The 113,821-nt window shown below is 67.1% G+C and carries 114 protein-coding genes, 5 tRNA genes and 2 pseudogenes (1 of these 121 cut by a window edge); 84 read left to right on the top strand and 37 right to left on the bottom strand.

Going from position 1 to position 113,821, the window contains the following annotated elements; translation table 11 throughout:
- The 12 genes from dnaK to purQ form a co-directional block, all read left to right on the top strand.
- A protein-coding gene (gene dnaK / locus VI480_RS03760; RefSeq protein ID WP_323671476.1) for a molecular chaperone DnaK crosses the window boundary here: on the top strand, positions 1–709 show its end. The gene continues 1,109 nt to the left of window position 1, outside the view; only the last 709 of its 1,818 coding nucleotides appear in the window; the start codon falls outside the window, past its left edge; it ends in the stop codon at positions 707–709.
- Positions 706–1,344: a nucleotide exchange factor GrpE gene (locus VI480_RS03755; protein WP_323671475.1), complete on the top strand. Its 639-nt coding sequence runs from the start codon at positions 706–708 to the stop codon at positions 1,342–1,344. Before dnaK ends, VI480_RS03755 begins: the two co-directional genes overlap by 4 nt.
- Before the next feature lie 9 nt (positions 1,345–1,353).
- Positions 1,354–2,337 (top strand): DnaJ C-terminal domain-containing protein, encoded by a 984-nt coding sequence (locus VI480_RS03750; protein ID WP_323671474.1) that lies wholly within the window; start codon positions 1,354–1,356, stop codon positions 2,335–2,337.
- Positions 2,338–2,367: 30 nt separating this feature from the next.
- On the top strand, positions 2,368–2,769 hold the full coding sequence (locus tag VI480_RS03745; RefSeq protein ID WP_323671473.1) for a heat shock protein transcriptional repressor HspR: 402 nt from the start codon (positions 2,368–2,370) through the stop codon (positions 2,767–2,769).
- A 201-nt stretch (positions 2,770–2,970) separates the two neighbouring features.
- Positions 2,971–5,574, top strand: a complete 2,604-nt coding sequence (locus VI480_RS03740) for an ATP-dependent Clp protease ATP-binding subunit (RefSeq protein ID WP_416246635.1) — start codon at positions 2,971–2,973, stop codon at positions 5,572–5,574.
- 113 nt (positions 5,575–5,687) lie between these two features.
- Positions 5,688–6,968: an adenylosuccinate synthase gene (locus VI480_RS03735; RefSeq protein WP_323671471.1), complete on the top strand. Its 1,281-nt coding sequence runs from the start codon at positions 5,688–5,690 to the stop codon at positions 6,966–6,968.
- Positions 6,969–6,981: 13 nt separating this feature from the next.
- Positions 6,982–8,253, top strand: coding sequence for a phosphoribosylamine--glycine ligase (purD, locus tag VI480_RS03730; RefSeq protein ID WP_323671470.1), 1,272 nt, complete (start codon positions 6,982–6,984; stop codon positions 8,251–8,253).
- Positions 8,254–8,359: 106 nt separating this feature from the next.
- Positions 8,360–8,806 carry a 5-(carboxyamino)imidazole ribonucleotide mutase gene (gene purE, locus VI480_RS03725; protein WP_323671469.1) on the top strand — a complete coding sequence of 149 codons (447 nt, stop codon included), beginning with the start codon at positions 8,360–8,362 and terminating at the stop codon, positions 8,804–8,806.
- A gap of 22 nt (positions 8,807–8,828) precedes the next feature.
- Complete coding sequence (gene purB, locus VI480_RS03720) at positions 8,829–10,259, top strand: adenylosuccinate lyase (RefSeq protein WP_323671468.1); 1,431 nt, start codon at positions 8,829–8,831, stop codon at positions 10,257–10,259.
- A 57-nt stretch (positions 10,260–10,316) separates the two neighbouring features.
- A complete protein-coding gene (locus VI480_RS03715) occupies positions 10,317–11,222 on the top strand; it encodes a phosphoribosylaminoimidazolesuccinocarboxamide synthase (protein ID WP_323671467.1) in 906 nt (301 codons plus the stop codon).
- The gene (purS, locus tag VI480_RS03710) at positions 11,219–11,491 is read left to right on the top strand and encodes a phosphoribosylformylglycinamidine synthase subunit PurS (protein ID WP_323671466.1); all 273 of its coding nucleotides are present in this window, start codon (positions 11,219–11,221) and stop codon (positions 11,489–11,491) included. The genes VI480_RS03715 and purS overlap by 4 nt, the downstream gene beginning before the upstream one ends.
- Positions 11,492–11,498: 7 nt before the next feature.
- Positions 11,499–12,209 (top strand): phosphoribosylformylglycinamidine synthase subunit PurQ, encoded by a 711-nt coding sequence (purQ, locus tag VI480_RS03705; protein WP_323671465.1) that lies wholly within the window; start codon positions 11,499–11,501, stop codon positions 12,207–12,209.
- 60 nt (positions 12,210–12,269) lie between these two features.
- On the opposite strand, the gene VI480_RS03700 is transcribed toward purQ, so the two are convergent.
- Complete coding sequence (locus tag VI480_RS03700; protein ID WP_323671464.1) at positions 12,270–12,656, bottom strand: hypothetical protein; 387 nt, start codon at positions 12,654–12,656, stop codon at positions 12,270–12,272.
- A gap of 65 nt (positions 12,657–12,721) precedes the next feature.
- On the opposite strand from VI480_RS03700, the gene purL reads away from it, so the two are divergent.
- The 4 genes and pseudogenes from purL to VI480_RS03680 all read left to right on the top strand — a co-directional run bounded on the left by purL (position 12,722) and on the right by VI480_RS03680 (position 19,068).
- Positions 12,722–15,052, top strand: a complete 2,331-nt coding sequence (gene purL, locus VI480_RS03695; protein WP_323671463.1) for a phosphoribosylformylglycinamidine synthase subunit PurL — start codon at positions 12,722–12,724, stop codon at positions 15,050–15,052.
- Complete coding sequence (gene purF / locus VI480_RS03690) at positions 15,049–16,686, top strand: amidophosphoribosyltransferase (RefSeq protein ID WP_323671462.1); 1,638 nt, start codon at positions 15,049–15,051, stop codon at positions 16,684–16,686. The genes purL and purF overlap by 4 nt, the downstream gene beginning before the upstream one ends.
- Positions 16,683–17,780 (top strand): phosphoribosylformylglycinamidine cyclo-ligase, encoded by a 1,098-nt coding sequence (gene purM / locus VI480_RS03685; protein WP_323671461.1) that lies wholly within the window; start codon positions 16,683–16,685, stop codon positions 17,778–17,780. The genes purF and purM overlap by 4 nt, the downstream gene beginning before the upstream one ends.
- 77 nt (positions 17,781–17,857) lie before the next feature.
- A pseudogene (locus tag VI480_RS03680) lies at positions 17,858–19,068 on the top strand (NAD-dependent malic enzyme).
- Between the two features lie 161 nt (positions 19,069–19,229).
- On the opposite strand, the gene VI480_RS03670 reads toward VI480_RS03680, so the two are convergent.
- The 6 genes from VI480_RS03670 to VI480_RS03645 form a co-directional block, all read right to left on the bottom strand.
- Positions 19,230–19,302, bottom strand: a tRNA-Phe gene (locus VI480_RS03670).
- A 1-nt stretch (position 19,303) separates the two neighbouring features.
- Positions 19,304–19,378, bottom strand: a tRNA-Asp gene (locus VI480_RS03665).
- An 80-nt stretch (positions 19,379–19,458) separates the two neighbouring features.
- Positions 19,459–20,727, bottom strand: a complete 1,269-nt coding sequence (locus tag VI480_RS03660; protein WP_323671458.1) for a winged helix-turn-helix domain-containing protein — start codon at positions 20,725–20,727, stop codon at positions 19,459–19,461.
- A gap of 36 nt (positions 20,728–20,763) precedes the next feature.
- Positions 20,764–20,928 carry a 50S ribosomal protein L33 gene (gene rpmG, locus VI480_RS03655; RefSeq protein WP_323671457.1) on the bottom strand — a complete coding sequence of 55 codons (165 nt, stop codon included), beginning with the start codon at positions 20,926–20,928 and terminating at the stop codon, positions 20,764–20,766.
- On the bottom strand, positions 20,928–21,164 hold the full coding sequence (gene rpmB / locus VI480_RS03650; RefSeq protein ID WP_323671456.1) for a 50S ribosomal protein L28: 237 nt from the start codon (positions 21,162–21,164) through the stop codon (positions 20,928–20,930). Before rpmB ends, rpmG begins: the two co-directional genes overlap by 1 nt.
- Positions 21,165–21,234: 70 nt before the next feature.
- Positions 21,235–22,320 (bottom strand): LLM class flavin-dependent oxidoreductase, encoded by a 1,086-nt coding sequence (locus VI480_RS03645; protein WP_323671455.1) that lies wholly within the window; start codon positions 22,318–22,320, stop codon positions 21,235–21,237.
- Positions 22,321–22,396: 76 nt separating this feature from the next.
- Between VI480_RS03645 and VI480_RS03640 the strand changes: the two genes are divergently transcribed.
- The 3 genes from VI480_RS03640 (at position 22,397) to VI480_RS03630 (ending at position 25,071) form a co-directional block, all read left to right on the top strand.
- Positions 22,397–22,936 (top strand): NUDIX hydrolase, encoded by a 540-nt coding sequence (locus tag VI480_RS03640; RefSeq protein WP_323671454.1) that lies wholly within the window; start codon positions 22,397–22,399, stop codon positions 22,934–22,936.
- A gap of 63 nt (positions 22,937–22,999) precedes the next feature.
- Positions 23,000–23,719: a response regulator transcription factor gene (locus VI480_RS03635; protein WP_323671453.1), complete on the top strand. Its 720-nt coding sequence runs from the start codon at positions 23,000–23,002 to the stop codon at positions 23,717–23,719.
- On the top strand, positions 23,716–25,071 hold the full coding sequence (locus tag VI480_RS03630) for a HAMP domain-containing sensor histidine kinase (protein ID WP_323671452.1): 1,356 nt from the start codon (positions 23,716–23,718) through the stop codon (positions 25,069–25,071). The genes VI480_RS03635 and VI480_RS03630 overlap by 4 nt, the downstream gene beginning before the upstream one ends.
- A 19-nt stretch (positions 25,072–25,090) precedes the next feature.
- Here the strand turns inward: VI480_RS03630 and VI480_RS03625 are convergent.
- The 4 genes from VI480_RS03625 to VI480_RS03610 all read right to left on the bottom strand — a co-directional run bounded on the left by VI480_RS03625 (position 25,091) and on the right by VI480_RS03610 (position 27,087).
- Positions 25,091–25,163, bottom strand: a tRNA-Glu gene (locus VI480_RS03625).
- A gap of 13 nt (positions 25,164–25,176) precedes the next feature.
- Positions 25,177–25,665: a DUF2017 family protein gene (locus VI480_RS03620; protein WP_323671451.1), complete on the bottom strand. Its 489-nt coding sequence runs from the start codon at positions 25,663–25,665 to the stop codon at positions 25,177–25,179.
- A gap of 56 nt (positions 25,666–25,721) precedes the next feature.
- Positions 25,722–26,060: an ATP-dependent Clp protease adapter ClpS gene (gene clpS / locus VI480_RS03615; RefSeq protein ID WP_323671450.1), complete on the bottom strand. Its 339-nt coding sequence runs from the start codon at positions 26,058–26,060 to the stop codon at positions 25,722–25,724.
- Positions 26,061–26,064: 4 nt separating this feature from the next.
- On the bottom strand, positions 26,065–27,087 hold the full coding sequence (locus VI480_RS03610) for a COX15/CtaA family protein (RefSeq protein WP_323671449.1): 1,023 nt from the start codon (positions 27,085–27,087) through the stop codon (positions 26,065–26,067).
- Positions 27,088–27,123: 36 nt separating this feature from the next.
- On the opposite strand from VI480_RS03610, the gene VI480_RS03605 reads away from it, so the two are divergent.
- The 8 genes from VI480_RS03605 (at position 27,124) to VI480_RS03570 (ending at position 35,516) form a co-directional block, all read left to right on the top strand.
- Positions 27,124–28,023 (top strand): heme o synthase, encoded by a 900-nt coding sequence (locus VI480_RS03605; protein ID WP_323671448.1) that lies wholly within the window; start codon positions 27,124–27,126, stop codon positions 28,021–28,023.
- Between the two features lie 181 nt (positions 28,024–28,204).
- Entirely contained in the window at positions 28,205–29,971 is a 1,767-nt protein-coding gene (locus tag VI480_RS03600; RefSeq protein WP_323671447.1) for a cbb3-type cytochrome c oxidase subunit I, read from the top strand.
- Positions 29,971–30,591, top strand: a complete 621-nt coding sequence (locus VI480_RS03595; RefSeq protein WP_323671446.1) for a cytochrome c oxidase subunit 3 — start codon at positions 29,971–29,973, stop codon at positions 30,589–30,591. The genes VI480_RS03600 and VI480_RS03595 overlap by 1 nt, the downstream gene beginning before the upstream one ends.
- Positions 30,592–30,598: 7 nt before the next feature.
- Positions 30,599–31,156, top strand: a complete 558-nt coding sequence (locus tag VI480_RS03590) for a hypothetical protein (RefSeq protein WP_323671445.1) — start codon at positions 30,599–30,601, stop codon at positions 31,154–31,156.
- Complete coding sequence (coxB, locus tag VI480_RS03585) at positions 31,156–32,316, top strand: cytochrome c oxidase subunit II (protein WP_323671509.1); 1,161 nt, start codon at positions 31,156–31,158, stop codon at positions 32,314–32,316. The genes VI480_RS03590 and coxB overlap by 1 nt, the downstream gene beginning before the upstream one ends.
- 26 nt (positions 32,317–32,342) lie before the next feature.
- Positions 32,343–34,445, top strand: a complete 2,103-nt coding sequence (locus tag VI480_RS03580; protein WP_323671444.1) for a cytochrome c oxidase subunit 4 — start codon at positions 32,343–32,345, stop codon at positions 34,443–34,445.
- Complete coding sequence (locus VI480_RS03575; protein ID WP_323671443.1) at positions 34,438–35,121, top strand: cytochrome c oxidase subunit 3; 684 nt, start codon at positions 34,438–34,440, stop codon at positions 35,119–35,121. The genes VI480_RS03580 and VI480_RS03575 overlap by 8 nt, the downstream gene beginning before the upstream one ends.
- Before the next feature lie 11 nt (positions 35,122–35,132).
- Positions 35,133–35,516, top strand: a complete 384-nt coding sequence (locus VI480_RS03570; RefSeq protein WP_323671442.1) for a cytochrome C oxidase subunit IV family protein — start codon at positions 35,133–35,135, stop codon at positions 35,514–35,516.
- 38 nt (positions 35,517–35,554) lie between these two features.
- Here VI480_RS03570 and VI480_RS03565 read toward each other — a convergent pair whose 3' ends face one another.
- The 3 genes from VI480_RS03565 to VI480_RS03555 are packed head-to-tail and all read right to left on the bottom strand — an operon-like array spanning position 35,555 to position 39,132.
- A complete protein-coding gene (locus VI480_RS03565) occupies positions 35,555–37,009 on the bottom strand; it encodes a UGSC family (seleno)protein (protein WP_323671441.1) in 1,455 nt (484 codons plus the stop codon).
- Between the two features lie 18 nt (positions 37,010–37,027).
- Positions 37,028–37,339 (bottom strand): hypothetical protein, encoded by a 312-nt coding sequence (locus tag VI480_RS03560; RefSeq protein ID WP_323671440.1) that lies wholly within the window; start codon positions 37,337–37,339, stop codon positions 37,028–37,030.
- Positions 37,340–37,377: 38 nt separating this feature from the next.
- Positions 37,378–39,132 (bottom strand): uracil-xanthine permease family protein, encoded by a 1,755-nt coding sequence (locus tag VI480_RS03555; protein WP_323671439.1) that lies wholly within the window; start codon positions 39,130–39,132, stop codon positions 37,378–37,380.
- A gap of 84 nt (positions 39,133–39,216) precedes the next feature.
- On the opposite strand from VI480_RS03555, the gene serS reads away from it, so the two are divergent.
- Positions 39,217–40,470: a serine--tRNA ligase gene (gene serS, locus VI480_RS03550; protein ID WP_323671438.1), complete on the top strand. Its 1,254-nt coding sequence runs from the start codon at positions 39,217–39,219 to the stop codon at positions 40,468–40,470.
- Between the two features lie 19 nt (positions 40,471–40,489).
- On the opposite strand, the gene VI480_RS03545 is transcribed toward serS, so the two are convergent.
- The 10 genes from VI480_RS03545 to VI480_RS03500 all read right to left on the bottom strand — a co-directional run bounded on the left by VI480_RS03545 (position 40,490) and on the right by VI480_RS03500 (position 49,086).
- Positions 40,490–42,007, bottom strand: a complete 1,518-nt coding sequence (locus VI480_RS03545) for a hypothetical protein (protein WP_323671437.1) — start codon at positions 42,005–42,007, stop codon at positions 40,490–40,492.
- A gap of 92 nt (positions 42,008–42,099) precedes the next feature.
- Complete coding sequence (locus VI480_RS03540) at positions 42,100–43,608, bottom strand: hypothetical protein (protein WP_323671436.1); 1,509 nt, start codon at positions 43,606–43,608, stop codon at positions 42,100–42,102.
- Between the two features lie 92 nt (positions 43,609–43,700).
- Positions 43,701–44,030 (bottom strand): CrcB family protein, encoded by a 330-nt coding sequence (locus VI480_RS03535; protein ID WP_323671435.1) that lies wholly within the window; start codon positions 44,028–44,030, stop codon positions 43,701–43,703.
- Positions 44,027–44,440, bottom strand: coding sequence for a CrcB family protein (locus VI480_RS03530; protein WP_323671434.1), 414 nt, complete (start codon positions 44,438–44,440; stop codon positions 44,027–44,029). Before VI480_RS03530 ends, VI480_RS03535 begins: the two co-directional genes overlap by 4 nt.
- 25 nt (positions 44,441–44,465) lie before the next feature.
- Positions 44,466–45,164, bottom strand: coding sequence for a poly-gamma-glutamate hydrolase family protein (locus VI480_RS03525; protein ID WP_323671433.1), 699 nt, complete (start codon positions 45,162–45,164; stop codon positions 44,466–44,468).
- 6 nt (positions 45,165–45,170) lie between these two features.
- Entirely contained in the window at positions 45,171–46,088 is a 918-nt protein-coding gene (locus VI480_RS03520) for a cytochrome c biogenesis CcdA family protein (RefSeq protein ID WP_323671432.1), read from the bottom strand.
- A gap of 25 nt (positions 46,089–46,113) precedes the next feature.
- On the bottom strand, positions 46,114–46,854 hold the full coding sequence (locus VI480_RS03515) for a TlpA disulfide reductase family protein (protein ID WP_323671431.1): 741 nt from the start codon (positions 46,852–46,854) through the stop codon (positions 46,114–46,116).
- A 298-nt stretch (positions 46,855–47,152) separates the two neighbouring features.
- A complete protein-coding gene (locus VI480_RS03510; protein WP_323671430.1) occupies positions 47,153–47,506 on the bottom strand; it encodes a WhiB family transcriptional regulator in 354 nt (117 codons plus the stop codon).
- A gap of 136 nt (positions 47,507–47,642) precedes the next feature.
- The gene (locus VI480_RS03505; protein WP_323671429.1) at positions 47,643–47,885 is read right to left on the bottom strand and encodes a hypothetical protein; all 243 of its coding nucleotides are present in this window, start codon (positions 47,883–47,885) and stop codon (positions 47,643–47,645) included.
- A 112-nt stretch (positions 47,886–47,997) separates the two neighbouring features.
- Positions 47,998–49,086: an MBL fold metallo-hydrolase gene (locus VI480_RS03500; RefSeq protein ID WP_323671428.1), complete on the bottom strand. Its 1,089-nt coding sequence runs from the start codon at positions 49,084–49,086 to the stop codon at positions 47,998–48,000.
- Between the two features lie 188 nt (positions 49,087–49,274).
- Here VI480_RS03500 and VI480_RS03495 point away from each other — a divergent pair, with 188 nt between their 5' ends.
- Together VI480_RS03495 and VI480_RS03490 are read left to right on the top strand one after the other, a co-directional pair.
- Complete coding sequence (locus VI480_RS03495) at positions 49,275–51,515, top strand: hypothetical protein (protein WP_323671427.1); 2,241 nt, start codon at positions 49,275–49,277, stop codon at positions 51,513–51,515.
- A 311-nt stretch (positions 51,516–51,826) separates the two neighbouring features.
- Positions 51,827–53,359, top strand: a complete 1,533-nt coding sequence (locus tag VI480_RS03490; RefSeq protein ID WP_323671426.1) for a hypothetical protein — start codon at positions 51,827–51,829, stop codon at positions 53,357–53,359.
- A gap of 65 nt (positions 53,360–53,424) precedes the next feature.
- On the opposite strand, the gene orn is transcribed toward VI480_RS03490, so the two are convergent.
- The gene (gene orn, locus VI480_RS03485; RefSeq protein WP_323671508.1) at positions 53,425–53,997 is read right to left on the bottom strand and encodes an oligoribonuclease; all 573 of its coding nucleotides are present in this window, start codon (positions 53,995–53,997) and stop codon (positions 53,425–53,427) included.
- A gap of 55 nt (positions 53,998–54,052) precedes the next feature.
- Between orn and VI480_RS03480 the strand changes: the two genes are divergently transcribed.
- Positions 54,053–54,868: a potassium channel family protein gene (locus VI480_RS03480; protein ID WP_323671425.1), complete on the top strand. Its 816-nt coding sequence runs from the start codon at positions 54,053–54,055 to the stop codon at positions 54,866–54,868.
- On the opposite strand, the gene VI480_RS03475 is transcribed toward VI480_RS03480, so the two are convergent.
- The 3 genes from VI480_RS03475 to VI480_RS03465 form a co-directional block, all read right to left on the bottom strand.
- A complete protein-coding gene (locus tag VI480_RS03475) occupies positions 54,865–55,155 on the bottom strand; it encodes a hypothetical protein (RefSeq protein ID WP_323671424.1) in 291 nt (96 codons plus the stop codon). The genes VI480_RS03480 and VI480_RS03475 overlap by 4 nt on opposite strands.
- Positions 55,156–55,207: 52 nt before the next feature.
- On the bottom strand, positions 55,208–55,645 hold the full coding sequence (gene dut, locus VI480_RS03470) for a dUTP diphosphatase (protein WP_323671423.1): 438 nt from the start codon (positions 55,643–55,645) through the stop codon (positions 55,208–55,210).
- Positions 55,646–55,701: 56 nt separating this feature from the next.
- Positions 55,702–55,774, bottom strand: a tRNA-Lys gene (locus VI480_RS03465).
- Between the two features lie 80 nt (positions 55,775–55,854).
- On the opposite strand from VI480_RS03465, the gene VI480_RS03460 reads away from it, so the two are divergent.
- Positions 55,855–56,052 (top strand): hypothetical protein, encoded by a 198-nt coding sequence (locus VI480_RS03460; RefSeq protein ID WP_323671422.1) that lies wholly within the window; start codon positions 55,855–55,857, stop codon positions 56,050–56,052.
- A gap of 27 nt (positions 56,053–56,079) precedes the next feature.
- Here the strand turns inward: VI480_RS03460 and VI480_RS03455 are convergent, their stop codons facing one another.
- Positions 56,080–56,784, bottom strand: coding sequence for a histidine phosphatase family protein (locus VI480_RS03455; protein ID WP_323671421.1), 705 nt, complete (start codon positions 56,782–56,784; stop codon positions 56,080–56,082).
- A 62-nt stretch (positions 56,785–56,846) separates the two neighbouring features.
- On the opposite strand from VI480_RS03455, the gene VI480_RS03450 reads away from it, so the two are divergent.
- The 11 genes from VI480_RS03450 (at position 56,847) to hemL (ending at position 66,912) form a co-directional block, all read left to right on the top strand.
- Entirely contained in the window at positions 56,847–57,089 is a 243-nt protein-coding gene (locus VI480_RS03450) for a MoaD/ThiS family protein (protein WP_323671420.1), read from the top strand.
- 14 nt (positions 57,090–57,103) lie between these two features.
- Positions 57,104–58,117 carry a hypothetical protein gene (locus VI480_RS03445; RefSeq protein ID WP_323671419.1) on the top strand — a complete coding sequence of 338 codons (1,014 nt, stop codon included), beginning with the start codon at positions 57,104–57,106 and terminating at the stop codon, positions 58,115–58,117.
- Between the two features lie 72 nt (positions 58,118–58,189).
- Positions 58,190–59,461, top strand: a complete 1,272-nt coding sequence (locus VI480_RS03440; protein WP_323671418.1) for a glycosyltransferase — start codon at positions 58,190–58,192, stop codon at positions 59,459–59,461.
- A gap of 19 nt (positions 59,462–59,480) precedes the next feature.
- The gene (locus VI480_RS03435; protein ID WP_323671417.1) at positions 59,481–59,957 is read left to right on the top strand and encodes a YbjN domain-containing protein; all 477 of its coding nucleotides are present in this window, start codon (positions 59,481–59,483) and stop codon (positions 59,955–59,957) included.
- A gap of 161 nt (positions 59,958–60,118) precedes the next feature.
- Positions 60,119–60,910, top strand: coding sequence for a pyrroline-5-carboxylate reductase (proC, locus tag VI480_RS03430; protein WP_323671416.1), 792 nt, complete (start codon positions 60,119–60,121; stop codon positions 60,908–60,910).
- A 99-nt stretch (positions 60,911–61,009) separates the two neighbouring features.
- Positions 61,010–61,834: an SAM-dependent chlorinase/fluorinase gene (locus VI480_RS03425; protein WP_323671415.1), complete on the top strand. Its 825-nt coding sequence runs from the start codon at positions 61,010–61,012 to the stop codon at positions 61,832–61,834.
- 207 nt (positions 61,835–62,041) lie between these two features.
- On the top strand, positions 62,042–63,301 hold the full coding sequence (locus tag VI480_RS03420; protein WP_323671414.1) for a glutamyl-tRNA reductase: 1,260 nt from the start codon (positions 62,042–62,044) through the stop codon (positions 63,299–63,301).
- Between the two features lie 11 nt (positions 63,302–63,312).
- Positions 63,313–64,227 carry a hydroxymethylbilane synthase gene (gene hemC / locus VI480_RS03415; protein WP_323671413.1) on the top strand — a complete coding sequence of 305 codons (915 nt, stop codon included), beginning with the start codon at positions 63,313–63,315 and terminating at the stop codon, positions 64,225–64,227.
- Positions 64,220–64,987 (top strand): uroporphyrinogen-III synthase, encoded by a 768-nt coding sequence (locus VI480_RS03410; protein ID WP_323671412.1) that lies wholly within the window; start codon positions 64,220–64,222, stop codon positions 64,985–64,987. The genes hemC and VI480_RS03410 overlap by 8 nt, the downstream gene beginning before the upstream one ends.
- 158 nt (positions 64,988–65,145) lie before the next feature.
- Positions 65,146–65,523, top strand: coding sequence for a clan AA aspartic protease (locus tag VI480_RS03405; RefSeq protein ID WP_323671411.1), 378 nt, complete (start codon positions 65,146–65,148; stop codon positions 65,521–65,523).
- 102 nt (positions 65,524–65,625) lie between these two features.
- Positions 65,626–66,912 (top strand): glutamate-1-semialdehyde 2,1-aminomutase, encoded by a 1,287-nt coding sequence (hemL, locus tag VI480_RS03400; RefSeq protein ID WP_323671410.1) that lies wholly within the window; start codon positions 65,626–65,628, stop codon positions 66,910–66,912.
- Positions 66,913–66,973: 61 nt separating this feature from the next.
- On the opposite strand, the gene VI480_RS15545 is transcribed toward hemL, so the two are convergent.
- The 4 genes from VI480_RS15545 to VI480_RS03385 form a co-directional block, all read right to left on the bottom strand.
- Positions 66,974–67,159, bottom strand: a complete 186-nt coding sequence (locus VI480_RS15545; protein ID WP_416246628.1) for a type II toxin-antitoxin system HicA family toxin — start codon at positions 67,157–67,159, stop codon at positions 66,974–66,976.
- Positions 67,156–67,347: a hypothetical protein gene (locus VI480_RS03395; RefSeq protein WP_323671409.1), complete on the bottom strand. Its 192-nt coding sequence runs from the start codon at positions 67,345–67,347 to the stop codon at positions 67,156–67,158. Before VI480_RS03395 ends, VI480_RS15545 begins: the two co-directional genes overlap by 4 nt.
- Before the next feature lie 121 nt (positions 67,348–67,468).
- On the bottom strand, positions 67,469–68,734 hold the full coding sequence (locus VI480_RS03390) for a geranylgeranyl reductase family protein (RefSeq protein ID WP_323671408.1): 1,266 nt from the start codon (positions 68,732–68,734) through the stop codon (positions 67,469–67,471).
- Between the two features lie 9 nt (positions 68,735–68,743).
- On the bottom strand, positions 68,744–69,523 hold the full coding sequence (locus VI480_RS03385) for a c-type cytochrome (RefSeq protein ID WP_323671407.1): 780 nt from the start codon (positions 69,521–69,523) through the stop codon (positions 68,744–68,746).
- A gap of 307 nt (positions 69,524–69,830) precedes the next feature.
- Between VI480_RS03385 and VI480_RS03380 the strand changes: the two genes are divergently transcribed.
- From VI480_RS03380 to VI480_RS03195, 38 genes and pseudogenes are all read left to right on the top strand, one after another.
- On the top strand, positions 69,831–70,265 hold the full coding sequence (locus VI480_RS03380; protein ID WP_323671406.1) for a hypothetical protein: 435 nt from the start codon (positions 69,831–69,833) through the stop codon (positions 70,263–70,265).
- Between the two features lie 11 nt (positions 70,266–70,276).
- Positions 70,277–70,693, top strand: a complete 417-nt coding sequence (locus VI480_RS03375; RefSeq protein ID WP_323671405.1) for a 4Fe-4S dicluster domain-containing protein — start codon at positions 70,277–70,279, stop codon at positions 70,691–70,693.
- A gap of 147 nt (positions 70,694–70,840) precedes the next feature.
- On the top strand, positions 70,841–71,557 hold the full coding sequence (extP, locus tag VI480_RS03370) for a selenite/tellurite reduction operon b-type cytochrome ExtP (protein ID WP_416246634.1): 717 nt from the start codon (positions 70,841–70,843) through the stop codon (positions 71,555–71,557).
- A 27-nt stretch (positions 71,558–71,584) separates the two neighbouring features.
- Positions 71,585–72,352 (top strand): menaquinol-cytochrome c reductase cytochrome b subunit, encoded by a 768-nt coding sequence (locus tag VI480_RS03365; protein ID WP_323671403.1) that lies wholly within the window; start codon positions 71,585–71,587, stop codon positions 72,350–72,352.
- 12 nt (positions 72,353–72,364) lie between these two features.
- Positions 72,365–73,252 (top strand): ubiquinol-cytochrome c reductase iron-sulfur subunit, encoded by an 888-nt coding sequence (locus tag VI480_RS03360; RefSeq protein ID WP_323671402.1) that lies wholly within the window; start codon positions 72,365–72,367, stop codon positions 73,250–73,252.
- Positions 73,253–73,262: 10 nt separating this feature from the next.
- On the top strand, positions 73,263–74,510 hold the full coding sequence (locus VI480_RS03355) for a c-type cytochrome (RefSeq protein WP_323671401.1): 1,248 nt from the start codon (positions 73,263–73,265) through the stop codon (positions 74,508–74,510).
- Positions 74,507–75,403 carry a hypothetical protein gene (locus VI480_RS03350; protein WP_323671400.1) on the top strand — a complete coding sequence of 299 codons (897 nt, stop codon included), beginning with the start codon at positions 74,507–74,509 and terminating at the stop codon, positions 75,401–75,403. Before VI480_RS03355 ends, VI480_RS03350 begins: the two co-directional genes overlap by 4 nt.
- 69 nt (positions 75,404–75,472) lie before the next feature.
- Positions 75,473–75,985, top strand: coding sequence for an NADH-quinone oxidoreductase subunit A (locus VI480_RS03345; RefSeq protein WP_323671399.1), 513 nt, complete (start codon positions 75,473–75,475; stop codon positions 75,983–75,985).
- A pseudogene (locus tag VI480_RS03340) lies at positions 75,985–76,524 on the top strand (NADH-quinone oxidoreductase subunit B); the annotation flags it as partial. The gene VI480_RS03345 and the pseudogene VI480_RS03340, both read left to right, overlap by 1 nt.
- Positions 76,525–76,574: 50 nt before the next feature.
- Entirely contained in the window at positions 76,575–77,105 is a 531-nt protein-coding gene (locus VI480_RS03335) for an NADH-quinone oxidoreductase subunit C (RefSeq protein ID WP_323671397.1), read from the top strand.
- Positions 77,102–78,391 carry an NADH-quinone oxidoreductase subunit D gene (locus tag VI480_RS03330; protein WP_323671396.1) on the top strand — a complete coding sequence of 430 codons (1,290 nt, stop codon included), beginning with the start codon at positions 77,102–77,104 and terminating at the stop codon, positions 78,389–78,391. The genes VI480_RS03335 and VI480_RS03330 overlap by 4 nt, the downstream gene beginning before the upstream one ends.
- Positions 78,388–79,020 carry an NADH-quinone oxidoreductase subunit NuoE gene (nuoE, locus tag VI480_RS03325; RefSeq protein WP_323671395.1) on the top strand — a complete coding sequence of 211 codons (633 nt, stop codon included), beginning with the start codon at positions 78,388–78,390 and terminating at the stop codon, positions 79,018–79,020. Before VI480_RS03330 ends, nuoE begins: the two co-directional genes overlap by 4 nt.
- Positions 79,021–79,093: 73 nt before the next feature.
- Positions 79,094–80,560 carry an NADH-quinone oxidoreductase subunit NuoF gene (nuoF, locus tag VI480_RS03320; RefSeq protein WP_323671394.1) on the top strand — a complete coding sequence of 489 codons (1,467 nt, stop codon included), beginning with the start codon at positions 79,094–79,096 and terminating at the stop codon, positions 80,558–80,560.
- Positions 80,553–83,042: an NADH-quinone oxidoreductase subunit NuoG gene (gene nuoG / locus VI480_RS03315; protein ID WP_323671393.1), complete on the top strand. Its 2,490-nt coding sequence runs from the start codon at positions 80,553–80,555 to the stop codon at positions 83,040–83,042. The genes nuoF and nuoG overlap by 8 nt, the downstream gene beginning before the upstream one ends.
- Positions 83,039–84,316, top strand: coding sequence for an NADH-quinone oxidoreductase subunit NuoH (nuoH, locus tag VI480_RS03310; protein WP_323671392.1), 1,278 nt, complete (start codon positions 83,039–83,041; stop codon positions 84,314–84,316). Before nuoG ends, nuoH (VI480_RS03310) begins: the two co-directional genes overlap by 4 nt.
- Entirely contained in the window at positions 84,316–84,999 is a 684-nt protein-coding gene (nuoI, locus tag VI480_RS03305) for an NADH-quinone oxidoreductase subunit NuoI (protein ID WP_323671391.1), read from the top strand. The genes nuoH (VI480_RS03310) and nuoI overlap by 1 nt, the downstream gene beginning before the upstream one ends.
- Positions 84,999–85,619, top strand: a complete 621-nt coding sequence (locus VI480_RS03300) for an NADH-quinone oxidoreductase subunit J (protein ID WP_323671390.1) — start codon at positions 84,999–85,001, stop codon at positions 85,617–85,619. The genes nuoI and VI480_RS03300 overlap by 1 nt, the downstream gene beginning before the upstream one ends.
- Before the next feature lie 44 nt (positions 85,620–85,663).
- Entirely contained in the window at positions 85,664–85,930 is a 267-nt protein-coding gene (gene nuoK, locus VI480_RS03295) for an NADH-quinone oxidoreductase subunit NuoK (protein ID WP_416246633.1), read from the top strand.
- A gap of 4 nt (positions 85,931–85,934) precedes the next feature.
- Positions 85,935–87,830 (top strand): NADH-quinone oxidoreductase subunit L, encoded by a 1,896-nt coding sequence (nuoL, locus tag VI480_RS03290; RefSeq protein WP_323671388.1) that lies wholly within the window; start codon positions 85,935–85,937, stop codon positions 87,828–87,830.
- A 2-nt stretch (positions 87,831–87,832) separates the two neighbouring features.
- Positions 87,833–89,425: an NADH-quinone oxidoreductase subunit M gene (locus VI480_RS03285; RefSeq protein WP_323671387.1), complete on the top strand. Its 1,593-nt coding sequence runs from the start codon at positions 87,833–87,835 to the stop codon at positions 89,423–89,425.
- Positions 89,425–91,002 carry an NADH-quinone oxidoreductase subunit N gene (locus VI480_RS03280; protein WP_323671386.1) on the top strand — a complete coding sequence of 526 codons (1,578 nt, stop codon included), beginning with the start codon at positions 89,425–89,427 and terminating at the stop codon, positions 91,000–91,002. Before VI480_RS03285 ends, VI480_RS03280 begins: the two co-directional genes overlap by 1 nt.
- A 114-nt stretch (positions 91,003–91,116) precedes the next feature.
- Entirely contained in the window at positions 91,117–91,665 is a 549-nt protein-coding gene (locus VI480_RS03275; RefSeq protein ID WP_323671385.1) for a hypothetical protein, read from the top strand.
- A gap of 159 nt (positions 91,666–91,824) precedes the next feature.
- On the top strand, positions 91,825–92,130 hold the full coding sequence (locus VI480_RS03270; protein ID WP_416246632.1) for an NADH-quinone oxidoreductase subunit A: 306 nt from the start codon (positions 91,825–91,827) through the stop codon (positions 92,128–92,130).
- A gap of 20 nt (positions 92,131–92,150) precedes the next feature.
- Positions 92,151–92,786, top strand: a complete 636-nt coding sequence (nuoB, locus tag VI480_RS03265) for an NADH-quinone oxidoreductase subunit NuoB (RefSeq protein WP_323671383.1) — start codon at positions 92,151–92,153, stop codon at positions 92,784–92,786.
- Positions 92,787–92,788: 2 nt separating this feature from the next.
- Positions 92,789–93,538, top strand: coding sequence for an NADH-quinone oxidoreductase subunit C (locus tag VI480_RS03260; RefSeq protein WP_323671382.1), 750 nt, complete (start codon positions 92,789–92,791; stop codon positions 93,536–93,538).
- Positions 93,535–94,719, top strand: a complete 1,185-nt coding sequence (locus VI480_RS03255) for an NADH-quinone oxidoreductase subunit D 1 (RefSeq protein ID WP_323671381.1) — start codon at positions 93,535–93,537, stop codon at positions 94,717–94,719. The genes VI480_RS03260 and VI480_RS03255 overlap by 4 nt, the downstream gene beginning before the upstream one ends.
- The gene (gene nuoH, locus VI480_RS03250; RefSeq protein ID WP_323671380.1) at positions 94,716–95,744 is read left to right on the top strand and encodes an NADH-quinone oxidoreductase subunit NuoH; all 1,029 of its coding nucleotides are present in this window, start codon (positions 94,716–94,718) and stop codon (positions 95,742–95,744) included. The genes VI480_RS03255 and nuoH (VI480_RS03250) overlap by 4 nt, the downstream gene beginning before the upstream one ends.
- A 63-nt stretch (positions 95,745–95,807) precedes the next feature.
- Complete coding sequence (locus VI480_RS03245) at positions 95,808–96,428, top strand: NADH-quinone oxidoreductase subunit I (RefSeq protein ID WP_323671379.1); 621 nt, start codon at positions 95,808–95,810, stop codon at positions 96,426–96,428.
- Between the two features lie 8 nt (positions 96,429–96,436).
- A complete protein-coding gene (locus VI480_RS03240) occupies positions 96,437–96,931 on the top strand; it encodes an NADH-quinone oxidoreductase subunit J (RefSeq protein WP_323671378.1) in 495 nt (164 codons plus the stop codon).
- Between the two features lie 92 nt (positions 96,932–97,023).
- A complete protein-coding gene (gene nuoK, locus VI480_RS03235; RefSeq protein ID WP_323671377.1) occupies positions 97,024–97,323 on the top strand; it encodes an NADH-quinone oxidoreductase subunit NuoK in 300 nt (99 codons plus the stop codon).
- Between the two features lie 10 nt (positions 97,324–97,333).
- A complete protein-coding gene (locus VI480_RS03230) occupies positions 97,334–99,202 on the top strand; it encodes an NADH-quinone oxidoreductase subunit L (RefSeq protein WP_323671376.1) in 1,869 nt (622 codons plus the stop codon).
- A complete protein-coding gene (locus VI480_RS03225) occupies positions 99,202–100,764 on the top strand; it encodes an NADH-quinone oxidoreductase subunit M (protein WP_323671375.1) in 1,563 nt (520 codons plus the stop codon). Before VI480_RS03230 ends, VI480_RS03225 begins: the two co-directional genes overlap by 1 nt.
- A gap of 2 nt (positions 100,765–100,766) precedes the next feature.
- Positions 100,767–102,446, top strand: a complete 1,680-nt coding sequence (locus VI480_RS03220) for an NADH-quinone oxidoreductase subunit N (protein ID WP_323671374.1) — start codon at positions 100,767–100,769, stop codon at positions 102,444–102,446.
- Between the two features lie 36 nt (positions 102,447–102,482).
- Entirely contained in the window at positions 102,483–103,493 is a 1,011-nt protein-coding gene (locus VI480_RS03215; RefSeq protein WP_323671373.1) for an SAM-dependent methyltransferase, read from the top strand.
- A gap of 157 nt (positions 103,494–103,650) precedes the next feature.
- Positions 103,651–105,672, top strand: coding sequence for an acetate--CoA ligase (gene acs / locus VI480_RS03210; protein WP_323671372.1), 2,022 nt, complete (start codon positions 103,651–103,653; stop codon positions 105,670–105,672).
- Positions 105,673–105,679: 7 nt separating this feature from the next.
- The gene (locus tag VI480_RS03205) at positions 105,680–106,219 is read left to right on the top strand and encodes a hypothetical protein (RefSeq protein ID WP_323671371.1); all 540 of its coding nucleotides are present in this window, start codon (positions 105,680–105,682) and stop codon (positions 106,217–106,219) included.
- Positions 106,220–106,257: 38 nt separating this feature from the next.
- Positions 106,258–107,367 carry a hypothetical protein gene (locus VI480_RS03200; RefSeq protein ID WP_323671370.1) on the top strand — a complete coding sequence of 370 codons (1,110 nt, stop codon included), beginning with the start codon at positions 106,258–106,260 and terminating at the stop codon, positions 107,365–107,367.
- 157 nt (positions 107,368–107,524) lie between these two features.
- Complete coding sequence (locus VI480_RS03195; RefSeq protein ID WP_323671369.1) at positions 107,525–108,379, top strand: zinc metalloprotease HtpX; 855 nt, start codon at positions 107,525–107,527, stop codon at positions 108,377–108,379.
- Positions 108,380–108,400: 21 nt separating this feature from the next.
- Here the strand turns inward: VI480_RS03195 and VI480_RS03190 are convergent, their stop codons facing one another.
- The gene (locus VI480_RS03190) at positions 108,401–108,889 is read right to left on the bottom strand and encodes a YajQ family cyclic di-GMP-binding protein (protein ID WP_323671368.1); all 489 of its coding nucleotides are present in this window, start codon (positions 108,887–108,889) and stop codon (positions 108,401–108,403) included.
- Positions 108,890–108,991: 102 nt separating this feature from the next.
- Between VI480_RS03190 and VI480_RS03185 the strand changes: the two genes are divergently transcribed.
- A tRNA-Tyr gene (locus VI480_RS03185) sits at positions 108,992–109,076 on the top strand.
- Between the two features lie 7 nt (positions 109,077–109,083).
- Here VI480_RS03185 and VI480_RS03180 read toward each other — a convergent pair.
- Both VI480_RS03180 and VI480_RS03175 read right to left on the bottom strand, forming a co-directional pair.
- Positions 109,084–109,860, bottom strand: coding sequence for an SDR family NAD(P)-dependent oxidoreductase (locus tag VI480_RS03180; protein WP_323671367.1), 777 nt, complete (start codon positions 109,858–109,860; stop codon positions 109,084–109,086).
- 66 nt (positions 109,861–109,926) lie between these two features.
- Positions 109,927–110,433, bottom strand: coding sequence for a MaoC family dehydratase (locus VI480_RS03175; RefSeq protein ID WP_323671366.1), 507 nt, complete (start codon positions 110,431–110,433; stop codon positions 109,927–109,929).
- 134 nt (positions 110,434–110,567) lie between these two features.
- Between VI480_RS03175 and VI480_RS03170 the strand changes: the two genes are divergently transcribed.
- On the top strand, positions 110,568–111,401 hold the full coding sequence (locus VI480_RS03170) for a phytanoyl-CoA dioxygenase family protein (protein WP_323671365.1): 834 nt from the start codon (positions 110,568–110,570) through the stop codon (positions 111,399–111,401).
- A gap of 38 nt (positions 111,402–111,439) precedes the next feature.
- The gene (locus tag VI480_RS03165) at positions 111,440–112,024 is read left to right on the top strand and encodes an SRPBCC family protein (RefSeq protein WP_323671364.1); all 585 of its coding nucleotides are present in this window, start codon (positions 111,440–111,442) and stop codon (positions 112,022–112,024) included.
- 28 nt (positions 112,025–112,052) lie between these two features.
- Here the strand turns inward: VI480_RS03165 and VI480_RS03160 are convergent, their stop codons facing one another.
- Entirely contained in the window at positions 112,053–113,705 is a 1,653-nt protein-coding gene (locus tag VI480_RS03160; RefSeq protein ID WP_323671363.1) for a SulP family inorganic anion transporter, read from the bottom strand.
- Positions 113,706–113,821: the final 116 nt, after the last annotated feature.

Genomic DNA, 113,821 nt, shown 5'->3' with positions numbered 1-113,821 from the left:
CTTGGGCATCGAGACCAAGGGCGGCGTGATGACGCGGCTCATCGACCGCAACACCACGATCCCGACGCGCCGGTCGGAGATGTTCACCACTGCTGAAGACGGCCAGCCGTCCGTGGAGATCCACGTGCTGCAGGGCGAGCGGGAAATGGCAGCCGGCAACAAGACGCTGGGCAAGTTCCAGCTGGTCGGCCTGCCGCCGGCGCCGCGGGGCGTTCCGCAGATCGAGGTGGCGTTCGACATCGATGCGAATGGCATCGTCCACGTGTCCGCGAAGGACAGCGCGACCAGCAAGGAGCAGTCGATCACCATCACCGGGCAATCGGCTATGTCGCCCGACGAGATCGAGCGGATGGTCTCCGATGCCGAGGCGCATGCCGCGGAGGACGCCCGCCGGCGGGAGGAGGCCGAGATCCGCAACAACGCGGACACGCTCGTGTACCAGACCCGCAAGCTGCTCGACGAGCAGGGCGACAGCGTCTCCGCCGACGACAAGGAGCCCGTGGAGGCTGCGGTGGCTGCTGCAAGCGAGGCACTCGAGAGCGACGATCTCGACGCCATCCGCTCGGCCACCGAGACGCTCGCTGCCGCCAGCAGCGCGTTCAGCCAGAAGCTGTACGAGTCTGCGGCCGCGAACACCGCGACTGATGGCGAGGGCGCCGCTTCCGACGACGACGTTGTCGACGCGGAGATCGTGGACGAGGAGAAGTGAGCGAAATCGAGACCGAGCTCGACGCAGCGGCTGCGGAAGCAGTCGGCGAGAGCCCGCCAGCTCTCGACCAGCCTGGCCTGGGGGATCTGGCGGAACGGGCCGACTTGCTGTCACAGCTCGAAGCCGTGACAGCCGAGCGGGATGACTATCTCGACCAGCTGCAGCGCCAACGGGCGGAGTTCCAGAACTACCGGAAGCGAGTCGAAGCGGAGCGGCGTCAGCAGGTCTCTGCGGGCGTCAGCCGCCTGGTCGAGTCGCTGCTGCCGGTACTCGACGGGTGCGACGCCGCCACTTCTCAAGGGCACAGCGAGGTGGCCGCCGTGGGCCAGTCGCTCATGGTGGCCCTGGGCAAGGCGGGGCTCGAACGGATCGATTCCGTCGGGGAGCCGTTCGACCCCACCCAGCACGAGGCAGTGACGATCGAGGAGGCGCCCGCCGCCCCGGCGGCGGACGAAGACGCTGATGACCCCGATGTCGACGATGCAGGCTCCGCGGCCGCCGCAGCGCCAGACGATGCCGATGCACCGGCCCATGCCGATGGCGCCCGGCAGATCGTGACGGCGGAGATGCGCAGCGGGTTCCGTTTCGACGGCCGCGTGCTGCGTGCTGCCATGGTCAAGGTGCGCACGGGGTAGGGGGCCACGATGGACCCACGACGCGAGTGGTTCGAGACCGACTACTACGCGGCCTTGGGCGTCTCGCCCGACGCGTCGGACAAGGACATCACCAAGGCGTACCGGAAGCTCGCGCGCAAGCACCATCCGGATTCGAGTGCCGGCGACGAGGAGCGTTTCAAGCAGATCTCTGCGGCGTACGACGTCATCGGCGACTCCGAAAAGCGCGCGGCATATGACGAGGCGCGCCGCTTGGGGCCCGTCGGCTTCGGCCCCCAGATGGGCGGCTTCGCATCAGGGCCAGGCGGCTTCAGCATCCGCGTCGAGGATCTCGGCGACCTGGGCGGCATCTTCGGCAACCTTTTCGGCGACGGCCGTGGTCGAGCCGGCCGAGGTGGCCCCATGCCGATGCGCGGACACGACCTCGAAACCCGGCTCGGCATCTCGTTTCGAGATGCGGTCTCCGGCGCAGTCACGGAGGTGGCAGTGCCCGACGCATCGTCGGGCGGCATGCGGAACGTCAAGGTGCGCATTCCTGCCGGGGTTGACGACGGCGGGCGGATCAGGCTGGCGGGCAAGGGCTCGCCGGGTTCGGGCGGCGGACCCAACGGCGATCTGTTCGTGCTGGTGGACGTGGCACCTGACGCCGATTTCGGCCGTGACGGCCGGAATCTGACGGTCAGCGTGCCGATCACATTTCCCGAGGCCGTCTTTGGCGCCGATGTGAAAGTGCTGGATTTCGACGGGAACCCGGTCACCTTGCGCATCCCGCCGGGAACCCAGTCGGGCAAGACCTTCCGGGTGCGCGGCCGCGGCGTCACCACCCGTCGCGGCACGGGCGATCTGCTGGTGAGCGTCGACATCGTGGTGCCGACGAAGCTGTCGTCTGCGGAGCAGGCGGCGATCGAGGCGCTGCGCGACGTCACCGACTTCGAGGGAGGGACGAGCCGGCGACAGCGCGAGGCCGAACCGGAACCGGCGACACTCGCCGACACCGCAGGAGCACAGCGATAGCGACCAGGGGACGAACCGAGGAACACGGTCATGAGCGAACAACCAAGGCGAACGCCATCTGCCTCCGAGCGCAACCGGGCGCTGTACGTCATCTCGGTGGCGGCCGAGCTCGCGGGTGTGCATGCTCAAACGCTGCGGATCTATGAGCGCAAGGGCCTGCTGGCGCCCGCACGCACCTCCGGCGGCAGCCGCCGCTACAGCGACCGCGACATCGCCATGCTCAACCGCATCAGCCAGCTCACCAGCGAGGGCCTCAACCTGGCTGGCGTCAAGCGCGTGATGGAACTGGAAGAGCGCGTGGCGGCGCTGGAACGCAAGCTCGCCGACGTGCAAGCCGAGGCGGCCACGCTGGTGGCAGAAACGCACCGGCAATACCGGCGTGACCTGGTGCCGCTGCCGCAAACCGATCTCATCAGGCGCCCGAGAGGCTGAGCCGAATGGCGAAGCCGTGGCCCGAGCGGCCCGTGAGCGTCAGCGAACAAGAGCGGACAGCAGCGGGGCCCAGAGCGGGGCCGAACCCGCAAGGCTGAGCCGGCCACCAATTATCGAATCAGTAAATCTGAGTCGTTCATTATCAAGTTTTCTGCTAAACTTGACATCATGAAGCACGACGCAGATCCCCGCAAGCGCCCGCTGCCGTCCAGCCCGCTGACGCACAAGTGCCAAGAGGCGCTGGCATCTGCTGCTCAAACCGCGCAGAGCGAGGGTCACGCCGAGCTCACCCGGGCTCACCTGCTGCTGGCGCTCGTATCGCAGCCAGAGGGCTTGGTGCTTCCCGTGCTCGCACGGGCCGGCATCGAGCCGGCTGCCGTGCGTACGCGCGCTCTTGAGGCACTTGAGCGGCTGCCGCGCAGCTTCAGCGCGCAAACCCAGCCACCGCCCGGGCTCGCACGTGAGCTGGCCGAAGCACTGCAGGCTGCCGACGCAGAACGCGCCCAGATGGGCGATGACTACCTGTCCACCGAGCACCTGTTGCTGGCGCTCGCCGACGACCTCGACGCCGACCGCGATGCGCTGGCGGCTCTGGTCGGCGAGCTGCGCGGCAGCACAAGGGTCACGTCGCCGACTCCGGAGAATTGCTACGAAGCACTTGAGCGATTCGGCCGCGACCTCACGGCCGAGGCTCGCGACGACAAGCTCGATCCCGTCATCGGCCGCGATGACGAGATCCGGCGGATCATCCAGGTGCTGTCGAGACGTACCAAGAACAACCCAGTCCTGATCGGCGAACCGGGTGTGGGAAAGACGGCGATCGTCGAAGGCCTGGCCCGCCGCATCGCCGAGGGCGACGTTCCGGACGGCCTGCGCGACAAGCGTGTCGTCGCGCTGGACCTGGCTGCGATGGTGGCAGGAGCCAAGTATCGGGGCGAGTTCGAGGAACGGCTCGAAACGGTGCTGGGCGAGATCGCCGAATCCGACGGCGAGATCATCACGTTCCTGGACGAGGTGCACACGCTGGTCGGCGCAGGCGCGGGCGGCGACAGTTCGCTCGACGCAGCCAACATGCTCAAGCCGATGCTGGCGCGCGGGCAGCTGCGCCTGGTAGGCGCGACGACGCTCGACGAGTATCGCCAGCACATCGAAGACGATGCTGCGCTCGAGCGGCGTTTTGCGCCCGTCTATGTGGGCGAGCCATCGGTCACCGATGCGGTGGCCATCTTGCGCGGGCTGAAGGAGCGCTACGAGGTCCACCACGGCGTGCGCATCACCGACGCAGCACTGGTTGCCGCTGTCACCCTGTCGGATCGATACCTGCGAGAGCGTTTCCTGCCCGACAAGGCCATCGACCTGATGGACGAGGCTGCCAGCCGGCTGCGGATCGAGATTGACTCGGTGCCGCTCGAGATCGATGTGTGCGAACGGCGTATCCGCCAACTCGAGATCGAGGAGCTGGCGTTGAGTGGCGACGAGTCGTCGAACGAGTTATCGAATGGGTCGAGCAGCGGCTCATCCGAAAAGCGGCGGCACGACAACCAGCGACGCGATGCGATAGCCGAAGAACTGGCGTCTGAGCGCGAGCGCGTCGCCGGGCTCAAAGCGCACTGGCAGGCGGAAAAGGCGGCCATCGACCAGATCCGAGCGTTGAAGTCCGAAGCAGAGGCGCTGGCCGCAGCGGTCGAGCGCGAAACCGATCTTGAGCGGGCTGCGGAGATCCGCTTCGGCCAACTGCCCGAGGTGCACCGGCGTCTCGACGAAGCAGCCGCGGAGCTGGCACGGCTGCAAGCAGGCAAGCGGATCCTGCGGGAAGAGGTGGACGCAAACGACATCGCGGAGGTGGTGTCGCGCTGGACTGGCATCGCCACGAGCCGGCTGCTCGAAGGAGAGGTGCACAAGCTGGTGCACCTGGAAGAGACGTTGGCCCGCCGAGTCGTCGGCCAGCAACATGCGGTCGCGGCAGTCGCCAATGCCATCCGGCGCAGCCGGGCCGGGCTGAGCGAGCCGGATCGGCCCATAGGGAGTTTTCTGTTCCTGGGCCCGACCGGTGTGGGCAAGACCGAGCTGGCGCGTGCGTTGGCCGAAGCGCTGTTCGACGACGAGCGCGCCATAGTTCGCATCGACATGTCGGAATACCTGGAACGGCACTCGGTCAGCCGCCTGATCGGCGCACCTCCCGGGTATATCGGCCATGACGACGGCGGCCAGCTGACCGAGGCAGTCCGCCGCCGGCCGTACTCGGTCGTCCTGCTCGACGAGATCGAGAAGGCACACGCCGACGTCTTCAACGTGCTGCTGCAGGTGCTTGACGACGGTCGGCTGACAGACGGCCATGGGCGCACCGTCGACTTCTCCAACGTCGTGCTCATCATGACGTCGAACCTGGCGGTGGACCCAGCGGAGTTCTTCGCACCGGAGTTCATCAACCGTGTCGACGAGATCCTGCAGTTCGACGCCCTCAGCCGCAGCGATGTGGCTGCCATTGCCGAACGGCAGCTGGAGATCTTGCGCACCCGTCTTGCCGATCGCGAGATCACACTGGAGGTGACCTCCGAAGCAACAGAGCTGCTCGCCAACCGCGGGTATGACCCGGCCTACGGTGCCCGGCCGCTTCGACGCTTGATCCAGCGCGAACTGACCGATCCGCTGGCCTCCGGCCTGCTCGACGGCACGTTCGCCGATGGCGACGCCGTGACGGTGGACAGCGTCGACGGCTCATTCACTCTCAGCACGCCGTCACCGCCGACACGCACCGCACCCGAGGCAACCGACGATCTGGCACCGCTCTCAGAAGCCTCGTGAGCAGTGCTCCGGACGGCCGAATCCACTGGAAATCCGGCGGCCCCGGAGGGGTCACTCCCTAGACTGATTTGGTGACGACGACAGCGTCCTGCCGGCTGGCGATGGGCTGAAACATGCCGGGCTCAATCGTCGTAGGAACGCAATGGGGCGACGAGGGCAAGGGCCGCATCGTCGACATCGTCGCCAAGGAATGCCAGCACGTCGTTCGCTACCAGGGCGGCCACAACGCGGGGCACACGATCGTCGTCGACAGCGAAACGTTCGCCCTGCAGCTCATACCCAGCGGAGTGCTGTACGAGCACGTGACGCCGATCATCGGCAACGGCGTGGTGATCAATCCGTGGGTGCTGATCGACGAGATCGACATGCTCGCCAGCCGCGGCGTCGACTGCGGCCGGCTGATGCTGAGCCCCGCGGCGCATCTGGTGCTGCCCTATCACCAGATCGCCGACGAGTTGGCCGAAGCGCAACGCGGTGATGCCAAGCTCGGTACCACCAAGCGCGGCATCGGGCCTGCGTACGCCGACAAGGCGGCACGAGTCGGGCTGCGAGTCGAGGATCTGCTCGAGCCGATGACGCTGCGCTCTCGATTGCTGAGCGTGCTGGCCGACCGCAACGCTTACCTGCAGCGGGTGTACGACCATCCCGGCGTCGATCCCGACGAGCTGGCCGACCAGCTCATCACTGAGGTGGCACCGCGGCTGGCGCCGCTGGTGGCCGACACCGTCGGATGGCTCCACGAGGCACTGCACGCGGGCGAGCGCGTGCTGTTCGAAGGCGCCCAGGCCACCTTCCTCGACCTCGATCACGGCACCTACCCCTTCGTCACCTCGTCGAACCCGGTGGCAGGCTTCGCGCTGGTGGGCTCGGGCATCGGGCCCGGCGCGATCGATCAGGTCATCGGCATTGCCAAGGCGTACACCACCCGGGTGGGTTCGGGACCTTTCGTCACCGAGCTGCACGGCGAGACCGGTGAGCACCTGCGAGATCGCGGCGCGGAGTACGGCACCAACACCAACCGGCCGCGCCGGTGCGGCTGGTTCGACGCCGTCATGGGCCGTCAGGCAGTGCGCCTGAACGCCTGCACCGAGATCGCGCTCACCAAGCTCGACGTGCTCGACGAACTCGACACGATCAAGGTCTGCGTCGCCTACGAGGTGGACGGCCACCGCTACGACTACCTGCCACACCTGCGCTCGCTGCATGATCGAGCCGTCCCCGTGTATGCCACGCTGCCGGGCTGGAAGACGCCGCTCGACAAGGTCACCCAGCGATGGCAGCTGCCGCGCCAGGCGGTCGACTACATCGTCTTCCTCGAACGCCAGCTCGGCTTGCCGATCCGGTATGTCTGCGTCGGCCCCGGCCGCGAGCAGTACATCAGGTTCGCAGCGTGAGCTGCGAGCGTCCATGAAGGTCTGTGTGGTCGGCCAGGGCGGGCGTGAGCATGCATTCGCGTCGGTGCTTCGCCGGACCGCCGACGTGGTGGTGACGCCGGGGAACGCCGGTATTGAGGGCAGCGTCGCAACACCGCCCACCGAGATAGACGCCGACCTGTACGTCATCGGACCGGAAGGGCCGCTGGCAGACGGTCTTGCTGATCGACTGCGGGCAGACGGCCGGCTCGTGTTCGGACCAGGCGCCGACGGCGCCGCGCTGGAGAGTTCGAAGGCGTGGATGAAAGAAGTGGTCAGCGCCGCCGGCGTGCCTACAGCCGCCTATGCCACGTTCGACAGCGACCCAGCAGGCCGCCGTGCAGCACACGCTTACGTGGAGACGCTGCCGCCGCCGTACGTCGTCAAGACCAGCGGCCTCGCTGCTGGCAAGGGCGTGCTGGTCACCGACGAGCTGGCCGAAGCCCATGCTGACGTCGACGCCAAACTGGACGGCGCCGCGTTCGGGGATGCCGGTCGCCGCATCGTGATCGAAGAGGGAATGCGAGGCCCCGAGGTGTCGCTGTTCGCGCTCTGCGACGGCCGCCGCGCCGTGCTGCTGCCCACGGCTGTGCGCGATCACAAGCGCATCGGCGACGGCGACACGGGGCCCAACACGGGCGGCATGGGCTGCGTCTCGCCGCTGGCCGACGTCGATCGGGCCGCCTGCGTCGAACTGGCCGCGCTGGCGTTTGAGCCGACGCTGACCGAGCTGATCGGGCGAGGCGTCGACTACCGCGGCGTGCTCTATGCGGGCTTCATGTTGACGCCCGACGGGCCCCGCCTGCTGGAGTTCAACGTCCGCTTCGGCGATCCCGAGGCTCAGGTCACGCTGCCGCGCATCGAGAACGATCTCGCGCTGCTGCTGGCAGGGGCCGCAGCAGGCGAGCTGACCGATGAGATTCGAGTCTCCGATGACGCCATGGTGTGCGTCGTGTGCGCTGCGGAGGGCTATCCAGCGGCGCCGCGCACCGGCGACGCCATCGCGGGTCTCGAGCGGGCGCGCGAAGTGCCAGGCGTCACCGTCTTCTGCGCAGGCGTCGGGGCTGCCGACGATGGGGCGGCCCCGCCTGAGCCGCTCGTGACTGGGGGTGGCCGGGTGCTGAATGTGTGCGGGCGCGGTCCCGATGCGGCGGCGGCGCGCGACCGTGCGTATGAAGCCGTGCGTCAGCTCAGCTGGCCGGGCATGACCTACCGCACCGACATCGCCGCTGCCGAGGCCGCGGCGGCCGCCGCCCTCAGCCGATGAGGGCGCCGCTCTTCTCCAGACATCGCCCCGTCACTCACTCCGGGCGGCGAGACTCGGACCGTATGTCAATGGGCAGTCAGCCGATCTGTGTCAGGAGAGCAAATCGATGAAGGTCGCCATCTTGATGGGTTCGCCGAACGATGCGTCGAAGATGGCACCCGCCGCCGAGATGCTCGACAGGTTCGGTGTCGAACACGTGACTGAGGTGATGAGCGCTCACCGCACACCTGCAGCCGTGGCGTCGTTCGCGACGGGAGCGCGCGACGCCGGCTTTGCCGCGGTCATCTGCGGAGCGGGCATGGCAGCGCACCTGGCTGGTGTGGTGGCTGCGCACACCACCCTGCCGGTGATCGGCGTGCCGCTCAGCGGCGGCCTCGCCGACGGCCTCGATGCGTTGCTGTCGACGGTGCAGATGCCGAAGGGCATCCCGGTCGCCACCGTCGCGGTGAACGGCTCGGCGAATGCGGCTGTGCTCGTCACCGAGATGCTTGCGGTGACCGATGCGGAGCTCGCTGCCCGGTTGGACGAGTTCCGCGCCGCTGGTGCCCGGTGAGGCTGGGTCCGGTGAGGCTGGCGTGAGTCCCGAGGTCATCCCCAACGTTCTGGCGACTCGCTATGCCTCAGTGGAGATGACCGAGGTCTGGTCGCCTCGCCACAAGGTCATCCTTGAGCGGCGGCTGTGGATCGCGGTGCTGGAGGCACAGCGAGAAGCGGGCGTCGACGTGCCAGACGGGGCGCTGGAGGCGTATCGAGACGTGGTCACCCAAGTCGACCTCGACTCGATCACCGAGCGGGAACGGATCACGCGCCACGACGTGAAGGCGCGCATCGAGGAGTTCTGCGCGCTCGCCGGCTACGAGCAGATCCATCGCGCCATGACCTCGCGCGATGTCACCGAAAACGTCGAGCAGTGCCAAGTCGCCGCCGCGTTGGGCCTGGTCGCCCAACGCATAGCTGCCTTTGTCGTGCGCATCGCCGCGTTGGCCACTGCGCACCGAGATCTCGTGATGGCCGCGCGTACGCACAATGTGCCCGCGCAGGCGACCACGCTGGGCAAGCGCTGGGCCACGATCGGCACCGAGGCGCTCGTGTCGCTCGAGCGCATCGAGGAGCTCTTGGCCCGCTACCCGCTGCGCGGCATCCGCGGACCGGTGGGCACGCAGCAGGACATGCTGGAGCTGTTGGGTGACGACCGGGCGGCTGTGGATCGTCTGGAGCGGCGCCTCGCCGCCGAGCTGGGCTTCGTCCGGGTGCTCGGTTCCGCTGGACAGATCTACCCCCGCTCGCTCGACCTCGACGTCGTCGCAGTGCTGGTCGGCGCCGCGGCACCGCTCGGCAACTTGGCGCTCAGCGTGCGCCTCGCCGCTGGTCACGAACTGGTCACCGAAGGCTTCACTGCCGGCCAAGTCGGTTCGTCTGCCATGCCGCACAAGATGAACACCCGCTCGTGCGAGCGAATCACCGGCCTCGTGACCATTCTGCGAGGACACCTGATGATGGCTTCGCAGCTCGCCGGCGACCAATGGGACGAGGGGGATGTGAGCTGCTCGGTGGTGCGCCGCATCGTGCTCCCCGACGCATTCTTCGCACTTGACGGTGCGCTGGAGACTGCTTTCAGCGTCCTGGACGGCTTCGCCGTCTTCCCGGCTCGGGTCGAAGCCGAACTGGCCGCCTACCTGCCGTTTCTCGCCACCACCCGCCTGCTCGCCGCGGCAGTAGCCGCAGGCGCCGGCCGCGAGGAGGCGCATGAGCGCATCGGCGCCCATGCGACCGCCGCCGTGCTGGCGCTGCGCGAGGGCACCGTCGACCGCAACGATCTCGCGGCTCGCATCGCGGCCGATCCGGAGCTGCAGCTCAGTGACGACGATGTCGCGGCAGCCCTTGCGGATCCGGCGTCGTTCAGCGGTCGCGCTGCGGATCAGGTCGACGAATTCGTGGCCGCCGCGGGCAAAGTGGCAGAGCGGTACGGCGCAGCCGTCGACTACGAGCCGGGCGAGGTGCTGTGAACCGAGCAGCGAGCGGCCCTGATCGATGACCGGCGAGACGATGACAAGAGAGGCAACGTGAGCGAGCTTGAGCTAGTCCACCGCGGGAAGGTGCGCGAGATGTACCGCGTCGACGACAGGCACCTGTTGATGGTCGCCAGCGATCGCATCTCGGCCTTCGATGTCGTGTTCAACGAACCGGTGCCAGACAAGGGCCGAGTGCTGACGGCTATGACGGCGTGGTGGTCGACATGGCTCGGCGACATCGCCCCGACCCACGTGGTCTCAGCCGACCCCGGCGACTTCCCGGCTGCGGCACGACGATCCGAATGGGCCGGCCGAGCCCTCCTCGTTCGCCGGGCGGAGATGCTGCCGATCGAGTGCATCGTGCGCGGGTACATCACCGGTTCGGCATGGAAGGAATACCGTGAGCGCGGCACCATGCACGACGAGCCGCTGCCGGCTGGCCTGCTCGAGTCTCAGCAGCTCCCCGAACCAGTCTTCACGCCGTCCACCAAGGCGACCGATGGGCACGACGTGAACATCTCGTTCGCTGCTGCCGCTGAGCTGGTTGGCCCCGAGGCGGCTGCGGCCGCCCGCCGAGTGTGCGTCGACGCCTACAGCACAGCGGCCGCCCATGCGTCCGAGCGGGGGATCATCATCGCCGACACCAAGTTCGAGCTGGGCTATGTGGACGGCACCCTGGTGGTCGCCGACGAGTGGCTCACACCCGATTCGTCTCGCTTCTGGCCCAAGGATCACTGGCAGCCCGGCGCATCGCCGCCGTCGCTCGACAAGCAGCCGGTGCGCGACGCCACCGAAGCCACCGGATGGAACAAGGAACCGCCCCCGCCGCCGCTCACCGACGATGTGGTTGCCGCTACCCGCGCTCGCTATATCGAGGCGTACGAGACGCTGACCGGCGAGTCGTTCGACGATTGGCTGGCGCACTCCGGCGTGCCGGCGGGAGCCAACGCTTCATGAATCGCTGGGATGTGCTGGTGGAAGTCTCGCCACGAGCCGAGATTGCCGACCCGGCTGGCACCACGATCGAGCGAGCTCTCGCAGCGCTCGGATTTGCGGGCGTGAGCGGCGTCAGGGTGGGCAAAGCCATCCGCTTGGAGGTCACCGCAGCCGACGTGTCCGAAGCCCGTTCGGTGACGGAGCAGATGTGCGAACGCCTGCTGGCGAACCCAGTGATCGAGGACGCTCGCATCGAGCTGCGTGCTGCGGGGCAGGATCACAGCCCGTGAGTGCCCCATGAGCGTGCCAATGAATGTCTCAGTCGGCGTCATCCAATTCCCCGGCACGAACTGCGATCTCGACACGCTCGATGCTCTGGCCGGGCTCGGGGCGCGGACAGCGCTGCTGCGCAGTGACGAAACCTCGCTGAGCGGTGTGGATGCCGTCGTCATTCCGGGTGGATTCGCGCACGGCGACTACCTGCGTACCGGCGCAATCGCCCGCTTCTCGCCAATCATGGATGCAGTCGCCTCATTCGCGGGTGCCGGAGGTCCCGTGGTCGGCATTTGCAACGGATTCCAGGTATTGACCGAGGCAGGTTTGCTGCCGGGAGCATTGCGACCCAATGCCGGGCTTTCATTCCTGTGCCAGCCGCAGCAGTTGGCCATGGCATCGGTGCATCATGTATTGGGACATGGTTTGTCGCCATCGGATCAACTGAGCATTCCCATCAATCACTTTGAAGGGAACTATGTGTGTGACCGTGCGACGTTGCAACGTTTGCGCGAGAACGGTCAAGTTGTAATGCGCTATGTCGCCAACCCGAATGGCTCAGTAGACGATATCGCTGGCATTTGCAACGAAGCGGGCAATGTGGTGGGCCTGATGCCCCATCCGGAACGGGCTACGTCTGAACTATTGGGATCTACTGACGGACGCAAGTTGCTCGAAGCGTTGCTCTATGCGGCAGCGAGCACCCGTCAAGCCGTCGGTCACCACGCGGCATGAAGACGCGCCGGTCTGCTATGGCTCGGGTTTCGCTGGCCGAGAGCCAGGAGATCTGAGGTGTCAGCCGCCCCGTGTGATGCCCGCACGAGCCAGCATGTCGGCCGGAACGCCGAATTCTCGCCATGTGGCGTACTGAATTCCCTTGCGTCGTCCGTAGTTGGCAGCGTGGGTGACAAAGCCTTCTTCGACAGAGGCCATATCGGGTTCGACCTGCAGTGCTTCGATCGCCGCCTCGACATCCCGGCGCTCTTGCATCAGGAGCAAGCGCTTGATCGGCTTTGCTTCGGCAATCTGCGCATCGATTGCATCTTTCTTGGCGTTCAGCGACTCCGCACTCTGCCTGCGGCCGGGACGAGGCCGGTGAGTTTCGAGGGCCTCAAGATAATCCCGCACTGCTGCGGCCTCGATGCGGCCCGCGGCAATAGCCGCTTTGTGTTCGTCGGACATTGTTCGTTCGCTCATGCCGTCTGTATAGCACGACGTTTTGCGGTATCCAATGAACTCGGGTTGATGTGACTGCAATAGTTTCCGATACGACCAGTATTCATGCGGCGCTTGGCCTGACTGACGCCGAATACGACCGCATTTGTGAGCTCTTGGAGCGTGAACCGAACCATCTCGAACTCGCTATGTATGCGGTGATGTGGTCCGAGCATTGCTCGTACAAATCGTCGCGCCGTCACCTCGCCCGATTGCCGACTGAAGCCCCGTGTGTGCTTGTCGGACCAGGTGAGAATGCCGGTGTTGTCGACGTCGGCGACGGCATTGCCGTTGCTGTACGCATCGAGAGCCACAACCATCCTTCCGCTATCGAGCCATATCAAGGTGCGGCGACCGGAGTCGGCGGCATCCTGCGCGACATCTTCACCATGGGCGCGCGACCCATAGCGCTCGCGGATCCTCTGCGCGTGGGGCCGCTGGACGAGCCGCGCAGCAACTGGATTGCCGAGGGCATCGTCAGCGGAATCTCGGGGTATGGCAACAGCGTGGGGGTTCCCACTGTTGCCGGCGAATTCGTGTCGTGTGAGACGTACCGAGACAACCCGCTGGTGAATGTGGCGGCCCTCGGGATCATGCCGACTGAACGCCTGGTGCTCGGCCGAGCGACCGAGGTGGGCAGCGCAGCGGTGCTCATGGGCGCGAGCACCGGCCGCGACGGCATCGGCGGCGTGAGCGTGCTGGCCTCAGCGGGCTTCGACGAGGCCGACGACGGTTCGACGAAGCGCCCGAGCGTTCAGGTCGGCGATCCGTTCGAGGAAAAGCGTCTCATCGAGGCATGCCTGGAGCTGCTGGAGGCAGGGCTCGTCAGCGGCATCCAGGACCTCGGCGGCGCGGGCTTGACGTGCGCGACGAGCGAAACGGCGTCGCGTGGCGGCACCGGGATGGAGGTGGATGTCAGCGTCGTGCCGCTGCGCCAGCACGGCATGGAGCCGTTCGAGATCATGACGTCGGAGTCTCAGGAGCGCATGCTGGCGATTGTCTCGTCGGCCAATGTCGATCGGGTGCTCGAGATTTGTTCCCGTTGGGAAGTGAGCGCGACGGTCGTCGGGCGCGTGACCGGCGATGGCATCCTGCGCGTGCGCGACGGGGTGGACGGCGCGGTGCTGGCCGAGGTTCCTGCGAGCACGCTTCACGACGACGCGCCGTCGTACGACCGGCCGATGCGGCCGCCGGCGGATCTGGCCCTCCGGCGCAGCGTCGACCCGGCAGCCGATCCGACCGCGGGCAGCTCCAGCGACTGTGCTGCCGATCTGCTGGCGATGCTCGCCGACCCGAGCTGGGTGTACCGCCAGTACGACCACCAACTGTTCTTGAACACGGTTGTCGGTCCGGGCCGCGACGCCACGCTGCTGCGATTGCGAGACCCACGCAGCGGCACACCGACCGGTCGCGGCCTCGCCGTGTCGGTGGACGGCAACCACCGCTGGTGCGACGCCGATCCCCGCCGGGGCACCGCCATGGTGGTCATGGAGGCGGCGCTGAACCTCGCTTGTGTGGGCGCCGATCCGCTCGCGCTCGTCAACTGCCTCAACTTCGGCAATCCGACCCATCCCGATGTCATGTGGCAGCTTTCCGAGGCCATCGACGGCATGGCCGAAGCCTGTGACGTACTCGGCGTACCTGTCGTGGGCGGCAATGTCAGCCTCTACAACGAAACGAACGGCACCAATATCTGCCCGACACCGGTGGTGTGCCTGCTCGGCGTGCATCCCGACCTTGTCCGCCGGCCGATCGCTGACGAATTGCCGGCGGGCACAGCGCTCATGCTGGTGGGTCCGCCCGGGCCGGCCGTTGGGGCCGAATCAGGCACCGACGCCTCCTCGCCGGGTCCCATAGCGCTGGGCGGCAGCCGTTGGGCGTGGGAACGTCGTGACTGCCGCGACGGCGCGCTGCCCGACCTCGACCTCGCGGGCAGTGCCGCAACCGCCCGGTTCGTGGCTGCAGCCGTGCGGGAGGGCCTCGTGCGGTGCGCGCATGATGTCTCCGACGGCGGCATCGCCGTGGCGATCGCCGAGATGTGCTGTCACGGCGGCGCGGGCGTGCACGCGAAGGTTCCGTCGCTGGGCGGCCCGGCACCGGCGGAGCGGGCGCTGTTCGCCGAGCCGCCGGGCCGCGTTCTGGTGGCAGCCGAGGCAGGCGATGTCGAGCGGCTCGCGAACGCGGCCTCAGCGGCAGGGCTCGCGAGTCGCCGGCTGGGGTCGTTCGGAGGATCGAGGGTGCAGATCGGGCGCTTCGCAAAACCCGGTTTTGACATAGACGTGGCGCTCGACGACACACTGGCCCGCTGGAGCGGTGCCTTGCCCCAGGCATTCGCGCAGACTGTTGACGGGGAGGCGGCATGAGCGGCGCCCCGGACGAGGGCGTGGACCTCAACAAGCCGCGCGAAGCCTGCGGTGTCGTCGGCGTGTACCTGCCCGGTGGTCCCGTGGCCCACCTGAGCTATCTCGGGCTGTATGCGCTGCAGCACCGGGGGCAGGAATCGGCCGGCATTGCCGTGTCCGATCGCACGCACATCACGGTGGTGAAGGACATGGGCCTGGTCGCCAGCGCCTTTGACGATCGCGTGCTTGCAGGACTCGAAGGCGACCTCGCCATCGGCCACACCCGCTACTCCACCACGGGATCGAGTTCGTGGCGCGCAGCGCAGCCGTTCTACCGAGGGCTCGACGGCACGGAATTCGCGCTCGGTCACAACGGGAACCTCACCAACACGGCCGAACTGGCGACGTCATCGGGGATGCTCGACGGGGTGGTCACCAGCGACAGCGACTTGGTGGCCGAGCTGATCGCCCAGCGCATCAACACCACACCGCAGATCACCCGTACCCGCCCACGCGAGGCCGTCACGGAAGCGCTCGCAGAGGTACTGCCCAGCCTGCGCGGGGGCTTCACGTTTGTGGTGGCCGACCGCGATCGCCTGATCGGGGTTCGTGATCCGCATGGCATCTGGCCGCTGTGCCTGGGCCGCTTGAATGTCGGCGAGCAGGCGGGTGGCGACGCCGGCAGCAGTCAGCTCAGCGGCCATCAGCCCACTGTCGGCCAACCCAGTGTCAGCCAGTCCGGCGGAGGCTGGGTGCTCGCGTCGGAGAACCCTGCGCTGGAGGTGGTCGGTGCGACGTTCGAGCGCGAGGTCCAGCCGGGCGAGATGATCATCATCGACGCAGCCGGGTGCCGCTCGCTGTGGCCCTTCGCGGGCCCGTCGGCAACCGGCGACCGGGCGGAACCGCACTTGTGCATCTTCGAGTTCGTGTACTTCTCGCGCCCCGACACCACCTTGGCAGGTCAGAACGTGCATGCAGCTCGCCAGCGCATGGGCGCGCACCTAGCCACCAATGCACCCGTCGATGCCGACCTGGTGATGCCCGTTCCCGAATCGGGCATTCCTGCAGCACAGGGCTACGCACGCGCCAGCGGCATCGCCTACGGCGACGGCCTGGTCAAGAACCGCTACATCGGCCGCACGTTCATCGCTCCGAACCAGCACGTCCGCTCTCTGGGTGTGCGGACCAAGCTGAACCCCATCAGCTCCAACATCGACGGCCGCAGGCTCGTGGTGGTCGACGATTCCATTGTGCGTGGCACCACCACCCGGTCGATTGTGGACATGCTGCGCGGCGCCGGCGCCGCTGAGGTGCACCTGCGCATCTCTTCGCCGCCGTACCGCTGGCCGTGCTTCTACGGCATGGACACCGGCACCTCCGGCGAGCTGCTGGCCGCCAATCGTGACCTGGACGAGATCGAGGCGTACCTGGGTGTCGATTCGCTGGCCTACCTGAGCCTCGATCAACTCGTTGAAGCCACGGGCGTGCCGGGCGGCGGGTTCTGCCATGCATGCCTGACGGGCGAGTATCCGGTGGAGATCGGCGCGGGGGCGCGGGCCGAAGTCTTCGGCAGCGTCGCCGACGAACCGAACCGCTCGCTGATCGCGACGGGCAGCGTGCAGCCGGTTGCCGTCGCAGAGTCCGTCGCTGGATGACGCCTGCAGCTGTCGACCCGCCCGCTAGCGGCCCCGAGGCTGGCGACTCCCGTCCGCTGACCTACGAGGAGGCGGGAGTGAGCATCGACGCGGGGGACGAGGCAGTGCGGCGGCTGGCGCCCCTCGCTCGCAGCACGTACCGGCCCGAGGTGCTGAGTGACATCGGAGCGTTCGGGGCGGTGACGGCGCTGCCGGAGGGCTTCAGCGACCCAGTGCTGGTGAGCGCGAATGACGGCGCGGGCACGAAGCCTCTCATTGCCGCCGCGCTCGGCCGGTGGGACACGATCGGGATCGACGTGGTTGCCATGTGTGTCGACGACATCGTCACGCTCGGCGCGCAGCCGCTGCTGTTCCACGATCAGATCACTGCAGGACGCCTCGACCCCGACATCGTCGAGGCGATCGTGACGGGTCTGGCCGCGGGCTGCCGCAGCGCCGGTTGCGCGCTGGTCGGAGGCGAGTTGGCCGAACACCCCGATGCACTCGCTCCCGGCGACTATGACATCGCTGGCTTTGCCGTGGGGGTGTCCGAACGCGCACGGTTGCGAGGCTCCATCACCGCCGGCGAGGCCACGCTCGTGGGACTGGCGTCGGGCGGGCTTCGATGCAACGGCTACAGCCTGGCCCGCCGCGTCCTGCTGGGTGAGACGCCCGATCCGGCCGTGCTCGGCTCGCCAGCCTGGCCCGGTGCCGATCATTCGCTGGGTGAGGAGATGCTGCGACCGTCGGTCATCTACGCCCCTGCGGTGCTCGCGCTCTTCGACGAATGCGGTGCCGTGGGGGCAGCGCACATCACCGGCGGGGGACTGGTCGCGAACGTGGCCCGCATGCTCGGCCCCAGCGTCGATGCGGTGCTGCGGCGCGGCTCCTGGCCGGTGCCCAGGATCTTCGACCGCATCGCGGATGCTGGCCCAGTCGCACCCGAAGAGATGGAACGCGTCTTCAACATCGGCATCGGCATGGTGGTTGCAGTGCCCCCGTCGGAGGTCGATGCGGCGGTGGGGATTGCGCAAGGCGCTGACCAGGAAGCTTGGGTGATCGGTGAGATCCGCCCGGGCACGGGCACTGCCCACTTGGTCGAAGCGGGCAACTAGACCCAATTCAGCGGGTCCAGCCCAATACCCTGCCTGCCCATTGTCCGGACAGCGCCCAGGGCGCGCCAGGAGCACCGATGACTGCCACCGCGGGATCGCGACCCACCGCCGCCTATTCCGCCACGCTCGAAGTAGAGCTGGCCCACCAGCCCGGCACGCTCGGCCGGCTGTGCACCGCGATCGGCGATGTAGGCGGCAACATCCAGAGCCTCGACGGCTTCACGATCACCCAAGGCACGCTGCGCCAGCACATCGTGGTGGACGCGTCCAGCGAGCAGCACATCGTCCAGATCTGCGACGCGGTCAACGGGCTCGAAGGCATCACGGTCATCGCTGCGCTTGATCGCACCTTTGAACTGCACGCCGGCGGCAAGCTGGAGACGGTCACTCGCATCCCGCTGCGCAATGCCGATGACCTCTCCATGGCCTATACGCCCGGCGTGGCTCGTGTCTGCCGAGCGATCGCCGATGAGCCCGAGCGGGTCCACGACCTGACGATCAAGGGCAACACAGTCGCGATCGTCAGCGACGGTACGGCAGTGCTGGGTCTCGGTGACATCGGCCCGGCGGCTGCGATGCCGGTGATGGAGGGCAAGGCGCTGCTGTTCAAGGAGTTCGCCGGTGTGGATGCGTTCCCGATCTGCCTTGATGTCAACGAGCCTGACGAGATCGTGGAGACAGTCATCCGGCTGGCGCCCACCTTCGGCGGCATCAACCTGGAGGACATCGCGGCGCCCGGGGCGTTCGAGGTCGAAGAGGCGCTGCGCGCCGCGCTCGACATCCCCGTGTTCCACGACGATCAGCACGGCACCGCGGTGGTCGCGCTGGCAGCGCTCGAGAACTCGGCGCGGATCGTGGGCAAAGAGCTGGCGAACTTGCGCTGCGTCATCCTGGGGGCGGGCGCGGCCGGCGTTGCAACCGCCAAGATCCTGCTCGGCGCCGGCATCGGCGATGTGATCGCCTGCGACCGCAAGGGCACCATTCACCCGGGACGTTCCGAGCTGAACCACGCCAAGGAATGGCTGGCGGCCAACACCAACACCGCTACCCCAACCAGATCAACAACGTGCTGGCGTTCCCCGGGATCTTCCGGGGAGCCTTCGACGCGGGCGCCACCGACATCACCGAGAACATGAAGATCGCAGCCGCCGAAGCCATCGCCGCGGGCGTCTCCAGCGATGATCTGAGCCCCGACCTGGTCATCCCCACAGCCTTCGACCGCTCAGTAGTCCCCGCAGTCGCCGCAGCAGTAGCCCAAGCCGCCCACCAAGACCAAGTCACCCGCTAGCCGAAGACGTGCGCCCGCTGCAGAGGCGGCAGGACTCTCTGCGACCAGCGATCCAGCAGGTCGCAACGTCGCAGAGCCCCCTGCCGCCCCTGCAGCTATGGCAACCGTGCCTGCAACCTTGAGTTCGCGAGCGGGGGGAAGCCCCTTCGCTCGCACCAGAGTGGTCGGGACCGGCGTCGATCCGGTGACCTCACGCTTTTCAGGCGCGCGCTCTGCCAACTGAGCTACCCGACCGCGGTCCCGACGGGATTTGAACCCGCGACCTCTGGCTTGACAGGCCAGCGTGAACTCCAGACTTCACCACGGGACCAGCTGTATTGCTGTGTGCTTGCGCCGACGTCGAGACCGGGATCTCTGCCGATGCAAGCGCAGCAACGATAGCCACCTCGATCAGCAATCAGCGCCGTTGACCGCGGTGCGCAAGCGGTCGGCAAGATCGCCACGAGACAGCACCGATACTCCCTCGCCGCCGCACCACGCAGACAGCGCATGCAACTCGGTTGCCAACGCCTCGAGGGCCTTCGTCTCTGCGGCCGCGTCACTGGGCCACGACGCTGGCTCAGCCCACGAAGCGGGCACTTCGAGCATGTTGCGTTCCCGGTCGAAGCGCACATCGAGGCGCGCCACCAGCGAGTCGTCGTGCAGGAACGGCAGCACGAAATAGCCGTACTGCCGCTTGGCCTTGGGCGTGTAGATCTCGATGCGGTAGTGGAAGCCGAACAGCCGCTCGGCGCGGGGGCGGTGCCATACCAGCGGGTCGAATGGGCTGAGCAGCACCGACCGGGATCGTCGGCGGGCAGCGCGCTGGCCGGCGGTGACATACCCCGGCCGATCCCAGCCCTCCACCGTCACCTCCTGGAGCTCGTCGTCTTCGACGAGTTCTGCGATGCGGGCGGGGGCGATGCGTTTCGGCAGGCGGTGGTAGTCGATGAGATCGTCGGCGGCGGCCACGCCGAGGCATCGCGCGGCGTCTGCCAGCAGCGTCCGGTGCGCGTCGGGTTCGTCCACAACAGCCTCAACCACGTCGCTCGGCAGCACCCGTTCGATCACGTCGTAGCGGCGCACGAAACCGGCGCGATCGGCCACGCCAACCCGACCTGCCCAGAACAGCCACGCCAGCGCCAGCTTCCCGTTGCTGCGTGTTCCCCAGGGCCCGCGCACGCCCGGTCCCCAGCCCATCGCGGCATCCAATTCGGCCGTGGATGCGGGACCGTTGGCGTCGAGCCAGGCAAGCGCCGCTCGAATCTTGGGCTGGTTGGCCTCTCCGAAGCGGGCGTATCCGCTCCACATGTCGCCGGCGGCTCCCCGGCGCATCCGCCAGCCGAACAGCGGCCAGTCGGCCACGCGCACGAACGACGCCTCATGGCCCCAGTACTCGGTCAACACCCGCTCGTCTGCCCGGCGGGCGTACGCCGACCGTTCGAGCAGTGCCAGCACGGCGTCGTGCGTGCCACCCATCCGGGCCCGCAGAACCAGCAAGTGCGAGCGTGCCAGCACGTTGACGGCGTCGATCTGCAGCAGGCCCATGCAGTCCATGGAGCGCCGCATATGCCGGACGTCCAGCCGTCCGGCAGGCAGCGGCGCAGCTAGCCCCTGGGAGCCGATGGCGAGCCGTCGTGCCGCCCGCAGGCTCAAGCGAGCAGGCTGCGCCGCGGTCATGCGGTGCTCATGGGGCGCCCTCGACGCCGCCGCCGCTCAGCGTTCTTCTTTGAAGATGACGTGCCGACGCAGCACCGGGTCGTACTTGCGCAACTCGATCCGGTCGCGGGTGTTGGTCTTGTTCTTGCGCGTCGTGTACGTGTAGCCGCTGCCCTCGGTGGACTTCAGCTTGATGACGGGACGCTTGTCGCTCTTGGGCATCAGACTTTCTCCCCACGACGGCGCAGATCGGCCACCACCGACTCGATGCCCCGCTTGTTGATGGTCTTGATGCCCTTGGCGCTGACGGTCAGCGTGACCCAGCGCCCTTCATTGGGCACCCAGAACCGCTTCCGCTGGATGTTCGGCTTGAACCAGCGCTTCGTCCGCCGATGCGAGTGCGAGACGTTGAAGCCCGAGTGCGGCCGACGGCCGGTGACTTGGCAGATGTTGCTCATGGGTGCCAGCTCCGCAGGATGGGCTCAACAGCAGCGCACAAGGCTAGCGAGCGGTCTCGTACTGACCCACTCAGCCGGCCGCCAGCCGGGGAATGATCTCGTTGCCGACACGTTCGAGCACCTCGTAGCGGGGGTCGAAGTTGGGCAGGATCATGATCTGGTCGAGCCCCCGCTCGCCCAGGTCCGCCAGCCGTGCAGTGACCTGGTCGGCAGTGCCCACGATGCAGGTGGCATCGATGAGCTCGTCGGTGAGAAACCGGGCCTCTTCGGGCAGCACCCAGCAGTTGTGGCCGGCGTGGATGCGCTGGTGGATGCGATCGGGGTCGGTGTCGTCGAGCATGGCGCAGTACTCGTCCCAGACCGCTTCCAGGCGGGCGCCGGGCGACCGGCCGAACTGCCGGTACTGGTCGTAGGAGTAGTGCAGCGACGCCATCGCGAAGGCGCCCGCCTCGTGATGGACCCGCTCGCGCTGGCTGGCAAGCGTTTCGCCGTCGTCGAGGATGACGATCGTGGTGAGCGAGCACATCAGGTAATCGGCTCGGTCGATCGTGCGACCGCCGGCCGCCGCACCCTCTTCGATGTACTCCCAGACGCGCGCCGTGGCCGAGCCGTCAGGCGGCACCGAGAGCACTGCGCCGTCGCCGTAGCGACCCGCCAGCCCCAGCGAGCGCGGCCCGAATCCCGACACGTACAGCGGGATCTCGTCGTCGAAGTTGACGAACCCGTTGTCCGGCATGATGTGACGTATCGGCTGCGCGCTGCCGCCGAAATGGTGGACGGCTTCCTCGCCACGCAGCAGCGGTCGCAGCGCTGCTAGGTACTGGTCGAACTCCGCGATGCGCTGCGGCTTGTGTCCCATGATCCGCATCGCCGTGTTGCCGGTGCCGATGCCGAGAAAGGTCCGCCCGGGCGCAAGAGCGTTGATCGTGGCGATCGACGCGGCGGTCACCGGAGCGGGTCGCGTGCCCGAGACCGATACGCCGGTGCCGAGCTGGATGGTGCTGGTGCGCTCAGCAGCAAGGGCGAGGGTGGCGTAGCAGTCCGACCACAGCATGTGGCTGTCCGCGAACCAGGCGTGCGTGTAGCCGAGCTCCTCGGCCCGCTCGACGTAGTCGAGATCACCGATGTGCGATGCGATACAGATTCCCAAGTCCATGTCTGTTCCCCGTTGTCGACCCGGCCGAACCCTGACATGTACATCCCGGCCAGCGTGGACACGCTAGACACGAACCGTGGCATCCGATGGGGCGAAGTCGTCGAAGAAGGGCCACAAGAAGGCGGCCCAGGCTCCTGCCGCGCAGATCACGGCGAAGGCACGCCGGCGCCACATCGAGCGGGGCCGCTATTCCCATGCGCCCGTGGACCGAGCGGCCGGCGGCGTGGTGTGCCACGACGGTGCCGTGCTGGTGGTGCACCGGCCGCGGTACGACGACTGGTCGCTGCCGAAGGGCCACCTCAACCGGGGCGAGTCCTGGGAGGAGGCGGCTTTGCGGGAGGTCCGCGAGGAGACGGGCGTGCGGTGCGCGATCACGTCTGCGCCCTACCCGGTCAGCTACCTGATCGCCAGCGGGGTGCCCAAGCTGGTGCTCTTCTATGCCATGGCTCCGACGAAGGTGCCCAAGCGGCTGGCGGGCGACCCGAGCGAGGTCGACGAGGTGGCCTGGTGGGACATCGCCGACGCCGTACGAGCGCTGAGCTACGAAACTGAACGCGAGGCCTGCGCCGCGCTCACCATCTCCCACCTGCGCCGCCGCAGCTCCGCCGCCGGCTAGCCGCCAAGCCGTCGGGCTCGGACTCTCATGGGTTTCTCATGATCCGCAATCCAGAATGAGGCCATGGGTGCTGATCTGCCGAACCGGAGCAGCCCCGCGGTAGCCGTCGTCGACGACGATCAGCGCATTCGAGCGGCATTGCGCCGCGCCTTGCAACTCGAGGGCTATGACGTGCTCGAAGGCAGCGATGGCCTCGAGGGCGAGGCGCTGGCCGGCCGCGCAGACGTGATGGTGCTAGATGCCACTATGCCGAATCTGGGCGGCTTTGAGCTGTGCCGTCGCCTGCGCGCCACCGGGAGCCGCCTGCCGATCCTGCTGCTGACAGCCCGGGGCACCACCGCGGATCGGGTGGAAGGGCTCGATGCTGGTGCCGACGACTACTTGGCCAAGCCGTTCGCGCTCGACGAGCTGCTGGCTCGACTGCGGGCGCTGCTGCGCCGGAGTGCCGAGAGCTCTTCACCGGAGGAAGGTGAGCGGTTGGCGTGCGCTGGCATCGTGCTCGACACCGCCAGCTACGAGGTGACCTGCGCTGGCGAGCCCGTCACTCTGACCCACACCGAGCACCGGCTGCTGGAGCTGTTCCTGCGCAACCCCGGTCGTGTCCTGCATCGCGACGAGATCTACGACACGGTGTGGGGCTACGACGCGTCGCTGGCCTCGAACTCCCTGGAGGTCTACGTCGGCTACCTGCGGCGCAAGCTCGCGGCGGCGGCAGCGGGCTCCGACGGCCACAGCCCGATCCAGACCGTGCGCGGCGTGGGCTACGTGCTCCGGCCCGCATGAGTTTTCGCACCCGGCTCGGGCTGCTGGTGGCAGCCTCGGTCGCCGTTGGAGTGCTGGCAGTCTCGGGGGTTGCACTCTGGATTGCCCGCGCGGAGGCTAGGTCGGCGCTCGACCGCAAGCTGGATGACCGCGTCGCCGTGCTGGTCGCAAGCGGTGGACGTCTGCCTGAACGCCGGGGCGTGCAGTTCTTCGGACGATTCGTGCCCCGCGATGTGCTTGTCCAGATCGTGGCCCCGAACGGCGCGGTGGTGTACGCGTCTGACGAGGTGCTGCCCGTGGCACCCGCCGACCTTGCCGTCGCGAATGGCCGGGCTCGCCGCCATCGGACTGATGTGTCCGCGGACGGCGTGCGCCTGCGAGTGCTGACGGTTCCGGTGGCGCCCGTCGGGGCGCTGATGGTCGCGAGCCCGCTTGACGAAGTGGATGCGAACGTGGCTGGCTTGCGCAACGCGCTGGCTGTTGTGGCCGCCATCGGCGTCGCGGGAGCCGGATTGTTGGGATTCCTGGTGGCGGGCCGCGCCATCCGGCCGGTGCGGCGGCTCACCGATGCGGCACGGAACGTCGCGCAGACTCAAGATCTGGACCAGCCGATCGAGCTGGAACGCGACGACGAGCTGGGCGAGTTGGCACGCAGCTTCAACGCGATGCTGGAGGCCTTGGCGCAGTCGCGCGCCCAGCAGCATCGATTGGTCACCGACGCAGGCCACGAACTGCGGACACCGCTCACCAGCATCCGCACCAACATCGAATTGCTGGTGCGCGCTGAAGCCGATGAGACCTCGGCGATCCTCGATGCAGACGAGCGGCGCCGAATGCTCGACGATGTGCAGTTCGAGCTGGACCAGCTCACCGAGCTGACAGCCGAGCTCGTCGATCTGGCCACCGATCGGCGGGCACAGGGCGAACCGGAACCGGTTGATCTGGCCGAGTTAGCAGCGTCGGTCGTGGATCGGCACCGCCGCCGCACCGAAACGGATTTTGTGACCGCTTTGGAGCCGTGCGAGGTCGTTGTGAATACGGCGCTAGTCGAGCGAGCGATCGGCAACCTCGTTGACAACGCGGTGAAGTGGTCCCCGCACGGCGAACCCATCGAGGTGAGCGTCGCTCCGACCGACCGGGAGGCTCGCGTCCGCGTGCGCGACCGCGGGCCCGGCATTCCCGCGGCCCTGCGCGAGACGGTCTTCGAGCGGTTCTATCGGGCTCCCGAAGCGCGTTCTCAACCCGGCTCCGGCCTCGGGCTGTCCATCGTCGACTATGTCGCTCGCAGTCACGACGGCTCTGCTGCTGTCATCGACACCGATGGCCCCGGCGCCACGGTGGAACTCCGTCTCCCGCTCGCCGGGCGTGGCTGAAACTGCCGCTGATTGCCAGCACCCCCAACGGGATTCGAACCCGTGCCGCCGGCGTGAAAGGCCGGTGTCCTAGGCCGCTAGACGATGGGGGCAGGGCATCTCAGGCTACGCGGTGGTGGCGTCGATGAGTTCGGCGAGCAGCCCGCCGAGGTAGTGGTAGCGCAGCCGTGGCCGCTGTGCGGGATCGTGCGGATCGATCTCGGCGGGATCGTCTTCCTCGGAGATGTCGAGCTGGGTGCCGAGCACGAGGCGCAGCTCGTTCAGGCCCTGCATCCAGGCGGTGATTTGCTCGTCGTCAAGGTGGTCGGCAGCGAGCGTGCCGTCGAGCAGATCGAGGTGGTCGAGGCGTTCGGCCAGCAGTTCGTCGCGCATCAACCGCTGGTACTCGGCATCGCGGTCGGGATCGCTCAGGTAGGCAGGCGGGAACAGTCGGCGCAACGAGGGGTCCAGCCCATCGCCGCCGTCGCGTGCAGGCGTGTGGTCGAGCAGGTTGGATCGCAGCTCGCCCACCATGTCGGCCAGCAGCCGCCGCTCCCAGTCGGCCAGGTGCACGCTCACCAGCGAGCCGCGGGCCCCGAACCGTGTGCCGCTCACAGGGCCTCCGCCGTCAGAGCGTCGCTCAGTCGCTGGTGCAGCGCCGCGAGCACAGCTCAGTTGTCCTTCTGCATGGTGGCCCAGAGGCCGTACTCGTGGAGCCTGAAGACATCCAGCTCGGCCTTCTCACGTGAGCCCCAAGCAACTGCGGCACGGCCCTTGTTGTGCACATCCAGCATCAGCTCGGTCGCCTTGGCCTCGCTGTAGCCGAACAGCTTCTGGAACACGTACACGACATAGCTCATCAAGTTGATCGGGTCGTTCCAAACCAGCACCACCCACGGCACGTCAGTGCTGTGCTCGTCCTCGCTGGTCGGATCGCGGACAACTTCGGGGTCGGCAACGGCTGGGGCGTTCGCCAGCCGAGGTGCGACAGTCGGAGCAGTCGGGCTCACGGGTTCATTCTGCGAAGCCGCGGCCCGCGATGCCAACCGATTCGGCAACGCCGGTCTCTGCTGAGGCGCGCCGTCCAGTCTCTGCCGCGAGCACCAAGCGGGTCATCGTGATGGTGAGCAGCGTTGCGCCGACGACATGCAGCGCCACAAGCAGCACCGGCAGCTCATTGAAGTACTGCACGTACCCGATCGCGGCCTGCACGGCCATGACGCCGATCACGATCCGAATGCGCCGCCCAAGCTCGGCCGTTGTCTCGCCTCTCGTTGTCGCGACCAGCCGTCGCACCCGCAAAGCGAGCAACAAGGTGGCTGCAGCTAGGACTGCCACCGTGATGCCGTGAATGCGGGCCACCGACGGCAGGGCGTACTGCAGGCGCTCGACATGCTCGTCACCGCCGTGGGGCCCGGTGCCGGTCACCACCGTCCCGGTCCACAGCGCCGCAGCCGTGAGCGCCGCGGCCAGCCATGCGAGCGTCCGGACCTGCGCCGGCGGCCGGGCAGCGCCGATGCCGCCGGGCGGCGGCTCCCACGACGCTCGATGCTGCAAGACCACCGCGGCCGACACCAGCACCTGCGACGCCAGGAAGTGCGACATCACGATCGGCGGCGACAGGTGGGTCAGCACGGTCACGGCGCCGAGACCGATCTGGAAGATCACGCCGGCCACCAGGCCCAGCGACCACCACACCAAGTCGCCCCGGCGTGGTTGCCGCCACCAAGACGCAGCGACAGCCACAACAACGGCCGCCGACACCAGGCCGGTCACGATGCGATTGCCGAATTCCACCCAGCCGTGAAAGTCGGCCGCGGGCACGAACTCGCCGGGCTCGCAGGTCGGCCAGTCGCTGCATCCCAGGCCGCTGCCGGTGAGACGCACAAGCGAGCCAGTGACGACGATCGCCACGAGCGACCAGAGGGCCCAGCGCGCGATCACGGCGAAGCGCTCGGGCGTGACGTACCGCCTGCGCCCTCGCAGGCGCATCGGATTCAGCCTGCGCCCCCGCGGCGACGGGTCCGGCAAATTCACGCTGAAACGTTAGGGGCGACTCGTAGCCTCACAGCAATGCTGGCGGCGCTGCGCCCAACACTGCGTGGATCGACATTGCGGGGATACGTCGCGCTCACCAAGCCGCGCATCATCGAGCTGCTGCTGGTGACGACGGTGCCGCCGATGTTCGTGGCCGAACGCGGCGTGCCGTCGGTGGCGCTGATGCTGTTCACCGTGGTCGGCGGCACGCTGTCGGCGGCCGGCGCCAACACCTTCAACATGTACATCGATCGCGACATCGATGCGACGATGGCTCGCACGGCCCACCGCCCATTGGTGGTCGGCACGGTGACACCGCGCGCTGCGTTGATCTACGGCGTGGTTCTCGAAGCGGCAGCGTTCGGGATTCTGTGGTGGGGCGCCAACCTGCTTGCAGCCCTGCTCGCGTTGGCTGCGTGCCTGTTCTACGTGTTCGTGTACACGCTGTGGCTGAAGCGGTCGTCGGCCCAGAACATCGTCATCGGCGGAGCGGCCGGCGCTGCGCCGGTGCTCGTCGGCTGGGCCGCCGTGACCGGCACGCTGTCGCTCGAGGCCTGGATCGCGTTCGCGATCGTCTTCTTCTGGACGCCGCCGCATTTCTGGGCGCTCGCCATCCGCTATGCCGACGACTACGACACCGCCGAGGTGCCGATGCTGCCGTCGGTGGCCAGCGAGCGCTCGGTGCTGGTCCAGATGACGCTGCACACCCTCGCGGTGATCGCGCTGTCGCTGTGGTTTGCCGTGGCAGCCGACGCCGGAGGCCTGTACTGGGCGGTCGCGCTTGCCGGCGGCGCTGCGTTCGGATGGCAGCTCGTGACGCTGTGGCGGGCGCTGACGCCCCAGACCGCGATGCGCGTGTTCCACACCTCGATCGCGTACCTGGGGCTGCTGTTCGCGGCCATGGCTGTCGACGTGGTCGTTCGGCTCAGCTGGTGATGAAGCCAGAGGCTGAGCCGCTCGGCGAAGCCGTGGCCCGAGCGGCCCGTGAGCGCAGCGAACAAGAGCGGGAAGGAGCGGGGCGAACAATCTGGTTGAGGGGGCCGCGGGTCGCTAGAGTGCCCCGTTGGCGTCGCCCCAAAGCGGCGCCGCCAGCCGAGTTCGGGAATCACTTCGCCGCATGACCGATGCCACTACCGAAGCGACGCATTCGGGGGGATCTGCCGGGGCCGTCCCGGCAGAAGACCCGACGGCGTTCGGCTGGCTCAACACCGCCGACCACAAGCGCATCGGCCGGCTGTTTATTGCCTGCTCGCTGCTGTTCGCCCTGGCCGGCGCGATCGCAGATCTGCTCGTGCGATTCGACCTGACCTCGTCCAGCGACCACACCGTCCTCAACGCCGACTCGTTTGTGCAGGTCTTCACGTTCACCCGGGATGCCTTGGTGTTCGGCATGCTCATCCCGCTGTTCCTGGGTATCGCCATCTATGTGGTGCCGCTGCAGGTGGGAGCGCCGAACATCGCCTTCGGGCGCGCGGCAGCCCTGTCGTTCTGGGGCTGGCTGGTGTCTGCAGGTGTGCTCGTCGGGGCGTACATCGCCAACGGCGGTCCCGGCGGCGGCTTCTCGGACGGGGTGGATCTGCACCTGCTGGCTCTAGCGGGGCTCGTGATCTCGCTGCTCACCGGAGCGATCTGTGTTGCCGTCACCACGCTCACCATGCGTGCGCCGGGCATGTACATGGACCGCACCCCGCCGTTCGCCTGGTCGGCGCTCGTCACGGCGTCGATGCTCGTGGTGAGCCTCGGCGTAGTGCTCGGCCAGATCGTCATTCTCTATATCGAGCACCGCTACGGCCCGCGCTTTCTCGGCGGCAACTACGGCATCTGGTCGCGCATCGATTGGATGTACCGCACGCCGCAGCTGTTCATCTACGTGGTTCCGGTGCTCGGCGTGGTCGCCGAGATCATGCTGGCTGCCGCACGCCGCTGGGTCTTCGAGCCGCTGGCGCTCTACTTCACGATGGGACTCGTCGGGCTCTTCGGCTTCGGCGCCTGGGCCAACTTCGGCATCACGGGCGAGGGCGCCGACATCGTCGACGGCCTCGAGGGCATTGTGCTGGTCGGCCTGTATGCGGGCGCTCTCGCAGGAGTCTCGGGCTTGCTGGCGCTGCTGGGCTTCACGCTGTGGCAGAGCCGCAACCGGCCGCGGCCTCGCAGCGGTGCCGTGTCATTGACGCGGCCTAACACGGCGGTGGTCGCTGCGTTCGGCGCCGGAACGCTCATTGCAGTGGCTGCACTGGTCGGCCTGATCGGCGCCGGCGTGGACTGGCTGCAGATCGCGGGACGCGGCGTCGATGGAAATGCTCCCCTGCGATTCACCACCTGGGTCACCGGCCAGCAGAGCCTGCTCATCTACGGCGCCGGGCTGCTGGGCGGGCTGGCTGCGCTGCACTGGTGGGCGCCCAAGATCTGGGGCCGACGGTTGTCTGAGCTTGCCGGGTTCGCCAGCCTCCTGGCAATCGGCGGCGGTGCTCTCCTGGCGTGGCTGGGCCCGACGCTGTCAGGCGTCTTCACCGAGCAGCCGCAGTTCGTGTATGGCGCGCCGCTGCTCACTACTCGCTATGCCGATCAGGTTGACGATTCGGGCGCTGAAGGCCTGTCGGCGCTCGGCGCCGTCGGTGTCGTCATCGTGCTGGTCGGCGTGGCGCTCGTGGTGCTGAACCTGCTCGTGAGCGTGGCCATGCGCAAGGGCGCCGCCACCGAAGCCGACCCGTGGGACGGGCTGACGCCCGAGTGGCTGCTGCCCTCGCCGCCACCGCTCGGCCCTGCTGCGGCTTTGCCGGAACTCACCTCGGGAACCCCTTTGCTCGATGCTGAGCTCAACGGCAACGGGCTCAACGGGACCGGTGCCGCAGCCGAACGCGACGCAGAAGAGGTGCCGGCCTGATGGCGGACACGACGGGCTTCGTCGAAGCTTCGCAGCCGGGGCGCTACAGCGTTCCCGGCCCGCCGCCGCGCCCCCGCAGCCAGCTCGTCGGCACCGGGTTCGCCATCGCAGCCGGAGCCATGGCGGTCGCCGGGGCACTGGGCCACTACATGGCGCGCCGGCATGCCTCGGGCATCGACCCCGGACACGACTGGCTCGCCGGCCAATCGGTGCCGAACCCGCAGCTCGTCTACGCGCTCATCACCCTGCTGGTCTCGGTTGTCACGGCGCACTGGGCGGTGTGGGCCAGCGGCCGCGGTGAACGCGGCCACACCTGGGTGGGCATGGCGCTCACCCTGGTGATGGGGCTCGCCTTCTTCAACATGGTGATGTTCAGCCTGAACCGCATGGAGTTCGAGATCGGCTCGGGCGAATGGGCGACCCTGGCGTTCGCGGTCACCGGGCTTTCGCTGGCCATCTTGATCGTGGGGATGTTCTACCTGGGCTTGATGACGCTCCGTTCGCTGGGCGGCAGCGTGGGCCGCGACCGTTCCACGCCGCTGGGCGCAGCGGTCTTCTTCTGGGATTTCGCCGTACTTGCGTGGGCCGCCACCTGGTACGTCGTGTACGTGGTGAAGTAGGGGATCGATGGTCGGCATTGCCAGCAGGTACTTCGCCGGGCGCATCGCGCTGGCTGCCGCGGCCGCAGTGGCGGTGGGCGTGCTCACCGGCATGGACGGCACCGGTCACGTCGTCATGTACGCCACGATCGTGCTGGGCGTGGCCGCCGGGGCCTTCGCTCTGCTGTTCGCCCTGGCGCTGACGGTGGGCGACGGCGACTCGCTCGACCGGGAGCACTCGCACGAGCACCGACCGACCCCGGCGTACTGGCCGATCATGGCGGCGGTGGGCATGGGCGTGCTCATGGTGGGGCTGGTGACCGACTCCCTGCTCACGATCGCGGGCGTGGCGCTGCTGCTCATCTCCGCGATCGAGAAGCCGCAGCTGCGACGCGCTGTCACGGCATCCGTGCTGGTGCTGGGCGGCGTTGCGCTCATCGTCGCGGGCATCACCTCGGCCGTGATCGGCGAGCGTGAGTTCCATCACCATGGCGGCCACGCCGAAGCCGATGGTCACGGCGAGGCCGACGATCACGGCGCCGGCGGAACGGGCGAGATGAGCGAGTCCGACGGAGGGCACGAGTGATGGGCACCGGCTTCGCTCGACGCTGGCGCCTGCTCGCGCTGGCGCTGCTGGCTGCGATGGCAGCGGGCTGTGCCACCGGTCGCCTCGATGCCACCAAGCCGATCGGCCAGGAGGCTCAGGACATCGACTTCCTCATGCGCCTGTCGGGCTGGATGGCGGTCGGCGTCGGCATCTTCGTGGCTGCCGCAGTCTTCGCGATCATCGTGAAGTTCCGGGCCAAGCCCACCGACGACCCCGATGACCTGCCGCCGCAGATCCACGGCAATCGCAAGGCCGAGCTGACGTGGACGATCATCCCGACGGCGTTGCTGGTGTTCCTCACGATCTTCACGCTGCCGACGGTGTTCGCGCTCGCCGACGAAGGCGACGGGCGCACGATCAAGGTCGAGGGCCAGCAGTGGTGGTGGCAGTTCAGCTACGACCTCGACGAAGACGGCCAGTACGACATCGTGACGGCGAACGACCTGGTCATCCCGACCGGGGAAGAGATCAACCTCGAGATCCACTCCAACGACGTCATCCACTCGTTCTGGATCCCCCAGCTGAACGGCAAGAAAGACGCCGTGCCCGGCCGGATTCACGATTGGCGGATCAGCTCCGACGAACCGGGCATCTTCTACGGCGAGTGCGTGGAGTTCTGCGGGCTGAGCCACGCCAACATGCAGATGCGCACCATCGTGCTCACGCCAGACGACTTCGAACGCTGGGTGGAAGAACAGCTCGCGGGCAAGGCGGCGGCGCAAGCGCTGCCTACCGAAGAAACACCCGAAGCGGCCGGCGCCACGCTGTTCGAGACCCACTGCATCAGCTGTCACGTCGTCGACGGCGCCTACGAGAGCGCGGCGGGGGGCAATGCGAACCTGCTCGCGGGCATCGCACCGAATCTCACCAACCTGATGAGCCGCACAGCCTTTGCCGGAGCGCTGTACGAGACCTACCAGACCGGGCCCGATGGGGCATACCTGCGCAATCCCGACGGAAGTCTCAAGCTCAACATTGCCGAGCTGCGTGAGTGGGTGCGCAACGCGCCCGACATGAAGCCCGCTCGTGCCGACAACCAGCAGGGCATGCTGGACTTCTCAGAGGTGCTGACCGATCAAGACCTCGACAATCTGATGGCCTACCTGAAAACCCTCGGCAGCCCGCCGGTGCTGCCCTGATGAGCAGGGCCTAGGAGAACGACCTGATGGCAATCATCACCGATCAGCCGGAAAGTCCTGATCTTCCGGACGGCTCTGGACCGGGCACCGAGCTCGAGGTGGCTGAGCCGGACTCGCACGGAGACGATTCACCGCGTACCGGCGTCTTCGCCCGTCCCACGCACGCGACCGGCTGGCGCGAGTGGCTCTTCACGGTGGACCACAAGAAGATCGGGATCATGTACGGCGCCCTCGCGCTGTTCTGGTTCCTGATCGGCGGCCTCGAGATCGGGCTGGTGCGCCTGCAGTTGTGGGCGCCCGACGGCGAGGTGATCAGCGCCGACTTCTACAACCAGCTGTTCACCATGCACGGCGTCACCATGGTCTTCCTGGTGATCATGCCGCTGGCGAACGCGTTCGCGAACTATCTCGTGCCGTTGCAGATAGGCGCCAGGGACGTGGCCTTCCCGCGCATGAACGCGCTGGGCCTCTGGATCTTCTTCTTCGGCGGCATCTTCCTGAATCTCAGCTGGTTCCTGGGCGGCGGCGCCGACGGCGGCTGGTTCGCCTATGCGCCCAACACCGGCATGTCCTTCAGCCCCGGCCACGGCATGGACTTCTACGCCTTGGGCCTGCAGATTGCCGGCATCGCCTCGCTGCTGGGTGCCATCAACCTGCTGGTGACCATCATCAACATGCGCTGCCCGGGCATGAGCCTGCTGCGCATGCCGGTGTTCACCTGGATGATCCTGGTGGTGCAGTTCCTGCTGGTGTTCGCCCTGCCGGTCATCACGGTGGCGCTGATCCTGTTGACGTTCGATCGAACCTTTGATGCCAACTTCTTCAACGTCGACGCGGGCGCCGACCCGCTGCTCTGGCAGCACCTGTTCTGGATATTCGGCCATCCGGAGGTCTACATCCTGATCCTGCCGGCATTCGGCGTGGTGTCCGAGACGCTGCCGGTGTTCAGCCGCAAGCCGCTGTTCGGCTACCCGATCGTGGTGCTGTCGGGTGCGGCCATCGGCTTCATGGGATGGGGCGTGTGGGCGCACCACATGTTCACCTCAGGCATGGGGCCGGTCTCGGTGGCGGCGTTCTCGGCGACCACCATGTTCATTGCGGTGCCGACGGGCGTGAAGATCCTGAACTGGATCGCGACCATGTGGGCGGGCAAGGTCCGCTTCACCGTGCCGATGATGTTCTCGGTGTCGCTCGTGGCCATGTTCACAATCGGCGGCTTGTCCGGCGTCATGCATGCGATCGCGCCCGCCGACACCCAGCAGACCGATACGTACTTCATCGTGGCGCACTTCCACTACGTGCTCGTGGGCGGCGCGCTCATGGGCATGTTCGCCGGCATGTACTACTGGTGGCCCAAGGCGTTCGGCTACCACCTGAACGACCGGCTCGGCCGCTGGCACTTCTGGCTGATGCTCCTGGGCTTCAACGTCACGTTCGGGCCGATGCACATCGTGGGCTTGCAGGGGATGGCCCGGCGCCACAGTGTCTATGGGGAATTCGACGGTTTCGAGTTCTGGAACAAGATCGCCACCATCGGCTACTTCTTCATGCTCATTGCCATGGTGATCCTGGCCGTCAACATCTTCCGCACGTGGGGCCGCTACCGCCGGGGCTTGGAGCCGGGGGCCGGAGCCGACCCGTGGGACGGCCGCACGCTGGAATGGGCCATTCCCTCGCCGGTGCCCGAGCACAATTTCGACTACGTGCCCGTGGTGAGCGATGTCGACGACTTCTGGCACAAGAAATACCAGCCCGACGGAACCGGCAAGCTGCGACGGATTGCCTACGGCAACGACATCGCCCAGATCGGCGATCAGCACCCGCACCTGCCGTCGCCGTCGTACTGGCCGATCGTGCTGGCGATGGGCATGCCGCTCATCGGGTTCGGGCTGATCTACAACCTGTGGATCGCCGGCATCGGGCTGTTGTTGCTGGTCGGTTCCATGTTCGGTTGGACCCTTGAGCCGGCCACCGATCCCGATGCGGGTCACGGTCACGGCCACGACGGGCATGGCGACCACGACGATGATCACGGCGGCGGGAATCATGACGACAGCCCCGACGGCCATGATGACGGGAACGGCGTGCTGACCGCCAGCACCGCAAACGGGGAGGCCGCCGGTGACTGACACCCCCACGACCGGCAGCGCAGCGGCCGCCGTCGAACCGGCCGAAGGCGACGAACCGCAGATCGCCTACCCGCGCACGGAGTGGGACGACTACGAGATCATCCCGCCCACCACGAGCCTGTCCAACGAGAAGCTGACGATGTGGACCTTCCTGGGTTCGGATTGCCTGCTCTTCGGGGCGTTGATCTCGACCTACCTGTTGCTGCGCAACCGTCAACCGCTCTCGGGCGAAGGGTCGCTGAAAGCGGCCGATCTGTTCGACATCCCGTTCACCTCGGTGAGTTCGTTCGTGCTGTTGATGAGCTCGCTCACCATGGTGCTCGCGGTGTCGGCGATCGCCAGGGGCGAGATGGAGCGCTGCAAGCTGTGGCTGCTGACCACTGCAGCGCAGGGTGCCGTGTTCATCGCCGGCCAGGTGTACGAGTTCACGAGCTTCTACCGGGAAGGCCTCGGCTTCACCGTCAGCATCTCGTCGTCGGCCTTCTACACGCTGACCGGCTTCCACGGCGTCCACGTGTCGCTGGGCATCATCATGCTGGTCACGCTGTGGGCGATGATCAATCGAGGGATCATCGGTCCTGAGCGAGCAGAGACCGTCGAGATCATCGGCCTGTACTGGCACTTCGTCGACATCGTCTGGATCGTGATCTTCGCGGTCGTGTACCTGATCCCGTAGGAAGTGCAGCGATGAGCACCGCCACCGAAGCCGCATCCGAAGAGATCCACCCCTCCGACGAGGCTCACGACGACCATGACCACGGCCTGAGCGACTGGGGCTACATCAAGGTCGCCCTGCTGCTGGCCGTGCTCACGGCGGCCGAAGTGCTGATCTACTTCTTCGATGACAGGGTCGGCCCGCTGGAAGTGCCGTTGCTGCTGATACTGATGGTCGTCAAGTTCGAGATCGTGGTGGCCTACTTCATGCACCTGCGCTTCGACAACAAGCTGTTCACGTGGATGTTCGTCGGAGGGCTGGTGCTCGCTATCGCGGTCTACGCGGCGATGGGCACCTCAATGCTGTTCTGGACCGACCCAGCCGGCTGCGACCTCAGTCCCAACCTCGACTGCTGAGCTTCGCTGGGCATGACGTCGCGCAGCTGAGCGGGCCGTCAGTCGAGGCTGAGCTGCTCGACCGCGGCGGCGGTGTAGTCACCGTGGGGGCCGTCGTGGCTGAACACGTACGCGTTTGTGCGGTTCGCGTCGCCTGCGACCGCGATCACGAACTTTGCCGGCTCCGAGACAATTGGCACCAGGCGGTGGGGATCGTCTGATTCGGCGAACTGCGACGGCAGATCGCCGGCGGCGACGACGTCGGTGAGCTGGGGACGGCCTGCCGCCAGGTTGGTCCACTCGCCGATGAGCTTCTCGAATCGCCACGCCGGGATGCGCGCGTGCTCGAAGAGCGCCTCGGCCAGGTTCGCCTTGGTCCAGCCCGAAGTTGCGCAGGTGCGCGCCAGGATCGGCGACAGCACCAGCAGCGGCCGGTAGTGCATGCGCCCGAGCCCGTACAGGTGCCCCAGGTCCCAGCCGGTGATCCGCGCCAAGCCGTCGGCAAGATACGGCACGATCTCGTCGGGAGTGGAACCGAACGCGCTGCCGACGATGGCACCACTGTTGAAGCGGGCCATGGTCAGCACGTCGTCGTCAGCGCCGAAACCGAACTCGGCGCTGACGGGGTCCCAGCCGATGTCGGCGAGGGCGGTGGCGTCTTCGCACAGCACCACGCGGAACGAGTTCCCGAAGGTGGACTTGTCGTGCTCGGCCGCAGTGAAACCGAACACGTTGCGCTGGTAGAGCCGCAACCAGCGGCCGACGCTGGTGTTGGCGCGCACACCGTCGCGCAGTGCCCCGACGCCGGAGTTGAAGCCCAGCGCTGCCGCATTCGGGCCGTCGAGGATCATCAGGGCGTCGGCGCCGGTGGTGTTGCCCGAGTGCTCTGCGCCATAGTGCGGGTCGGCCAGGATGCGTGCTGCGGCCAGCAGCACACCCAGGTGTCGCGGCTCGCAGCCGGCCATGACGGCGTTGGTTGCCACCGACCACACGGTCATGTCGCGGCCGGTAGTTCGGGCAATGCCCAGTGATTGCAGGGGGTCCAGGCCCGTGCCGGCCAGGAAGCGCTCGACACGATCCACCGTCGGCGGCACGATCGGCAGGCCGTCGGACCATCCCCGTTCGGCGAAGGCGTCGTTGATCTCGTCGATCGAACCGCTGGCCACGGTGTCGTACGGGGCTGGGTTGAGCGATGCTGAGTCGAGCGTGGAGGGGCCGAGCGAGCGCTCGTTGCCCTCGGCCGGATCGCTGCGGGCGACGCGGCCGTTCGTCCCGTTGCGTGCGGCAGATGCTCCGGTCAGCCCGGCGACGATGGCGTCCACGGTGTGATTGACGAAGTTGCTCTCCATATCCGATGCGGACTGGGCATCCACGTGGCCCACGGTGATCGCCAGCGGGAGCTGCTCGAATCCGTGCCCCTTTGCGGTCGCGGCGGCCTGGCCGTCGAAGCTCTCGCACACGATCGAGACCGACGGCACCCCTGCGGCTTCGGATGCGACTGCTGCCCGCGCCACGGCGGGCGTGCAGCTGCCTCAGCAGCCCATGCCCGACACCACGGCGTCAACAGCTCGCGAACGCAGCGAGTCAGGCAGGCGGTCGATGACCGCGGCCTCGTCGCCGCCGTGGGTGTTGCCGAATGTCTCGTAGCCCACGAACGTCACGCCCTCGTAGCGGGCAGCGAGCTCGCGCTCGAGAATCGGGAACAGCTCATCGCCGCGGAACAGGTAGTCCCACAGGAACCCGATCCGCTTGCCGGCCAACGTATCGAGCCTCGGTGCCAGCTCCCGTCGCTCGATGCCTGACGGCGCTCCGGGCCAGACGACGTCGTAGGACGGTTCGTTCATGGGAGCGTCCCCCTGCGGTGCCTGCGCGGGCCCGGGGCTCAGCCTCTTGGATCGGGCACGTCAACGTGGACGGTCACGATATCCACCTCGTGATATTGCTGATGATGCACCGATGCGGCGTGATGCTGCAGCATCCGAAGTGAGAGGTCCCGTTCGACTGGCCGCTCGACGCTCTGCGAATCCAGCACAGCGAGCCGGTCCTCGATGTTCTCTTCGCTCGCCGCGGCCACGAACTCGAGTACGGCACGGCCGTCCTGCTTGCTCAATGTCAACCGCAGCGCGCGAGTCTCGCCGGCGCTAGCTGGCTTCCCGGCATCGGTCAGCGTCAACAGCGATTCTTCGGCCACCGTGTCGAGGCGATCCGCCATCGCCCGACTCCAGCCATTGCTGTCGGCGAAGCGGCCCAAGAACACCCGAATCTGCGGCAGTGACGACGTTGCCAGCTCGCAGCGGAGCCGTTTGGGGCGTGCTTGGGCGACCTCGGTGAACAGCGTCAGGACTATCGCCGTCAGCCCGCCGGCCGTCATGCCGTTGTTGAGGAATCCGCCCGCGAAGCCGTCGAGATACGCCGGGAAGATCACGCCATTCTGGAAGCCCACGCCGATCCAGAACGAGAATCCCGCGATCAGCCCCTTGCGGTAGTCGGTCGCGTCCGCGACCACGATCTGCATGCCGGTCACGAACAGCATCGCCAGCAGGATCGTTGCGTAGGCCGCGACGACAGCGTCAGGCACCGCCATCACGACGGCCAGCGCCTTCGGCACAAAGGCCATCACGATGAAGAAGCCGCCGATGGCCACGCCCACCCGGCGAGCAGCCACACCGGTCAGCTCCGTGACCGAGATGCTCATGGAATAGGTGGTGTTCGGCACCGTGCCGGCCAGTCCTGACAGCAGGTTGCCGGTGCCATCGGCGGCGACGGCGCCCTGCACTGCCCGGTAGTCGACGGCGCGGGGCCGGCGCCACGACACCCGCTGGATGGCCACCGAGTCGCCGATGGTCTCGATGGCGCCGATGAGGGTGGCGAATATGAAACCAGGCAAGAGGATCCAGAACTGGGACCCGAATGTGAAGTCGAAACCGGGCCAGCCGCCGTCGGGCAGTCCGATCCAGCCCGCCTCGGCGATCCGGTCGAAGTCGTAGAGCCCGAAGAACGCCGCGATGACTGATCCGACCACGATGCCGATCACCGGCGCCCACAGGCGGAGGCTCCCGCGGGCCTTCAGCGCGATCACGACAATGACGCCGACAGCCACGAGGGCGCTGACGGGCGCACTCGCTGCGGCAGCGTCTTCGGGAGAGGCAGCCACCATGTCGAAGATGAGCGGCATCACCGAGACCGCGATGAGCATGACCACAGTGCCGGCCACAGTCGGTGTAAACAGGCGCCGGAACAGCGAGAGCTTCGCAGCCAGCAGGAACTGGAACAGCGACGAGGCCACGACCAAGGTGGCCAAGAGCCCCGGCCCGCCGTCGGTGAGCGCTGTGACGCAGACCGCGATGAAGGCGCCGGAGGTGCCCATCAGCAGCACGTAACCGGCGCCGATGCGTCCGAAGCGGACCGCCTGCAGGATCGTGCTGACGCCGCTGATCGCCGCGGCGGCAAACACGGCCCACGCCAGGTACTCGTCTGTGCCATCGGCGGCTCGGACAACGATGGCAGGCGTCAGCACGATGCCGGCGATGGCCAGGATGGCGAACTGCAGGCCCAGCCCGGCCGTGAGCGGCAGCGGGGGCGTGTCAGAAGCTTCAAAGCGGAGGTGCCGGTCTGGGGCCGGCGCGTGATCTGGCATCTGGCGATGCTTGCGGGCGCCGAGCAAGTGCGCAAGCACCGGCAAACCCGGCGCGGGCCCCAGACGCCGGTAGCTTCACCCGGCGTGATCGATCTGCGCCGGCTTCGAGACGACGCCGCATATCGAGACGGCGCTGCGCGCAAGGGCGCGTCGCCGGAGTTCATCGACGAGGTGCTCGCGGCCGACGAGGCATGGCGGGCAGTCACCCACCAGGCCGAGCAGGCACGCGCGGCGCAGAACGCCGCATCGCGCGAGATCGGCCGGGCGTCGCCCGACGAGCGTCCAGCGAAGATCGCTGAGGCTGCCCGCCTCAAGGAAGATGTGGAACGTCTCGAGGTCTCCGAGCGGGAGACCGCTGAGCGACGAACCGAGCTGGCGCTGCAGGTTCCCAATCCCGCCGCGGTCGATGTGCCGTCTGGTGGCGAGGAGCACTTTGAGACGGTCCACGAGGTGGGGGAGCGAGGCCAACCGCCCGCCCACGACCACGCCGAGATCGGCGCGCTGGCCGGCTTGGTCGACTCCGAGAGCGGGGCCCGCAACAGCGGCTCGCGTTTCGCCTATCTCAAGGGCCCAGCGGTCCGGCTGGAGTTCGCCCTCGTGCAGTGGACGATGGACCTGCTGGAGCGCAACGGCTTCGTGCCGGTGGTCCCGCCGGTGCTCGTGCGTGCGGAGATGATGGTGGAGGCCGGGTTCTTCCCCGCCGACCGCCACCAGGTGTACGAGATCGACGGCGACGACTTGTTCCTGATCGGCACCTCCGAGGTGGCGCTGGCGGGCCTGCACCGGGGCGAGCGGCTCGACCGGGCCGAATTACCGCTGCGCTATGCCGGATTCTCATCGTGCTTCCGGCGAGAGGCCGGCACCTACGGCAAGGACACCCGCGGCATCTTCCGGGTGCACCAGTTCGACAAGGTCGAGATGTTCTCATTCTGCGACTCGGAAACGAGCTGGGATGAACTGGAGTCCCTGCGGGCCATCCAGGAGGAGATCGTCAGCTCGCTCGACCTGCCCTATCGCGTCATCAACGTGGCAGCGGGTGACCTGGGTGCCGCGGCAGCGAAGAAGTACGACCTCGAGGTGTGGCTGCCGTCAGAGCGGGCCTACCGCGAAATCACCTCGTGCTCGAACTACACCGACTACTCGGCCCGACGCCTCGGCACACGCTGGTTCGACGACGACGGCCACGGGCTGGTCCACACCCTGAACGGCACCGCATGCGCCGTCGGCCGCGCGCTCGTGTTCATCATGGAGAACCACCAGCGCCCCGACGGCTCCATTGCGGTGCCAGAAGTGCTCCACCCCTGGCTCAACTTCACCGAGATCCCCGCTCCCGCCTAGTCCCCGCCAGCATCAAACGTCACGGCACTTCGGCGACGTACCAGGCGGAGTTCATCTCCCGGGCCTTGACTCTCGCCAGCACAAAATCGCCGCCGACAGCAAATCGGATGGTCGATGACGCCAAGTCGACGCCGAATGCATCTTGTGTGTCCAGCATGCTCCACGTGTCGCCATCCGGCGACCAAGACGCGCTGCCTTCTCTGCGTTTCTCGTCGATGGTCTCTGTCTCTGTTGGCCTGCCTTTTTGCTCGGCAATTTCTGTATCAGGGAATTCGATTTTCTCCGATTTCTGAATGGCCACAAGGCCGGCTGGTCCCCCGCTGACAACGAGCTCGGAAACCCAAGAGCCGTTGGGTTCGGGCAGTTCGAACGCGGCCACCGGCATCGGCGGTTGGCCGCAGCCAAGGGTCAGCACCGTCTGCGCCTGGCGCGAGTGTCCGACCACCGCCAATGCCCTGCCATCAGGACCGAGACCCGCGAGGGGAAGGCTGAGGCTCGAGCCGGCCGAGTAGATCTCGTCCCAAGTGCGACCGTCGGCCGAGGCAAGGAAACGCCATCCACGCGCTTCATCGCGATCGACTGCGAGGACGAAGTCGTCTTCGCTGGCCACACCGCGAACGATCTCGGTGTCGAATTCGGCTTCGATCTTGAGTCCGTCGCGGTCGCCGGCATAGACGCGTACGTAGCCCAAACCGGCAGCATTGATGCGGTCAAAGCGATGAACGAGTTCCAGGTCGCGTTCGGTCAGATCGAGATCATCAAGCGGCAATCTCAGGATCCTCGCGGACCCGGAGATGTCCGAGGCCCTGAGGGAGCCTGCCTCACGGATCCCTACGACCACTTCGCCATCTTCGAAACCGACGACGCCGGCATCTTCATTCGCTTGAAGGAGGCCGCGATCAGCGAGGACCTCGTCGAGATGCATCACGGGTCGTACAAGCGTGACCAACGCGATCTGCTCTCCCGAAACCAATAGATCGAGCGTGGGGAGGTGCTGGTCACTCCACATCGGCGGATTCTGCGGGTCGACGGGCACTTCCGCCCAGCTCTCTCCGCCGTCGTCGGAAACGACCACGCGGTCGAGTGGAAGTTCCAGTGGCTCGAGAAAACGGCCGGAAGAAACGTCGTCGCCGTCGTCGCTGCCGCGATCGGTCGCCGGACCGGCAATCACCCAGTGTTCATCACTCCTCCGGAAGAACTCGGGGTGAACGTCGGCGGGCAGCGGCAGCTCGTTCCATTCGACGCCATCGACGGTCGCCAGCAGGCGAACCCGGTCTTTTTCAGTTGCGAGGATGTAGACCAGCCCATCTGGTGGCGTCGACGCTGACGAGATGATCTCGGTTTCGACGCCCGCTTCCACCGGAAGTGAGACCGGTGTCCACCGCAGCACCGGCTCGGGCGACAGCACCTGACGTACGGCCCGCGCCGCGGCGATATCGAAAGACTCGGACGAACTCTCGACCTCACAAGCGTCGGGTGTGGAGTCCCAAAGATCGAATGGGTCGTCGCCCGCCACCAGGTATGCGGCCCCGACCACGATGGCGACGATGGCGACGGCACCTAGGACGGTGAGCGGACGCCCCGTCTGTCTCCTCGGCTGCGGTGCCTCGGGCCCCTCGCCTCTCGGAATCACGGCACCTCGGCCACGAACCACCCGTGGTCTTCAGTGAATCGGCCGTACACGTTGGCGAGCACGAAGCCATCGCCCACGGCTATCCGGATCCTGTTGGGCTCGAACCCGAATGCGTCGACTGCGGTTTGCCAGTCCCAGACGATCCCGTCGGCCGACCAACCCAGCCGGTCTGGGTACGTCGACCTCTCAGATCGAATGGGAACGGTCACCGACAGCCCGCTAGCGCCGACCGCAAGCCCCGGGTCGTGTGGCCTCAAAATGGCAAGGCCTTCGAGCACTGCCGCGGTTCGAGGTGCTTGTCCGCAACGGAAGGAAGCAAATGAGGTCGACGACTCGTCGCCGAAGATCACTGCCCACACGGTGTCGCCGCCGCGAGCGCCAGCGAGGTGGGTTCGAATTGGCGGGTCGACCTCAACTTCGCTCCACTCCCGTCCGTCCGCCGACGCGAATAGGCGAGATTCTCCCTGACGCTCGCCGAGGCTCAGCACGAAGCCGTCGCGGGTCCCGACGCTGCTGACGAGATCGGCATCAAAGTCAAAGTCGCCGGTCACCGAGAGACCATTTGCGTCCCCCGAGTACGTGCGGACATACCCGTCTGGCCCCGAGGTCACGGCCGCCACCCACCGATTCAGAAGCAACTCTTGTCTGGGGGAGAGCCCAAGTTCATCGTGCGAAATCTCAATGACCGGGGCATCTTCGCCAGACTCGTCCGCACGCATCCACATGGTCGTGCTGTGGGTTCCGAGACCCAAGTGCTCGATGTCATTGGTGCTGTCAATGAATCCTCGATCGGCGATCAGTTCGGCGAACTGCGGGTAGGGCCAGATGTATGAAACGAGCAACACTCGATCCGCCGCGACATGTAATCCGATCGTGCCCATGTAGCCGTCCTCGAAGAAGAGCGGCGTCCCCGGATCGAGCGGCACCTCGGTCCATGTAGCTCCGCGATCATTCGAGAGAAGCACGCGGGGGAATGCGAAGCTGCCAGCTCCTGTGCCGCTGTCATCGAGCGCTCGCTCGACGATGATCCAGCGGTCACTTGAGATGTGCACATGTCGCGGATCGACTCCCTGGGGGAGCGGGTGTGCCTCCCATTCGACGCCGTCAGCCGTTAACTCGAGCCGGTGTCCGCCGTCTTCGTCGACGATGACTGCAACACGTCCGTCGTCAGTGCTGTGCAAGTCCGAGTAGGCATACGCAGAGGGATCATCGACGGGCGGCTCGACTCGTCTCCACTGCAGGATTGGTTCAGTTGACAGGGTCTGGCTCGCTACCGGCGGCGCGATCGTTCCGACTGAGCTGGCCTGAGCTTCGACAGCACAGGTGTCTGGTGTGGAATCCCAGATCTCGAACGCGTCGCCTCCCGCGACCAAGTACGTGGCCCCGACCAAGAGGGCCACGATGGCGACGGCAAGAAGGACGGTGAGCGGACGCCACGTCGGCTTCGCTGAATCTGGCTCGTCTGACGTTTCGCCGGTCTCATCGTGGCCGACAGCGCTTGGCACGCAGCTCAATCTATGTGTGAGGCAGGAGCACTAGTTGAGTGAAGTTCAATGAGACACCGCCCGCACGACTCGTTGAAGCTGGTCGACGAGTGTCAGGTGAGAGCGAGGCCGGCGGTGGCCGCGGCGGTGGCGCCGGTGATCGTCAGGGAGATGTAGCCGAAGGCCAGCAGCGGGCTGGCGCGGGAAAGTCGAGCTGACTCGGGAAGGATCCCCGAGACGGTGGTGAGGGCGCCGAGGCCCGCAGTGCCCAGGACGGTTGCCGCAGCGCTCGATGTGCTCGCGAGCAGCCCGAGTGCGAAAGCGCCGGCGATGTTGATGAGCATCGTTCCACCTGGTCCGAGCGCGGTGCTGATTCTCCAGCGCATCACCGTGCCCGCCGCGGCGGCCACGCCGAAACCCACGGCCACGATCAGCGTCGTCATGGCCGCCTCGCGTAGACGAGTACGGCGCAGCGGCTCGCGACAAATGCCGCTGTGCAGGCCGCAATCGTCAGCCCGAGCCACGCTCCTGCCGTTGCGACGCGGCCATGGTCGAGATGCCTCGCGAGCTGCAGCGCCAGCGCCGACATGCTGGTCAGTGCCCCGCAGAAGCCGATCGTCAGACCAACCGAGGGGCCGGCATCGTTTCGGCCCACGCTTCCGGTGCCCGCCCCAGCTGGCCTGCGGTGCCGGGCTCGCTCGCGACGACCGGTCGCCCAGCCGACCACGCTGCAGCCGACCACGTTGGCCACGAACAGCGCCCACTCGCTGTCAAGTCCTGTCGTCAGAGCCCATCGGACAGCCGCGCCGGCAACGCCCGCAATGGCGACCGTCGCAACGATGCGCAGCCTCATCTCCACGTCGCCTGGTGGCGAGGGCTCAACCCGCTGCCGATGTCGCGGGCTCCGGCGCACGACCGTCGCTGGCTGCGGCGCTGGTCTGCGGCCACGCACGGGCCGCGGCCGTTAGACCTTCGATGAGTGCCTCGTGATGGGGCACCCGTCCGGGACCGCGGAATCCTGTCCACATCGGGCTCTTGCCGCGGATGCGCGGCGGCAGCTCGATCTGGACGCCGCCGTTGCGGGGCAGGTTGCACGGGTTGCGCGGGTGCTGGCCGGCCAATGTCTTGGGGATCTCGTCGAGACGGTGAAGGACCTCGTAGTGGGGCAGCCGCCCGATCAGGTGCACCGCGACGTGGGCCGCGAGCGTCCGATTGCGCCCGCCCAGCAGCACTGCCCGCAATAGGCGGGGGCTGCCGAAGCCGTGGACGGCCACGACGACGTCGACGTGGTCGAGGAACTCGCGCAGCACAGGCGAATCTGCGGGATCGAAGCAGTGGCTGGGCAGGTGCCACTGATCGTCGGGACCCTGCAGGCACGCGTACACCGAGGCGCCGCTGCGCTCGGCGGCCGCCGCGGCGATGTCATCGGTGACCTCTTCGAGCCACCCGCCGTGAAAGGCCATGAATCCGAATCGCGAACGGAGTCGCAGCACCTCGGTCACACCTGGCCGGCCGAGCAGCTCGGCAAATGGCCGCTCAGCGTCGAGGAGCGTGCGGTCCTTCAGGTGCAGTGCCACGGTGGCTTAGTTCAGCACCTCAACGGCACTGCCCGCTTGGTCGGGCCCGGAGGGTTCGTCGGCGTGGTCCGATGCCGCTGAGTCGTCGCCACCGCGACCGGACACGAGCATGGCCATGCCGCCGATGGCGAGCACGATGCTCATCACGAGACCCAGCCGCAGCCCGCCGACTGAGGCGACCCAGTTGCTCAGGCTGCTGCTCCACCGTTCGACCGTCACCACCAGCCCGTCGCCGCTGCGGTCGGTCAGATCGACGATCCAGTACCAGATGGTGAAGAAGCCCGCGGCGATCATCAGCGCTGCAGCGATGTTGTCGGTGTAGCGCATGAGCACGCGGAGCTTGCTCAGCAGCCAGCCGCGAGCCAGCGCCAGGCTGACGGCCAGCGAGGTGAGCACCAGACCCATGCCGAGCGCATACAGGACGAACGACACGATGCCGCCGACGAAGCTGTCGTCGCCGGCCGAGGCGGTGACCACCACCAGGAAGGTCGCCAGCCCGCATGACACCGACGCCACCGCATAGCTGACGCCGAACAGGAACAGCGAGCGCACGTCCCGCCCTGAGGCGCCTCGCTCGAACTTGGGCAGGTATGCCGTCAGGCGAAAGCCGGCGAGGATGGCGACGCCGAGTGCGATGAGGCCGACACCGATCACGATGGCTGCCCACGGCACGTAGTCGCGCAGGGCGCTCAGACCCGCCGACAGCGCGATGCCAACGATGCCGAACACCACGACAATGCCGGCAGTGACGACGGCGCCGGTGGCGAGTGCCCGCCCGACGCCGGCGCGAGAGCTGCCCTCGCTGGCGCGGCGGTCGATGCCCAAGAAGAACGACAGGTACGCGGGCAGCATGGCGAAGCCGCACGGGTTCACCGTGGCCACGATGCCAGCGGTGAAAGCGAAGGTGAGTCGAGCGCTGTTCATGGCCCGCTGTGCTGTCGCTTTGTCCTCATAGTCCGAAGTGCTCCTCTGCTCGGGTGGTGATGTCTTCGAGGGTGAGCAGGCCGCTGTGTGTCTCGAGAATCTGGCCTTCGGGCGACACGAACACCGTGGTGGGCATGCCCAGCCCGCCGAAGTCGATGAACAGCTCGCCCTCGTCGAGCCCGGTGGGGTAGGTCACGCCGCGGTCGGCCACGGTAGCAATGGCGTCTTCCAGCCGATCATTGGCCGCCAGACCCAGCACGGCAACCTGCGTGCCGTGATCATTCCAGAAGCGTTCGAAGTCGGGCATCTCGGTGACACAGGGCACGCACCACGACGCGAAGAAATTCACGATGAGGGGGCAGCCCTCATACCCGGCGAATGCTGCCGGTTGCTCCTCGAGCGTCACGAACCCCAACGCATGCACGCCGGTCAGGCCCGGATCCACGTCGTGCTCGACGGGGTCGATGTCGTTGCAGTCCGGAGGCAGTTCTGACGCTGCGGTGGCTGCGGCATCCGATCCGTCCCCATCAGGCACAGCCCCTTCGGCACTGGCCGAGTCGACTGAGCTGACCTGGCTGGCATTCGCTGCAGCATCCCCGCCTTCGACCTCGGCTTCCATCGCCACCAGCGAGGTCATGGCGGGCTGACCTCCGCCGGCCAGCAGGAACACCGTCGCCCCGAGCGCGTAGAGGCCGAGCAGGGCGAACAGCCCGCCGCGCCAGCCCCTGAGCTGTGCCCGCCAGCGTGCGCCGCCCGGTGAGTCCATGCAGAGGCGAGGCTACTTGCGCCATTTGCGGCGACGGATTCAGGACGGCAGCGGCAAATGGGGCCGCGCCGACGATCGCCGATGGCTGCTTCGCATCACCGCTCGACGGCCCGCCCCGGGGCTGCCAGCCGCCCATTTCGGGCAGCCTCAGTTCACCGGGGCGGGCCGTCTTGATGAGGCCTGCGGGGGCAGTGCAGGCCTTGGGTGCCGGGTTTGCCGGAGGGGTCGGCAGACCCGGCGGAGGGACCCGCCGCAGGGGCCGGGTCCACTCGGAGGACGCGCCTGAGCAGGGGAAGACTCAGGCGCGGGCCAAGTCGGGAGGCAGCGGCACCTCCTCGATCACGAATTGCGGGTGACCGCTTCTGGGCGGCCGGCCGCGCGGGCGTTTGTCCCTGCAGACGCGCCCGTTCTCGAAGAGTTCGCCGCCCCACACGCCCCATGGCTCGTGGCGTGCCTTGGCGGCGTCGAAGCACTCGCTCACCACCGGGCATGCCGCGCAGATGGCCTTGGCGCGGGCGATCTCGTAGAAGTTCTCCGAGAAGAACAGCGGCGTCAGGGTGCCCACGAGATCGCGGCAGCGACCCCGTGTGCGCCAGCCCTCATTGGTGAGGGCCGCTGTGCTGTCGGTGTTGTCGATGACCAGTTCCAGCATGAGCTTTCTCCTGTGTGGTGTGGGTTGCGAAGCGGTTGTGGTTCAAGGGCAGTGGTGTCGGTGCGTGCACCGGAAACGCAAAACGGCCGCCGGGTTGTCCCAGCGGCCGTTCGGAGAGTTCTGGTGTCTCAGTGGACTACATCAGATACTCCGAAGGCCGCAGGCGGTGACGCTTGGTCGTTGCCGTCGGGTTGGCACCGTGACCGCGCACCGCATGCTGGAACATGACCGGCATGGGACCCACTGCCGCGAGCCGACCGATGGCCGTGCCGCGCTCCCGCATGCGCGTGACGGGCCGCCAACAGCGCACGCCAGTTGCCGGCACCCGTACGCGATACCCGTAGGCACGCGCTGTGGTGTAGGCGCCGTGGTCGAACATTGGGGATCCAATCGGGCGAAAGGTCGGGGCTGGTGGCCAGCTGCGGATACCCGACGATAGGCCGCAGCGGCGCCAACAGCACCACGTAGCGGCATGCCGTGTCAAGTTATTTTCAGTCGAACTCGTATTCGAGGACGTCGTCGGCCCGCCGGGAGACGCTGACTTCGCCGATGTAGCGCAGATGCTCCAAGTGAGCGAACGTCTCCGACTCGGCCATCGGGCCCCACGAACGCTCCTTGAACAGCTGCTTCATGTAGTCCTGCACGGGGGCTCGGCCGAGCCGGTCCGAGGAGGTGCGAAGCAGGTCCAGGCGCTCGTTGTGGTGACGCTTGATGTCCTCCACCCGTCCCGACAGGTCGGTGAACGGCTGGCCATGGGCCGGCAAGCCCATGGTGACGCCGTCGAAGCTGGCAACCCGGTCGAGGCTGGTGAAGAAGTCCTTCAGCGGGTCACGCGCCGTGGTGATCCCCGAGATGTGCGGTGTGATCGTGGGCAGGACATGGTCGCCGCAGATCATCAGCCCGCCCTCGGGATCGAACAGGCACAGGTGGTCGATGGTGTGCCCGGGTGTGTGCACTGCCACGAACTCGCGCCGCGCCAGCTTGATCCGGTCGGCGTCTTCGACGTGGTGCGTCGGCTGAGGGGTGGCGAACCAGCGTCCGCCCCACCCGTTGCGCATCGCCCAGTAGCCGAGCTTGGCCCGGATGGGCATCTTGTAGCGCTGGCCGCCCCAAGGCGTGGGGCCGCCCGGTCCGGTGTCGCGCCCGCCATGCACGGGGTCGGCCACGAGCTCGTTGTTCTCCCCGTCGGACGACACCTGCTCCAGGGCTTCCTCGTCTTCATCGGCGGTGTCCCACCACAGCCGGAACGTGCGATGGGTCACCAGATCGGCGCCGTACTCGCGGACGAAACGGCCTGCCGCCCCGAAGTGATCCGGATGGCTGTGGGTGACGATGATCGAGTGGATGCGCTCGGGCGGCACTTCGGCTTCGGCCAGCCCCGCCATGAGCGCTTTCCAGTTGGCCGGGCCCGGCAGGCCGGGATCGACGAGGGCGGCGCCGCGATCGTCGTCGAGGATGTAGCAGTTCACATGCCCGAGACCGGGCATGGACATCGGCAACTGCAGCCGGCGCACGTCCGGCGCGAGTTCAGTGATCTTGCCGTCAGGCGGCATCTGCTCCTCGCGAGTCGGGCGTGACACGGGGTGCAGACTAGCGAGCCGCCCCAACCTTCTAAGGAGCGTTCGATTCTGTGTCAGTCGTCTTGTGGCGGCAGCGGTCCACCCACTCTCAACAGGACCCGCACTAAAGCCCGGTTCGCATCACGCCCACAACGTCCTTCACTGTGGCAAATCATGATGCGAATTGGCGAAAGTTATGATCCCGATTCGTGAGAACGGGTCGTGAGCCGCTGCTTCGTGCAGCGTTCTCACGGCGAGTCCGCCGATCGGTCGCCGCAGTCTGGATTCTCGTCGCGAGCGGTTGTGCGATCGAGCAGGAACCGGGTCAGCTCCGCGAGTCGGCGAGCGCTACAAGTGCTGCAGCCGCTACGGCGAGCGTTCCGACGGCAGAAGACCTCGTCGAAGAGAGTGCACCATCGACGCCGCAGCCGACGGTCCTCGCCGAATTCGCTCGTCCCGGTCCGGATCCGAGGGACATCGCCGACGAGTCCGAGTACAAGGAGATCATTCGGCCAGGTCCCGCAGTTGAGCGCACGCGGCCAGTCGAGGAGCGGGTGAACAACGAGGCGTCGGCCCGGGGCGTCGTGCTGTCCGACGGCACCCGAAGCAGACGCAGCCAGGAGCAATTCCTTGCTGTCGCGGCTGGCGGCGATCACACCTGCGCGATCACGCTCGATGGCGAACTGGTGTGCTGGGGACACAACGGCCTCAATCAACTTGAGGTGCCTCCGGGAACCTTCGTTCAGATCTCCGCTGGTGCCGATCACACCTGCGCAGTGAGTACCGAGGGCGATCTCGCGTGCTGGGGTTCCAACATCTACGGACGCGCCGACGCTCCGGTCGGACAGTTCATTGCCGTGTCAGCGGCCGATGATCACACGTGCGCCCTGCGCCTCAACGGAACTATCGAGTGCTGGGGGTGGGACATCCTCGACCGGTTGGATCCTCCGCCGGGAGCATTCACAGCGCTCGACACGGGATCACTCACGTCATGTGGGCTGCGTCGCTCCGGCTCAGTTGAGTGCTGGGGTGCCAACTGGTACGGCCTCAATGAACCGCCGCCAGGACCCTTCACCCAAATCAGCGTTTCGAACACCCACGCGTGCGGCCTTCGCGACAGCAGTGAACTCGACTGCTGGGGCCTAGAGGTGTGCTCGGAGGCGGCGAAATCGTGGGAGGGCGTTGATCCGCTGGCTCGCTACGACCGGACATGGCTGGGTCATACGGTGATGGTCTGCAACGCGGGCGAGGCACCGGTTGATCACGGCCAGGCAAACCCGCCGCGCGCGGAGTTCACGTCGGTGTCGGTCGAGACGTGGCACTCCTGCGGCGTACGTGTGGACGACTCTGCGGAATGCTGGGGGGCCGGCCGCTATCAGGCATCGCGAAACGCTGCAGGTACCTACACGGAGACGAGAAACGGCATCGACTACTTCTGCCATTACGGATTGTTCCGCGACGGGTGCTCCCGTGACGGCAACTTCACGCAGACTGATGTGCCGCCGGGCAGCTATTCCCACATTTCCATCGGCGACGGCCATTCGTGTGGTCTGCACTCCGACAGCACGATCGAATGCTGGGGCGACAACCTGTACGGCGAGATCGACACTCCGGAGCCGACGGACCGGGATGATGACGGTCATGGCGTCGCCGAGCCGTTCGTGCCGTATGTCGATGTCGCGGTCAGCGGCAGCCATGGATGTGGATTGCGTGCAGACGGGCGCATCCGCTGCTGGGGTGCCAAGCGCTACGGCCAGCTCCAAGCGCCCGAAGAGTACTTCATCGCAGTAGCGGCAGGACCGGGCTTCACCTGTGGCCTCCTGGTGGATGGGATGCCGCGATGCTGGGGACGTAACGAAGGAGACCAAGCGAGACCGTTGCCGGGCCTGTACACCAAGTTGAGCGCTGCCGACAGGTACGTGTGCGGTCTCTTGCGCAACGGATTCATCGAGTGCTGGGGTGACAACTGGACGAATCAGGCCAGTGCTCCCTTTGGCATCTTCACTGATGTGTCTGCCGGCGGCAGGCATAGCTGCGGCCTGCGCTTCGACGGTTCGGTCGAGTGCTGGGGCGGCGAGTACGTCAACTACGCCGTCGGTGCGGCAGATTCGCCTGACGGAAAGTTCCGCGCGATCGCAACGGCGGACCAGATGAGTTGCGGGCTGCGGACTGATGGCATGGTGTCGTGCTGGGGCTGGAACAGCCCGGTGTTCGACTACGAACCCGATCGCCCCTACATCGACATCACCGCTGGCATCCAGTTCTTCTGCGGATTGCATGAGGACGGAACGATTTCGTGCGTGGGCGAGAACGACCTCTGGCAGACAGCCGCCCCTGAGGGCACATTCGTGGCTGTCTCGTCGGCCTGGTCACATTCATGTGCCGTGCGCACAGAGGGAACCATCGCCTGTTGGGGTTCCAACAGCATCGGTCAGTCCACGGGGCCGTGAGCGAATCAGCGATGACCCGGCGACGACCTCTGGCAGCTCACCTGAGTTGCAGGAGGCTTGGTGCAGCCTGCTTGGCGATTGCTCTGGCGACCGGCTGCGCAGCCGATGCACCTGATGCTCTGCCAGAGCCCGAGCCGTCACGCGCGACAGCCTCAACGCAACCCGAAATCGACGCGCCGACGGAGAGCTTGGTCACAACGGACGGTCCTTTGCGGCGAGCCGCAGGCGACGACGCTTCAGCTGTCACAGAGGTCAGTGCCGCGCACGACGAGGCATCTGAGTCTGCGACGGACCCGCAGAAACCTGCCTACGTGAAGGTGACGTTGGGCTGGAGCTTCGGCTGCGCGCTGCGAGACGACTGGTCCATTGAGTGTTGGGGTTCTGATTGGTTTGGATCGGCGTCGGCACCGAGCGGCAGATTCCGCGACATCGACGCTGGCACCTATCACGTATGCGCGGTTCGCTTCGAAGGGCCAGTGGTCTGCTGGGGATCGGATGATCTCGGCAGAACGGAGGCGCCGAGGGGATCATTCACTGCGGTCTCCGCCAGCGAGGAACACACTTGCGCCCTGGACATCAACGGCGAAGCCGTCTGCTGGGGCAACAACGAATCCGGCCAAGCTGAGCCCATCCCGGGGCCATTCATCGCCATCGAAGCTGGCCGCTATCACACGTGCGCGCTCCGCCAGGACCGCGAGCTGGCGTGCTGGCCGGATAGTTACCACGCGCACAAGAAGCTGCCCGCCGGTCCCTTCGAATCCATCGCCTCAGGGACGTGGGGCGCGTGCGGCATTCGGGTATCTGGTGATCTGGTCTGCTGGTCCGGCCGCAATATTCCGCATCGGGACGACGATTCGTATTCGTCGATCGCGGTCGGCCAGCGCTATGTGTGCGCTGTTCGCGCGAGCGGAGATATCACCTGCTGGGGCGAGGACCGACCAAGGCCGTCGCACATCCCAGCAGGGCCGTTCGTAGACATCGCTTCGCTGGGGAGCACCTGCGGAATCCGACCAAGCGGCGAGATTGCATGTCGAGGTTGGCGTTACACCGGCGTCACCGATGCGCCGCCCGGCGAGTTCACATTCATTACTGCAGGCACCGCGCACGCGTGCGCGATGCGGCCGACGGGCCGCATCGTTTGCTGGGGAGGCAACTTGGAGGGGGAGAGCGATGCTCCGGATGGCATCTACCGAGCAGTGTCGGCCGGTGGGCGCCAATCGTGCGCTCTGACCGCTGCCGGTGAGGCGTTGTGCTGGGGTTACGACGACTACGGAAGTACCGAGGCTCCGAGAGGCAGGTTCGTAGAGCTCGCTTCCGCACGCAGCGGCAACTGCGCGTTGACCACCGACGGTGAGATTGTGTGTTGGGGACGCTCTTTGTACCGGGCCCACTATGCACCTGATGGCCCCTTTGAAGTCATCACCATGGGGAGCTCTCACACCTGTGGCATGAGGCCGGACTCGCGCGTCGAGTGCTGGGGCAACAACGAGGACTTCCAGACGCGCGTTCCGATAGCAAGATTCACCGCTGTCGCAGCAGGTTCCCAACACACCTGCGCAGTCCGTGAAGGCGGCCGGATCATGTGCTGGGGCAGCAACGGCAGCGGACAGCTAGAGGCGCCAAGTGGTCGATTCGTGGCCATCTCGACCAAGGAACGCACGAGCTGCGCCCTCTCAACTGACAACGAGGTGGTGTGCTGGGGAAACAACGACGAGGGCCAAACTGAATCGCCCGAGGGCGAATTCCAGCAGGTCGTCGTCGGCGACGGCTACGCGTGCGCGCTGTCTACCGAAGGCGAGATCGCCTGCTGGGGAAACGGCGGCCGGGATCGGTTTGTGTCCTGATTCGGAGTTGAGCTCCCGGGCGCAGGCGTGTCGGGCAGAGTTGCCTTGGGGCTGAGTCCGGTGTGTCAGCTTGCGCTCGTGTCGCTCCGGCCTCCGATGAGCCACTGGTCGCGGTAGAAGCGCAGTTCATCGATGCTTTCGAGCACGTCGTCGAGCGCCCGATGCTTGGTGGTGCCGGCGCGGGATCGGCTCAGATCCGCCCAGGCCGCAGCGATGGTTGGCCGCCAGCGCTTGGCGAGCTCCTTGATCGACGACACGTCGACCACCCGATAGTGCAGGTGCTCTTCCAGCGCCGGCATGTACTGGTCCAAAAAGCGACGGTCGGTCCCGATCGAATTGCCGCACAGCGGAGCGGTGCGCGGCTCGGGAACGTGTTCGGTCACGAACGCGAGCGTGCGTTCCTGCGCTTCGGCCACGGTGATCTGCGACGCTCCGATCTCGTCGAGCAGCCCGGTGCTGGCATGCATGGTGCGGACTTCCGGGTCCATCGCGTCCAGGTCGGCTTGGGATGCCCCGATGACCAACGACGGTCCAGTGGCAATCACGTCGAGGGCATCGTCGGTGATCACTGTCGCGATCTCCACGATCCGATGGCGCCGGTGATCCAGCCCAGTCATCTCCAGGTCAAGCCAGACCATCACGGGCTGCATGGTAGGCACGACCCGGGCTGCTGGCCGCAATAGCGTTCCATCGATGAAGGTCGTGTTGGGACGACGGCAGGCGCGCCGCGCTCAGCGATCTCGCGGCGGATCGCGGCGGCACCTCGTTTCCGGCGGCCTTGAGCCCGTTGAGCGGCTCATTGCCGGCCTCACGGTGCTCGCGGTCATCTTGGCAGCCGGCACGACGGGTTATGTGCTGCTCGGCCTCGATCCGCTCGACGCGCTGTATCAGACGGTCATCACCGTCTCGACGGTTGGCTACAGCGATCCAGCGGGCACAGGAGGCCGCTACCAGATCTTCACGATCGCACTCATCCTGCTCGGCACCGGCACGTCGCTGTACACCGTCGGTGTTGTCATTGAAATGCTGTTCGAGGGACGGCTCGACGACCACATCAGGAGGCGACGCATGCAGCGCTCCATCGACAGTCTTTCCGGCCACGCGGTGGTCTGCGGCTACGGCCAAGTCGGCCAAGCCATCGCCGCGGCAATGATCGACGCAGGCACCGATGTGGTGCTCATCGACAGTGACTCCGACGTCGATCCCGGTGATCTGCACTTGGTGCCCGGCGACGCCACCCACGACAGCACCTTGCGGAATGCCGGGCTCGAGCGGGCCAGTTCGCTGGTGGTGGCTTTGGATTCCGACGCCGACAATCTCTATGTGGCCTTGAGCGCCCGCGCCCTGTGCCCCGAGCTGTTCATCGTGGCGAGAGCCAATTCGGGCGACGCGTTGCCGAAGCTGCAACAAGCCGGTGCCGATCGCGTCATCAACCCGCACCAGATCGGCGGAGCGCACATGGCCGAGGCTGCGCTGCGTCAAGACGCAGCCGGCGACGGCGAGCGCTAGTCGGCCACGAGGCTCAAGGCGCGGCGAGTTTGCTCGATGCGCTCGTAACCCTCGGTGTCAGCGAGGTAACGACGCTTCGCCAGACGCGCACGGGCGCGGCGCCTGCGGGCCTTCACGACTTCGGCGCTCGCGATCCTTCGAGCAGCGCCTGCGACAGCAAGGCCGCTGGTCGCCAGCCCCACCGACGGGGGCCGCGATGGCGCTTTGGCCGTGTGATCGGTCTCGAATTCGAACTGAGACACATCGAACAGGGTGAGCGGTGGCTGCGTCGGCGGCTTCGTGGCCATGCTGACATGGCTACAGATGGGGTGTGACAACCGAAGCGAACGATGCCTGGCTTCAGCGACCCGAGTGCCCGAACCCTCCAAGGCCCCGCTCGGTCTCGTCGAGCGTTTCCACCTCGTGCCACTCGGCTTGCTCGACGCGCTGTATGACCAGCTGGGCGATCCGGTCGCCGCGCTGGATTTCGTAGGACTCGCTGGGATCGGTGTTCAGCAGCAGCACCCGCAGCTCGTCCCGGTAGCCGCTGTCGATCAAGCCAGGCGAGTTGACGCAGGTGACCCCGTGCCGCCACGCCAACCCGCTGCGGGGCTGCACGAAACCTGCGTAGCCGGGCGGGATTGCCACAGCGATACCGGTAGGCACCATGGCCCGGCCGCCGGCTGCGGCCAGCGTGACCGTCTCCGCGGCCAGCAGGTCGCATCCTGCGTCGCCGGGCTTGGCGTACGCCGGAAGCGGAAGGTCGGGGTCGAGTCGCCGTATCGGAACTGCCACCACGGCGAGCACTGTAGGTGAGGCCTGAGCTGGCTCGATGCCGGCGATTGGTGCTGCGGTAGGCCGCCCGGGACTCGAACCCGGCACCTTGGGATTAAAAGTCCCCTGCTCTACCCGATGAGCTAGCGGCCCGATGTCCGCAGGCACCGATCCGGCGCTCCGGCACTCGTATCGAGGCTACTGGCGGGGCTTCTCGCTCTAGCCTGACGCCAGTGTCTCCAGCATCCGGGCCCGAAGAGCCGCCTTCGCCGGCCGCGACTCCCGCTGCGCCCCCCGAGTCGGAGCTGCTGAGCGACGCCGAGCTGGATGCCATCGAGGACGATCTGGCACGAGCCGAGCGAACCTTGAGCCTGCTGGCCGACGACGACATCGATGCCGCAGCGGCAACGGCCTGGCTCACTGAGTCCTGAGTGGCGGCGTCCTGAGAGCCAGCGCGGCTACTCGATGGTGAGGTCGATGCTCGACGAGACCAGTTCGACTCGGTTGCGGGGCTCCAGCTGATCCCAGCTCCAGGCGGCGTCGGCTGCAGCGCCGTCGAGCCAGTACCAGCGGCCTGCCAGGTTCGGCACCCGCTCGTCGCCGAGACCCACCCGCGCGTCGATCGTCTTGAGCACACCCGCGTGGCCCACGAGCAGGACGCGGCCGCAGACAGACATATGCCGACGCAACGCCGGCAGCAGCCGCCGGGCAATGCTGTCTTCAGACTCGAAGCCCGGCGGCCACCTCCTCGCTGCGACATCGCCGGGCCAGCCCTCGTCGATTTCGGCCCGGGTGAGGCCTTCCCACGGTCCCGCACTGCGCTCGCGCAGTGCCTCATCGGTCACCACGTCGCTCACGCCGAGCTGCTTGGCAATGATCTCGGCGGTCCGCCGCGCCCGTTGCAGATCGCTGGAGACGATCAGGTCGAATGCAGGCAGGTCGAACGCATGCCGACCGGTGTGCAGATCGCGCCCCCGCATCACCGGCGTCCGCCAGCTGTCGTCCGCGGCAGCGAGAGTCGTTGCCAAGGCGTCGGCGGCAATCTCCGCCTGCCGCTCGCCGAGATCGGTCAATACGGGATCGGCCTGTCCCTGCCAGCGGCCGCGCAGGTTCCATTCGGATTGACCATGCCGCACCGCCAGCAACTCTGAATGCTGTGTCACGGCGCCCGACCCTAGAGGCTCATCCTCGCTGCCTCTGGGACGTGATCGGTAGCATCGCGGCGATGCCGACGGTGACGATCCGCCTGTTCGCGGGGGCGCGCGAAGCGGCTGGCGTCGGCAGCACTCAGATCGATGCGTCCTCGGTCGCCGAGGCACTCGACTGGGCGAAGGCGAGCTTCGGCGAGGGCTTCAGTGCTGTGCTGGCCGCCAGCAGGGTCTGGCTGAACGGCGAACCGGCGCTCGGGGAGTCGCAGCTCAGCACCGGAGACGAGATCGCCGTCCTGCCGCCCGTCTCGGGCGGCTGAGCGGCGGCTGCACGGTGGCAGCGTCGCCGGAGCTTGGGCCGGCGCGGCCGCGAACCTCTGCAGCAGCGCAGTGGCTCGGCCCTGCGGTCGCATTGGAGGATGCCACCATCAGTGGAGGACTGATCTGGTTCGCCGGGCTGATCGGTGTCTTGTGGGCGGGGGCGGCGACGTTCGGCATCGCCATGACAGCGGTAGCGATGCTCGGCGCCTGGCAGGCGGCGAGCGTTTGCAGCCGCGCCGAAGCGACACGTCCACCGTCGAGCGGAACCGGGGCGAGACTGCAGATTGCCGAGTCGATGGTGCTTCCCCAGAGTCACCGGCTGCCCGCTGCTGCGCTTGCCGGCGCAGTCGGATTCGCCGGTGTCCTCGACACCCGCCTCGCAGGGGTTGTTGTCGGCGCGGCGATCGCCGCCAGCTTCATCGTGGTCGCAGCCTTGCGACCCCGCGGCCCAGGCGGGGCTGTGCTCGGGGGACAGGTGTCACCGTTGCGGTTTCTGGCCGGTGCGGGACTGCTGATCCGCACGTGGATGCAGGTCGGCGTCACGGCTGCGTGCTTGGCGGCCGTCGCCCGCTATTCGCTGGGAGCGGCATTCGTGCTCGTGAGCACCGCCGCGGCTTACGACGCCAGTGCTCACCTCAGTGCATCGGGTCGGCAGCCGGGGCTGCGCGGTCCGCTGATGGGAGCGATCGCTGCTGCGATCGCCGTCTTTGCCCTGACCGGCTTGAGCGTGCCGCCGTTTGCGCCCGCCGATGTCACCAGGTTCGGCGTGCTCGCGGCGCTGACGCTGCCGCTCGGCCCCGCGCTCGCCCGGCCGCACACGGCGCTCGCCGCGCGTCGAGAGCATCTCCAAGCAGACAAGCAGAACGCCGACAGTCGATCAGCCGCCGGCCGCAGCGCAGCTGACTCCCCCGCCGGGCTCCAGCGAGCGTGGCAGCGACTGGCCACCGAGTGGGCTGTGCGCAGGCTCGATTCGCTGAGCGTCACGGCCCTGGCGTGGATGTGGGGCTTGGGGCTCCTCGCCATCTGAACGTCCGCCCGGCGCGGAGCGGCGGTTCACTCAGTTCGTGACGCTGCGGCGATCTGCGTAGCGTTATCGGCCGTGGCACCCGAAGCACCCGACCGCCAGATGCTCGGCGAGCACGGTCGCGTCTTGCGGGTTGCCGTGTTGTGCATGCACACCTCGCCGTTGCGCCAGCCCGGCAGCGGTGATGGCGGCGGCTTGAACGTGTACGTGCGCGAACTCACTGCCGCGCTGGCGCATCTCGGCGTCGACTGCGACATCTACACACGCCGCACCGATCCATCGCAGCCCGACCAGCTCGAAGTGGAGTCGGGCGTGGTGGTCTTCCACATCGATGCCGGCGCCCCATCGCTCGACAAGGATGATCTGCCGGCGGTCGTGTCGGCATTTGCCGGCAGAGTCGGCGAGCACCTCGCACACCGCCCGGTCGACGCCATTCACGCTCACTACTGGTTGAGCGGCATGGCCGGGCACCAGCTCAAGCACCGCCTCGACATTCCCCTGGCGGTCACCTTTCACACGCTGGGGCGCGTCAAGACGAGCAACGGCGATGCCGAGCCGCGCCACCGCGGCGACGCTGAGCAACGAGTCATCGACTGCGCGGACGTCGTGTTCACCTCCGGCGCCGCTGAGGCTGCCCAGCTCAGATCGTTGTACGACGTCGCGCCCGAGCGCCTCCACGTGCTGACACCCGGCGTCGACCGGGCAATGTTCGCGCCGGGTCAGCGCCATGCGGCGCGTGCGGCGATCGGCCTCCCGCAAGGACCGGTGCTGCTGTTCGTCGGCCGCCTGCAGCCACTGAAGGGCGCCGAATTGGCGATTGAAACGCTCGCAGCCACGAGAGCTGCTGGTGCGGCGGGGGCCCATACCCAGCTCGTCATCGTGGGAGGGCCCAGCGGTCCGGAGGGCGAGGTCACGCTGGCCCGCTTGAAGGCCCTGACGGACGACTTGGCGGTTACGGGCCATGTGCGGTTCGTCGATCCGCTCCCGCACTACCTGCTGTCGACCTACTACCGGGCCGCCGACGTGTGCTTGGTGCCCAGCCGTTCGGAATCGTTCGGATTGGTCGCGCTCGAAGCCGCAGCTTGCGGCACACCGGTCGTGGCGTCCGATGTCGGCGGTCTGCGCGACAACGTCGTGGAGGGCGATACCGGTTACCTCATCGCCGACCGCAGCAGCGACGCGTTCGCCCGCCGGGTCATCGACATCCTCGCTGATCCGCTGCTGGCGCTGCGCCTCGGCGACGCCGGTTCTCGCCGCGCCGAGCGCTACAACTGGCGGGCGAGTGCGGCCGCAGCGCTGGAAGTGCTGGACACCGCGGCCCGGCGCGAGCTCGTCGCCTGCCTGTGACGCTCACCACAAGCGCCCCATGACCCGCCGGCCGGCTACCGACGCCGAGCTCGACCGGCTCGAGGGCCGCATGGACGACTGGCTCGCGGACTGGGCCCGCTCACAGGCCGACGGCGGTCCCGACGAACGCCCGATGCTGCTCGACGTGACCCGTGACCCCGAGGTGCCGCGGCGCTGGTATGTGCGTCTGGCCGGGGAGTCGCGAGATGTCATCGCTATCTGGTTGACGCTGCGCCAGCGCACGCTGGCCTACGAGTCCTACGTCCTCCCGACGCCACAGCATCGGGCGGAGGTGGTGGCCGACTTCGTCCTGCGCCGCAACTATTCACTGGTGGGCGCTCAATACGGCGTCGGCCCCGAGGATGCCGTGTATCTGACGGGGGAGCTGCCCACCCACTGCGTCGACGAAGACGAGCTGGACCGGATCGTCGGGTCGCTGTGGGCGTACATCGAGCGTGATTTCACGACGCTGATCCGCCTCGGTTTCCAGCAGTAACCCGCGAAAATCATTTGACGCCTTTCATTGATTTCTGATTGATTTGGTTCTTGCCGGGGCACTCGCCGGCAGGCCGCAGGGAAGCGTCCCACTCACCGCGAGTGCCCCGGCACCGCCATTGGCTAGGCAGTGGTCCCGATGCGGTCCGGTACCGTGACCGCATGGCGGACAAGGTCGAACTGCTGATCGTCGGCGGCGGCAAGATGGGCGAAGCATTGCTGGGCGGATTGCTCGCAGCCGGCCGCAGTGCCGAGAGCATCTGCGTTGCTGAGCCGATTGTCGCGCGCCGTGATGAGTTGGCCGACCGTTACGGCATCGCTGTGTCCGGTGACGTTGCGGCCTCTGCCGGCGCCATCCTCGCCACCAAGCCCGACGTCATCCCGACCGTTGCCGCCGCAGTCACGGCCGCTGGCACCGACCGCATCCTCTCGATCGCCGCCGGGGTCACGCTCCCGACGCTGGACGTCGCTGCCGGCACCGGCGTTCCGATCGTGCGTGCCATGCCGAACACACCCGCACTGGTGTCCGAGGGTGCGGCGGCGATCTGCGGCAACGACCGAGCCACCGAAGATGACCTCGGATGGGCCGAAGAGATCCTTGGTGCAGTGGGCCGGGTTGTGCGCGTCCCTGAGCACCTGATGGATGCGGTGACCGGCCTGTCGGGATCGGGACCGGCGTATGTCTTCCTGGTGGCCGAGGCGATGATCGAGGCGGGCGTGCTCATGGGCCTGGGACGACCGGTGGCGGTGGAATTGGCCAACCAGACTCTGCTGGGTGCCGCGACTCTGCTGGCTGAGGGACGTTCGCCGGCCGATCTGCGTGCCGACGTGACGTCGCCGGGCGGCACGACGGCGGCTGGCCTCCGGGAGCTGGAGCGCCACGGCGTGCGCGCCGCATTCGCTGCGGCCGTCGAAGCAGCCACGCGCCGCTCCGTCGAACTCGGCTCAGCGTGATCGAGCGCCCGTGGCCCGAGCGGCTCGTGACCCCGTATCCAATCGAGACTGGGAACAAGAGCGGGAGATAAGGGTGTCACCGCGAGACGCTCTGCAACCATGACGGGTTTTGACACGGTCACGTGCTTGAGCGATCTGGGCACCGCAGACGAGTCGGTGGGCGTCATTCACTCGATCGTGCGACAGGCCGCTCCCCATGCCGCCGTGATCGACCTGTGCCACGACATCGATCCAGGAGATACGCGCACAGCGGCCTTGATGCTGGCGCGCAGCGTGCCGCACCTAGCGCCAGGCGTAGTGCTCGCATCGGTGGGAAGACGTTTGGACAGGTCCGCCATCGCGGTCTCGGTCGGTGACGGCCAGTCGATGCTGGTCGGCCCCGACAGCGGTGTGCTGGCGGCTGCCACCGCGGCGGTCGGTGGCGCAGACATCGCAGTACGCATCGAGACCGCCGGCTGCGGTGGTCCCCAATCCGTGCTTCACCCGGCGCGCGATGTGCTCGCGCCCGCAGCCGGTCTGCTGGCGGCCGGAGCGCCGATTGAAACGTTGGGTGCGCCGATCGACCCCTCGCTGCTGTTGCCGTCGCTCGTTGCGGTGCCCCGCGTCGAAGACGACGGTTCGGTGATCGCGGAAGTGTTGTCGGTGACGCGCTGGGGCACGGTGCAGCTCAACGTCGACCGCGAGACGCTGGCAGCCCGCGGCGATCTCCTGGTCATGGAATGGACAGCAGGCGCGAGTGCGTCACAGCCCGCGGCAGCGAATTCGCAGTCGGTCCGGCTGGCGCCTGCGGGGTCGACGGACACAGGCAGCCTCGCCCTGTGCGACGATCCCTTCGGCTTGCTCGAGTTGACGATCGCCGGCGGGAGCGTCGCTCATCTGGGCTTCGCAGTGGGTACCGAGATCCGGCTACGCGCCGCGACATGAGAGGGTGAAATGAGACCTCGAACAGCGCTCGTGCTGGCCGCGCTCGCTGCGGTCATCCTGCTCGCCGCAACCATCCAGCTGCTCGTGGCGCTCGACTGATCGCTCTGTCACTTCATTTGCTGCGCGATCTTCTGTCGAACGCGTGGCAACGGGGTGCCGGATCGGCGAGACTGTGCGGGCCGCATTTCCGAACCCTGGGTAGTCCTCGTGTCCATCGTTGTCATGGGCGTGAGCCATCGCAGCGCACCGCTTGAGCTATTGGAGCGCTGCACGGTTGCCGCCGCCGACGTGCCGAAACGACTTGCTGATCTCGCGTCGTGCGCGAACGTCAGCGAGGCCGTGGTCGTGTCCACGTGCAACCGCACCGAGGCGTACGTCGTAGCCGAGAAATTCCATGCGGCGTTCGGCGAGATGCGCGATTTCTTCTGCACGCTGTCGGGTGCAGCGCCCGCCGAGCTGTCCGACCATCTCTACGTCCACTACGACGACGACGCGGCGCGGCACCTGTTCCGTGTGGCCAGCGGCCTGGAATCCGCCGTGGTCGGGGAGCACGAGATATTGGGCCAAGTCCGCACCGCATGGGACACGGCACGAACCGAGGGCGCAACGGGCGCAGTCCTGAATCATCTCTTCCGACACAGCGTCAGTGCCGGCAAGCGCGCACGCACCGAGACTGGCATCGCACGGGGGACTGCTTCGATCAGCCACGCGGCAGTGAGCATGGCCAAGAACCACCTCGGCACCTTGGAGGATGCTCAGGTGCTCGTCGTGGGCGCCGGCGAAATGGCCGAGGGCATGATCGTCGCGCTCGCGGCAGCTGGTCCTGCAGCAGTGCAGGTAGCCAACCGCACGCCTTCGCACGCCGAAGCCTTGGCAGCTCGGGTCGGAGGCCGCCACCTGCCGCTCGGAAGCCTGGAAGATGCGTTGGTCGAGGTTGATCTGCTGCTGACGTCCACCGGTGCCAGTTCGGTGATCGTCGATCACGCCAGCGTCGGAGCGATCATTGAGCGACGCGCCGGTCGCCCGCTGCTGATCGTGGACATTGCCGTGCCGCGAGATGTCGACCCGGCTGTAGCTCGCCTTCCCGGCGTCACCCTCCTCGACATGGATGACCTGTCGCGATTTGCTGAGGTCGGTCAGGCTGGCCGGCAAGCGGAGGTGGCGGCGGTCGAATCGATCTTGGCTGACGAGACGGAGCGTTTCTCCGCCGACCGCACCGCCCGGGAGATGGCCCCGCTCATCGAATCGCTGCGCGGCAAGGCCGAAGCAGTGCGCCAATCCGAGCTCGAACGCGCATTGGCGGCCCACCCCGATCTCGACGACGACGCACGCGAGGCGCTCGAGCGCGCGACCGCCGCGCTCGTCAACAAGCTGATGCACGAGCCCACCGTGGCGTTGAGGTCCGCGGCGGGCAAGGCCAAGGGCGACCGGCTCGCAGACTCAGTGCGCGACCTGTTCGATCTGTAGATCTTGATCGCGTGAGGATCGCGACACGATCGAGCCCGCTGGCAACCTGGCAGGCGCGCGCTGTCGCAACTGCGCTGGAAGCAGCCGGATCCGCCCAGGGTGACGTCGAGCTCGTGCCCGTTCGCACCACCGGCGATCTCGACCTGTCCACGCCGATTTCGGAAATGTCCGGCAGGGGCGTGTTCGTGACCGAGGTGCAAGCGGCAGTGCTCGATGGGCGCGCCGACATAGCCGTGCACAGCGCCAAGGACATGCGGTCTGAGCCGACCCCGGGTTTGACGCTGGCAGGCTGCCTGGTGCGGGGCGACGCGCGCGACGCACTCGTCGGTCTGGCGCTCGATGAGATTCCCGACGGCGGTGTGGTGGCGACCGGATCACAGCGGCGCCAGTGCCAGCTAGCGGCACTCCGCGGTGATCTGCACTTCACCGGTCTGCGCGGCAACATGGCTCGTCGCATCGCTGCGGCCGCCCAGCCCGACGTCGACGCCGTGATCGTGGCGGCGGCGGCGCTCGAGCGTCTCGGCGAATCCCACCGGATCGCCCAGCGATTCAGCCCCGACGAGATCGTGCCTCAGGCCGGGCAGGGCGCGATCGCGATTGAGCATCGCAATGACGACGCTGACATTGCAGCTGCCGCCGGCGCGATCATCGACAAGGTGACGACACGGTGCGTTCACGCCGAGCGCGCGTTCTTGCGAACGCTGGGAGGCGGCTGCGACCTGCCCACGGGCGCCCATGCCACCGTCGATGCCGACGGACGCCTGAGCATGACAGCGATGCTTGCCGCGCCCGACCATGGCGGCATCGAGCGCGCGGCTCGCAGCGATGCCGACGGCGAGTTGCTGGGCACGGCATTGGCACATGAGCTGATGGCCCGAACCGGCACCGACGCAGCGACGTGGGCCAGCCGGGCTGACGATGTCTGAGAGCCAGTTCAGCGAGCTCGCCGACCGCACCGTCGTCGTCACGAGGGCCTCGCACCAGGCCAGCCCGCTGGCGACGGCACTACGCGAATGCGGGGCTACGGTGATTGTGGCACCCGCGATTGCGGTGGTGCCCCCGCTCGACGGCGGTCAACCGCTCGACGATGCCCTGCTGCGGCTGGAACAATACAGCTGGGTCGCATTCACCTCTTCCAATGCGGTGGCAGCCACGTTCGCTCGTGCAGACCGGCGCGGCGTTCGCCGTCGCTTCGCACGCATCCGCACTGCCGCCGTCGGTCCTACGACGGCAGCCCGCGTCGAGGCCGAGATCAACCGCCCGGTCACGCTGGTGCCGGAACGACACGATGCTGCTGGGCTTGCCGAGGCCTTTCCCGAACCCGACGGGAAGGACTGGTGCTTCGTGCCCCAGTCGGCACAGGCCCGACCGGAACTGGTTGATGGGCTGCGTGCCCGAGGCTGGAACGTCGATGCCGTGAGCGCGTACCGCATCGTGACGCCCACGCTGTCCGATCATCTGGTCACCGATGTGTCCGGCGCAGATGCCGTGGTATTCGCCTCACCCTCTGCCGTGCGGGGCCATCTGTCGCAGATCGGCGGCGACGCGGTCACCGGTCAAGTGGTCTGCATCGGTAGCACGACAGCAGCTGCGTGTGCCGAAGCCGATCTGCCCGTGGCGGCAGTCGCTGCGCGTCCCACCGATGATGGTCTCCTAGAGGCCGTCGCGGCGGCGTTGCGCGACTGATGCATGGCAGGCAGGCGCGCAGGGTTCGAGGCGTAGCTTCGCGGCGCGACACTGGTGCCATGTCGAACACCTCAAAAAACCCTGCAAGCCCCAGCGAGACTGACCGCCGTCCTGGCCGGCTGGTCGGGTTCCGTCCTGCCAACCGAAGGAGACTTCCTGTGGGAGCAACACATGTCAACGTCATCGTCAGGAATCCGGCTGATCCCGATCGGACGTGGGAGAGCGAGTTCCTCGTCGATACGGGAGCGATCGACTCGTTGGTGCCGCGCCAGCATCTGGAGGCCATCGGCATCGCGCCGGTGGGTCGTCGCGTCTACGAACTTGCTGACGGCACATCTCGGCCCTATGACCACGGCCTTGCCCGGATCGAATTCATGGACGAGATAGTCGCGGGCAGGGTTGTCTTCGCTGAAGACGACACTGAACCGCTGCTCGGGCTCACCGCCTTGGAGTCGGCTGGCATCGAAGTGGACCCGCGCAACGAGCGGCTGAAGCGGCTGTCAGCAGTACGGCTGAAGTCGCTCACACCGGTCTGAGCCAAGGGCGTCGCGACACTCCGTGTCCGATGCTCGGCCCAATTCGGCGTCCAGTTTTCGGCCGGTAACTGCTCGCAGGGGCGTGGCCTACGCTGCGAGGCCGTGACCGAGCCGCGTTCGACGAACGCCGACCTGTTCGAGGCTGCTCGACGTGTGATTCCCGGCGGCGTGAATTCGCCGGTGCGAGCGTTCGGGTCGGTCGACGGGACGCCGTACTTCGTGGCACGGGCCGAGGGCCCGTACGTTTTCGATGTCGAGGGGCGCCGGTATCTGGACTTCGTGCAGTCCTACGGGGCGATCATCTTGGGACATGCCCATCCGGCGGTCACCGAAGCGATCACCGCGGCTGCAGCCGACGGCACGTCGTACGGCGCACCAACCGAGCGGGAGATCCAGTTGGCGAGCCTGATCGCCGCGGCTGCGCCCGGCGTGGAGCAGGTGCGCCTCGTCAACAGCGGCACGGAGGCCGCGATGACAGCCGTACGCCTAGCTCGTGGATACACCGGACGGCAACGCATAGTGAAGTTCGCCGGCTGCTACCACGGCCACACCGATGCGCTGCTGGCAGCTGGCGGCAGCGGTGTTGCCACTCTTGGCTTGTCCGGGTCGGCCGGAGTCCCGCCGAGTGCGGTTGCCGACACGGTCGTGGTGCCGTACAACGAGGTGCCTGAACTGGACGATCAGGTAGCGGCTGTGATCGTGGAGCCCGTGGCGGCGAACATGGGCTTGGTGCCGCCGGTGCCAAGCTTCCTGGCGGGCTTGCGCCAAGCATGCACCGAGGCGGGCGCCCTGCTGATCTTTGACGAGGTCATCACCGGCTTCCGTCTGGGTCCGGGCGGCGCGGCCGAGCGGTACGGCGTCACGCCTGACATCTCCTGCTTCGGCAAGGTCATCGGTGGCGGCCTGCCCATCGGCGCCCTCGGCGCTGGCTCCGAGATCATGGAGACGCTGGCACCGAACGGTCCCGTGTACCAAGCCGGGACGCTGTCGGGCAACCCGCTCGCGACAGCGGCAGGGCTTGCTGTGCTGGAGCAGCTCACGCCGGCCGCCTATGCGGAGCTGGAGTCGCGTGCCGGTCAGTTCGCCAACGGCTTGCGTGACGTGCTGACACGTTCAGGTTTCGACGCCGCCGTCGTCCAAGTTGGCACGCTCGTGGGCCTGTACTGCGGCCCGGCTGCCGAGCCTGGTTGGGCCCCGGTTGACTACGACGATGCCCGTACTACCGATGAGCAGGCCTACGCCCGCCTGCATGCCGAGCTGTTGAAGCGCGGCGTGGCATTCGCGCCCGGCGCCTACGAGGCGATCTTCGTCAGCCTCGCCCACTCGCCCGACATCATCGACGAAGCCCTCGTTCAGATCGCCGCCGCGGCAAGCACCCGCAGCGGTTGATCGACGCGGGATGGGAGCACATCGAGACCATCCGCATCCCGGTTGCGTAGAAATTCAGGGGTCAATCATTTGGCAGGCTGAGTTGCTTGATGATGCGTCTCGCGAGTTGTTCTTTGATCTCGTTGTGGCGTGGAACCGCCTGATACACGCCGGTTTCGGGGTTTCGATACCAGTCATGCTTCGAACCATGTCCAACCAAGACGGAACCTGTCGAGCGGATTCGCCTGACGAGCTCAGTTCGCTTCACGCCAGCGTGAGATCAGCGACGTGACGCACGCCAGGCAACTCACCGCTCGTCAGATCCGCGTGCAGATCGCGCAGGTGCTCCTCGAGGTCCTCCAAGGTCTCGCCTTGGGTCCAGTAGTCGGGGAATTCCTCGAGGTAGCCGAGCCACCACTCGCCGTCTTGCCAGTAGACGATTTTCGTCGTTTGCACGCTCACGTCTCCCTGCGGGCTGTCTGAACCGAACATACCGCCCGGGAAGGCCATCTACCGATGCGGATTCAAATTCCGCGGTGGTCTGCAAACTGGCTGAACCGAATTGATCAGAACTCCGTCAGGTGCGGTCGCGCCAGAGCCGTGCCATCCCGGCAGCCGCCCGGTAGATGCCGCGGGGGCCGCGCGGGCTGGCTCTGCCCTGCAGCAGATCTGTCGAGACGCGCATGGCCAGGTTCCCCATGCGGGGGGAGCGGATCGCGAGCTGTGTCAGCTTCCTCATCAGCCCGGGCCGGCCCAGCGCGCGGGTCGTCAATCGACCGAGATGGTGGTATCGCTCCCAGCGCTCGGCCAGCACAGCCTCGTAGCGCCGCAGCTCGAGTCCGTCGTCGGCGTCGAGCGCCCGCCCGATGACCTCGGCTGCAAGCCGGCCAGTTGCCAGTGCCGGGCCGACGCCATCGCCGTTCCAGGGATTGACACTGCCTGCTGCGTCGCCGACCACCACCCAATTCGGTCCCGAGCGTGGGCGAACCGATCCTCCCATCGGCAATCGGCCGCCTGCCGGTTCGCTGCGAGGACCGGCAGGATCGATCTCCCAGTGAGCAGGGATCTGCTGAGTCCACTGTTCAAAGAGGTGCTCCAGGGATATGGCCTCGTTCCCGTAGTGATGGCTGAGCAGGCCCACTCCCACATTGGCCGTGCCATCACCAACCGGAAACACCCAGCCATAGCCCGGCAGCTGGCTCCCGGCGCGATCGGCCAACGCAAAGACCGACTCGATCCACGGCTCGGTGTGACGCGGGGTGGGGTAGTAGGCGCGCATCGCCAGTCCCTGCGCATAGGTCCGGGTGCGCACGGTGCCGAGCGCCCGGCCGAAGTTCGAACGCGGACCGTCGGCGATCACGATGTAACGGGCGCGCGCAACCACGTTGTCGTGCAGCGCTCCGCTGCCGCCCTGAGCGATGCAGCCACGCAGGTGACCATCGGTGATCAGCGGAGCTGTGACCTCTGTGCCAATGAGCACGCGCGCCCCCGCCGACTGTGCTCGGGCGAATGTCAGCGCGTCGATGCGTGACCGGCGCACCACCACGCCATAGCCAGGCCACCTCTCCCCCTGGGGCCACGACACCTCGAGGCTCTGCCCATGGGCGGTGATCCGCAGACCGTGATGGCGGTGCCAGCGTGCAGTGCCGGGGTCACAGCCCATGTCGATGAGCTCGCCCACAGCAATCGGTGTGAGTGCGTCGCCGCAAACACGTTCGCGCGGATGGGTCGAGCGCTCGATGAGCAGCACATCTCGTCCCGCCTGTGCGAGCCAGTACGCGGCAGCGCTACCCGCTGGCCCGCCACCGACGACGAGCACATCGCAATCGAGTGTCTCACTCAAGGCATGGCGCTAATGGCCGCCGCCACCCCCGCCGCCGGTGAGGGCGCCGCCGCCGAGATGCTCCCACTCGGCATCGCGCTCGGCTGCCACTTCGTCGCTGATCGCTTCACCGCCGATCACCTCGCGCACATATCGCGCGACCGAATAGAGCTGATGCTCATTGAGCACATCGCCGAACGCGGGCATAGCCGCGGCGTTATCGCTGCCGCCGGAGATGTGTGCGCCGCCGGGCCGGTTGGGATCGCCGTAGACCTGCCCGAGCCCGAGGCCTTCCGAGCCCACCGAGATCCACTCGATGAACGAGTCGTCCAGGCTCGGGAACGTCAGCAGTACCTCGCCGTTCCACAGCGGGCGTCCCACCAAGCCTCCATCGGAGCCAGAACCGTCACCGCCGTGACAGCTTGAGCACCGCACCGCGTAGGTGGTCGCTCCCTCGTTGACAGCGGTGATCGGCTCGGGGGGCGGCTCGGTCAGCTTCACGTACACAAACGCCCACAGCGGCAGGCAGAACAGCACGGGCAGCACCCAGATCGGAATCCGATGTCGCGTCTGGGCCGCGATCACCCATGACGGATCGGGCGGAGCTTCAGGTTCGACTTCGAGCTGTGCCGCCTCACGCGCGGCAGCAATCATCTCGGCTTGGGTCGGCCCAGCGGCCGCTGCTGCTCCGGCTGCGGGTGCCGCCGCGCCCGCATCACCGCCGCCACCGCTGCCGTCGTCTTCGAGGACCCCCAGCGCGATGCGACGCTGTCGCGAACGCTCCAGCAGGTACTCGGGAACTTCGGTCACGGGATCCTCCGCGGGGTCGCCCCCAGGGGTTCTGGCACAGCGGCAGTGCCAAGTTCGCAGGGCACGATACGCGCCCGAACGCACCGAGGCGCAAGTCTGCCATGCAGCCACGCCGATGGCGCAGCAAGAAGCTGAGCCCCGATTGTGGCGAGTGCTGACGGTCGTGCTAGAACATCACGCGCCATGGCCGGGGCGCCGGTAATCTTTGCCCCGGTCTCGCTGCGGCTGACGCACTCGATGCACTATCGATTGGGCCAGTTCGCAGCAGTCCTGACACGCCGACGGGAGAACGCGGGAGGAACACCGAGTGGTTGCACTCGTCACATCGATCCTCGTCACCGCGCTGATGGTCTACCTGCTGGTGTGGTACGGCAAGCGCCGCCCGACCGACCGCCCCACTACCTGGGGCGAAGCCATGCTCGGGGCCGCCTACGTCTTCATGCTGATGCTGCTGGTATTCGGCATCGTGCCCGACCGCTGGATCCGCCTGACCGACAACGAGTGGGGCTGGTCGGTGGAGCGCTTCTTGGTCACCGAAGGCCAGTTCATGGAGTCGCCGATCCTGTTCCCGCCGACGCGCATCGACCTCAAGAAGGTCAGCGACATCGTGGTCGTCATCGAGCACCTGATCGCGTTCATCGGATTGCCGGTGCTGGCGATGTGGTGGCAGAAGCGCGACAAGGCCCAACCCGCCGCCGAGCCGATCTCCGACTACGGCCGTCCACTGGTCAAAGGCAACTGAGGGCAAGACGAATGGCTGCGAACGATGCGAACCCGCCGATGCCCAAGTTCCGGGATGACTACCTGCTGCAGCAGGTCGACGCCTCATACCTCGATGCGGCCGTCAAGCCCAAGCAGTTCATCAACATCGACCAGTCCGAGTGCATTCAGTGCGAGGGCTGCGTGGACATCTGTCCGTGGAAGTGCATCTGGTACGTGTCCACCGAGGCGGTCGACGAGGCCGTCGGTGTGGATCTGCCGGGGCTGGATCCCACCGACAACGCCATTTTCATCATCGACGACGACGTGTGCACCCGCTGCGCACTGTGCGTCGACCGCTGCCCGACCGGCGTGATCACGCTGGGGCGGGTCAGCAACAACCCTCCGCCGTCGGGCGACGTCCACGGCCGCACCCACACCCACGGTTACGCCTACGGGATGCGCCTGTAGGCCGGCGGGAATGCCCGTCCTGCTGAGACTGCGAAGGACCCGGTCCACCTAGATCGAAGAGATATGGCGAACACGCTCGAGTCCCCCGATACCAAGCCGAAGCTGCCGCAGCGTCTCCAGAACGCGCAGCAGCAGGCGGCCGATTGGATGCAGGACAGCCAGTTCTGGACGTCGATCTTCCGGCCCGGGTCGATCTTCCGCAAGGGCTACACCGACAGCCCCCGGAACCGGTCCTACGTCATCATGAACAGCGTCCTGTACCACCTTCACCCGGTGAAGGTGAAGCGGCACGCCGTGAAGGTGAGCTACACGCTGTGCCTGGGCGGTCTGAGCTTCTTCCTGTTCATCCTGCTGACGATCACGGGCATCTTCCTGATGTTCTTCTACCGGCCGACCGACACGGCGGCTTGGGCAGACATCGAGAGCCTCCACACGCAGGTGGCGTTCGGTCTGCTCGTGCGCAACATGCACCGATGGGCTGCGCACCTCATGGTGATCACGGTGTTCCTGCACATGGCCCGCGTCTTCTATCACGGTGCTTACAAGGCACCGCGAGAGTTCAATTGGGTCGTCGGCGTCATGCTGCTGCAGCTCACCTTGCTGCTCGCCTTCACCGGCTACCTGCTGCCGTGGGATCAGCTCGCGCTGTGGGCGGTCACGGTGGGCACGAACATGATGGGCTTCACGCCGGTATTCGGCGAACAAGTCCGGTTCGTCCTACTAGGCGGCCAACAGATCGGAGCCGAGACGTTATTGCGCTGGTACGTGCTGCACGTCTTGATGCTCCCCTTTGTCATCGTCATCTTCATGGCGATCCACTTCTGGAGAGTGAGAAAGGACGGAGGCATTTCGGGGCCGCTGTAGGAAGCCTGAACGTCCCGAACCATCAGCATGACTGAGATCCCCGAACACCTCCTGCGCCGCAGCGCCGAAGCCAGGGCCCGCGCAACTGGCGCGCCCGCGCCGGGCGAGGGCGAGGCGCCGGCTGCCGCGCAGCCCGACGACGATGACGGTGTCACGATCCCTCGCTCCTTGCTGGAAGCCAGCCAGCAGCCCGGCGGCGCACCCGCAGTTGCCGGTATGGCTCAGGCCGGCGGTCCCGCTGCTGCGGGCGGGGGCGTGGCCACCGCTCTGCCGCCGCTGATGGCAGGGCCCGCAGGCAACACTCACCGGCTGCTGACGGTCGTCAAGTCGGGCTCGATCCAGGATGTCAAGGCCAGCCCGGGCGACAAGGTCCACGTCTGGCCGCACTTGCTGGCCGCCGAATTCACCGCTGCACTGTTCATCACGGCCTTCACGCTGGTCTTCTCGCTGTTCATCAACGCACCGCTGCTCGAGCTCGCCAACCACAACGAGACGCCCAACCCGTCCAAGGCGCCGTGGTACTTCCTGGGCCTGCAGGAACTGCTGACGATGTTCGACCCGATGATCGCCGGCGTGACCATCCCCGGCGTTGCGCTCATACTGCTGGCCTTCGCCCCCTATGTCGACAAGAACCCCTCTCTGCGTCCCGAAGACCGCAAGTTCGCCATCTCGGTCCAGACGATCCACCTCATGTTCTGGGCGGTGCTGGTGATCATCGGCTCGTTCTTCCGGGGGCAGGGCTTCAACTTCACCTACCCGTGGGACACCGGTCTGCACGGCATCTTCCACCTGTAGGAGCACGTCGGCATGTCCACCGGAACCATTCTCGCGATTGCCATCCCGGTCATCGTCGTGCTGGGTGCCGTGGTCGCGTTCGTCTCCTTGCGCCGCCGGGACGCCACCGGCCTGGGGCACCTGTCACGCGAGACCCGCCGCCGGGACGAGCTGGCGGCCAGTGCCGGCGACGACGCCGCTGCCAGCGACGACGCCGGCGCGTTCGGTGTCAGCGCCGAGGCACAGGAGCTGGAACGCGCCGTGGCCGCCGAGCGTCGCCCGTCGCCTGTCGCGATCGCAGAGCCCGAGCTGCCGCAGGACTGGGCACCGCCGCCGTCTGACGAGGTGGGTGTCACCCGTCGGCAGTTCCTGAACCGGTCCTCGGTGTTGCTGATGGCGACCGGTCTGGGCACGTTCAATGCGGCCATGCTCGCCTTCCTGTGGCCGCGCCCGACCGGCGGATTCGGCTCGAAGATCAAGATCGGTACGGTCGCATCGGTTGACGAGGCGATCTCGTCGTCCACTCCGGCCGAGAACTTCTCGTACTTCTCCGAGGCGCAGAGCTACATCCAGCCCTACCCCACCGATTCCGCGACGCTGTCCAACGCCGAGGCGGTGTACGGCGGTGCGGTGCTCGAGGGCATGCGGCTGGGCTATGTCGCGCTGTGGCAGGTCTGCCCGCACCTGGGCTGCAAGGTGCCGGTGTGCGGCAGCTCGCAGTGGTTCGAGTGCCCGTGCCACGGCTCGAAGTACAACCGCGTCGGCGAGAAGAAGTCCGGGCCGGCACCCCGTGGCATGGACCGCTTCCCGGTGACCATCGAGGGCGGCAACGTCTTCGTCGACACCGGCAAGGTGTCGCAGGGACCGGCGATCGGCACTGACAGCACGGGCCAGGGCCTCGAGGGGCCTCACTGTGCCTGAGGTCAGTCACATGCTGGCCGTCAGCACGGAGCGTTCGATCGCGATCGTGCTCCTAGCGGTCGTCGTGGTGGGCTGGGCGATCTACGTCTTCGTCAACATCCGCCAGGCGAAGTCCGAGGCCGGCAGCGAGATCGAGTTGGCGCCCAACCGCGGCAACCTGCCCGACGACGAGGAACTCGAGGGCCGCAGGCTGGAAAAGGTCCAAGCCTTCGGTGTGTTGATGCTGCTGATCATGGCGCTCGTCCTGCCCGTCTACTGGATGCTCGAAGGCGGGCGCCGTTCAGGCGCGGAGACGTCGTTCTCCGAAGCGGCCGTGAGTCGCGGTGAGGCTGTCGCAACCGCTGCGGAGTGTTTCGACTGCCACGGCGCTGATCTCGGCGGCGCGCGCTTCGCACCGGTGGTGCTTGACATCGGCCACCAGTTCTCCGACAAGGAATCGTTCATCATCAACACGACGTGGGAGGCACCGTCTCTCGACGACGTGTTCACGCGTTTCGACACCGATGCCGAGACCCTCGACGAGGTCACCGAGGTGCGGCAGATCCTGGTGTATGGCCGAGGCGTGATGCCGGCGTGGGGCCTCGACGGCGGCGGTCCGTACAACGACCAGCAGATCGATGACCTCGTGGCGTGGCTGTGGGCCAACCGGATCGGCGCAGACCAAGACGCAGCAGATGCCGCGGACGACGAGGTCCTCCGCGAGATCGTCGCGTCCGCAGTAGGAGACGACGAAGTCGCCCAAATCTTGGTGGACGAAGCAGCAGATGCCTTGGACGACGATCCGCTCAACGAGGAGGCCCACGCTCGGGCCACGGCCCGGTTCGAGGCTGCCCGAGCGTCGGACGTGTACGCGGGAGCGTCGGACGGGAAGATCTTGTTCGATCTGCATTGCGCCCGGTGCCACACGCCGCGCTGGCCGGGCCGCGGCACCGCGCAGCTGCCCAATAACGGCGGAACGGTGGAGGTGCTTCCCGGACCCGACGGCGCCGGCCGCTACGGACCGGCGCTCAACAGCGTGAGCCTTGCGCGGCTGTTCCCCGACATCGAAGATCACATCAAGTTCGTCGCGGATGGTGCTGCGGACAATGTGGCGTACGGTCAGTTCGCACGCCTCGGCAACTATGGCATGCCCGGCTTCAAGCGGGTGCTGACCGAAGACGACATCCGGAAGATCGTCGAGTACGAACGAAGCCTTGACCCGCAGCGCCAGGCCGCGATCGGCTTTGATCGGCTGCACGAAGCGGGAGACGACGAATGACCGCCTCGCACCTGCTCGGCATCGTCAGCTGGGATCCGGTTCTCACCGGATACTTGGCGGTCATCATCGGCATCGCCGTGCTGTGCGGATCGGTGTACCTGCTGCTGGCCACCAACCTCGGGGTCCGTCTTGGCTTCCTGGTCGCGTGGACCGGGCTGTGGGGCTGGATGCTGTTGATGTCCATCGTGTGGTGGGTGTTCGGCATCGGATGGATCGGCAGCCAGCCCGGATGGAACGTGCTGCAGGTGACCTCCAAACCCGAAACGGTGCTGGTGGACGAAGTGCAGCAGCTCGAGGGCGTGCCCGTCGATCAGTCGCCCTCGGGCTGGATTGAGATCGTTGTCAAGGAGAAGTCGGACGAGGACGCCGAGGAGATCGTCGATCCCGAGATCGTCCAAGCCCAGGCGTTTGCGGCTGACGCCCGGTCCGCGGCCGACGGGCATGTCGTCTGCGACGATGCCGACCCGCGCCGGTTGCTGGCAGTGAACTCGTGTCTGTTCTCGGCTGCGGATCAATACAAGACCTACCGGGTGCTGATCCGGGGCGGCGAGCGGTACCGGCCGTTGAGCATTCCCGACAACGCCGTCACGCAGTACTTCCTGCCGAGCAGGGGCAGGCCGCACTATGCCGTCGTGCAGATCCAGCCGTACCTGCCGAGGGTCGAGATCGATCCGAACGTGTTCGGCGACGACGGGAAGATCGTGGTGCCTGATCCGCAGATCGACGAGAACGAGCCGGTGTATTCGGTTGTGCTGGTGCGTGACCACGGCAGCGTGCGGCTCCGCCCGGCACTGCTCACGATCTTCTCAGCCTTGCTGTTCGGCTTGGGCTGCTACCACCTGCATCGACGGGATCAGGCGATCTGGGCGGTGCGCGAAGCTGCGGGCCAGTGAACAGTTGCCGATTCTTGGGCCAGACTGGGGCCGGCATCTGATTACCGACGCGCCGAGGGGGTCCAGCGCATGAACAGCGGCTTGGCGGAATACCTGCCGGTGTTGGTTCTCGGCGTGCTAGCTGTGCTGTTCGTGCTGGTGAGCATCATCGCCTCGCGGCTGCTGGCACCCCAGCGCAGCACGAATGCCAAGCTGGCGTCGTACGAATGCGGCATCGTCGACCAGGCCGCCATTCCCGAGCGATTCCCGGTGCGCTTCTACCTCGTGGCGATGCTCTTCATCATGTTCGACATCGAGATCGTCTTCCTGTACCCGTGGGCGGTCGCGAACGGCCAGCTCGGCCTCTTCGGATTCATGGCGATGCTGATCTTCGTCGTGATCTTCTTCCTGTCGTTCGTTTACGAGCTGGCGATGGGCGGGCTGGAGTGGGGCCCGCGCAAGCGCCGCGTCCTCCCGCTGCCGCCAACCGGCCGCAGCGGAGTCCAGGGCGTGCGCACGGTCGGGCTGACAGGGCGTGAGCAGATTCCCGCCGCCGCCTGGAGCGGCGCACAGCAACCCAGCAGCGGTACGGCGGCAGGCTGATGGCAGGCATCGACGACCTCAAGTCGCGGCTCGGCATCGACGACGGTCTCGCCGGGCTCGGTCACAACGTCTTCACCGCACCGGTGGAGGAACTGGTGAAGTGGGCACGTCGGCGCAGCCTGATGCCGGCCACCTTCGGGCTCGCCTGCTGCGCCATCGAGATGATGGCGACGGGCACGGCCCACTACGACCTGGCCCGCTTCGGCATGGAGACGTTCCGCGCATCGCCTCGCCAAGCCGATCTGATGATCGTTGCGGGCCGCGTCAGCCAGAAGATGGCACCCGTGCTGCGCCAGATCTACGACCAGATGATGGAGCCCAAGTGGGTGCTGTCGATGGGTGTGTGCGCGTCCAGCGGCGGCATGTTCAACAACTACGCCATCGTGCAGGGCGTCGACCAAGTTGTTCCGGTCGACATGTACGCACCCGGTTGCCCGCCGGGGCCCGAGACGCTGCTGCATGCGATCCTTGCCCTGCACGAGAAGATCCGTACCGGCGAGCTGACCCAGCGTCGGGCCGAGCGCGGCGGCGGCGCTGCGGTGGACCTGGCGGCACATGGTGTGCCGCGATCGGGCACGGCGGCGCGCTGATGGCAGACGAGGGCGTAGCAGCCGACGACGCCGCGCCAGCGACAGAGATCGCTGAGCCGCCGACCATGTTCGGCGTGCCGTGCACTGACGAGCGTGGCCAGCAGGTGCTGCATCCCAGCCGCGACGAGTACCTCGACGTGCTCGGCATGGCCGCCGCCGATGGCTACGAGCTGTGTGTTGACGTGTGTGCGGTGGACGGCCTCACGAATCGCACTCGCGCCGTAGCGCCCGGCATCGAGCCGGAACGCTTCGAAGTGGTGGTGAACCTGCTGGATCTCCGTGGCCGGCGCCGGCTGCGCATCCGCACCCAAGTACCGGCCGACGATCCGCAGGTGCCCTCCGCGGTGGGCCTGTACCCGGGCGCCGAGGCACCCGAGCGGGAGGCGGCCGACCTGTTCGGCATCAGCTTCAGCGAACACCCCGATCCGAGCCGCATTCTCATGCCGCCCGACTGGGAAGGCCATCCGCTGCGCAAGGACTACGCCATCGGTGCCATCCCGGTGCAGTTCAAGGCGGTGGAAGGCAGATGAGCACCGTAACGGCCGCTGCCATCCGCCGACCGACAGACGCCGTGCTGCGAATCTCCGAAGAGGCTGCACTAGATGCCGCTGTTGTCGAAGATGACGTGGAGGCCGTGACAGCAGAGCCTGGCGACGGGCCGATGCTCATCAACATGGGCCCGCAACACCCATCCACCCACGGCGTGCTGCGCATAGCGATGGAGCTCCAAGGCGAGACGGTGCTGCGTTCCAAGCCGATCATCGGCTACCTGCACACCGGGATGGAGAAGACGGCGGAGGATCTCACGTTCCTGCAGGGGCCGACGAACGTCACCCGCATGGACTACGCCTCGCCGCTGTTCACGGAGCTGGTGTTCTGCCTCGCGGTCGAGGATCTTTTGGGAACGGAGATCCCGCCGCGAGCCACGTGGATCCGCATGCTGATGTGCGAGCTGAACCGGATGAGCTCCCACCTGCTGTTTCTCGCGACCAACGGCATGGATCTCGGCGCAGTCGGGATGATGCTCTACGGGTGGAAGGAACGCGAGGAGATCCTGCGGTTCTTCGAGAGCGTCACCGGCTTGCGGATGAACCACAACTACATCCGCCCCGGCGGCGTGGCAGCCGACCTGCCCGACGGTTGGCAGGACGACGTGGAGCGCATCTTGACAGTGCTGCCCGACCGGCTCGAGCAGTTCGACACGTTGATGACCGGTCAGCCGATCTGGCGAGACCGCACCCAAGGCGTCGGCGTCATCACCGCCGACGAGGCCATCGCCATGTCGGCGACGGGGCCGCTGCTGCGCAGTACAGGCGAGGCGTGGGACCTGCGCCGCACCATGCCGTACCTGGCCTACGACGAGGTCGACTTCGACGTCGTAGTAGGCGCCTACGGCGACACGTTCGACCGGTACTCCATCCGCCTGAACGAGATCCGCGAGTCGATGCGCATCGTGGAGCAGTGCTTGGACAAGATGCCGAAGGGTCCCTACCGCACCGAGGATCGCAAGGTCACGCCGCCTCCGCGGGCTCGCATCGACGAGTCGATGGAAGCGCTGATCCACCACTTCAAGATCTTCACCGAGGGCTTTCGGGTGCCGCCCGGAGAGACGTACGTGGCGGTCGAGTCGCCCCGGGGCGAGCTGGGCTGCTACCTGGTCTCCGACGGCGGGCCGAAGCCGCAGCGGGTGCACATTCGCGCGCCCTCGTTCGTGAACCTGCAAAGCCTGCCTCATCTGATGTACGGAGGCCTGCTGGCCGACGCCATCGCCATCATCTCCTCCGTCGACCCGATCATGGGCGAGGTCGATAGATGACTTTCTTTACCGAGGAGAACCGCACGCTGGCGCACGAGATCATCGGCCGCTACCCGAAGCGTCGGTCGGCGATGATCCCGCTGTTGCATGTAGCACAGGCACAGGCCGGTTGGGTCACTGAAGAGGCCATGGTGGAGATCGCCGAGCTCGTCGACACCACGCCTGCCGAGGTGCTCGGCACCTGTTCGTTCTACGAGATGTTCAAGCGGGAGCCCGTCGGCAAGTTCCTCGTGAACATCTGCGCCACCATGTCGTGCGCGCTGGCGGGCGCCGCCGAGCTCATGGAGCACGCCGAGGAGCGTCTGGGCGTGCGGGCCGGGGGCACCACCCCCGACGGCTTGTTCACGCTGGCGTCAGCGGAGTGCCAGGCCGCCTGCACCGAGGCGCCCTGCCTGCAGGTCAACTACCGCTACCGCTATCGGGTTGACGCCGATGGGTTCGACCAGCTCGTTGACGACCTCGCTGCGGGCGCTCTCGACGACGAGATCCCGCCGCACGGGGTCACCGCTCGCGTTCGCCAGCGCATCCCGGCCGGCCGAGCAGTCGGCGCCGTGCCTCCCGAAGCGGTCGCCGAAGAGCCCGTGTGGCTGGCCGTTGCAGACGGGGTATCCAGTGGAGGGGCCTCATGAAGGGGGTTGACCGCCGCCGCGTTGGCGGCCGCTCCACGTCCGACGGCGACATGCTCAGCGGAAGGCTCAGCTGATGGCGTCGTACACGATTCCCCACGCGCCTGGTTTCGTAGCCAACGACGCGCCCCGCATCGTCACCGAGCGATTCGACCATCCCGACAGCTACACGCTCGAGCGCTACCTGGCCACCGGCGGCTACGAGGGATTGCGTGCCGCCTTGGGGCGCACACCCGATGACGTCCACGGCGAGGTACGCAGCGCGACCCTGCTCGGGCGCGGCGGCGCCGGTTTCCCCGCCGGGGTGAAGTGGGGCTTCTGCCCGCCTGGTGTGTGGCCTCGCTACCTCGTAGTGAACGGCGACGAATCCGAGCCCGGCACCTACAAGGACCGACTGCTGATGGAGCTCGACCCGCATCAGCTCATCGAGGGGTGCCTCATCGCTTGCTACGCAGTCGGGCTGTCGCAGTGCTTCCTGTACATCCGAGGCGAGATGGCCGTCGCGCAGGAACGGGTGGCACAGGCCCTCAACGAGGCCTACGAGGCCGGCTGGGTGGGCCGCAACATCTGCGGCACCGACTTCTCGGTCGACATCGTGCTGCACTGGGGCGCCGGCGCCTACGTGGTGGGCGAGGAGACGGCGCTCATCGAGAGCCTGGAGGGCAACCGCGGCATGCCGCGGCTCAAGCCTCCCTACTTCCCGGCCGCCATCGGTCTGTACGGCCAGCCGACCATCGTCAACAACGTGGAGACGCTGGCAAACCTGCCGTGGATCATGCGCAATGGCGCTGCGGCATTCACGGCCATCGGCACGCCCACCTCGCCGGGCACGCGCATGATCGCTGTCAGCGGTCACGTTCAGCGCCCCGGCGTGTACGAGATCACCAACGGCACCACCACGTTCCGTGATCTCATCTATGGCGAGGACTACTGCGGAGGCCTGCGTCCCGGCCGGAAGCTGAAGGCGTTCGTGCCCGGCGGCGGCTCAGCCCCGTGGTTCACGCCGGCACAGCTCGACCTTCCCTTCGAGGCCTCCGAAGTGGGCCCGCAGGGCTCGATGCTGGGCTCGGGCGCGGTGATGGTGATGGACGACACCACCGACATCCCCGCCGCGGCGCTGACGTTGACCAAGTTCTACGCGCACGAGTCATGCGGCAAGTGCGTGCCGTGCCGGGAAGGGGCTACCTGGCTGGAGCGAGTGCTGCGGCGCGTGTGCGACGGCACGGGCACGCCACGCGATCTCGAGGTGCTGCTCGAGGTCGGCGCTTCGATCAGCCCGGGAGACTTCCCTCACGCCGCGGTTCCCGAACGAGGCCTCGAGGCGAAGCCGTTCCCGTACCAGATGACCACCATCTGTTTCGTAGGTCCCTCGGCATTCGCGCCGCTGCACTCGGCCATGACGTTGTTCCCAGAGGAGTTCGAGGCTCGGGTGGCCCCGAACGCGCATCTCGAGATCGGGCCGTCTCACGGCTCGGCGTCAAGCACTGGCCTGCTTGGCAGCCCAGCATCTGGATCAGTGTCGGAGGTGTCCGTCCGTGTCTGACACAGCGGCTGGGCAGGCGGCGCCGAGCACCGTCGAGGTGACGATCAACGGCGTCGCCGTCGATGCGCAACCGGGCGAACTCGTCATCGCAGCAGCGGAGCGTGCCGGAGTGCACATCCCGCGCTTCTGTTACCACGAGCGGATGAGCTCGGTCGGCATGTGCCGCATGTGCCTCGTCGAGATCGACACCGGCCGCGGGCCTCAACTGCAGGCATCCTGCATGGTCCCGGTCTCGCCGCAGATGGTGGTGGACACCGCCAGCGAGCGCACGCAGCGCGCACAGGAAGGCGTGCTCGAGCTGCTGCTCATCAACCACCCGCTCGACTGCCCGGTCTGCGACAAGGGCGGCGAGTGCCCCCTGCAGGACCAGACCATGGCCTACGGCCCGGGCGAGTCCAGGTTCGTCGAGGAGAAACGGCACTTCGAAAAGCCGATCCCCATCTCCGAGCTGGTGCACCTCGACCGTGAGCGCTGCATCCTGTGCGACCGCTGCACCCGGTTTGCGGATGAGATCGCCGGCGACCCGCTCATCGATTTCACCGAGCGCGGCAACGAGACCCAGGTGCTCACCTTCCCCGGCGAGCCCTTCTCGTCGTACTTCTCGGGCAACACGGTTCAGATCTGCCCTGTCGGTGCGCTCACCGCAGCGCCCTACCGCTTCAAAGCGCGGCCGTGGGATCTCGTCGAGACCGAGTCCACCTGCACGACGTGCTCAGTGGGCTGCCGGATCGCGGTGCAGTCGTCTCGCAACGAGTTGGTGCGCTATCTCGGTGTCGACATCGATCCGGTCAACCATGGCTGGCTGTGCGACAAGGGTCGCTTTGCCTTCGGCTCGGTGGCGAGCCCCAACCGGGTGACGACGCCGCTGCAGGCCCGCGTGCCGTCGGGCACCACCTCGGACCTCTCCGACGATGAGCCGCTGCGACGCTTCCAGCCGACCGACTGGGCGAATGCCCTCGGTGCGGTGGCTGCTGCGATCAGGGCGGCCCGACCCGGCGCGATCGCCGTGCTCGGCGGTGCCCGCGGCACCAACGAGGATGCCTACGCCTGGTCGAAGCTGGCCCGCACAGTGCTGCGTACCGACCACGTGGATGCGCAGCTCAGCGACGGGCTGCCCGCAGAGCTGGCGGTGGGCCTGCCGGCAGCGACGATCGATGAGGCGTGCAGCGCCGACACGACGCTGCTGGTATGCGGCGACCTCCGCGAGGAGCTGCCGGTGCTGCACCTGCGCCTGCGCGGCGCGGCGCGAGCGGGCACCACCCGCTTGGTCGAGATTGCTCCGACCACCACTGGTCTGACGCGAAGCGCAGTTCGCGCCGAGCAGTGCCGAGGCGGCGAGGCAGCATCGGTGCTGCGGAACCTGCTCGACGGCGACGACCCGCTGGCCGGCGAGCTGGCATCTGGCTCGGTCGTCGTGGTGCTGGGCCGGTCGTCGGTGTCGGAGTCGGCCGAGGCGACGGCTGAGGTGGCCTCGGTGATCAGCGCTCGCGTCCCCCACGCCCGCTTCCTGGTCGCCGCACGTCGAGGCAACGTCCGCGGCGCGCTCGACATGGGCTTGGCGCCCGGGATGCTCCCGGGGCGGGCACTGAGCGCCAGCCCGCCGCCGGAGCTTGCGGCGGCGTGGGGCGAGCTGCCTGGCGAACGCGGGCACGACGCCACGGGAATCCTCACCGCAGCCGCCTCCGGCGAGATCGACGTGCTCTTCCTGCTCGGCGCTGATCCCCTGACTGACTTCCCCGACAGCATGCTGGCGCGCCTCGGCGTGTCCGGCGCGGGCACGGTGGTGGCGGTGGACTCGTTCGTGAGCCAATCGGTGGCGGAAGCCGACATCGTGCTGCCTGCCGCCGTTTTCGGAGAGAAATCGGGCACCACAACCAACCTGGAGGGACGCGTCTCGGCCGTTGGCGAGTTGGTGACGGCGCCGGGTTCAGCCCGCCCCGACTGGATGATCGCGGCCGAGCTGGCCGTGCTGTGTGGCCTCGATCTCGGCTTCGTGTCGGTCGAAGAGATCACTGCAGAGATCGCGGCTGTATGCACCACGCATGCTGGGGCGATCGGCCCGGAACTTGCCGCTGACGGGGTGGTGGCGTCGGGAGCGGCCTTCGAGCCCGAGTTCCCGCCCGAACACGTGGCACCGGCGCGAGACGCCTACGGCCTCCGCCTGGTCTGCAGCCGCAAGCTGTACGACGGCGGCGTGACGGTCAGCCAGACGCCGGCATTGGCGTCGCTGGCGGCCGACACGGTGCTGCGCGTGCACCCGGTTGACTTGGAGCGAGTCGGCGTCGAATCGGGCACTGAAGTCGAAGTGCACTCCGACCGCGGTGCGCTGCGCCTGCCGATCGTGGCCGATGCCGGCATTGCCCGCGGCAACGTCGTGGTGCTGTTCCCCTCGCCTCACATCGATGTGGGGGCATTGATCGACGCGACGGCACCGGTCACGGATGTGCGGATCGAGACACGCGGCGGCGAGGCGCCGAGATGACCGGCGACCCGCTGTTCGCGGATGGAGTCGACTGGGGCGACATCGGCATCATGGGCATCAAGGTGCTCGTGGCGTTCGCTGCCCTGCTGCTCGCCACCATGTTCATGATCTGGTTCGAGCGCAAGCTGATCTCGGACATGCAGCACCGCATCGGCCCCAACGTGGCCGGGCCGTGGGGCCTGCTGCAGGCCTTCGCCGACGGCGTCAAGTTCTTCTTCAAGGAAGACCTCCGCCCCGCCAATGCCGACCCCCTCGTGTTCCGGCTGGCGCCCTACATCTCGGCGGTCACAGCGTTCGTCGCCTTCGCGATCGTGCCGATCGGCGGCGTCTTCACCGATACTCCGGGCCGCAGCGGCACGGTCACGCTCTTCGGCAAGGAAACCATCCTGCAGGTGGCCGATCCGCCGGTCGGCATCCTGCTGCTGCTCGCGATGTCGTCGGTCGCTGTCTACGGCGTGATGCTGGCGGGCTGGTCCTCGGGCTCGAAGTACCCGCTCATCGGGTCGGTGCGGGCCTCGGCGCAGGCCATCTCGTATGAAGCCGCGCTGGGCATGTCCGTTGTCGCCGTGGTGATCACCGCAGGCACGCTGTCCACTCACGAGATCGTGAGGGCTCAGGCGGGCGGCGTGGATGAGTGGCTCCTCATCACGACAGGCTTCGTTCCGTTTCTGGTGTTCCTGATCTCTGCCACCGCGGAGTTGAACCGTCCCCCGTTCGATCTCGTCGAAGCCGAGCAGGAACTTGTCGGCGGTTTCCACACGGAGTACTCGTCGATCCGGTTCGCTCTGTTCTTCCTGGCCGAGTTCATGAACGTGATCACGATGTCGGCGATCATGGTGACACTGTTCTTCGGCGGCACGGCCGGGCCGGTGTTCTTCGGCTGGACATGGTTGTGGCCGACCGTGTGGTTCCTGGCCAAGGTGTTCGCCTTCCTGTTCGTCTTCGTCTGGTTCCGTGCCACGCTGCCCCGCCTGCGCTACGACCAGCTGATGTCGCTGGGCTGGAAGGTGCTCATCCCCGTGATGCTGTTCTGGCTGATGTTCTTGGGCCTGCGACAGCTAGTGATTGATCAGGGCTGGAGCCCGCTGCAAGAAGTGGTGGTGGTGCTGGGCGTGAGCGCTGTTGGCCTCGCGCTGGGTTGGACGTTGCTGGCGGCGGCCCTGCGGGCAGCCAAGCGCAACACCGGCATCGAGGACCTTGGCGATCACGATCCTGAGGAGATGATGCCGGCAGGCGCATCGCCAGATGCAGCCGGCCCGGGAGAGGACGGCTGATGGGCTACCTCGACGGCTTCAAGGTCACGTTCGGCAAGCTCTTCGGTGAGCGGATCACCACCGAGTACCCCCAGGAGAAGCGGCCGAAGCCGCCCCGCTTCCATGGGCGTCACGTGCTCAACCGCTACCCCGACGGCATGGAGAAGTGCATCGGGTGCGAGCTGTGCGCGGGTGTCTGCCCGGCCCGGTGCATCTACGTCCGCGGGGCCGACAACCCGCCCGACGACCCGGTGTCGCCGGGGGAGCGCTACGGCTACGTCTACGAGATCAACTACCTGCGCTGCATCCACTGCGACCTGTGCGTGGAAGCCTGCCCGACCGAGGCCATCACCGAGACGAAGGTCTTCGAGTTCAGCTTCCCCACCCGCCGCGACGCCATCTATACCAAGGACGAACTGCTCACCGACGACGACGGCCGTCCACGGCGCCAGCCGTGGGAGCTGTGGCACGACGGCGACGACGAGCACACCTCGGGCTGGATGCGGGCCACCTCGCCGTCAGGCCAGCCCGACTACGAGGGCCGGGTCGGCTGGAGCGGCGAATTGGGTTACGGCGTGCGAGCGCCCGAGCAGGGCCAGCACGCCGACTATGACGGCGGCGAAGACGACCCGCCCGCACCCGGTTGCGAGCCGGCCGACCTCGACGAGCACAGCCACGCGCCTGGCGCAGGAGATCATCTCTGATGGTCGAAGTGGTGGTGTTTGCGGTGGCCGGTGCCGCATGTCTCGTCGGCGCGGTCGGCGTGGTGCTGTCGCGCAATCCGGTGCACGCGGCGCTCATGCTGGTGATGACGCTGTTCGGCATCGCGGTGCTGTTTGTCGCGCTGCAGGCCCACTTCATCGCCGCCGTGCAGGTCATCGTGTACGCCGGCGCCATCGTGGTGCTGTTCCTGTTCGTCATCATGCTGCTGGGTGTGGACCGAGCCGCCGAGCTGTCGCTGGGCGCCTTGCCGGCTCAGCGATGGACCGCGGCCGCGTTCGGCCTCGGCGGTGCCGCGGTGCTGGTCTGGCTGGTCGCCGCGGTCGACCGGATCTTCAAGGGCGCTCATTCGTACGAGCTGGAGAGAGCAGGCATCGTCGTAACCGAAGCCGACGCGCCCGCCACGAGCTACGCAACCGACGTGAGCGCGATCGCCCGGTCGCTGTTCTCCGAATACGTGTATGCGTTCGAGCTGACGTCGCTGCTGCTCATCGTGGCGGTCATCGGCACGGTGATCCTGGCGCGACGCAGTGGTTACAGCGAGCACGGCGGCGAATCAGCGCCTGCCGAGAACGCTCCGGCGTCTCAGGAGGCACGCCAGTGAGCGGCCTCGATGTGACCACCGGCTGGTACCTGACGCTCGGGGCAATGCTGTTCCTCATTGGCGGCACGGGCCTGCTGGTGCGGCGCAACCCGCTGATCATGCTCATGTGCGTCGAGCTGATGCTCAACGGTGTCAATCTCAGCTTCATTGCCTTCGCCGACCGCTTCGGCGACGTGCATGGGCACACGGTGGTGCTCTTCGTCTTGGTCGTGGCGGCGGCCGAGGTGGTGGTCGGTCTCGGTCTGGTGGTGGCGGTGCTGCGCGCCTCGCCTCGTGCGACAGCGGACGATCTGTCGGCCCTGAAGGGCTGAACTCATGGTCGAACTGGTATGGCTCATTCCCGCGCTGCCCCTCGCCGGGTTCGCCGTGCTCCTGCTGGCAGGGCCCTGGCTGGGCGAACCTCGGGCCGGCTGGCTGGCCACTGCTGCCAGTGCCGGGTCGTTCCTGTTCACGCTCATCACGTTCGGCGGGCTGTTGGGACTCGACAGCACGCCTGGTGGCGCCGGCGGCCACGGCGGGCGCTGGTTCACCTCAACGCTGTTCGAGTGGATGCCGATCGGCGGCCTCGAGGTGGACGCTGCGCTGCTGGTGGACCCGCTGTCGATGACGATGGCGCTATTCGTGACCGGCGTGGGGACGCTCATCCACCTGTACTCGGTCGGCTACATGCACGGCGATCCGAAGTACTCGAAGTTCTTCCTGTACCTGAATCTGTTCCTGTTCTCGATGCTCATGCTGGTGCTGGGTGAGAACCTCGTGGTCACCTTCCTGGGCTGGGAGGGCGTCGGCACGTGCTCCTATCTGCTCATCTCGTTCTGGCACGAGCGGCCCACCGCTGCTACCGCCGGCAAGAAAGCCTTCGTCACCAACCGGATCGGCGACTTCGGCTTCATGATCGCCACGTTCCTGCTGTGGACGACGCTCGGCACGGTGTCCTACGCCGGGCTTGCGGCAGGGGCGCCGGCGCTGGCCACCGGCACGGCCACGGCTGCCTCGCTGCTGCTGCTTTTGGCGGCTGCGGGCAAGTCAGCTCAGCTGCCGCTGTACGTCTGGCTGCCCGACGCCATGGAGGGACCCACCCCGGTCTCGGCCATGGTGCACGCGGCCACGATGGTGACCGCCGGCGTGTACCTGATGGTGCGGCTCAACCCGGTGCTGGACGCATCGGATTGGGCGCTGCCCGTGATCGCCATCGTCGGTGCTGCCACGGCGCTGTTCGCGGCGCTGGCCGCGGTGGCACAGCACGATATCAAGAGGGTGCTGGCGTACTCCACCGTCAGCCAGCTCGGCTACATGTTCCTCGCCATCGGCTCGGGTGCATATGTGGCGGCGATCTTCCATGTCGTCACCCACGCGTTCTTCAAGGGCCTGCTGTTCCTGGGCTCCGGCTCGGTCATCCACGGTCTCGGCGACGAGCAGGACATGCGCCGGATGGGTGCGCTGCGAGCGGTCATGCCCGTCACCGCCGCCACTTTCATCGTGGGGTGGCTGGCGATTGCCGGCGTGCCGCCGCTGTCGGGTTTCTGGTCGAAAGACGAGATCCTGCTGGCAGCGTGGGAGCAGCACTGGCTGCTGTGGGCAGTCGGGCTTGTCACAGCACTGCTGACCGCCTACTACATGAGCCGCCAGACCTTCCTGGTGTTCTTCGGCGGCCAGCGCTGGGACGACGGCGCCCACCCGCACGAGTCGCCCGCCACGATGACCCTGCCGCTGGTGCTGCTGGCCGGTGCGGCGGCCATCGGCGGCATCATGAATCTGCCGCTGGTGGGCGACTGGCTGGTGCTTGAGCACTTCCTGGATCCGGTGCTGGCGCACCCGCATCACTTCACGTCAGGCACCGGCACCAAGCTGGGGCTGGCGCTGGTTGCCGTCGTGGCGGCACTCGGGGGCATCGCGTTCGCGATCCGGGCGTGGCTGCAGGCGCGCATCCCCACCGACAAGCTCGAGCCGGCGCTGCTCGAGAACGTCTTCTACGTGGACTCGACCATCTCGAACTTCGTCGGCGGCCCCGGCACCAAGGCGTTCGAGGCCGCAGCCACGGCTGACCGGCGCTTCGTCGACGGTGCCGTCAACGGCGTCGCGCGGCTGGTGCGCATGCTCGGCGAGGCGGTGCGGCCGCTGCAGTCGGGCTACCTGCGGCACTACGCATCGGGCGTTGCCGTCGGTGCGATCATCCTCGTCGTCTGGCTCGCGCTGCGGGGCGTGTCCTAGCCATGGGCTCCCTGCTTGCCGCTTCGGGCTCGGGAAGCGACTTCCCGCTGCTGAATGCGCTGATCCTCGTGCCCGTGGCAGGTGCGCTGATCGTCGCTCTGCTGCCGCGCAGTCGCCCCGATCTGGCTCGCCCGCTCGGCACGCTGTTCGCCGCCATCGGCGGTGCGCTGGCGCTGGCCTTGGCGTGGCAGTTCGACGCTGCCGATGCCGGCTTTCAGTTCGTCAGCCAGCAGTCCTGGATACCAGCGCTCGGCATCTCATGGCACGTCGGCGTCGACGGCATTTCGCTGTGGCTGGTGGTGCTGACCAGCGTGGTGGTGCCGATCGTGCTGGCCGGCGTCGACCCGCACCACGATCCCAAGCCCTACACGGCATGGATGCTGCTGCTGCAGGCCGGTTCGGTGGGCGCGTTCGTCGCTCTCGACCTGTTCCTGTTCTTCGTGATGTTCGAAGTGGTGCTGGTGCCCATGTACTTCCTCATCGCGGGCTGGGGCTACGAGGGACGCCGCTACGCCGCCACCAAGTTCTTCATCTACACGATGGCGGGCTCGGCGCTGCTGCTCGTGGCGATCGTGGCGACGGCGGTGCTCGGCTCACCCGACAGCGGCATCACGTTCGACCTTCAGACACTCGCAGAAGGGCAGCTGCTGGGCGAGAACACCGCGCGGCTCTGCTTTGTGGCATTTGCGATCGCCTTCTTGGTGAAAGTGCCCGTGGTGCCGCTGCACACCTGGCTGCCCGATGCGCACACCGAAGCTCCCACGGCGGGCTCGGTGGTGCTGGCAGCTGTGCTGCTGAAGCTGGGCACCTACGGCCTGCTGCGGTTCGGCCTGTACCTGTTCCCCGAGGCGTCCGACTGGGCTGCGCCCGTGCTGGTGACCGTCGGCGTGGTGGGCGTCATCTGGGGCGCGATTACTGCGGCCATGCAGCGCGACCTGAAGCGGCTCGTGGCGTATTCCTCGGTGGCGCACATGGGCTTCATCGTGCTCGGCATCTTTGCCTTCACCGCGCAGGCCGTGGGCGGCGGCGTGATCCAGATGGTCAACCATGGCATCAGCACCGGTGCCTTGTTCCTGCTGGTGGGGATGCTGTACGAACGCCGGAACACGCGCCAGATCGACGAGCTCGCTGGCATCCAGTCGGCGGCACCGGTCTATGCCGGGGTGTTCACGCTGATCATGCTGTCGTCGGTGGGCGTGCCGGGCCTGAACGGGTTCGTGGGCGAGTTCCTGATCCTGATCGGCTCGTTCGACACGCGGCCGGTATGGACGATCATCGCTGCAACCGGGGTGATCCTGGCAGCGCTATACCTGCTGTGGGCCTACCAGCGGGTGTTCCACGGGCCTCCCGCGGCGGCCGACCGGCAGACAGCCGACTTGCGCCGGGGCGAGCTGCTGACGCTGGCACCGTTCGTCATCGCTGCGGTGGCGCTCGGCGTGTACCCGAAGCCCCTGCTCAACGCAGTGGAGCCGGCGGCCGACAAGCTGCTGGAGCACTTCGAGGAGTACAGCGGCTTCGAGGTGCCGGAACTGGGCGACCCCGTGGTGGTGGACCACGGCGACAGCAGCGGTGAGCACGACGAGGACGGCCACTGATGGCCCAAGTCGAGATCGCGTTCGACGCCCCGGCCGTCGACTGGTGGGTGCTCACCCCGCAGATCATCCTGGTGGGCGCTGCGCTCGGGCTGCTGCTGGCGGCCTCACTGGCGCCGCGGGCGCTGCCCGGATGGGTATCCACGATCGTCACGATCGCCACCGGTGCCGCCACCGCCATCACCGCCGCCGTGCAGTGGAACGACTGGGGATCCGCGCCACGCTCCACGTTGAAGGACGCCTTCGTGAGCGACGGCTTCAGCCTGCTGCTCACGGTGCTGGTGGGTGCCGGCGTGGTCATGACAGCGCTGGTCGCGCATTCGGCCCTCGACCGCTATGAGATGGCGCCACCGGAGTTCGCGGCGCTGCTGCTCGCCTCTGCCGCGGGTGCGGTGGTCATGGCCGGTGCGAACGACCTCATCGTGCTGTTCCTCGGTCTTGAGTCGCTGTCGATCGCGCTGTACGTGCTGATCGCACTGGCGGGACGGCGGGCGTCGGCACGCGAGTCGGCCATGAAGTACTTCGTGCTGGGGGCGTTCAGCTCGGCGTTCTTCCTCTACGGCATCGCGCTGGTGTACGGATCCACGGGCAGCACGAACCTCAGCGGGATCGGCGGCTTCCTGTTCGGTTCCATCAGGGAAACCGACTACCTGCTGCTTGCCGGCATCGCGTTGCTGCTGGTGGGCTTGGGCTTCAAGGTGGCCGCCGTCCCGTTCCATTTCTGGGCGCCCGACGTGTACGAGGGTGCGCCCAGCCCGGTCACCGGCTACCTGGCGTCGATCGCCAAGGCGGCCGGCTTCGCCGCGCTGGCGCGAGTGCTGTACGTGGCTGTCGCAGAGCAGAGCATCGCGTGGGCTCCGATCCTCATCGGGCTGGCGTTCGCGACGCTTGCTGTCGGCGCGGTCATGGCCATCTGCCAGAACGACGTGAAGCGGATGCTGGCCTACAGCTCGATCAGCCACGCAGGCTTCGTGCTTGTCGGCCTCTCCGCCGTCCCCGCGACCAGCGGACTGGTGCAATGGACCGAAGGCGGCGGCGACGCCGTGTCGTCGTCGGTCTTCTACCTGATCGTCTACTCGTTCATGGCGCTGGGCAGTTTCGCGGTGCTGTCGGTAGTCGGCGCTGAGCTCCAGTCGTCGGAACCTGATGCGAGCGCTCATGCCCTCAGCCGCTACGGCGGGCTTGCACGTCGCCGCCCCGTGCTGGCGCTGGCCTTCACTGTGCTGCTGCTGGCACAGGCCGGAGTTCCGTTCACAGCTGGCTTCTGGGCCAAGCTCGGGGTCATCCTCGCGGCAGTCGACGCCCGCGGCTACGTCCTGCCCGCAGTCGCGATGGTCACGGCAGTGGTGAGCGCCTTCGCCTACCTGCGAGTTGTATTGGCCATGTACGCCCCGGAGGGTTCGTCCGAGGACGAAGGCGGCACCCCCACCGCGCGAGCGAGCCGCCAGCGCTGGGGCAACCTGCCCCTGACATCGGTCTTCGCTATCAGCCTCGCGGTAGCAGTGACGGTCGTTGTCGGTGTATTGCCGCAAACGCTTCTCGAATGGAGCCGGGACGCCATCCTGTCGATTATCCTGTAGACGGAAGCACCGTGTCGTCGTATGTCGGTCAGCTGGATCTCCTATTCCGTTGCAATGACGACTGCTAGACGATCTCTGGCCGTGTTGGCCCTGGTTGCGCTGCCCTTGACGTTGATGGCAGTTGCAGCGAGTCCGGTCGGGGCGCATCCCCTGGAGCATTGCTTCTTCGGCTGGACCGAGATCGACGGCGTTGCCGTCGAAGGAAGCCCTGAGGATCCCCGCCACATCTGCCGCGACGAGTACCACTATCACCTGTGGCGCAACATCATCATTGGCGCCGCCACAGTGAGCGCGATCTACCCGCTGCTGTATGCGCTGATCATGACCCCAGAGGCCCTGTGGCAGGAGAAGGCAAACCGCCGCGGGCGATGGCGTCTTATCGTGCACCCCCGCCGGCTGTGCGAGGCACTGCCGCGGCGCCACTGGCTGGCCTATTTCTGCGCATTCCTGCCTGCGTACCTCGCTGGCTACGTCGCAGCGCCTCCTTTGCTGGAGTGGGCTTTCCCGCCCGTCAGCAAAACCACGGTGACGCTCTATGTCTTCGTGTGCGGCCTCGTCACCGTCGTTGGTTGGCGCATATGGGTGCGAAAGCGGCGTCAGGGCGAACCGGCACAACCGCAACAGCCCTCAACTCCGGACAACTTGCCGATGTCGATGCAATGAGGCGAGCTGAGTGACCGCGCCTGAGGCCGTCGCCCCAACGCTTGAATCGCCCGACATGATTCGGCGCAGGGTGGCGCGAAGTCGCTAGCGTTGCGGTCCGTGTCCGACCTCTTGCGGAGCTATCTGACCGTCGCAATCTTCGGCGCAGCGGCAGTCTTGATGGCCTTCACGATGTTCGGAGTCGCACGCGTCCTGCGGCCGCAGCGACCGACGCCTCAGAAGCTCATTGCATACGAGAGCGGCGTCGATCCGGTCGGCAGCGACTGGACCCAGAGCCAGATCCGGTACTACGTGTTCGCAGTGCTGTTCGTGCTGTTCGACGTGGAGGCCGTGTTCATCTTTCCGTGGGCGACGCGGCTCGACGTGTATGCCCTGTTCGGCCTGGTCGAGATGGCGATCTTCATCTTCATCCTGGTGCTGGGCCTGTTCTACGCATGGCGCAAAGGCGTCCTGCGCTGGGTGTGAGGGGCTGAGGGAATCCCACGATGGCACTGGTCGACAAGGTCAAACTGCCCAAGCCGCTGAGCTGGCTGCTGAACTTCGGCCGGGCACGCTCGCTGTGGGTGTACCAGTGGGGCTTGGCGTGCTGCGCCATCGAGATGGGCGCCGCATTCGGTTCGCCCCGCTATGACGTGATGCGTCTGGGCGTCATTCCGTTTCCGGCCAGCCCACGCCAAGCCGATCTGGTGGTGATCTCCGGCACCGTCACCGACAAGATGGCGCCGGTCATCCGCCGCCTGTACGAGCAGATGCCCGAGCCCAAATACGTCATCTCGATGGGCTCGTGCGCCAACTGCGGCGGGCCGTACTGGGACAGCTACTCGGTGACCAAGGGCGTGGATCAGGTCATTCCGGTCGATGTGTACGTGCCCGGCTGCCCGCCGCGGCCCGAGGCGCTGCTGGAAGGCATCGTGCTGCTGCAGGAGCGCATCCAGCGCGAGGACATGCAAGAACGCTGGCGCGGCGAGCCGATCGTCGTCCCGGCCTCGCCGGGAGCATCAGGCACTGGGCCGCCCTCGGCACCATCATCGACACGTGTCCCGGCAGCGCCGGGAGCATCGAGCACAGCGCCGACCTCGGCAGGCGCGTCGGCAGTACCCGCGGGATCGGCGCAGCCGTAGTCATGGCCGACGACACCGGCGAGGACCAGGCCGACGGCGATGCGGCGCCAGGCGACGAGGCGCGTGACGCGCTCGCCGCCGAACTGTCCGAATTGCTCGGCGATGCGGTGGTCGAATCCCATGTGGAAGCGGGCCAGAACCTCTGGCTGCGCATCGACATTGAGCATTGGCATGCCGCGATGTCGGCGCTGCGCGATGCAGGCTTCGCCTACTTCGGATTCTTGTCGGCCATCGACTGGACCGATGCGCCCGAAGGCCGCTACGAGGACACCGAATTCGACGCCGCCGGCGTCGGCGAGGAAGATGACGAGGCTTCCAGCGCCACAGCCGAGGAGACAGTGCGGCGAGGCGGCGGCGAGACCCGCTTCCAATTGCTCGCGCAACTGCATTCGCCGGCCCGGCACGCCGCCGTGCTCATCAAGGCTGATGTGCCCGAGGCCGCCAGCAGCGACGGGTCCAGTGCTCCCGCATCGGTGCCGTCGATCATCGACGTCTTCGCCGGGGCCGACTGGCACGAGCGGGAGGCCCACGAGATGTTCGGCCTCGTCTTCGATGGTCATCCGAACCTGGCGCACATCTACCTGCCCACCGAGTTCGAGGGTCACCCGCTGCGCAAGGACTTCCCCCTGCTGGCACGTGCGGTCAAGCCGTGGCCCGGCGTGGTCGACATCGAAGAGATCCCGCCCGAGCTCGAAGCCCAGCTCGAGGCCGAGGTGATGGCCGCGTTCGAAGCGTCGGGAGCCGGAACGTGAGTCCCCCGCCGACGGCATCAGCGCTGCGTGAGCAGCAGGCCTACGTGGCGGCCCAAGCCGCCGACGCCCGCGTCAATGTCGAACTCGACACCGGCGACATGACGCTCAACATCGGCCCGCAGCACCCCGCCACCCACGGCACGCTGCGCATCGCCTGCCAGCTCGACGGCGAGCAGGTCATCTCCGCCGAGCCGCTGATGGGCTACATGCACCGCGGCTACGAGAAGCTCTGCGAGGTCCGCACCTACCCGCAGTGCACCACGCTGATCAACCGCATCGACTGGCTGGGCAGCTTCGCCAACGAGGTGCCGTTCATCCTGGCGGCCGAGCAGCTGATGGGCGTGGAGGCCCCGCCCCGTGCCCAGTGGATCCGCACCATCCTGTTCGAGCTGAGCCGCATCGCGAACGTGTCGCTGTTCCTGGGCGACATGGGCGTGCAGGTCGGAGCGCTCACCCCGGTGTTCTTCGCCTTCCGCGACCGCGAGCGGGTGCTCAACCAGATCGAGGAAGTCACCGGCGGCCGCTTCCACCCCAACTTCGACCGCATCGGCGGCCTCAAAGACGACATTCCCCGCGGCTGGATAGCCGAGACGCACGCTGTCATGGCCAAGATGCGCGGTTTCTGCGACGAGATGGAAGACCTGCTCATGGGCAACGAGATCTTCCAGACTCGCTGCCGCAGCGTCGGCGTGATCCCGGGTGACGTGGCGCTCAGCTACGGCCTGTCGGGCGCCAACCTCCGCGCCAGCGGGGTCGACTGGGACCTGCGCCGCGATGCCAACCCGGGCCTCGCCTGGGACCAGGTGGACTGGCGGGTCTGGACCCATCCCGACGGCGACTCGTTCGCCCGCTACTGGGTGCGCCTGCAGGAGACCCGCGAGGCCACCAAGATCGTGGACCAGCTGCTCGACGGCATCCCCTCAGGCCCGATCATGGCCAAAGTGCCGCGCATCATCAAGGTGCCGGCCGGCGAGGCGTACGTCTCCACCGAGAACCCGCTGGGCGAGATGGGCTACTACGTGGTGTCCAAGGGCGGTCTGGGCCCGTTCCGGGTGAAGATCCGCACGCCCAGCTTCAGCAACATCTCGGTGGTGCCGTGGGTGATGCGGGGCACGTACGTGCCCGACATCATCACCATCCTCGGCTCGCTGTACTTCATCCTCGGGGATATCGACCGGTGACCGACCTGCTGGGGCTGGCGTACTGGGCGGAGACCAGCATCAAGCTGGGCGTCGCGCTCATCGTCATCCCGACTGCCGCGCTCATGCTCGGCTACCTGTTCCTGCTCAAGATGATGGCGTTCATGCAGAGCCGGCTCGGCCCCCAAGACGTCGGCCCCTACGGCACGCTGCAGCTCATCGCCGACGCGGTCAAGTTCCTCCAGAAGGAAGACATCCACCCCGCCGCCGCCGACCGGCGAGTGTTCCGGGCAGCCCCCGTGGTGGTGCTGGCCTCGTCGTTCCTGCTCTTCGTGGTGCTGCCTACCGGCCCCGACGCGGTGGTGGAGAACCTCGACACGGGGATCTTCTATGCGATGGCCGTTTCGTCGCTGTCGGTGCTGGGCGTGCTGATGGCGGGCTGGGCGTCGGCCAACAAGTACGCCTTGCTCGGCGGCCTGCGTGCGGCAGGTCAGCTCATCGCATACGAGTTGCCGCTGATCCTCGCGGTCATGGGTGTGGTCATCCAGGCCGACTCGCTCAACTTGCAGCAGATCGTGCGAGCCCAGGCGGAGGGCGAGATCTTCGGCTTCGGCCTCATCGGCAACCCGTTCATCCTGACGCAGTTCGTCGGCTTTCTGATCTTCATGATCGCCGCCCAGGCCGAGCTGACCCAGACGCCGTTCGACATGCCCGTGGCCGAGACCGAGCTCGTCGGCGGCTTCCACGTGGAGTACACGGGCTTCCGCTTCCTGCTGTTCTTCATGGCCGAGGTGGCCACGGCATTCGCCTTCTCAGCGCTCGCTACCGTGATGTTCCTGGGCGGCTGGTGGATCCCGGGCTTCGACTTCGATGCCCCGGTGCTCAACGTGCTCGGCCCCGTGGTGATGCTCGTCAAGATCCTGGTGGTGGCCTTCATCATCTTCTGGATCCGCTTCACCTACCCACGCCTGCGCGAGGACCAGCTGCAGAAGTTCGCCTGGAAGGTCCTCATCCCGCTCTCGCTCGCGAACATTGTCGTGACCGGAATCTTCAAGGTGGTGCTCTAGATGCGACACCTCGCCGGACTCCATAAGGGCGTCGTGACCGGAATCTTCAAGGTGGTGCTCTAGATGCCACAGCTTCCCGGACTGCTGAAAGGCCTTGGCGTGACGGCGCGCACCGCAATGCGCACGCTGTTTCCCAAGCGGGGCATGCGCACGCTCATCCCTGCCCCGCAGCAAGGCTCGGTCACCGTGCAGTACCCGCACGAGAAGGAAGCCCCGCCCGATCGGGCACGGGGCGTGATCGCCCTGCACGAGGAGAACTGCACGGCCTGCATGCTGTGCTCGCGTTCCTGCCCCGACTGGTGCATCTACATCGAGGGCCACAAGGTGAAGGCGCCGCCCCGGCGGGCCGGCGGCGCAGTGCGCTCGGTCAATGTGGTCGACCGCTTCGACATCGACTACGCGCTGTGCATGTACTGCGGCATCTGCGTGGAGGTGTGCCCGTTCGACGCACTGTTCTGGACGCCCGAGTACGAATACTCAGAGCCGCACATCGCCGACCTGCTGCACGACCGCATCCGCCTCAGCGAGTGGATGGAAACCGTGCCCGAGTTCCTGGAGTACGAGCCCGGCTCGGAGCAGAAGGTGCGCAAGGTTCCCGAGTTCGGCGCTGATGACTTCGCGCCGGCACGCAAGCTCGGGGCAGACGACACAGCGCCGGCACGCAAGCTTGAGGCCGGGAGCTAGATCGCCCGATGGTTGCGCAGAACATCGCCTTCGGCATCATCGCGGGAATCACCGTGCTGGCTGCCATTGGCATGGTCTCGACGCGCAACATCGTGCACGCAGCGCTGTTCCTGGTGATGGTGCTGGGCGGCCTTGCGGCCAACTACGTGCTGCTGACGGCTGAGTTCATCGCCACCACGCAGGTGCTCGTCTACATCGGCGCCGTGATGGTGCTGTTCCTGTTCGGCATCATGCTGACGCGGGCCCCGATCGGGCGAATACCCCAGATGACCGGGGCCACCTGGCCGGTTGCCGCACTGTCGGCGCTGGCCCTGGGCGGCATCACCGTCTACGCCCTCATCGATCGCTTCGGCACCGATTCGCTGGCCACCGACAACACGGTCTTCCGCACGGCTGACGTGTCGGACTCGGTCTTCTCGCAGTACATCATCCCGTTCGAGGCCGTCTCGGTGCTGCTGCTGGCAGCGCTGATCGGCGCCGTCGTGCTGGCACGGCGGGACTGAGGGGCCGTGATGGACGAAACAGTGATCCGGGCCACGGCAGTGGGTTCGACGGTGCCAAGCGCCGAAGAGACAGTCGCCAGGAAGGTCGGCGCATGCTGCTGAACCAGTTCCTGCTGCTCGGTGCCGTGCTGTTCGCTGTCGGTGTCTATGGCGTGCTGGCGCGCCGCAACGCAGTCATGGTGCTGATGTCGATCGAGCTGATGCTGAACGCTGTCAACCTCAACTTCGTGGCGTTCGGACTGCAGCACGACGTGGTGTCGGGGCAGGTGTTCGCCCTGTTCATCATTGCGGTGGCAGCCGCCGAGGTGGGCGTGGGCCTGGCCATCGTGCTGTTGCTGTACCGCAACCGCAAGTCGATCGCGGTCGACGAGTTCGACCTGATGAAGGGCTGAGCGTCGGCGTATGTGGATCCTTGAGAACGCCTTTCTCATCCCGCTGATCCCGGCGATCTCCTTCGTCGTCATCCTGCTGTTCGGCCGCAGCGTCATCGGCGTCGAGCGGGTCCAGAAAGTGGGCATCACCGCGGTCGGCATCGTGTGGATCCTCTCGATGATCGCCGCGGTGTCGTGGATCACCCGGGTGGAAGACAGCACGTCATCCAAGTACGACGACGCCGAGCATGCGCTCATCGAGGTCAATGAGGGGCTGAGTGCTGCGGGCGCAGACGCCGAGCCGCTTGACGGTGCTCTCAGCGGCGCCAACGGCACCCTGCATCTGGCCGCGGGAGACGACGGCCACGCGGATGACGGGCATGGCTACGCCACCACTGAGCCGGTGATCTCCAAGGTCGGCGGCTGGTGGTCGTCGGGCCTTGAGAGCTTCGCCATCGGCACCTTGGTCGACGGCCAGACGGTGCTGCTGCTGATCGTGGTCACGTCCATCTCGCTGCTCGTGCACATCTATTCCAGCGAGTATGTGAAGGGCGACCGGCGCTTCGTCCACTACTACGCCTTCCTGAGCCTGTTCACCGCCTCGATGCTGTTCTTCGTGATGGCCCAGAACCTGGTCCAGATGATCGTGGGCTGGGAGCTGGTGGGCGTGTGCAGCTTCGTGCTGATCGGGCATTGGTGGGAGGAGCGACCGAATACCGACGCGGCCGTCAAGGCTTTCCTGACCAATCGCGTCGGCGACATCGGCCTGCTGGTCGGCGTCGCGATCCTCTTTGGCACTTTCGGCACGTTCAGCATCCACGAGATCAACACGAAGATCGGCGACGCGAGCCAGGAAGCGGCGGCCGCAGGAATGGCCAACCCGTATCACTTCGCCCTGCTGATGGCGTCGATAGCGCTCATGGCTGCGGTGTGCTCCAAATCGGGCCAGTTCCCGCTGCACACGTGGCTGCCCGACGCCATGGCCGGCCCCACGCCGGTCTCAGCGCTGATCCATGCGGCGACCATGGTCGTGGCGGGCGTGTTCATGATCGGCCGCCTCTACCCGGTCTTCTTCGAGGGCTTCTCCATCGGCACCTCCTCGATCAACCTGATGGCGTTCATCGGCGGCTTCACGGCGCTGGCCGGCGCCGGGCTGGCGTTCGCCCAGTGGGACATCAAGAAGGTGCTGGCCTACAGCACCGTCAGCCAGCTCGGCTACATGGTGATGGCGCTGGGCGTGGGTGCGTGGACTGCGGCCATGTTCCACCTGTTCACGCATGCCTTCTTCAAGGCCTGCCTGTTCCTGGGGGCCGGCTCGGTCAGCCATGCGGCCCACCACACCTTCGACATGCGCGAGATGGGCGGCCTGCGCAAGTACATGCCGCACACCTACAAGACGTTCGTGATCTCGACGCTGGCGCTAGCCGGCATCTTCCCCTTCGCCGGATTCTGGTCGAAGGACGAAATCTTGCTGGGGGCGCTCGCCGGGCAACAGAACGCGTACCCGCTCATGCTCATCTTCGGCTGCGTGGTGGCATTGCTGACCGCCGCGTACATGACCCGGGTCATCTGGTACACGTTCTGGGGCGAATACCGGGGTCACGGCCACCCGCACGAGTCGCCCAAGGTCATGACGGTGCCGCTGTGGATTCTGGCGGTCATGGCGGTGGTGGCGGGCGCCTTCAACCTGCCGACGCCGGTGCTGGAGCTCTTCGGTCTTGAAGGCCTCGCGCATCTCGTGCAGACCTACGCCGAGCCGACGCACTACCTGAATGCGATCGGGCTGTCGCATCCCGATCCGTCGCTGTGGCTGGCGCTCGTTGGCCTCGCGCTGGCGCTGGCCGGCATCGCCATAACGTTCATCTACTTCTGGCGCAACACCGGGCCGCATGGGCTCTAGTGGACGCAACTGGATTCGACGCTTGGGCGCTGACGCTCGCGGTGTTCCTGCCGGCCGTCGGCGCGCTCGTGATGATGGCGGTGCCCCGTGCGCGCGAGCTCGAGCTGAAGACCATCGCCCTCGGGGCCTCGCTGGCGTCGCTGGCGGTCGGCGTGTACCTGCTGTTCGCCTTCGACTACGGCAACGCCGGATCGCTGCAGTTCGTCGTGGAGAAGGGCTGGATCAACGCCATCGACGCCGACTACATCATGGGGCTCGACGGCCTGTCACTGCCGCTGCTGATCCTGTCGATGGTGATCATCCCGTTGTGCGTGATTTATTCGTGGGAGCACATCCCCGAGCCGGGCAACGCCAAGGCCTTCTTGATCCTGATGCTGATTTTGGCGTCGGGCATGAACGGCACCTTCGTGGCGCAGGACCTGATCCTGTTCTTCGTCTTCTTCGAGGTCGTGCTGCTGCCGATGTACTTCATGATCGGCGTATGGGGCGGCGAGAACCGCCGCTACGCCTCGCTGAAGTTCTTCTTGTTCACGCTCTTCGGCTCGGCGCTGATGATCGTCAGTTTCGTGGCGCTGTACTTCGTGGCCACCAACGACGTCGGGACAGCGCTCACCACGTTCGATATGCGCGAGCTGGCGAAAGCCGCGGGCGGCGACCTGGCCCGGGGCACCCAGGCGATCATCTTCGCCGGTTTGTTCATGGGCTTCGGCATCAAGGTGCCGATGTTCCCCTTCCACACGTGGCTGCCCGACGCGCACACCGAGGCGCCCACCGTGGGCTCGGTGATCCTGGCAGCGATCCTGCTGAAGCTCGGCACCTACGGCTTCGTGCGGATAGCGCTGCCGTTCCTGCCCGAAGGCGCTGCGGCGTGGGCGCCATGGATCGGCCTGCTGGCGGTGATCGGCATCATCTACGGCGCCTTGGGCTGCCTGGCGCAGACCGATATGAAACGCCTCATCGCGTTCAGCTCAGTGGCCCACATGGGCTTCGTGATGCTCGGCATCGCCACGCTGACCGACATCGGCATCAACGCCGCAGTGTTCGGCATGGTGGCCCACGGGATCATCACCGGGATGCTGTTCTTCCTGGCCGGTTCGGTGAAAGAGCGCTACCACACGCTCGAGATCAGCCGGCTGGGCGGCCTGCTGAAGTCGGCCCCTCGCATGGGCTGGATCCTGGCGATCTCCGCGATGGCCTCGCTGGGCCTGCCGGGCTTGGCGGGATTCTGGGGCGAGTTCCCAGCGATCCTGTCGGCCTACAACCCCGGCGCCGGTCTGTCTGAGGCGACCTTCCGCACCTACATGGTGATCGCCGCCGTGGGAACCGTGTTTGCCGCCGGTTACCTGCTGTGGCTGTTCCAGCGCAGCGCCTTCGGTGAGCCCAAGCCCGAATGGGAAGGCCACACGATCGCCGATGTGAACCGCTACGAGTGGGCGGCGTGGACGCCGCTCATCATCGCGATGGTGCTCTTCGGCTGGGTGCCCGGATTGATCTTCGGCGTGGTCGATGACGTGTCGGTGGGCATCGCAGAGAGCATCAGCGCAGCGGTGGCCGGGAGCTGACGATGAACCTCGGGGCACTTCTCGCGTTTGTGCGGCCGGATCTTGACTGGCACGCGCTCGCGCCCGAGTTGACCCTGCTGGCCGTCGGCACGCTGGTGACCGTCGCCGACATCGCGTTCGACGACAAGGCCAAGCGGATAATGCCCACGCTGACCGGCGTCGGCCTGCTGGTCACGCTGGTGCCGATCCTGACCCTGGCAGCCGACGGCGCCGAGCGGCCCATGTTCGGCGGGGCCTATGTGGTCGACGACTTCTCGCTGGTGCTCAAGGCGCTGTTCATCCTGGCCGGATACTTGGTGGTGCTGATGTCGGTCGACTACGTGCGCGAGGGCGACTACTACGAGAACGAGTACTACACGCTGCTGCTGACCTCGCTGCTGGGCATGGTGATGATGGCCAGCTCGCGCGATCTGGTGAGCGTGTTCGTGGCGCTGGAGCTGCTGTCGATCCCGGCGTACATGCTGGCGGCGTGGCGCAAGGGCGGTCCGCGTTCCAACGAGGCCGGCCTGAAGTACTACCTGATGGGGGTTTTCGCCTCGGCGGTGATGCTGTACGGCATGTCGCTGGTGTTCGGCGTGGCCGGCGACACCGACTTCGGGACGATTGCCGCCGCGCTGACGGGCGAGGGCGCGAGCCCGATCGTCATCGTGGCGATCCTGTTCGTGCTGATCGGCTTCGCGTTCAAGGTGTCGGCCGTGCCGTTCCACACGTGGGCGCCCGACACCTACGAGGGTGCTCCCACGCCGGTCACGGCGTTCCTGTCGGTGGCGTCGAAGGCGGCAGGCCTGGTGGCGCTGCTGGCGCTGGTGTTCGTGGCCTTCGAGGGGGCCGCCGACGTCGTGCAGCCGTTCTTCTGGGTGCTGGCCGCGGTGACGATGACCGTGGGCAACCTGATCGCGCTGCGCCAAACGAACATCGTGCGGATGCTGGCCTACTCGGGCGTGGCGCAGGGCGGCTTCATGCTGGTGCCCTTCGCCGTGGCGTTCGAGGGCGATGCCTGGACCGTCCCTGGCGCCGACATCACCACCAACGTGCTGCCCAGCGCGTACGAGGCGATCATCGTCTACGCCATCATCTACGCCTTCATGAATCTGGGGGCGTTCAGCGTGGTGCTGGCGGTGTCACGGCGCACCCGCTCAGGCGAGATCTCGAGCTACGGCGGGCTGTTCAACTACGCACCTGGCATGGCGGTGCTGATGACGCTGTTCCTGGCGGCGCTGGCCGGCATACCGCCAGCGGGCGGCTGGTTCGCCAAGTTCGTGATCTTCCGAGCACTGGCCGACGCGAGCACGCCGGCCGGCTGGGTGCTCGCCGTCATCGTGGCCGTCAACGCGGTGATCGCGTTCGGCTACTACGCCCGGGTGCTGGTGCAGATGTGGTTCCAGCCAGTGCCCGAGACGGTGGCGCTGGGGGTCGATTCCGGAGGCGACGACGAGATCGATCTTGACGAAGCGGTCGGCTCGGCCGATGCGACCGCCGAGCAGGACGAGCACGGCGACGCGTGGTTGGCCACCGAAACCCGTCAGGCCACGATGGTGCGCTTCACTCCGGGCAAGATTCCCATGACCGGGGCATTGGCAGCGGCGCTGGCGATCACGGCAATTGCCACGCTGGCGCTCGGCGTCTTCCCGGGTCTGGTGAGCCACTTCGGCGACGTCGCATCGTTCCACTTCGGCGGCTGAGCACTGGCGGGGCGCACGGTCCCGGTGTCCAGCCCCATGCCTGACATCCGCCGCTTCGACGAATTCATGGACGAGGCGCTGTACGGCCCTTCCGGCTTCTACGTGTGCGGGGGACGGCCTGCGGCTCGGGGCGGAGACTTTGCCACATCGGTCGAGCTGGGCGCGCTGTTCGCCCAGTGCGTCGCCCGATACCTGGATCGCACATGGGACGACCTGGGCCGGCCGGACCCGTTCGTTGTGGTCGAGGGCGGCGCTGGTCGCGGGACGCTGTGCAGCCATGTGCTCGCGCACGTCGAGACGTGCAGCGAAGCACTGCGGTACGTGATGGTCGAGCGCGTGGCGCGCCAGCGCGCCGAGGCGCTGGAGGCAATCGGCGAGTCCCAGCCCGTCCGCGCAGCGCCGGATCTTCCCGACGGCCCTTTCGTGGGTGCCGTGCTCGCCAACGAGCTTCTCGACAACCTGCCGTTCCGCCTGCTCGAACGTTCAGACGCTGACTGGCAGGAGGTGCATGTTGCGCCCGAAGGTGCCGCCGAAGTGCTGCGGGAGGCGCCGGCCGATGCGGCGGCGATGGCCGAGATGTTGGCCCCGGACGCCGCACCGGGTGCGCGCGTGCCACTGCAGCTGAAGGCAGCGGTCTGGGTCCGCCGGGCGCTGCGATCGCTCGAGCGAGGCCGGCTGCTGGTGTTCGACTACGGCGTGCGACGCACCACCGAGCTGGCACAGCGTCCGCAGAGCGAATGGCTGCGCACCTACCGGTCCCAACGCCGTGGACAGAACCCGCTGCATGCGCCAGGCACCGCGGATATCACCTGCGACGTGGCCTTCGACCAGCTGCCGCCCGGTGCGACGTTGAACACCCAAGCCGATTGGCTCATTGGGTCCGGCATCGAATCCATGACAGCGGAGGCGCGGGCGCGCTGGCAACAAAGCCGATCCAACCCGACGGCCGAGACGCTTGCCGCCCGGACGCTGCTCGACGAAGCAGCGGCGCTCATCGACCCCGACGGCATGGGCGCCTTCTGGGCCGCCGAATGGCACGTCGGCTGAGGGCTGGCAGCGGCACTGCTCCCGAGCCGGCACGCCCGTGAGACGCTGAGTGGGTGCCCACTACTCTGCGAATCTGGCTGAGCAGGATCGGGCTTCGCACGCGACGCCGGTCCGATCCGCACATGTACACCGGCAGCACGACGAGACAGGAACTCTGATGACTGACACGAGCGCCGAGGCGACGATCGAGGACTACTACGTCGAAGACCGTGTCTTCGAGCCCGCGGACGGCTTCCGTTCGGCGGCGCTAACGGCAGATCGGTCGCTCTATGACGAGGCTGCGACCGACCGGCTGGCGTTCTGGGCTCGCCAGGCCCGCGAGCACGTCACCTGGTTCACCGATTTCCACACGGTGCTCGAATGGGATCTGCCGTTCGCGAAGTGGTTCTTGGGCGGCACGCTCAACGTGTCGTACAACTGCCTCGACCGCCACGTGGAGGCTGGCCGCGGCGACAAAGTGGCCTACTGGTGGGAAGGCGAGCCCGGCGACACCCGCACGATCACCTATGCCGACCTGCTCGACGAGGTGTGCAAGTTCGCCAACGTGCTGAAAGGCCTCGGCGTCGAACGCGGCGACCGCGTGTGCATCTACATGCCGATGATTCCCGAGCTTCCGGTCGCCATGCTGGCCTGCGCCCGCATCGGTGCCGCCCACTCGGTGGTGTTCGGCGGATTCTCGGCCGATTCGCTGTCGGACCGCATCGACGACGCGTCAGCCAAGCTGCTCATCACCGCCGACGGCGGCTACCGGCGCGGCGAGCCGTTCGGGCTGAAGGACACCGCTGATGCCTCAGTGGCGGCCACCACCACCATCGAGAACGTGGTCGTCGTGCGGCGCACCGGTCAGGACGTGTCGTGGAACGACAGCGTCGACCACTGGTACCACGACCTGATGGAGGGCCCCACAGCCGCCGCCGATTGCCCGCCCGAGCACATGGACTCCGAAGACCTGCTGTACCTGCTGTACACCTCGGGCACCACGGCCAAGCCCAAGGGCATCATGCACACCACCGGCGGCTATCTCACCCAGGTGGCGTTCACGCACCGCTACGTCTTCGACCTCCAGCCCGACACAGACGTGTACTGGTGCGCCGCCGACATCGGCTGGGTGACCGGCCACAGCTACATCGTGTACGGGCCGCTCGCCAACGGCGCCTCGTCGGTCATGTACGAGGGCACACCCGACACCCCCCGCCCAGAGTTCCGCGACGTCGCAGGCACACAAGACAGAGCGAGCTGGCCCAAGGACCGGCTGTGGGACATCATCGAGCGCTACGGCGTGACCCAGCTCTACACGGCCCCCACGGCCATCCGCACGTTCATGAAGTGGGGTGCGGTCGAGGTGGAGCGGCACGACCTGTCCAGCCTGCGGGTGCTCGGCACGGTCGGCGAGCCCATCAACCCCGAGGCCTGGATGTGGTACCACACCCACATCGGCGGCGGCACGTGCCCCATCGTGGATACGTGGTGGCAGACCGAGACCGGCGGCCACATGATCACTCCGCTGCCGGGTGTCACCACCACCAAGCCCGGCTCGGCAACCCACGCGCTGCCGGGCATCTCGGTGGAGCTGGTGGATGACGCCGGCAACCAGGTCGAGCGCGGCGGCGGCTACCTGACCATCACCGAGCCGTGGCCGTCGATGCTGCGCGGCATCTGGGGCGACCCCGAGCGCTACCACGAGACCTACTGGAGCACGTACGAGGGCCGCTACTTCGCCGGCGACGGCGCCAAGATCGACGACGACGGCTACCTGTGGCTGCTCGGCCGGGTCGATGACGTGATGAACGTGTCGGGTCACCGCATCTCCACCACCGAGGTGGAGTCGGCTCTGGTCGACCACCCGTCGGTAGCCGAAGCAGCGGTGGTGGGCGCCACCGATGCCACCACCGGCCAGGCCATCGTGGGCTACGTGATCCTGCGTGGCGGCCACGACGCCACCGACGCGCTGCGCGAGGAAGTGCGCCAGCACGTTTCCGCCAAGCTCGGAGCGATCGCCCGGCCCAAGGCGGTGGTGCTGGTGCCAGACCTGCCCAAGACCCGCTCGGGCAAGATCATGCGGCGATTGCTGCGTGACGTTGCCGAAGGACGCCAGCTTGGCGACACCACCACGCTGGCCGATGCAGGCGTGGTGGAGGAGATCCGCACCCGCGCAGCCGAAGCCCCCAGCGAAGACTGAGCTGGACATGGCGAAGGGCCCGAGGCACAGGCGAACCCTTGCCGCGTCGGTTTCCGAGGGCGATTGGCCGGCGTACTGGTGGTGGCGGGATGGGCCGGTGCCGCCGGGCGACTGCGTGATCGTCGACATCGACGGCGTGCTCGCCGATGCCTCTCACCGCCAGCACCACCTCGACGGGCCCTGGCGCGACTGGGACTCGTTCTTCGCCGACGTGGGCGACGACGACGTGCTCGACGAGGTCTTCGAGCTGCTCGTGCTGCTGAATCCCGAGCTGGTGGTGGTGGCCCTCACCTCCCGGCCGACCTGGGTGTCGGGCGCAACCCTCGACTGGCTCGTCAAGCACAAGGTCCGCTGGGACCTGCTCATCATGCGGCCCATGGGCGACTTCCAGCCGTCGCCGCTGTTCAAAGACGAGCAGACCCAAGCACTGCTGGAGTGCGGCTACACACCACGCCTCGCCATCGACGACGACATGCGCAACGTCCGCATGTACCGCGACCTCGGCCTGCCCACGCTCTACATCGACAGCGGCTACCACCCCCACTAGCCCCACCGTGATGACTCCGGACCTGACAGCATGAGCCGGTGACTCGTACAGCGTTGGTGATTGGCGGCACGGGGCCGACTGGGCCTGGCGTGGTGAACGGGCTGTTCGAGCGCGGGTACGACATCACGGTCCTGCACACCGGGCGCCACGAGGTCGACACCCTCCCGCCTGAGTCCGAAGTCCCCCATATCCACACCAACCCGTTCCGCATCAACGAGGTGGCAGAGGCCCTCGGCAGCGCCACGTTCGATGTCGTGTACGCCATGTACGGGCGGCTGCGCGACCTGGCGCCGTACTTCGTGGGGCGCTGTGGCCAATTCATCGCCGTCGGCGGCATTCCCGTCTACCGGGGCTACGCCCGGCCGGCCGAGAACTGGCCACGCGGGCTGCTCACACCGCTGCGGGAGTCTGCCGAACGTGCCGTCAACGACGCCAACGACAAGGTGGCGAAGATCGTCGCCACCGAAGACACCCTGTTCGAACACCACCCCGACGCCACGATCTTCCGCTACCCGCTCATCTACGGACCCGGCCAGATCAACCCGCGCGAGTGGCTCATCGTGCGCCGCATCATCGACGGCCGTCGCCGGATCATCGTGGCCGACGGGGGCCTCACGCTGCGCGCCGCCGCGTACGGCCCCAATGCCGGCCATGCGCTCACGCTCGCCGCCGACCATCCCGAGGCTGCCGCCGGCAAGGCCTACAACATCAGCGACGAGCACACCCTGACGGCAAGACAGACGATTCAAGTGATCGCTGCGGCCCTCGATGTCGAGCTGGACATCGTGAACCTGCCTGGCGAGCTCGCCACGCCTGCCCGCCCCTTCCTCGGCGAAGAGGAATCGCTGCACCGGGCAATGTCGCCCGATCTGATGATTGCCGAGCTGGGCTACCGCGACAAGGTCGGCGTGGTCGAAGCCGTCGGTCTTACGGCCCGCTGGCTGGCAGAGAATCCGGTCCGGCGCGGCAGCACGAAGGAACGCCGTATGCAGGACCCCTTCGACTACGAGGCCGAGGATGCCATCATCGACGCATACCGATCGTCCATCGGCACAGCCGCCGAGTTGGCAGCCGCCTTCGACCCCGACTTCCGCGGCCGCTACAGCCCGGGCTCTGACGACTGGCGCCTCGTCGACGCCAAGAACTGAACACCCAGCACGCAGACTCAGGCACAGCCGCATCCACGCCAGAGCCGTCCCGCTGCCGCGACCCACCCCGCGCCTGAGCGACGGACTGCCGTCATTAGCCTGAACCGCGACAGCACAGCGTCTGCAACACACCAACCGAAACGAGGTGCAGCCCGACGTGCGAAACACGGCCAAGACCACTGTTCTCCTGGCTGGGCTCGGTGGCCTGATCATGTGGATCGGCAGCTTCTGGGGCCAGAGCGGCCTCATATTGGCCGCCGTTATCGCCTTTGTCATGGTGGGCGGCAGCTACTGGTTCAGCGACAAGCTGGCCATCCGCTCCGCCCGTGCCCAGGAAGTCCAGCCCCATCAGCTCCCTGAGTACTGGCGGATCATGGGTGAGCTCACCACGCTGTCGGACATGCCGATGCCCCGGCTGTACGTCTCGCCCGACCCGCAGCCCAATGCCTTCGCTACCGGCCGCAATCCGAAGAATGCCGCGGTCTGCGTCACCGAGGGGCTCATCCGGAACCTCAGCTGGTACGAGATCCGTGGCGTGCTGGCGCACGAGCTCGCCCATATCCGCAACCGGGACATCCTCATCGGCTCCGTCGCGGCTGCTGTGGCCACGGCCATCACCTTCGCCGCCCGCATGGCGCAGTTCGCCCTGATCTTCGGGGGCGGAGGGCGTGACAACGACCGCAACCCGTTCGGCGAGATTCTGCTCATCATCCTGGCGCCGATCGCCGCGATGCTGCTGCAGATGGCCATCAGCCGCAGCCGCGAGTACCAGGCCGACCGCACCGCGGCGCGCATGATCAGCGACGGCGAGCCGCTGGCCCGGGCGCTCGAGAAGCTGGACGTGGCCTCCAAGACGGTCCCCAGCCTGGCCGACCCCAATCAGGCCCAGATGTACATCGCCAACCCGTTGGCTAGCCGCCGGATGGGCTTCAAGGGCCTGTTCACCACCCACCCGCCGATGGAAGAGCGCATCCGCCGCCTCCGCGACGGCACCTGGCAGGAAGCGATCTAGCCGGGGATCTGTACCGGGGGTTCAGTCGCGGAAGTTCTCGAACTGCAGGGGAACGTCGAAGTCGCCTTCCTTGAGCTCGGCGATGACGGCCTGCAAGTCGTCACGCTTCTTTGACATCACCCGAAGCTGATCGCCCTGGGTCTGCGATTGCACGCCCTTGATGCCGAGACCCTTGATGAACTTGTTGAGCTCGCGGGCCCGGTCCGACGAGATGCCCGCTTGCAGGGCAGCGGCCTGGCGCACTGAGCCGCCCGAGGCCTCCTCGACGTTGCCGTAGTGGACGGCCTTCAGGCTGACCTGGCGGCGCACGAGCTTTTCTTCCAGCACCTGGCGCATCGCTGCAAGCCGATCCTCGGTGCTCGACCGCATGTTGATGGCGCCCTCGCCCAGCTCCACGGCACTGCCCGTGTTGCGGAAGTCGTAGCGGTTGGCGATCTCACGGGACGCCTGATCCACCGCGTTGCGGATCTCCTGCATGTCCACCTTGGAGACAACATCGAATGAAGCCATAGCCGCAAGCTAGCGAGCCGAATCTGGCCCCGGACTCTGGAACTTGCAGGGCACTCGACCATGCAGTCGGCGCCACGTGCACCGGTAGCCTGCCCACCTCTGGGGTCGGTGCCCGAGCGGACAAAGGGAGCGGGCTGTAAACCCGTCGGCTACGCCTACGGAGGTTCGAATCCTCCCCGGCCCACCAGCACCCGTCAGCGGCCGGCGCTGAAGCCGCCGTCGATGGGGTAGAGGCCGCCGGTGATGTAGCTGGCGTCGTCGGAGGCCAGGAATGCGACGAGCGCGGCGACCTCGTGGGGCTCGCCGTAGCGCTGCGCGGGAATCCGTTCAGCCATTCCCTTGCGGACGTCGTCGGCGTTCTCGCCGCCGATGAACGTCTCGAGCGAGCGCATCATGCGCGTCTCGATCGGCGATGGGCACACGGCGTTGACCCGCACCCCGGATGTGGCCAGCTCGAGGGCGGCGGACTTGGTGAGACCGGCCACGGCGTGCTTGCTGGCCGAGTACGGCGAGATGCCCCGTGAACCGAACAGGCCGGCCACCGACGCCGTATTGACGATGGCGCCGCCCCCGCCGGCGATCATCGCCGGCGCGGCGTATTTGATGCCCAGCCACACGCCGCGCACGTTCACCGCGATGACCTGGTCGAAGTCCTCTTCGGGATAGTCGACCATCGGGAAGTAGGTGCCTTCGATGCCGGCGTTGTTGAACAGCACGTCCACCCGGCCGAAGTTGTCCATGGCCGCCTGCACATAGCCGGCCACCTCGTCGGACTTGGTCACATCGGCGCCGACGGCCAGCGCCTCGCCGCCTGCAGACTCAGCCGCCGCCACCGCCGCGCCCAAGTCGGTGGTGGCCAAGTCCACCGCCACCACCGTCGCCCCCTCGGATGCGAATCGCTCACACGCAGCCAGCCCGATCCCGCCGGCCGCCCCCGTCACGATCGCCACCCGTCCCGTGAACCTGCTCATGACGTCTCCCGCACCTGATCCGAGAATCCCGTCGACCGTACTGCTGAGGCAGGGTGCCGCGCGGCGCTAGTCGGCGTGGCGGCAGAGGACCATGCGGGTGGGGGAGTAGACCATCACGAGGCTGGCGTGCTGGTTGAAGACCTCGTTGCGGGTGGTCACGATGCCGCGGTCTCCCCGTGACGTGAGGCGGGCAGCGGTCACCTCGGCCACCACCTGCAGCGTGTCGCCGACGAACGTCGGGCCCTTCACCTCGACGGTTGCGCCCAAATACGCCACGCCCGTGCCCGCAATCGCGCCACCGCTGATGATCAGCCCCTCAGCCAGCGACATCACCAGGCTGCCGGGCACGAGCCGTCCTTCGTAGCCGGCGCGCTCGGCCGCTGTGGCATCCAGGAAGAGCCCCTCGGCAAAGCCGAACTGGGTCGCGTACACGACCAAGTCGGTCTCGGTGATCGTCCGCCGGCTCGTGCTCCAACGCTTGCCGACCGGTTGCTCGTCGAACGTCCAGCCCCGGTGCGGCCGGGGCGGCAGTCCCGGGATCGAGCCCGATCCGCCGCTGCTGTCGTCATTCATGTCGCCTCCCGACCCCGAGTCTGACAGTGCTGCACAGGCCGATGCAGTTCCTGGCTGCGCGACGGCTGGCGGCGCGGCAGGCGCATCGTGTTGACTGGACACTGTTCACGCGACGTCGGCGACAGGGGGCGACGATGAGCGACACGGTTCTGGACCGACCAGCACACGACATCGTCGATGACGACACGATCGAGCGATTCCGCGCAGACGGCGTAGTGGCGCTGCGCAACGTCGTCGACGGCGAGTGGGTGGAGCGGCTGCGCGGGGGCGTCGCCGACGAGATGGCCAACCCGAGCCCTACGGCGCACAACTACGAGTCCACCGGTTTCTTCGGCTCGCTGGATCTGTGGCGCTTCCACCCGCTGTTCGAAGAATTCGTCACGCAGTCTCGGCTCGGCGAGCTGGCGGCTGCGATGTTCGGCTCGCCCATCGTGCGCATGTACTACGACCAGCTGTTCGTCAAGGATCCCGGTTCCAGCCAGCCGGTGCCGTGGCACAACGACCAGCCGTACTGGCCCATCTCGGGTCGCCAGGTGATGTCGTTCTGGATCGCGCTCGACACCGTCGACGCCACCAACGGCCGGGTTGAGTACGTCCGTGGCTCGCACGCCTGGGACCGCTGGTTCCAGCCACGCACCTTCGCCCCGACGAACGCCCACGACTACGAACGCAATCCCGACTACGAGCTCGTGCCCGACATCGAGGCCAACCGGGACAGCTACGACATCATCTCGTTCGATCTCGAACCTGGCGACGCGGTCGCCTTCTGGGCGATGATCCTGCACGGCTCGCAGGGCAACGCGGACCAAGGCCGGGCGCGGCGCGGCTACGCCGTCCGCTATATCGGCACCGACGTCCGCTACGACCCTCGCATCGGCACCGCCCAAGCGCTGCACGTGGACGGACTGGCGGCGGGCTCGGTGATGGAACTGGACCGCTATCCGGTGGTCTGGCCCCGCTCAGCCTGAGCCGAGCGGTCTCGGCGGCGGTCGGTCACAATGGCCGCATGGACGAAGCGACGAGCAGCGCATTGACGCCATCTGACGAAGCATTGGTGGGGCAGTACGCCGGCGACGGCTACGAGATGATGGAGCCGATCATCGGCAGGGTCGCCGTGGCAGCCCCACCAGCCGACGTCTGGGCCGCCATCAGCCCGGCCGGCAACCTCACCAGCATCCACCCGTTCTGCGAGCGCAACGAGGTGAACGTGTGGGACGGCGCCCGCAGCCGCGACCACGTCTACTACTACAGCGGCGTCCACTACCAGCGAGAGTTCTGTGACTGGTTCGACGGCACGGGCTACGACCTGGTGCTCGGCCCGCCGGGGGCTCGCACTGCTTTGGTGCGATGGCGCATCACCCCCCAGGATCCCGAGGCCGGCGTCAGCGACTTCAGCATCAAGGTGATCGCGCTGCTGCGCGACGACGTGCCGGCCGCCGAGCGGGAGCATTACGCCGAGCACATGATCCGCCGACCGCTGCCCTCCTACCTCGACTCGGTCGTGCGGGGCACGGGTCACTTCGCCGAGACCGGCACGCCGGTCACGAAGAACCAGTTCGGGACCCACCCCATCTACTCGCCCGCCGACTGAGCAGGCCTCGCGGCGGCCGCGGGCCGGCTCAGTTCGGCTCAGGCAGCTTCAGCAGAATCCGGGCAGCTGCACGAGCCTTGTCCAGCGTCGGCACGAACCGGTTTCTCGGCACCTTGTCGAGCGCGTTCAGCGCGCGCAGGCTTGTTGCCGGCGGGCCGCTGAGGCCCATCACGATCACTTCGGTCTTGCTCTCTACAGCAGTGTCGATGAGGTACTCCACCAGCATCGCCGCGCTGTCGTCGATGTACACCGTGTCGGTGAAGTCGATGATCACCACCTCGTGCTCTGCGATGTCCGTGCCGAGAATGTCGATGAGGCTCTTCGACGAGGCCACGGTGAACGTGCCTCGCAGCGACACCAGCCCGACCCGTGCAGAGAACCCGCCGGCTGCGACCTCATCGGCGTCGCCGGCCTCGGCGTCTTCCCCCAGGAAGACCCGGTCAAGCAGCGGCACCGACACGACGGCGTCGAGCTGGAGCCGTTCGAACTGGCGAGCAGCCGACATGGCCGCCACGATGAGCCCGATCGCCACGGCGGTGATGAGGTCGAGCACCACCGTCAGCACCATCGTGATGCCCATGATCATCAGGTGCTCGCGCTGCACCCGGTGCATGCGCTTGAGGAATCGCCAGTCCACGATGTCCCAGCCGACCTTCAGCAAGATGCCGGCCAGCGCAGCGAGCGGCACCGACTCGACATAGCTCCCCGCTCCCAGCACGATGGCCAGCAGCACCAGAGCGCGCAGCGCGCCCGACACCCGGGTGCTGCCGCCGGCCCGGATGTTCACCACGGTGCCCACGGTGGCACCGGCCCCGGGCAGCCCGCCCACCAGACCTGCGGCGATGTTGCCCAGACCCTGGCCGATGAGCTCCTGGTTGGGGCTGTGCCGCGTGCGCGTCATCGAGTCGGCGATCAGCGATGTCAGCAGGCTGTCGACCGCTCCCAGCAGTGCGAGTGTGATGGCGGGCTGCACCGCTCCCGCCAGGACGCCCAACGACAGCACCGGTTGCTGAAGGTCCGGCAGTCCGGAGGGCACTTCGCCGATGACCGGTGCATCGCCCAGGAACAGCACCCCCATGAGTGTCCCCACGGCGAGGGCGGCGAGCGTCGCAGGGAACCAGCGATGCAGGCGGGCGGGCCAGAAGATGCACACGCCCAAGCTGACGGCGGCGATGACCACGGCGCCGGCGTTCAGGTTCAGGATGGCGTCAGGCCAGGCGCGCATCACATCGAGCGGGCCGCCGCCAGCGCTCTCCACACCCAGGGCCGGCAGCGTCTGCAAAATGATGATGATGATGCCGACGCCGGACATGAAGCCCGAGATCACCGAGTACGGCGTGTAGGAGACGAAGCGGCCGAATCGCAGGATGCCCAGCAGCGTCTGGATCACCCCGGCCATCACGACGACCGTGAGTGCTTCTTGAAGCGACGACGCGTGTTCTGTGATGACCACAGCCATGGCCACCGCCATGGGTCCGGTGGGTCCCGAGATCTGCGAACGCGTCCCCCCGAACACGGCGGCGAAGAATCCCAGCGCGATGGCGCCGTACAGCCCGGCCATTGCGCCGAGCCCCGAGGCCACTCCGAAGGCGAGCGCGACAGGCAGGCCGACTACCGCCGTAGTGACACCGCCGAAGATGTCACCGCGCAGCGCGTGCAGGTCGTACCGCCGAGCTTGCATCACCCGCCCCCGAGAGACACTAAGAGGCCGCGCCGATAGGCGACCGTCCACCAGTCGTCGGGTCGGGTCCGCTGTGATGCGGGCTGCTTGCCGAACCGACGATCTGGTGGAGGTGC

The organism is Candidatus Poriferisodalis multihospitum, from assembly GCF_028283155.1.
GTDB classification, from domain to species: Bacteria; Actinomycetota; Acidimicrobiia; order Acidimicrobiales; family Poriferisodalaceae; genus Poriferisodalis; species Poriferisodalis multihospitum.
The sequence above is the reverse complement of the archived record's forward strand: the minus strand, read 5'-3'. Positions and strand labels throughout refer to the sequence as shown.

What these genes read in the sequence shown, in the direction of transcription:
- VI480_RS03350 (WP_323671400.1), top strand. Translation starts at nt 74,507, where the DNA reads ATGACCGCCTCGCACCTGCTCGGCATCGTCAGCTGGGATCCGGTTCTC.
- VI480_RS03435 (WP_323671417.1), top strand. Translation starts at nt 59,481, where the DNA reads ATGACCCGCCGGCCGGCTACCGACGCCGAGCTCGACCGGCTCGAGGGC.
- rpmG (WP_323671457.1), bottom strand. Translation starts at nt 20,928, where the DNA reads ATGCCCAAGAGCGACAAGCGTCCCGTCATCAAGCTGAAGTCCACCGAG.
- purF (WP_323671462.1), top strand. Translation starts at nt 15,049, where the DNA reads ATGAGCGGCGCCCCGGACGAGGGCGTGGACCTCAACAAGCCGCGCGAA.
- VI480_RS03475 (WP_323671424.1), bottom strand. Translation starts at nt 55,155, where the DNA reads ATGGCCACGAAGCCGCCGACGCAGCCACCGCTCACCCTGTTCGATGTG.
- VI480_RS03270 (WP_416246632.1), top strand. Translation starts at nt 91,825, where the DNA reads ATGGCCTTCACGATGTTCGGAGTCGCACGCGTCCTGCGGCCGCAGCGA.
- VI480_RS03230 (WP_323671376.1), top strand. Translation starts at nt 97,334, where the DNA reads ATGTGGATCCTTGAGAACGCCTTTCTCATCCCGCTGATCCCGGCGATC.
- purQ (WP_323671465.1), top strand. Translation starts at nt 11,499, where the DNA reads ATGAGCGTGCCAATGAATGTCTCAGTCGGCGTCATCCAATTCCCCGGC.
- VI480_RS03240 (WP_323671378.1), top strand. Translation starts at nt 96,437, where the DNA reads ATGGTTGCGCAGAACATCGCCTTCGGCATCATCGCGGGAATCACCGTG.
- VI480_RS03260 (WP_323671382.1), top strand. Translation starts at nt 92,789, where the DNA reads ATGGCCGACGACACCGGCGAGGACCAGGCCGACGGCGATGCGGCGCCA.
- nuoH (WP_323671392.1), top strand. Translation starts at nt 83,039, where the DNA reads ATGACCGGCGACCCGCTGTTCGCGGATGGAGTCGACTGGGGCGACATC.
- VI480_RS03560 (WP_323671440.1), bottom strand. Translation starts at nt 37,339, where the DNA reads ATGAACGAACCGTCCTACGACGTCGTCTGGCCCGGAGCGCCGTCAGGC.
- VI480_RS03635 (WP_323671453.1), top strand. Translation starts at nt 23,000, where the DNA reads ATGGGTGCTGATCTGCCGAACCGGAGCAGCCCCGCGGTAGCCGTCGTC.
- VI480_RS03510 (WP_323671430.1), bottom strand. Translation starts at nt 47,506, where the DNA reads ATGCTGGAACTGGTCATCGACAACACCGACAGCACAGCGGCCCTCACC.
- VI480_RS03220 (WP_323671374.1), top strand. Translation starts at nt 100,767, where the DNA reads ATGAACCTCGGGGCACTTCTCGCGTTTGTGCGGCCGGATCTTGACTGG.
- VI480_RS03600 (WP_323671447.1), top strand. Translation starts at nt 28,205, where the DNA reads ATGACCGATGCCACTACCGAAGCGACGCATTCGGGGGGATCTGCCGGG.
- VI480_RS03360 (WP_323671402.1), top strand. Translation starts at nt 72,365, where the DNA reads ATGTCCACCGGAACCATTCTCGCGATTGCCATCCCGGTCATCGTCGTG.
- VI480_RS03505 (WP_323671429.1), bottom strand. Translation starts at nt 47,885, where the DNA reads ATGTTCGACCACGGCGCCTACACCACAGCGCGTGCCTACGGGTATCGC.
- VI480_RS03215 (WP_323671373.1), top strand. Translation starts at nt 102,483, where the DNA reads ATGCCTGACATCCGCCGCTTCGACGAATTCATGGACGAGGCGCTGTAC.
- nuoK (WP_323671377.1), top strand. Translation starts at nt 97,024, where the DNA reads ATGCTGCTGAACCAGTTCCTGCTGCTCGGTGCCGTGCTGTTCGCTGTC.
- VI480_RS03535 (WP_323671435.1), bottom strand. Translation starts at nt 44,030, where the DNA reads ATGACGACGCTGATCGTGGCCGTGGGTTTCGGCGTGGCCGCCGCGGCG.
- purS (WP_323671466.1), top strand. Translation starts at nt 11,219, where the DNA reads ATGAATCGCTGGGATGTGCTGGTGGAAGTCTCGCCACGAGCCGAGATT.
- nuoL (WP_323671388.1), top strand. Translation starts at nt 85,935, where the DNA reads ATGGTCGAACTGGTATGGCTCATTCCCGCGCTGCCCCTCGCCGGGTTC.
- VI480_RS03160 (WP_323671363.1), bottom strand. Translation starts at nt 113,705, where the DNA reads ATGCAAGCTCGGCGGTACGACCTGCACGCGCTGCGCGGTGACATCTTC.
- VI480_RS03345 (WP_323671399.1), top strand. Translation starts at nt 75,473, where the DNA reads ATGAACAGCGGCTTGGCGGAATACCTGCCGGTGTTGGTTCTCGGCGTG.
- VI480_RS03175 (WP_323671366.1), bottom strand. Translation starts at nt 110,433, where the DNA reads ATGAATGACGACAGCAGCGGCGGATCGGGCTCGATCCCGGGACTGCCG.
- VI480_RS03520 (WP_323671432.1), bottom strand. Translation starts at nt 46,088, where the DNA reads ATGAACAGCGCTCGACTCACCTTCGCTTTCACCGCTGGCATCGTGGCC.
- VI480_RS03480 (WP_323671425.1), top strand. Translation starts at nt 54,053, where the DNA reads ATGAAGGTCGTGTTGGGACGACGGCAGGCGCGCCGCGCTCAGCGATCT.
- VI480_RS03515 (WP_323671431.1), bottom strand. Translation starts at nt 46,854, where the DNA reads ATGGACTCACCGGGCGGCGCACGCTGGCGGGCACAGCTCAGGGGCTGG.
- nuoK (WP_416246633.1), top strand. Translation starts at nt 85,664, where the DNA reads ATGCTGTTCCTCATTGGCGGCACGGGCCTGCTGGTGCGGCGCAACCCG.
- VI480_RS03205 (WP_323671371.1), top strand. Translation starts at nt 105,680, where the DNA reads ATGGCGAAGGGCCCGAGGCACAGGCGAACCCTTGCCGCGTCGGTTTCC.
- nuoI (WP_323671391.1), top strand. Translation starts at nt 84,316, where the DNA reads ATGGGCTACCTCGACGGCTTCAAGGTCACGTTCGGCAAGCTCTTCGGT.
- VI480_RS03355 (WP_323671401.1), top strand. Translation starts at nt 73,263, where the DNA reads ATGCTGGCCGTCAGCACGGAGCGTTCGATCGCGATCGTGCTCCTAGCG.
- purE (WP_323671469.1), top strand. Translation starts at nt 8,360, where the DNA reads ATGAAGGTCGCCATCTTGATGGGTTCGCCGAACGATGCGTCGAAGATG.
- acs (WP_323671372.1), top strand. Translation starts at nt 103,651, where the DNA reads ATGACTGACACGAGCGCCGAGGCGACGATCGAGGACTACTACGTCGAA.
- VI480_RS03605 (WP_323671448.1), top strand. Translation starts at nt 27,124, where the DNA reads ATGCTGGCGGCGCTGCGCCCAACACTGCGTGGATCGACATTGCGGGGA.
- VI480_RS03275 (WP_323671385.1), top strand. Translation starts at nt 91,117, where the DNA reads ATGGCAGTTGCAGCGAGTCCGGTCGGGGCGCATCCCCTGGAGCATTGC.
- VI480_RS03335 (WP_323671397.1), top strand. Translation starts at nt 76,575, where the DNA reads ATGGCAGACGAGGGCGTAGCAGCCGACGACGCCGCGCCAGCGACAGAG.
- VI480_RS03425 (WP_323671415.1), top strand. Translation starts at nt 61,010, where the DNA reads ATGACGGGTTTTGACACGGTCACGTGCTTGAGCGATCTGGGCACCGCA.
- VI480_RS03285 (WP_323671387.1), top strand. Translation starts at nt 87,833, where the DNA reads ATGGGCTCCCTGCTTGCCGCTTCGGGCTCGGGAAGCGACTTCCCGCTG.
- VI480_RS03570 (WP_323671442.1), top strand. Translation starts at nt 35,133, where the DNA reads ATGAGCACCGCCACCGAAGCCGCATCCGAAGAGATCCACCCCTCCGAC.
- orn (WP_323671508.1), bottom strand. Translation starts at nt 53,997, where the DNA reads ATGGTCTGGCTTGACCTGGAGATGACTGGGCTGGATCACCGGCGCCAT.
- VI480_RS03745 (WP_323671473.1), top strand. Translation starts at nt 2,368, where the DNA reads ATGAGCGAACAACCAAGGCGAACGCCATCTGCCTCCGAGCGCAACCGG.
- VI480_RS03645 (WP_323671455.1), bottom strand. Translation starts at nt 22,320, where the DNA reads ATGGACTTGGGAATCTGTATCGCATCGCACATCGGTGATCTCGACTAC.
- rpmB (WP_323671456.1), bottom strand. Translation starts at nt 21,164, where the DNA reads ATGAGCAACATCTGCCAAGTCACCGGCCGTCGGCCGCACTCGGGCTTC.
- nuoB (WP_323671383.1), top strand. Translation starts at nt 92,151, where the DNA reads ATGGCACTGGTCGACAAGGTCAAACTGCCCAAGCCGCTGAGCTGGCTG.
- VI480_RS03590 (WP_323671445.1), top strand. Translation starts at nt 30,599, where the DNA reads ATGGTCGGCATTGCCAGCAGGTACTTCGCCGGGCGCATCGCGCTGGCT.
- nuoE (WP_323671395.1), top strand. Translation starts at nt 78,388, where the DNA reads ATGACTTTCTTTACCGAGGAGAACCGCACGCTGGCGCACGAGATCATC.
- VI480_RS03580 (WP_323671444.1), top strand. Translation starts at nt 32,343, where the DNA reads ATGGCAATCATCACCGATCAGCCGGAAAGTCCTGATCTTCCGGACGGC.
- VI480_RS03365 (WP_323671403.1), top strand. Translation starts at nt 71,585, where the DNA reads ATGACTGAGATCCCCGAACACCTCCTGCGCCGCAGCGCCGAAGCCAGG.
- VI480_RS03750 (WP_323671474.1), top strand. Translation starts at nt 1,354, where the DNA reads ATGGACCCACGACGCGAGTGGTTCGAGACCGACTACTACGCGGCCTTG.
- VI480_RS03190 (WP_323671368.1), bottom strand. Translation starts at nt 108,889, where the DNA reads ATGGCTTCATTCGATGTTGTCTCCAAGGTGGACATGCAGGAGATCCGC.
- VI480_RS03410 (WP_323671412.1), top strand. Translation starts at nt 64,220, where the DNA reads ATGTCTGAGAGCCAGTTCAGCGAGCTCGCCGACCGCACCGTCGTCGTC.
- VI480_RS03170 (WP_323671365.1), top strand. Translation starts at nt 110,568, where the DNA reads ATGAGCGACACGGTTCTGGACCGACCAGCACACGACATCGTCGATGAC.
- VI480_RS03735 (WP_323671471.1), top strand. Translation starts at nt 5,688, where the DNA reads ATGCCGGGCTCAATCGTCGTAGGAACGCAATGGGGCGACGAGGGCAAG.
- VI480_RS03450 (WP_323671420.1), top strand. Translation starts at nt 56,847, where the DNA reads ATGCCGACGGTGACGATCCGCCTGTTCGCGGGGGCGCGCGAAGCGGCT.
- purM (WP_323671461.1), top strand. Translation starts at nt 16,683, where the DNA reads ATGACGCCTGCAGCTGTCGACCCGCCCGCTAGCGGCCCCGAGGCTGGC.
- VI480_RS03555 (WP_323671439.1), bottom strand. Translation starts at nt 39,132, where the DNA reads ATGCCAGATCACGCGCCGGCCCCAGACCGGCACCTCCGCTTTGAAGCT.
- VI480_RS03280 (WP_323671386.1), top strand. Translation starts at nt 89,425, where the DNA reads ATGGCCCAAGTCGAGATCGCGTTCGACGCCCCGGCCGTCGACTGGTGG.
- purD (WP_323671470.1), top strand. Translation starts at nt 6,982, where the DNA reads ATGAAGGTCTGTGTGGTCGGCCAGGGCGGGCGTGAGCATGCATTCGCG.
- nuoF (WP_323671394.1), top strand. Translation starts at nt 79,094, where the DNA reads ATGGCGTCGTACACGATTCCCCACGCGCCTGGTTTCGTAGCCAACGAC.
- extP (WP_416246634.1), top strand. Translation starts at nt 70,841, where the DNA reads ATGCAGGACAGCCAGTTCTGGACGTCGATCTTCCGGCCCGGGTCGATC.
- VI480_RS03530 (WP_323671434.1), bottom strand. Translation starts at nt 44,440, where the DNA reads ATGAGGCTGCGCATCGTTGCGACGGTCGCCATTGCGGGCGTTGCCGGC.
- VI480_RS03700 (WP_323671464.1), bottom strand. Translation starts at nt 12,656, where the DNA reads ATGTCCGACGAACACAAAGCGGCTATTGCCGCGGGCCGCATCGAGGCC.
- VI480_RS03660 (WP_323671458.1), bottom strand. Translation starts at nt 20,727, where the DNA reads ATGACCGCGGCGCAGCCTGCTCGCTTGAGCCTGCGGGCGGCACGACGG.
- VI480_RS03330 (WP_323671396.1), top strand. Translation starts at nt 77,102, where the DNA reads ATGAGCACCGTAACGGCCGCTGCCATCCGCCGACCGACAGACGCCGTG.
- VI480_RS03375 (WP_323671405.1), top strand. Translation starts at nt 70,277, where the DNA reads ATGGCTGCGAACGATGCGAACCCGCCGATGCCCAAGTTCCGGGATGAC.
- VI480_RS03300 (WP_323671390.1), top strand. Translation starts at nt 84,999, where the DNA reads ATGGTCGAAGTGGTGGTGTTTGCGGTGGCCGGTGCCGCATGTCTCGTC.
- VI480_RS03630 (WP_323671452.1), top strand. Translation starts at nt 23,716, where the DNA reads ATGAGTTTTCGCACCCGGCTCGGGCTGCTGGTGGCAGCCTCGGTCGCC.
- VI480_RS03595 (WP_323671446.1), top strand. Translation starts at nt 29,971, where the DNA reads ATGGCGGACACGACGGGCTTCGTCGAAGCTTCGCAGCCGGGGCGCTAC.
- coxB (WP_323671509.1), top strand. Translation starts at nt 31,156, where the DNA reads ATGGGCACCGGCTTCGCTCGACGCTGGCGCCTGCTCGCGCTGGCGCTG.
- VI480_RS03180 (WP_323671367.1), bottom strand. Translation starts at nt 109,860, where the DNA reads ATGAGCAGGTTCACGGGACGGGTGGCGATCGTGACGGGGGCGGCCGGC.
- VI480_RS03165 (WP_323671364.1), top strand. Translation starts at nt 111,440, where the DNA reads ATGGACGAAGCGACGAGCAGCGCATTGACGCCATCTGACGAAGCATTG.
- VI480_RS03245 (WP_323671379.1), top strand. Translation starts at nt 95,808, where the DNA reads ATGCCACAGCTTCCCGGACTGCTGAAAGGCCTTGGCGTGACGGCGCGC.
- proC (WP_323671416.1), top strand. Translation starts at nt 60,119, where the DNA reads ATGGCGGACAAGGTCGAACTGCTGATCGTCGGCGGCGGCAAGATGGGC.